Source organism: Vreelandella sp. V005 (assembly GCF_052645115.1).
Genome location: NZ_JBQXYA010000001.1, coordinates 1 through 113609, shown reverse-complemented (window position 1 = coordinate 113609; position 113609 = coordinate 1). Strand labels below are relative to the sequence as shown.

Annotated in this window: 109 protein-coding genes and 1 other RNA gene (1 of these 110 running past the window's edge); 82 read left to right on the top strand and 28 right to left on the bottom strand. The window is 55.0% G+C overall.

The features are described 5' to 3' along the window. Positions 1-534, bottom strand: partial view of a transglycosylase SLT domain-containing protein gene (locus tag ACUN8H_RS00550; RefSeq protein WP_445530258.1) — the start only. Its footprint begins 1416 nt before the window's first position; the window shows 534 of its 1950 coding nt (coding positions 1-534); it begins with the start codon at positions 532-534; the stop codon falls past the left edge of the window. A 137-nt stretch (positions 535-671) separates the two neighbouring features. Between ACUN8H_RS00550 and ACUN8H_RS00545 the strand changes: the two genes are divergently transcribed. The 4 genes from ACUN8H_RS00545 to sixA all read left to right on the top strand — a co-directional run bounded on the left by ACUN8H_RS00545 (position 672) and on the right by sixA (position 4792). Further along, the gene (locus ACUN8H_RS00545) at positions 672-1004 is read left to right on the top strand and encodes a YkvA family protein (protein WP_445530257.1); all 333 of its coding nucleotides are present in this window, start codon (positions 672-674) and stop codon (positions 1002-1004) included. Between the two features lie 136 nt (positions 1005-1140). Beyond that, complete coding sequence (gene htpG / locus ACUN8H_RS00540; protein ID WP_445530256.1) at positions 1141-3045, top strand: molecular chaperone HtpG; 1905 nt, start codon at positions 1141-1143, stop codon at positions 3043-3045. A gap of 171 nt (positions 3046-3216) precedes the next feature. Then, positions 3217-4320 (top strand): NAD(P)H-dependent glycerol-3-phosphate dehydrogenase, encoded by a 1104-nt coding sequence (locus tag ACUN8H_RS00535; protein WP_445530255.1) that lies wholly within the window; start codon positions 3217-3219, stop codon positions 4318-4320. Continuing rightward, positions 4313-4792, top strand: a complete 480-nt coding sequence (gene sixA / locus ACUN8H_RS00530; RefSeq protein ID WP_445530254.1) for a phosphohistidine phosphatase SixA — start codon at positions 4313-4315, stop codon at positions 4790-4792. Before ACUN8H_RS00535 ends, sixA begins: the two co-directional genes overlap by 8 nt. Positions 4793-4862: 70 nt before the next feature. On the opposite strand, the gene gatB is transcribed toward sixA, so the two are convergent. The 3 genes from gatB to gatC form a co-directional block, all read right to left on the bottom strand. Further along, positions 4863-6317, bottom strand: a complete 1455-nt coding sequence (gatB, locus tag ACUN8H_RS00525; protein WP_445530253.1) for an Asp-tRNA(Asn)/Glu-tRNA(Gln) amidotransferase subunit GatB — start codon at positions 6315-6317, stop codon at positions 4863-4865. Continuing rightward, positions 6317-7777: an Asp-tRNA(Asn)/Glu-tRNA(Gln) amidotransferase subunit GatA gene (gene gatA / locus ACUN8H_RS00520; protein WP_445530252.1), complete on the bottom strand. Its 1461-nt coding sequence runs from the start codon at positions 7775-7777 to the stop codon at positions 6317-6319. The genes gatB and gatA overlap by 1 nt, the downstream gene beginning before the upstream one ends. A gap of 71 nt (positions 7778-7848) precedes the next feature. Next, positions 7849-8136: an Asp-tRNA(Asn)/Glu-tRNA(Gln) amidotransferase subunit GatC gene (gene gatC, locus ACUN8H_RS00515; protein ID WP_290695273.1), complete on the bottom strand. Its 288-nt coding sequence runs from the start codon at positions 8134-8136 to the stop codon at positions 7849-7851. A 228-nt stretch (positions 8137-8364) separates the two neighbouring features. Between gatC and ACUN8H_RS00510 the strand changes: the two genes are divergently transcribed. The 7 genes from ACUN8H_RS00510 to tldD all read left to right on the top strand — a co-directional run bounded on the left by ACUN8H_RS00510 (position 8365) and on the right by tldD (position 18264). After that, positions 8365-9402 (top strand): rod shape-determining protein, encoded by a 1038-nt coding sequence (locus ACUN8H_RS00510; RefSeq protein WP_007114671.1) that lies wholly within the window; start codon positions 8365-8367, stop codon positions 9400-9402. Between the two features lie 23 nt (positions 9403-9425). After that, positions 9426-10355 (top strand): rod shape-determining protein MreC, encoded by a 930-nt coding sequence (gene mreC, locus ACUN8H_RS00505; protein ID WP_445530251.1) that lies wholly within the window; start codon positions 9426-9428, stop codon positions 10353-10355. Next, positions 10355-10843 (top strand): rod shape-determining protein MreD, encoded by a 489-nt coding sequence (mreD, locus tag ACUN8H_RS00500; RefSeq protein ID WP_445530250.1) that lies wholly within the window; start codon positions 10355-10357, stop codon positions 10841-10843. Before mreC ends, mreD begins: the two co-directional genes overlap by 1 nt. Positions 10844-10845: 2 nt before the next feature. Next, the gene (locus ACUN8H_RS00495; protein ID WP_445531059.1) at positions 10846-11427 is read left to right on the top strand and encodes a Maf family protein; all 582 of its coding nucleotides are present in this window, start codon (positions 10846-10848) and stop codon (positions 11425-11427) included. Between the two features lie 65 nt (positions 11428-11492). Next, positions 11493-12956 (top strand): ribonuclease G, encoded by a 1464-nt coding sequence (rng, locus tag ACUN8H_RS00490; protein WP_445530249.1) that lies wholly within the window; start codon positions 11493-11495, stop codon positions 12954-12956. A 2-nt stretch (positions 12957-12958) separates the two neighbouring features. Next, positions 12959-16813: a YhdP family phospholipid transporter gene (locus ACUN8H_RS00485; protein ID WP_445530248.1), complete on the top strand. Its 3855-nt coding sequence runs from the start codon at positions 12959-12961 to the stop codon at positions 16811-16813. Then, on the top strand, positions 16810-18264 hold the full coding sequence (gene tldD, locus ACUN8H_RS00480; RefSeq protein ID WP_445530247.1) for a metalloprotease TldD: 1455 nt from the start codon (positions 16810-16812) through the stop codon (positions 18262-18264). The genes ACUN8H_RS00485 and tldD overlap by 4 nt, the downstream gene beginning before the upstream one ends. A 22-nt stretch (positions 18265-18286) precedes the next feature. Here tldD and yjgA read toward each other — a convergent pair whose 3' ends face one another. After that, the gene (yjgA, locus tag ACUN8H_RS00475; protein ID WP_445530246.1) at positions 18287-18820 is read right to left on the bottom strand and encodes a ribosome biogenesis factor YjgA; all 534 of its coding nucleotides are present in this window, start codon (positions 18818-18820) and stop codon (positions 18287-18289) included. Between the two features lie 108 nt (positions 18821-18928). Here yjgA and pmbA point away from each other — a divergent pair, with 108 nt between their 5' ends. Further along, complete coding sequence (gene pmbA / locus ACUN8H_RS00470; RefSeq protein WP_445530245.1) at positions 18929-20269, top strand: metalloprotease PmbA; 1341 nt, start codon at positions 18929-18931, stop codon at positions 20267-20269. A 15-nt stretch (positions 20270-20284) separates the two neighbouring features. Here pmbA and ACUN8H_RS00465 read toward each other — a convergent pair whose 3' ends face one another. From ACUN8H_RS00465 to ACUN8H_RS00420, 10 genes are all read right to left on the bottom strand, one after another. After that, entirely contained in the window at positions 20285-20554 is a 270-nt protein-coding gene (locus ACUN8H_RS00465) for an HPr family phosphocarrier protein (protein ID WP_445530244.1), read from the bottom strand. A gap of 45 nt (positions 20555-20599) precedes the next feature. Beyond that, positions 20600-21529: an RNase adapter RapZ gene (rapZ, locus tag ACUN8H_RS00460; RefSeq protein ID WP_445530243.1), complete on the bottom strand. Its 930-nt coding sequence runs from the start codon at positions 21527-21529 to the stop codon at positions 20600-20602. An 88-nt stretch (positions 21530-21617) separates the two neighbouring features. Next, positions 21618-22088 carry a PTS sugar transporter subunit IIA gene (locus tag ACUN8H_RS00455; protein ID WP_445530242.1) on the bottom strand — a complete coding sequence of 157 codons (471 nt, stop codon included), beginning with the start codon at positions 22086-22088 and terminating at the stop codon, positions 21618-21620. A gap of 4 nt (positions 22089-22092) precedes the next feature. Next, positions 22093-22401 (bottom strand): ribosome hibernation-promoting factor, HPF/YfiA family, encoded by a 309-nt coding sequence (gene hpf, locus ACUN8H_RS00450; RefSeq protein WP_007114683.1) that lies wholly within the window; start codon positions 22399-22401, stop codon positions 22093-22095. A gap of 99 nt (positions 22402-22500) precedes the next feature. Next, positions 22501-23913 (bottom strand): RNA polymerase factor sigma-54, encoded by a 1413-nt coding sequence (locus tag ACUN8H_RS00445; RefSeq protein ID WP_445530241.1) that lies wholly within the window; start codon positions 23911-23913, stop codon positions 22501-22503. A 138-nt stretch (positions 23914-24051) separates the two neighbouring features. Beyond that, positions 24052-24801, bottom strand: a complete 750-nt coding sequence (gene lptB / locus ACUN8H_RS00440; protein ID WP_295707959.1) for an LPS export ABC transporter ATP-binding protein — start codon at positions 24799-24801, stop codon at positions 24052-24054. Positions 24802-24812: 11 nt separating this feature from the next. Further along, complete coding sequence (lptA, locus tag ACUN8H_RS00435; RefSeq protein WP_445530240.1) at positions 24813-25304, bottom strand: lipopolysaccharide transport periplasmic protein LptA; 492 nt, start codon at positions 25302-25304, stop codon at positions 24813-24815. An 11-nt stretch (positions 25305-25315) separates the two neighbouring features. Then, entirely contained in the window at positions 25316-25885 is a 570-nt protein-coding gene (gene lptC, locus ACUN8H_RS00430) for an LPS export ABC transporter periplasmic protein LptC (RefSeq protein ID WP_445530239.1), read from the bottom strand. Further along, complete coding sequence (locus ACUN8H_RS00425) at positions 25885-26427, bottom strand: KdsC family phosphatase (RefSeq protein ID WP_445530238.1); 543 nt, start codon at positions 26425-26427, stop codon at positions 25885-25887. Before ACUN8H_RS00425 ends, lptC begins: the two co-directional genes overlap by 1 nt. Positions 26428-26476: 49 nt before the next feature. Beyond that, positions 26477-27463, bottom strand: a complete 987-nt coding sequence (locus tag ACUN8H_RS00420) for a KpsF/GutQ family sugar-phosphate isomerase (RefSeq protein ID WP_445530237.1) — start codon at positions 27461-27463, stop codon at positions 26477-26479. Positions 27464-27766: 303 nt separating this feature from the next. Here ACUN8H_RS00420 and ACUN8H_RS00415 point away from each other — a divergent pair, with 303 nt between their 5' ends. The 9 genes from ACUN8H_RS00415 (at position 27767) to hisD (ending at position 34648) form a co-directional block, all read left to right on the top strand. Continuing rightward, on the top strand, positions 27767-28588 hold the full coding sequence (locus ACUN8H_RS00415; RefSeq protein ID WP_445530236.1) for an ABC transporter ATP-binding protein: 822 nt from the start codon (positions 27767-27769) through the stop codon (positions 28586-28588). 36 nt (positions 28589-28624) lie between these two features. Next, a complete protein-coding gene (gene mlaE, locus ACUN8H_RS00410; protein ID WP_445530235.1) occupies positions 28625-29425 on the top strand; it encodes a lipid asymmetry maintenance ABC transporter permease subunit MlaE in 801 nt (266 codons plus the stop codon). Positions 29426-29441: 16 nt separating this feature from the next. Then, complete coding sequence (gene mlaD / locus ACUN8H_RS00405; RefSeq protein WP_445530234.1) at positions 29442-29906, top strand: outer membrane lipid asymmetry maintenance protein MlaD; 465 nt, start codon at positions 29442-29444, stop codon at positions 29904-29906. A gap of 72 nt (positions 29907-29978) precedes the next feature. Next, a complete protein-coding gene (locus tag ACUN8H_RS00400) occupies positions 29979-30614 on the top strand; it encodes an MlaC/ttg2D family ABC transporter substrate-binding protein (protein WP_445531058.1) in 636 nt (211 codons plus the stop codon). Next, complete coding sequence (locus tag ACUN8H_RS00395; protein ID WP_445530233.1) at positions 30611-30949, top strand: STAS domain-containing protein; 339 nt, start codon at positions 30611-30613, stop codon at positions 30947-30949. Before ACUN8H_RS00400 ends, ACUN8H_RS00395 begins: the two co-directional genes overlap by 4 nt. 93 nt (positions 30950-31042) lie before the next feature. Beyond that, on the top strand, positions 31043-31294 hold the full coding sequence (locus ACUN8H_RS00390) for a BolA family protein (protein ID WP_445530232.1): 252 nt from the start codon (positions 31043-31045) through the stop codon (positions 31292-31294). Between the two features lie 10 nt (positions 31295-31304). Continuing rightward, complete coding sequence (murA, locus tag ACUN8H_RS00385; protein WP_445530231.1) at positions 31305-32567, top strand: UDP-N-acetylglucosamine 1-carboxyvinyltransferase; 1263 nt, start codon at positions 31305-31307, stop codon at positions 32565-32567. An 85-nt stretch (positions 32568-32652) separates the two neighbouring features. Beyond that, positions 32653-33309, top strand: coding sequence for an ATP phosphoribosyltransferase (gene hisG / locus ACUN8H_RS00380; RefSeq protein WP_445530230.1), 657 nt, complete (start codon positions 32653-32655; stop codon positions 33307-33309). 10 nt (positions 33310-33319) lie between these two features. Further along, positions 33320-34648, top strand: a complete 1329-nt coding sequence (gene hisD / locus ACUN8H_RS00375; protein ID WP_445530229.1) for a histidinol dehydrogenase — start codon at positions 33320-33322, stop codon at positions 34646-34648. 41 nt (positions 34649-34689) lie between these two features. On the opposite strand, the gene ACUN8H_RS00370 is transcribed toward hisD, so the two are convergent. Continuing rightward, positions 34690-35958 (bottom strand): Do family serine endopeptidase, encoded by a 1269-nt coding sequence (locus ACUN8H_RS00370; RefSeq protein ID WP_445530228.1) that lies wholly within the window; start codon positions 35956-35958, stop codon positions 34690-34692. Positions 35959-36114: 156 nt separating this feature from the next. On the opposite strand from ACUN8H_RS00370, the gene ACUN8H_RS00365 reads away from it, so the two are divergent. Then, positions 36115-36876, top strand: coding sequence for a Nif3-like dinuclear metal center hexameric protein (locus ACUN8H_RS00365; RefSeq protein ID WP_445530227.1), 762 nt, complete (start codon positions 36115-36117; stop codon positions 36874-36876). 106 nt (positions 36877-36982) lie between these two features. Here the strand turns inward: ACUN8H_RS00365 and ACUN8H_RS00360 are convergent, their stop codons facing one another. After that, entirely contained in the window at positions 36983-37441 is a 459-nt protein-coding gene (locus tag ACUN8H_RS00360; RefSeq protein WP_445530226.1) for a ZapG family protein, read from the bottom strand. A 207-nt stretch (positions 37442-37648) separates the two neighbouring features. Here ACUN8H_RS00360 and zapE point away from each other — a divergent pair, with 207 nt between their 5' ends. The 8 genes from zapE to ACUN8H_RS00320 all read left to right on the top strand — a co-directional run bounded on the left by zapE (position 37649) and on the right by ACUN8H_RS00320 (position 44028). Continuing rightward, positions 37649-38833 carry a cell division protein ZapE gene (zapE, locus tag ACUN8H_RS00355; protein ID WP_445530225.1) on the top strand — a complete coding sequence of 395 codons (1185 nt, stop codon included), beginning with the start codon at positions 37649-37651 and terminating at the stop codon, positions 38831-38833. Between the two features lie 185 nt (positions 38834-39018). Further along, positions 39019-39447: a 50S ribosomal protein L13 gene (gene rplM, locus ACUN8H_RS00350; RefSeq protein ID WP_008958668.1), complete on the top strand. Its 429-nt coding sequence runs from the start codon at positions 39019-39021 to the stop codon at positions 39445-39447. A 13-nt stretch (positions 39448-39460) separates the two neighbouring features. Beyond that, positions 39461-39850, top strand: coding sequence for a 30S ribosomal protein S9 (gene rpsI / locus ACUN8H_RS00345; protein WP_008958669.1), 390 nt, complete (start codon positions 39461-39463; stop codon positions 39848-39850). 209 nt (positions 39851-40059) lie between these two features. Then, positions 40060-40659, top strand: a complete 600-nt coding sequence (petA, locus tag ACUN8H_RS00340) for a ubiquinol-cytochrome c reductase iron-sulfur subunit (protein ID WP_445530224.1) — start codon at positions 40060-40062, stop codon at positions 40657-40659. Further along, entirely contained in the window at positions 40659-41918 is a 1260-nt protein-coding gene (locus ACUN8H_RS00335) for a cytochrome b (protein ID WP_445530223.1), read from the top strand. Before petA ends, ACUN8H_RS00335 begins: the two co-directional genes overlap by 1 nt. Next, complete coding sequence (locus ACUN8H_RS00330; RefSeq protein WP_445530222.1) at positions 41918-42685, top strand: cytochrome c1; 768 nt, start codon at positions 41918-41920, stop codon at positions 42683-42685. The genes ACUN8H_RS00335 and ACUN8H_RS00330 overlap by 1 nt, the downstream gene beginning before the upstream one ends. Positions 42686-42834: 149 nt before the next feature. After that, complete coding sequence (gene sspA, locus ACUN8H_RS00325; RefSeq protein WP_113268167.1) at positions 42835-43461, top strand: stringent starvation protein SspA; 627 nt, start codon at positions 42835-42837, stop codon at positions 43459-43461. Positions 43462-43527: 66 nt separating this feature from the next. Beyond that, positions 43528-44028 (top strand): ClpXP protease specificity-enhancing factor, encoded by a 501-nt coding sequence (locus ACUN8H_RS00320; RefSeq protein ID WP_445530221.1) that lies wholly within the window; start codon positions 43528-43530, stop codon positions 44026-44028. 109 nt (positions 44029-44137) lie between these two features. Here ACUN8H_RS00320 and ACUN8H_RS00315 read toward each other — a convergent pair whose 3' ends face one another. From ACUN8H_RS00315 to ACUN8H_RS00300, 4 genes are all read right to left on the bottom strand, one after another. Continuing rightward, positions 44138-44710, bottom strand: a complete 573-nt coding sequence (locus ACUN8H_RS00315) for a BON domain-containing protein (protein WP_445530220.1) — start codon at positions 44708-44710, stop codon at positions 44138-44140. 86 nt (positions 44711-44796) lie between these two features. Next, a complete protein-coding gene (locus ACUN8H_RS00310) occupies positions 44797-45387 on the bottom strand; it encodes a phosphoheptose isomerase (protein WP_445530219.1) in 591 nt (196 codons plus the stop codon). 21 nt (positions 45388-45408) lie between these two features. Continuing rightward, positions 45409-45780 carry a YraN family protein gene (locus ACUN8H_RS00305; RefSeq protein ID WP_445530218.1) on the bottom strand — a complete coding sequence of 124 codons (372 nt, stop codon included), beginning with the start codon at positions 45778-45780 and terminating at the stop codon, positions 45409-45411. Beyond that, a complete protein-coding gene (locus ACUN8H_RS00300) occupies positions 45770-47275 on the bottom strand; it encodes a penicillin-binding protein activator (RefSeq protein ID WP_445530217.1) in 1506 nt (501 codons plus the stop codon). Before ACUN8H_RS00300 ends, ACUN8H_RS00305 begins: the two co-directional genes overlap by 11 nt. Positions 47276-47461: 186 nt before the next feature. Between ACUN8H_RS00300 and rsmI the strand changes: the two genes are divergently transcribed. The 17 genes from rsmI (at position 47462) to lpxC (ending at position 66507) form a co-directional block, all read left to right on the top strand. After that, positions 47462-48319, top strand: a complete 858-nt coding sequence (gene rsmI / locus ACUN8H_RS00295) for a 16S rRNA (cytidine(1402)-2'-O)-methyltransferase (RefSeq protein WP_445530216.1) — start codon at positions 47462-47464, stop codon at positions 48317-48319. Between the two features lie 32 nt (positions 48320-48351). After that, an RNA gene (gene rnpB / locus ACUN8H_RS00290) (RNase P RNA component class A) lies at positions 48352-48722 on the top strand. 67 nt (positions 48723-48789) lie between these two features. Next, a complete protein-coding gene (gene rsmH, locus ACUN8H_RS00285; protein ID WP_445530215.1) occupies positions 48790-49746 on the top strand; it encodes a 16S rRNA (cytosine(1402)-N(4))-methyltransferase RsmH in 957 nt (318 codons plus the stop codon). Between the two features lie 8 nt (positions 49747-49754). Next, on the top strand, positions 49755-50090 hold the full coding sequence (ftsL, locus tag ACUN8H_RS00280; protein WP_445530214.1) for a cell division protein FtsL: 336 nt from the start codon (positions 49755-49757) through the stop codon (positions 50088-50090). Next, on the top strand, positions 50087-51793 hold the full coding sequence (locus ACUN8H_RS00275; protein WP_445530213.1) for a peptidoglycan D,D-transpeptidase FtsI family protein: 1707 nt from the start codon (positions 50087-50089) through the stop codon (positions 51791-51793). The genes ftsL and ACUN8H_RS00275 overlap by 4 nt, the downstream gene beginning before the upstream one ends. An 18-nt stretch (positions 51794-51811) precedes the next feature. Further along, the gene (locus ACUN8H_RS00270) at positions 51812-53305 is read left to right on the top strand and encodes a UDP-N-acetylmuramoyl-L-alanyl-D-glutamate--2,6-diaminopimelate ligase (protein ID WP_445530212.1); all 1494 of its coding nucleotides are present in this window, start codon (positions 51812-51814) and stop codon (positions 53303-53305) included. Next, positions 53305-54663 carry a UDP-N-acetylmuramoyl-tripeptide--D-alanyl-D-alanine ligase gene (locus tag ACUN8H_RS00265; protein WP_445530211.1) on the top strand — a complete coding sequence of 453 codons (1359 nt, stop codon included), beginning with the start codon at positions 53305-53307 and terminating at the stop codon, positions 54661-54663. Before ACUN8H_RS00270 ends, ACUN8H_RS00265 begins: the two co-directional genes overlap by 1 nt. Positions 54664-54672: 9 nt before the next feature. After that, positions 54673-55755, top strand: a complete 1083-nt coding sequence (mraY, locus tag ACUN8H_RS00260) for a phospho-N-acetylmuramoyl-pentapeptide-transferase (RefSeq protein ID WP_445530210.1) — start codon at positions 54673-54675, stop codon at positions 55753-55755. Between the two features lie 58 nt (positions 55756-55813). After that, positions 55814-57202 carry a UDP-N-acetylmuramoyl-L-alanine--D-glutamate ligase gene (gene murD, locus ACUN8H_RS00255; protein WP_445530209.1) on the top strand — a complete coding sequence of 463 codons (1389 nt, stop codon included), beginning with the start codon at positions 55814-55816 and terminating at the stop codon, positions 57200-57202. Beyond that, positions 57199-58380, top strand: coding sequence for a putative lipid II flippase FtsW (gene ftsW / locus ACUN8H_RS00250; RefSeq protein WP_445530208.1), 1182 nt, complete (start codon positions 57199-57201; stop codon positions 58378-58380). The genes murD and ftsW overlap by 4 nt, the downstream gene beginning before the upstream one ends. Positions 58381-58413: 33 nt before the next feature. Continuing rightward, positions 58414-59511, top strand: coding sequence for an undecaprenyldiphospho-muramoylpentapeptide beta-N-acetylglucosaminyltransferase (murG, locus tag ACUN8H_RS00245; RefSeq protein ID WP_445530207.1), 1098 nt, complete (start codon positions 58414-58416; stop codon positions 59509-59511). A 17-nt stretch (positions 59512-59528) separates the two neighbouring features. Beyond that, positions 59529-60977, top strand: coding sequence for a UDP-N-acetylmuramate--L-alanine ligase (gene murC, locus ACUN8H_RS00240; RefSeq protein WP_445531057.1), 1449 nt, complete (start codon positions 59529-59531; stop codon positions 60975-60977). Continuing rightward, the gene (locus ACUN8H_RS00235; RefSeq protein WP_445530206.1) at positions 60974-61906 is read left to right on the top strand and encodes a D-alanine--D-alanine ligase; all 933 of its coding nucleotides are present in this window, start codon (positions 60974-60976) and stop codon (positions 61904-61906) included. The genes murC and ACUN8H_RS00235 overlap by 4 nt, the downstream gene beginning before the upstream one ends. A 33-nt stretch (positions 61907-61939) precedes the next feature. Beyond that, positions 61940-62653 (top strand): cell division protein FtsQ/DivIB, encoded by a 714-nt coding sequence (locus tag ACUN8H_RS00230; RefSeq protein WP_445530205.1) that lies wholly within the window; start codon positions 61940-61942, stop codon positions 62651-62653. Between the two features lie 305 nt (positions 62654-62958). Next, entirely contained in the window at positions 62959-64248 is a 1290-nt protein-coding gene (gene ftsA / locus ACUN8H_RS00225) for a cell division protein FtsA (protein WP_290695163.1), read from the top strand. A 34-nt stretch (positions 64249-64282) separates the two neighbouring features. After that, the gene (ftsZ, locus tag ACUN8H_RS00220) at positions 64283-65461 is read left to right on the top strand and encodes a cell division protein FtsZ (protein ID WP_445530204.1); all 1179 of its coding nucleotides are present in this window, start codon (positions 64283-64285) and stop codon (positions 65459-65461) included. Between the two features lie 134 nt (positions 65462-65595). Further along, positions 65596-66507, top strand: coding sequence for a UDP-3-O-acyl-N-acetylglucosamine deacetylase (lpxC, locus tag ACUN8H_RS00215; RefSeq protein WP_445530203.1), 912 nt, complete (start codon positions 65596-65598; stop codon positions 66505-66507). 151 nt (positions 66508-66658) lie between these two features. On the opposite strand, the gene ACUN8H_RS00210 is transcribed toward lpxC, so the two are convergent. Continuing rightward, positions 66659-67123: a DUF721 domain-containing protein gene (locus ACUN8H_RS00210; protein WP_445530202.1), complete on the bottom strand. Its 465-nt coding sequence runs from the start codon at positions 67121-67123 to the stop codon at positions 66659-66661. Between the two features lie 111 nt (positions 67124-67234). Here ACUN8H_RS00210 and ACUN8H_RS00205 point away from each other — a divergent pair, with 111 nt between their 5' ends. The 4 genes from ACUN8H_RS00205 to ACUN8H_RS00190 all read left to right on the top strand — a co-directional run bounded on the left by ACUN8H_RS00205 (position 67235) and on the right by ACUN8H_RS00190 (position 72810). After that, positions 67235-67585, top strand: coding sequence for a hypothetical protein (locus tag ACUN8H_RS00205; RefSeq protein WP_445530201.1), 351 nt, complete (start codon positions 67235-67237; stop codon positions 67583-67585). Between the two features lie 134 nt (positions 67586-67719). Continuing rightward, positions 67720-70452, top strand: a complete 2733-nt coding sequence (secA, locus tag ACUN8H_RS00200; RefSeq protein ID WP_445530200.1) for a preprotein translocase subunit SecA — start codon at positions 67720-67722, stop codon at positions 70450-70452. A 55-nt stretch (positions 70453-70507) separates the two neighbouring features. Further along, entirely contained in the window at positions 70508-71737 is a 1230-nt protein-coding gene (gene argJ, locus ACUN8H_RS00195) for a bifunctional glutamate N-acetyltransferase/amino-acid acetyltransferase ArgJ (protein WP_445530199.1), read from the top strand. Between the two features lie 116 nt (positions 71738-71853). Then, entirely contained in the window at positions 71854-72810 is a 957-nt protein-coding gene (locus ACUN8H_RS00190; RefSeq protein ID WP_445530198.1) for a Nudix family hydrolase, read from the top strand. A gap of 143 nt (positions 72811-72953) precedes the next feature. On the opposite strand, the gene ACUN8H_RS00185 is transcribed toward ACUN8H_RS00190, so the two are convergent. Beyond that, positions 72954-73868, bottom strand: a complete 915-nt coding sequence (locus ACUN8H_RS00185) for a carbon-nitrogen hydrolase (protein ID WP_445530197.1) — start codon at positions 73866-73868, stop codon at positions 72954-72956. A gap of 49 nt (positions 73869-73917) precedes the next feature. Beyond that, positions 73918-74970 (bottom strand): agmatine deiminase family protein, encoded by a 1053-nt coding sequence (locus tag ACUN8H_RS00180; RefSeq protein WP_445530196.1) that lies wholly within the window; start codon positions 74968-74970, stop codon positions 73918-73920. Between the two features lie 235 nt (positions 74971-75205). Here ACUN8H_RS00180 and ACUN8H_RS00175 point away from each other — a divergent pair, with 235 nt between their 5' ends. Both ACUN8H_RS00175 and ACUN8H_RS00170 read left to right on the top strand, forming a co-directional pair. Beyond that, the gene (locus ACUN8H_RS00175; protein ID WP_445530195.1) at positions 75206-76447 is read left to right on the top strand and encodes a lipoprotein-releasing ABC transporter permease subunit; all 1242 of its coding nucleotides are present in this window, start codon (positions 75206-75208) and stop codon (positions 76445-76447) included. A 25-nt stretch (positions 76448-76472) separates the two neighbouring features. Next, a complete protein-coding gene (locus ACUN8H_RS00170) occupies positions 76473-77216 on the top strand; it encodes an ABC transporter ATP-binding protein (RefSeq protein WP_445530194.1) in 744 nt (247 codons plus the stop codon). Between the two features lie 22 nt (positions 77217-77238). On the opposite strand, the gene ACUN8H_RS00165 is transcribed toward ACUN8H_RS00170, so the two are convergent. Then, a complete protein-coding gene (locus ACUN8H_RS00165) occupies positions 77239-77790 on the bottom strand; it encodes a DUF2062 domain-containing protein (protein ID WP_295708050.1) in 552 nt (183 codons plus the stop codon). Positions 77791-77886: 96 nt separating this feature from the next. Here ACUN8H_RS00165 and ACUN8H_RS00160 point away from each other — a divergent pair, with 96 nt between their 5' ends. From ACUN8H_RS00160 to murB, 7 genes are read left to right on the top strand one after another with little or no spacing between them, the layout of a single operon-like run. Next, the gene (locus ACUN8H_RS00160; RefSeq protein ID WP_445530193.1) at positions 77887-80154 is read left to right on the top strand and encodes a DNA internalization-related competence protein ComEC/Rec2; all 2268 of its coding nucleotides are present in this window, start codon (positions 77887-77889) and stop codon (positions 80152-80154) included. A gap of 56 nt (positions 80155-80210) precedes the next feature. Beyond that, the gene (gene msbA, locus ACUN8H_RS00155) at positions 80211-81947 is read left to right on the top strand and encodes a lipid A export permease/ATP-binding protein MsbA (RefSeq protein WP_445530192.1); all 1737 of its coding nucleotides are present in this window, start codon (positions 80211-80213) and stop codon (positions 81945-81947) included. Then, complete coding sequence (lpxK, locus tag ACUN8H_RS00150) at positions 81944-82972, top strand: tetraacyldisaccharide 4'-kinase (RefSeq protein WP_445530191.1); 1029 nt, start codon at positions 81944-81946, stop codon at positions 82970-82972. Before msbA ends, lpxK begins: the two co-directional genes overlap by 4 nt. A gap of 12 nt (positions 82973-82984) precedes the next feature. Next, the gene (locus tag ACUN8H_RS00145) at positions 82985-83218 is read left to right on the top strand and encodes a Trm112 family protein (protein ID WP_295708057.1); all 234 of its coding nucleotides are present in this window, start codon (positions 82985-82987) and stop codon (positions 83216-83218) included. After that, on the top strand, positions 83218-84021 hold the full coding sequence (kdsB, locus tag ACUN8H_RS00140) for a 3-deoxy-manno-octulosonate cytidylyltransferase (RefSeq protein ID WP_445530190.1): 804 nt from the start codon (positions 83218-83220) through the stop codon (positions 84019-84021). Before ACUN8H_RS00145 ends, kdsB begins: the two co-directional genes overlap by 1 nt. Further along, positions 84018-84482 carry a low molecular weight protein-tyrosine-phosphatase gene (locus ACUN8H_RS00135; RefSeq protein ID WP_445530189.1) on the top strand — a complete coding sequence of 155 codons (465 nt, stop codon included), beginning with the start codon at positions 84018-84020 and terminating at the stop codon, positions 84480-84482. Before kdsB ends, ACUN8H_RS00135 begins: the two co-directional genes overlap by 4 nt. A gap of 10 nt (positions 84483-84492) precedes the next feature. Further along, positions 84493-85512: a UDP-N-acetylmuramate dehydrogenase gene (gene murB / locus ACUN8H_RS00130; RefSeq protein ID WP_445530188.1), complete on the top strand. Its 1020-nt coding sequence runs from the start codon at positions 84493-84495 to the stop codon at positions 85510-85512. A 102-nt stretch (positions 85513-85614) separates the two neighbouring features. Here murB and rne read toward each other — a convergent pair whose 3' ends face one another. Beyond that, positions 85615-88941 carry a ribonuclease E gene (gene rne / locus ACUN8H_RS00125; RefSeq protein ID WP_445530187.1) on the bottom strand — a complete coding sequence of 1109 codons (3327 nt, stop codon included), beginning with the start codon at positions 88939-88941 and terminating at the stop codon, positions 85615-85617. Between the two features lie 725 nt (positions 88942-89666). On the opposite strand from rne, the gene ACUN8H_RS00120 reads away from it, so the two are divergent. Genes ACUN8H_RS00120 through sppA form a run of 3 tightly spaced genes read left to right on the top strand, consistent with a single transcriptional unit; the run spans position 89667 to position 92426 of the window. Further along, on the top strand, positions 89667-90608 hold the full coding sequence (locus ACUN8H_RS00120; RefSeq protein ID WP_445530186.1) for an RluA family pseudouridine synthase: 942 nt from the start codon (positions 89667-89669) through the stop codon (positions 90606-90608). 24 nt (positions 90609-90632) lie between these two features. Continuing rightward, positions 90633-91286 carry an HAD family hydrolase gene (locus ACUN8H_RS00115; protein ID WP_445530185.1) on the top strand — a complete coding sequence of 218 codons (654 nt, stop codon included), beginning with the start codon at positions 90633-90635 and terminating at the stop codon, positions 91284-91286. A gap of 24 nt (positions 91287-91310) precedes the next feature. Next, positions 91311-92426 (top strand): signal peptide peptidase SppA, encoded by a 1116-nt coding sequence (sppA, locus tag ACUN8H_RS00110; RefSeq protein ID WP_445530184.1) that lies wholly within the window; start codon positions 91311-91313, stop codon positions 92424-92426. 14 nt (positions 92427-92440) lie between these two features. Here the strand turns inward: sppA and ACUN8H_RS00105 are convergent, their stop codons facing one another. Beyond that, positions 92441-93031 (bottom strand): Maf family protein, encoded by a 591-nt coding sequence (locus ACUN8H_RS00105; protein ID WP_445531056.1) that lies wholly within the window; start codon positions 93029-93031, stop codon positions 92441-92443. Positions 93032-93292: 261 nt separating this feature from the next. Here ACUN8H_RS00105 and ACUN8H_RS00100 point away from each other — a divergent pair, with 261 nt between their 5' ends. The 18 genes from ACUN8H_RS00100 (at position 93293) to ACUN8H_RS00015 (ending at position 110584) form a co-directional block, all read left to right on the top strand. After that, entirely contained in the window at positions 93293-93823 is a 531-nt protein-coding gene (locus ACUN8H_RS00100) for a YceD family protein (protein ID WP_445531055.1), read from the top strand. 36 nt (positions 93824-93859) lie between these two features. Continuing rightward, positions 93860-94030, top strand: a complete 171-nt coding sequence (gene rpmF / locus ACUN8H_RS00095) for a 50S ribosomal protein L32 (protein ID WP_007114757.1) — start codon at positions 93860-93862, stop codon at positions 94028-94030. 43 nt (positions 94031-94073) lie between these two features. Next, positions 94074-95123, top strand: a complete 1050-nt coding sequence (gene plsX / locus ACUN8H_RS00090) for a phosphate acyltransferase PlsX (RefSeq protein WP_445530183.1) — start codon at positions 94074-94076, stop codon at positions 95121-95123. Between the two features lie 112 nt (positions 95124-95235). After that, entirely contained in the window at positions 95236-96195 is a 960-nt protein-coding gene (gene fabD / locus ACUN8H_RS00085) for an ACP S-malonyltransferase (RefSeq protein WP_445530182.1), read from the top strand. Positions 96196-96253: 58 nt separating this feature from the next. Further along, positions 96254-96997, top strand: coding sequence for a 3-oxoacyl-ACP reductase FabG (gene fabG / locus ACUN8H_RS00080; RefSeq protein WP_445530181.1), 744 nt, complete (start codon positions 96254-96256; stop codon positions 96995-96997). Positions 96998-97121: 124 nt separating this feature from the next. Further along, positions 97122-97355, top strand: a complete 234-nt coding sequence (acpP, locus tag ACUN8H_RS00075; protein ID WP_290695107.1) for an acyl carrier protein — start codon at positions 97122-97124, stop codon at positions 97353-97355. A gap of 192 nt (positions 97356-97547) precedes the next feature. After that, positions 97548-98786, top strand: a complete 1239-nt coding sequence (fabF, locus tag ACUN8H_RS00070) for a beta-ketoacyl-ACP synthase II (protein WP_445530180.1) — start codon at positions 97548-97550, stop codon at positions 98784-98786. Positions 98787-98792: 6 nt separating this feature from the next. Beyond that, on the top strand, positions 98793-99605 hold the full coding sequence (pabC, locus tag ACUN8H_RS00065; RefSeq protein ID WP_445530179.1) for an aminodeoxychorismate lyase: 813 nt from the start codon (positions 98793-98795) through the stop codon (positions 99603-99605). 47 nt (positions 99606-99652) lie between these two features. Beyond that, positions 99653-100660 (top strand): endolytic transglycosylase MltG, encoded by a 1008-nt coding sequence (mltG, locus tag ACUN8H_RS00060; RefSeq protein WP_445530178.1) that lies wholly within the window; start codon positions 99653-99655, stop codon positions 100658-100660. 58 nt (positions 100661-100718) lie between these two features. Further along, positions 100719-101372: a dTMP kinase gene (gene tmk, locus ACUN8H_RS00055; protein WP_445530177.1), complete on the top strand. Its 654-nt coding sequence runs from the start codon at positions 100719-100721 to the stop codon at positions 101370-101372. Then, complete coding sequence (locus tag ACUN8H_RS00050) at positions 101363-102349, top strand: DNA polymerase III subunit delta' (RefSeq protein ID WP_445530176.1); 987 nt, start codon at positions 101363-101365, stop codon at positions 102347-102349. The genes tmk and ACUN8H_RS00050 overlap by 10 nt, the downstream gene beginning before the upstream one ends. Before the next feature lie 38 nt (positions 102350-102387). Then, entirely contained in the window at positions 102388-102723 is a 336-nt protein-coding gene (locus ACUN8H_RS00045) for a PilZ domain-containing protein (protein WP_445530175.1), read from the top strand. Positions 102724-102793: 70 nt separating this feature from the next. Beyond that, positions 102794-103624 carry a TatD family hydrolase gene (locus ACUN8H_RS00040; RefSeq protein WP_445530174.1) on the top strand — a complete coding sequence of 277 codons (831 nt, stop codon included), beginning with the start codon at positions 102794-102796 and terminating at the stop codon, positions 103622-103624. A gap of 33 nt (positions 103625-103657) precedes the next feature. Further along, positions 103658-104230 (top strand): DUF1285 domain-containing protein, encoded by a 573-nt coding sequence (locus tag ACUN8H_RS00035; RefSeq protein WP_445530173.1) that lies wholly within the window; start codon positions 103658-103660, stop codon positions 104228-104230. Beyond that, a complete protein-coding gene (locus ACUN8H_RS00030; protein WP_445530172.1) occupies positions 104227-106437 on the top strand; it encodes an ATP-dependent helicase in 2211 nt (736 codons plus the stop codon). The genes ACUN8H_RS00035 and ACUN8H_RS00030 overlap by 4 nt, the downstream gene beginning before the upstream one ends. A 160-nt stretch (positions 106438-106597) precedes the next feature. Beyond that, positions 106598-107827, top strand: a complete 1230-nt coding sequence (locus tag ACUN8H_RS00025; protein WP_445530171.1) for a porin — start codon at positions 106598-106600, stop codon at positions 107825-107827. Between the two features lie 11 nt (positions 107828-107838). Next, complete coding sequence (locus ACUN8H_RS00020; RefSeq protein WP_445530170.1) at positions 107839-108276, top strand: phosphate ABC transporter substrate-binding protein; 438 nt, start codon at positions 107839-107841, stop codon at positions 108274-108276. A 163-nt stretch (positions 108277-108439) separates the two neighbouring features. Then, positions 108440-110584, top strand: coding sequence for a putative bifunctional diguanylate cyclase/phosphodiesterase (locus ACUN8H_RS00015; RefSeq protein ID WP_445530169.1), 2145 nt, complete (start codon positions 108440-108442; stop codon positions 110582-110584). Between the two features lie 64 nt (positions 110585-110648). Here ACUN8H_RS00015 and ACUN8H_RS00010 read toward each other — a convergent pair whose 3' ends face one another. Beyond that, a complete protein-coding gene (locus ACUN8H_RS00010) occupies positions 110649-112313 on the bottom strand; it encodes an electron transfer flavoprotein-ubiquinone oxidoreductase (RefSeq protein ID WP_445530168.1) in 1665 nt (554 codons plus the stop codon). 470 nt (positions 112314-112783) lie between these two features. Between ACUN8H_RS00010 and ACUN8H_RS00005 the strand changes: the two genes are divergently transcribed. Then, positions 112784-113545: an electron transfer flavoprotein subunit beta/FixA family protein gene (locus ACUN8H_RS00005; RefSeq protein WP_445530167.1), complete on the top strand. Its 762-nt coding sequence runs from the start codon at positions 112784-112786 to the stop codon at positions 113543-113545. Positions 113546-113609: the final 64 nt, after the last annotated feature.

Below are 113609 nucleotides of genomic sequence, written 5' to 3'. Positions count from 1 at the left end.
CCAAATAGCGGCGGCATCAATAGTGCCATCCGCCCGCAGGCGGTTAAATAAGGGATCGCAGGCGTCGGGCTGAGAGCTGCCCGTAAGCCATAGTTCAAGGCCCGCTTCACTGGCTAGTTGAGGCTGTGTAGCAAGCAGTGCCATATAGTAGTAGCACTGCCGCGCTGCGCCAGCAGGCTCGCCGTCAGCCACTGCTAGCAAGTCGTTGTAACGCCCAGCATGACCAAATTTTGCAATGGCTTGCCCGCGCATCCAACCCGCCAGGGGGGAGTCAGCGTACTGATTGATAAAGCCATTTATAGCGTCAGCGGAAAGATTAGGCAGTTGCCCTCGTAACCGGTGATACTCCACATAGCCCCGCAGGGGGTGGCTTTCTATCGAACGACTATTCACCCGCTCCCATTGTTGCTCTCTGGCGGCAGCCAGGGCATCGCGTAATTCGCTATCTGAGGCGGCCCATGAAAACGCGGGTAGACCCACCAGCAGCGCGGTACCTAGCAGGCGAGCGGTACGACGAAAGGTTGAAACCAGCATGGTGCTCTCTCTCTGTCAATTTAATGCTATTTAAGCGCAGTGGAAGCGGCCCACAGAAAATATTAAGCAGCCGCTATACTGAACGAATGTAGATAACCATCATCTGACTGCCCAAATACTTGGAGGATTTAATTACGATGGCCCCATTATCCACTTGGTGGTTCCTGCGTCGACTCAAATCCCGCGTTTGGGCGACAAAACGTATCGTGCGTGCGCTGAAACTATTTATACCCATGACGCGTGACGTGGTACGCGGTGATTTTCGTCCCATTCCCTGGTCGGCATTTGGCATGATGGCCTTAGCGCTGGGCTATTTGGTACTGCCGTTTGACTTGATACCTGACTTTCTCATGCTGATTGGCGTAGTAGATGATGTGCTGATTGTAGGCTGGCTGCTAAACCGAATCGATCAGCGTCTGGAAGGCTATCGTGCCTGGAAATATAGTGATCCTGATGTAACGCCTTCTTAAACCACGCCTGTTTCTTACTCCCAGCTGCTTGAAAAAGCGCTGCTTATCCCCATATCTGATCTACGAAACCTATTATGTCTCTGCTGTTTAATCAGCAGAGACAAGTGACTTAACGTGATCCATAAGGGCTAAGCGCATGACTACTGCTACCCACGAAGAAACACTTGGCTTTCAAACGGAAGTTAAGCAGCTCCTAAATTTAATGATCCATTCCCTGTATTCCAATCGGGAGATTTTTTTACGCGAACTTATCTCAAACGCCGCCGATGCCTGCGATAAGCTGCGTTACGCGGCGCTTGATAACGATGCGCTCTACGAAGGTGACAGTGAGCTGCGTATCGAAATCGAGCATGACCGCGACGCCAACACTATCACCTTGCGTGACAACGGTGTAGGTATGAACCGCGAGGATGTGATCGCTAACTTAGGGACAATCGCGCGCTCCGGGACGGCTGAGTTCCTCAAGCAGCTTTCTGGCGAGCAGCAGAAAGACGCCAAACTGATCGGCCAGTTCGGCGTTGGTTTTTACTCGGGCTTTATTGTTGCTGACGAAATTGCCGTGCGTACCCGTAAAGCAGGTACCGATGCCAGTGAAGGCGTGGAATGGCGTTCAAAAGGGGAAGGCGAATTTACCGTTGCTGATATCGAGCGTGCCCAGCACGGCACCGAAATTACCCTGCACCTGAAAGAGGATGCTAAAGAGTTCGCCGATGATTACCGACTCCAAGGTCTAGTACGGAAATACTCGGATCATATCGAAGTGCCTGTGCGTATGCCGAAAACCGAAACGGCGAAGGACGACGAAGGCAACAGTATTGAAGGCAGTGAAGTAACGACCTGGGAAACCGTTAATGAGGCCACGGCCCTTTGGTCACGCCCCAAGAGCGAGGTTTCCGACGACGAGTACAAGGCGTTCTACAAGCACGTTGCCCATGATTTCTCCGACCCGTTAACCTGGAGCCACAACAAAGTCGAAGGCAAGCTTGAGTACACTAGCCTGCTGTATGTGCCAGGCCGTGCACCGTTTGATATGTTCGACCGTGATGGGGCGCGAGGGGTGAAGCTCTACGTTCAGCGTGTCTTTATTATGGATGATGCCGAACAGTTCCTGCCGCTATATCTGCGCTTTATTAAAGGTGTGCTGGACACCCGCGAGCTGTCGCTCAACGTTTCTCGTGAATTACTTCAGCAAGATCCCAATGTCGAAAAAATCAAGTCGGCGCTCACCAAGCGTGGCTTGGACATGCTCAAGAAACTCGCCAAGGACAAAGAGCAGTATCAAACCTTCTGGAATACCTTTGGTAGCGTATTGAAAGAAGGACCGGGCGAAGATCCGTCTAACCGCGAAAAGATCGCTGGTTTGTTGCGCTTTGCTTCGACTCACACCGATACCGCTACTCAGGAACATGCGCTGGCTGACTATGTCGAGCGTATGAAAGAAGGCCAGAAGAAGATCTATTACGTGGTGGCGGATAGCTTCAATGCGGCTAAAAATAGCCCGCACCTGGAGATTTTCCGTAAAAAAGGCATCGAAGTCCTTCTGCTGTCGGACCGTATTGACGACTGGCTAATGAGCCATCTCACCGAGTTTGACGGTAAAACCTTTGCCGATGTAGCCAAGGGCGAGCTGGACTTGGGTGATGTCGAAGACGCCGATGAGAAAAAAGCCCAAGAAGAGACAGCTAAAGCGAAAGAAGCGTTGGTCAAGCGTGTTAAAGAGGCGCTCGGTGACGGGGTGCAGGAAGTGAAAATCACCCATCGACTGACCGATTCGCCGGCTTGTGTGGTATTGCCGGAACACGAAATGGGCTATCAAATGCGTCGCATTATGGAAGCGGCGGGTCAGCCGTTGCCGGAGGTGAAGCCGATTCTTGAGCTCAACCCTAGCCATGCGCTCGTGGCCCGCTTGGAAGGTGCTGAAGGTGACCTCTTCACGCAGCTCTCCTACATTTTGCTGGATCAAGCCATTATTGCTGAAGGCGGTCATCTGGATGATCCCGCCGCCTATGTGAAGCGTCTTAACAGTGTGCTGACCGCTTAGGGTAAGCGCTTTACTCAGGGCGCTATTGGTTAACATTTAGCAACAAAAAAGCGCTTCCTCTATCAGTGCCTAAGACGGCCCGTTTGGTTACCCAAGCGGGCCGTCTGTTTTAGCGGGCGAGTTTTGATAGAGTGGACGTGCACGTTCTGCGAGACTTTTTAGGACACCATCATGGCTGAGCAGCAAATCAAGGTCGCCGTACTCGGGGGCGGTAGTTTCGGTACGGCATTGGCGAGTATTGCCGCCGATAATGGCGCCCGGGTCCGTCAGTGGATGCGTGACGAGGCACTGGTCGCGCAAATTAATCATGAGCACCGTAATGGGCGCTATCTCCCTCACTACGCAATGAACCCAGCGGTGGAGGCCTCTACCGATCTGCAGGCCGTGTTGGCTGAAGCGTCGCTCGTGCTGATTGCGATTCCATCAAAGGCGTTTCGCAGCGTGGTGCAGGCGGCAAAAGCGTGGCTGACCCCAGAGCAGATTCTGGTCAGTACCACGAAAGGGATCGAGCAGGATGGTTTCTTGCTGATGAGCCAAGTGCTCGAGCAAGAAACCGGCTATAGCCACATTGGCGTTATTGCCGGGCCTAACCTCGCCTCTGAAATTGCTGATAAACAGTTAACTGCAACCGTTATCGCCAGCGCGGACCCGCTAACCCGCACCCGTGTTCAGCAAGCACTGGGCTGTCGCTATTTCCGTGTTTACGCCAGCGATGATCGGCACGGTGTCGAGTTAGGGGGCGCACTAAAAAATATTTATGCCATTGCTGCCGGTATGGCGGCAGCGCTGGGAATGGGTGAAAACACCCGCAGCATGCTGATGACCCGCGCGCTGGCCGAAATGAGCCGTTTTGCTGTAGCGCAGGGTGCCAATCCGATGACATTTCTTGGCTTGGCAGGTGTTGGTGACTTGATCGTTACCTGTTCGTCCAATCTTTCGCGTAACTACCGGGTCGGCTATGCGATGGGAGAGGGGCGGACGCTTGAAGAAGCGATCGACTCCCTTGGCCAAGTGGCGGAAGGGGTAAACACTGTTAAGCTGGTATGCGCCAAAGCGAGTGAGATGGGCGTTTATATGCCGCTGGCGGAAGGGCTTAATCATGTGTTGTTCGATGGCGTGCCAGCTCAGGAGATGGCACGCACCCTAATGATGGGAGAGCAGAGCAGTGATGTAGAGTTTATTTTGCCCCGTGAAGCCGTTCAGCAGGCCCACCGCGAACAAGCCTATTATGACCGAGCGCCTTCCGCTGAAAATAAGGGAGGCTCGCATGGCTGATATACTGATCATGCGCCATGGCGAAGCGGAACCGGGATATCCCGATGCTACGCGTCGCTTGATACTGCGCGGCAAGCAAGAGGCCGATACCATGGCCCGCTGGTTGGCCGAGCGCGTGGCGACGGGTGAGCTGCCCCTGCCCGCGCTCTACGCGAGCCCCTATGTACGGGCGCAGCAAACCGCGCAAGCGCTGTGTGAGGCACTGGGTATTCGCCTTGAAACGTTAGACTTTATCACCCCTGACGACTCTCCCGGTGCTGTGAGCGACTGGCTGCTTGAGCAGCCTGAGGGCGCACCGATTATGCTGGTGAGCCATATGCCATTGGTGGGTGACTTGGCAGGACTGCTGGTGGAGGGGGCGCCTGCGCAAGGGCTTGGTTTTCCCACTGCTGCCATTGCTGAGCTTGAAGCGGATGTATGGGCTGCGGGCTGTGCCCAGCTGAAGCGTTTTACTCAGCCCAGCCAGCTTTGATGAGCATCGCCACCAAAAGCGGCTGCCGAGGCAGCCGCTAGGGGGGGAGCGCTTTCAGGCAGCCTTACGCTTACAGCAGTGCGTCGAGCTTCTCTTTTAGCAAGCCATTCACCTGTTGTGGGTTGGCGGTGCCACGTGATGCTTTCATTACCTGACCCACAAAATAGCCGATCATCTTGCCGCGTTTTTCCGGCTCCGAGTCGCGGTACTGGGCAACTTGGGCGGGGCTGTCGGCGATCACTTGATCAATCATCGCTTCAATCGCACCGGTATCGGTGACCTGCTTGAGCCCTTTGGCATCAATAATGGCATCGGCGGACTCGTCCTGGCCATTCCACAGCGCTTGAAACACCTCTTTAGCTGCTTTGCCGTTGATGGTGTCGTCCAGCACGCGACTGATCAGCTCGCCTAGCTGGCGCGCAGAGATAGGGCTATTGGCAATGCTCAGGTTTTCGCGATTAAGCGCGCCGGAAAGCTCACCCTGTACCCAGTTAGCCGCCTGCTTGGCATCGCCGCACTCTTTATGCACCGCCTCAAAAAACTCGGCCATATCACGGCTGGCCGAAATGACGTTGGCATCATAAGCCGACAGCCCCAGCTCGTTTTGGAACCGCTCGCGCTTGTCGGCGGGCAACTCAGGCAACTGGCTGCGCAGGTGGTCCAGGTAAGCTTGATCCAACACCACCGGCAGCAGGTCAGGGCAGGGGAAGTACCGGTAGTCGTTGGCTTCTTCCTTGGTGCGCATGCTGCGGGTTTCATCGCGATCCGGATCGAATAGGCGAGTTTCCTGCACTACGCTGCCGCCATCTTCGATTAGCTCGATCTGGCGCTCGACTTCAAAGGCGATGGCGCGTTCGACAAAGCGGAAGGAGTTGACGTTTTTAATCTCTGCTCGCGTGCCAAAGGCTTCCTGGCCGGTGGGGCGCACTGAAACGTTAACGTCGCAGCGCATTGAGCCTTCCGCCATGTTGCCATCAGAAATGCCCAGGTAGGTTACGATCGAGTGGATCGCCTTGAGATACGCCGCGGCCTCTTTCGCGCTACGCATATCGGGCTCTGAAACGATTTCCAGCAGTGGGGTGCCGGCCCGATTCAGGTCGATACCGGTCATGCCATGAAAATCTTCATGCAGCGATTTACCAGCATCTTCTTCAAGGTGGGCATGGTGAATGCGGATAAGTTTGGTGGCGCCATCTTCCAGGGTAATTTCAACATCGCCCGGCCCGACAATGGGATGATACATCTGGCTGGTCTGATAGCCCTTGGGTAGGTCAGGGTAGAAGTAGTTCTTACGGTCGAATACCGATACTTCTGCGATATCCGCATGCACGGCCAAGCCGAACTGCACGGCCATCGCCACGGCCTGTTCGTTGAGCACTGGCAGCGCACCGGGCAGGCCTAAATCGACCGCACACGCTTGGGTATTGGGCTCTGCACCAAACGCTGTCGAGGCGCCGGAAAAAATTTTGGAACGCGTTGCGAGCTGGACGTGGACTTCAAGCCCAATCACGGTTTCCCATTGCATTAGGCGTACTCCTCGGCAAAGGCAGGACGTTGTAGGTGCCAATCGGTCGCTTGTTGAAACTGGTGGGCGACGTTCAGCAACTGCGCTTCGGCAAAGTGGGTGCCCAGGATCTGCAGTCCCACGGGGCGGCCATTGGAAAAACCGGCCGGCACGCTGATGCCGGGGATGCCTGCCAGGTTAACCGCGATGGTGTATATATCCTGGAGATACATCGAGACCGGATCTTTTTTAGCGCCCAGATCAAAAGCGGGAGTGGGAGAAGCAGGGCCCATCAGCACGTCCACGTCTTCAAAGGCATCCAAGAAGTCTTGGCGAATCAGGCGGCGGACTTTTTGCGCTTTGGTGTAGTAGGCGTCAAAAAAGCCTTCCGACAGCGTGTGGGTGCCAATTAGGATGCGGCGTTTGACCTCTTCACCGAACCCTTCAGCACGTGAGCGGGTATACAGGTCGATCAGGTCGCTGGGGTTTTCACAGCGGTGGCCAAAGCGCACGCCGTCGTAGCGTGACAAGTTGGAAGACGCTTCCGCGGGAGCAATCACGTAGTAGGCCGGGATCGCATAGTGCGTGTGCGGCAGGCTGACTTCACGCACCGTCGCGCCCAGCGATTCGTACACTTTCACTGCTTCGCGAACCGCCTTTTCGACGTCAGGGTCTAGTCCATCGCCAAAATACTCTTTGGGTAGGCCAATCTTCAAACCTGACAGCGGCGCGTTAAGGCTCTCGACATAGTCGGGTACGCCGCGTGTGACGCTGGTCGAGTCACGGCTGTCGTGGCCCGCAATCACGCCCAGTAAATGCGCGCAATCTTCGGCGCTGCGCGCCATGGGGCCTGCCTGATCTAGGCTTGAGGCGTAGGCAATGATGCCAAAGCGTGACACCCGACCATAGGTGGGCTTTAAGCCGGTGATGCCGCAAAACGCTGCGGGCTGGCGGATGGAGCCGCCTGTGTCGGTGCCCATGGCGGCAGGCACCAACCCCGCCGCGACCGCTGCCGCGCTACCACCGGAACTGCCGCCTGGCACGGCGGTTAAATTCCAAGGGTTTTTGACCGGGCCATAAAAGCTGTTTTCATTGGAGGAGCCCATGGCGAACTCATCCATATTGGTTTTGCCCAGGCTGATCGTGCCCGCTGCATTCAGCTTTTCAACCACGGTGGCGTCGTAGGGGGAGATGAAATTATCCAGCATTTTTGAACCGCAGCTGGTTTTGACATCGCGCGTACAAAAAATGTCTTTGAGTGCCAGGGGAATCCCAGCCAGCGAACCAGCGTTACCTGCCGCGCGCGCACTGTCCGCTAATTCGGCATGCTTGAGCGCTTGCTCAGCGGTCACGCTGATAAAACTGTTCAGCTCGCCATCAGCTTTTTCGATGCGCTGTAAATAGTGAGTGGTCAGCTCTCGGCTTGAAAACTCGCCGCTTTTCAAGGAGGCCGCGAGTTGCGTTAATGTTTTCTCATACATGACCCGGAAGCTCCGTTCAGGGGCGAAAAAAAGAGGCGGTGTGGGTGGCTTGGGCAAATTCGGTGGCGTTGCTATTCAACGACGCGAGGCACCAGATACAAGCCGTTTTCCACTGCCGGAGCACAGCGCTGAAACGTGTCGCGCTGGTTAGATTCGGTGACTTCATCGGCACGCAGGCGTTGGGTCGCGTCTAACGGATGAGCAAGCGGTTTAACGCCCTCAGTGTCGAGGCTTTGTAGCTGGTCGACCATGTCCAGAATCCGGCTTAGGTCATCTACAAAGCCGCTGGCTTGGTCATCGCTGACGGCGAGTCGGGCCAAGTGAGCGGCCCGGCGCACATGAGATTCTTCAAGCGCCATGATCGATATTCCTCGTGAACGTAATGGAACAATATCCGCTTTGAGCGGTATACATAACGATATTCAAAAAACGTCTTGTGTAGCAGACGTGGAAAATAGCCGCAAAAGGTACCACATATTGGCCTTAACGGGCAGTATTAGGCACGACTCGTGCTTGCTGCCAGGGGGTTGCGGTGATACCGTTTGCATCCGCACAGGGTTCCCGGTCTGCACTAGGTAACAACATCCATGTTTAAACGTTTAAGGGGGCTGTTTTCCAGCGATCTATCGATCGATCTGGGTACGGCCAACACACTGATTTATGTTCGCGGTCGCGGTATCGTGCTTGATGAGCCGTCCGTGGTTGCTATCCGCCAGTCAGGCAATATGCGCAGCGTTGCGGCAGTCGGTACCGATGCCAAGCGAATGCTGGGCCGTACGCCTGGCAATATCACTGCGATTCGGCCGATGAAAGATGGCGTTATCGCCGACTTTACCGTCACCGAGCAGATGCTTCAGCACTTTATCCGTAAAGTTCATCAAAGCACCTTCTTGACCCCCAGCCCACGCGTGCTGGTATGCGTTCCTTGCATGTCAACGCAGGTAGAGCGCCGAGCCATTCGAGAGTCGGCAGAGGGTGCTGGTGCCCGCGAGGTGTTCTTGATCGAAGAGCCGATGGCCGCAGCGATTGGCGCGGGCCTGCCGGTGGATGAAGCGCAAGGGTCGATGGTCGTGGATATTGGTGGTGGCACCACTGAAATTGCGATCATTTCGCTCAATGGCGTGGTCTATTCAGAATCGATCCGCGTAGGCGGTGACCGTTTTGATGAGGCGATCACCGCGTACGTGCGCCGCCACTACGGCAGCTTGATTGGTGAAGCCACCGCCGAGCGCATTAAAGAAGAAATTGGTTGCGCCTACCCAGGTGGCGAACTGCGCGAGATCGATGTGCGTGGTCGTAATCTGGCTGAGGGCATTCCACGCAGCTTTACGCTGAATTCCCACGAAACCCTCGAAGCGCTGCAAGAAACGCTAGGCTCCATCGTGGCTGCGATTAAGAGCGCCCTTGAGCAGTCTCCGCCGGAATTGGCCTCTGACATTGCCGAGCGTGGCTTGGTGTTAACAGGTGGCGGTGCGCTATTGCGCGACCTGGATAAACTGATTGCCGAAGAGACGGGTTTGCCGGTGATTGTGGCTGAAGATCCGTTGACCTGCGTTGCCCGCGGCGGTGGTAAAGCGCTTGAAATGATTGATCAGCACACCTTTGAGTTGCTGTCGAGCGACTAATCGCAGCGGTTAATTGCGGGGGATTGCCTATTAAACCGCTGTTTTCGCACGGGCCACTGCCGGGTTATCGGCTGTTTTTCTGCGCCTTGGCTGCCAGTGCTTTGATGTTTGTCGACCAGCGCTTTACGCGTATGGAGCAAGTGCGTGCGCAAATGTCGATGGTCGTCGCGCCCATTCAATGGGTGGTTAGTGTGCCTAGCGACCTGCTCAATTGGGGGTCGCTAGCGCTATCTGATCAACAGGCGTTGGTGGATGAAAACCGGCGTTTGCGTGAGCAGATTCTTACCCTTTCCCATCGTGGTCAGCGAATGGCCAATTTGACCGCTGAAAATAGCGAGCTGCGCGATTTGCTGAACGCTGCTAATCGCCGAGATATCCCCTATATCACGGCGGAGCTGCTGTCACTGGACAACGACCCTTTTAGCCATCAGATGGTGGTTAACCGTGGGCATCGCAACGGTGCCTACGTGGGCCAGCCTGTCATCGATGCGTCTGGTCTGGTGGGGCAAATTACGGCTGTTTCGGCCTACTCCAGCCGCGTTCTACTATTGGCAGATGCCAGTCATGCTTTGCCGGTTCAACTCAATCGTAACGGACTGCGCTTTATCGTTCAGGGGGCAGGACGCTATAACAGCGTGAATGTAATGCATGTTCCCGATACGGCTGATATTCGCGAGGGTGACCTGCTGACGACATCGGGGTTGGCCGGGCGCTTTCCGCCGGGTTACCCCGTGGCGCGCGTGACCGAAGTCTTTCACGATCCCGGTAAGCCCTTTGCACGGGTAACGGCCGAACCCATGGCACAGCTACAACGTTCTCGTCACTTCTTACTGCTATTTCCGCCGCCGCGGAAGGAAGTGGATGAGCAAGCGTGGGACGAAACGCTGGATATTTCGGCCGAGGCGTTACGCTCTTCGCTGCAGCTTGCCACTCCCGAACAAGAGGTGCCCTGATGGCGCGTGCACCGGTAGTACCCATTTTAGCGATATGGCTAAGTCTGCTGTTGGCGCTATGCCTGCAGGTCATGCCGCTAGCCGATGGCTGGCAGGTGTACCGCCCGGAGTGGCTGGGCCTGATGCTGATCTACTGGTGTATGCGAACGCCTGACAGGGTCGGTGTTTTTCATGGCTTTGTGCTGGGTATTTTGATGGATTTAATTGAAGGAACGGCGCTTGGGCAGCACGCGCTTATTTATGCGCTGCTCGCGTTTCTATGCGCGCTCGTGTATCCACGATTCCGGGCTTATTCACTGGTGCAACAATCCGCCCTGGTACTGGTACTACTTGGTTTAGTGCAACTCGTTGCGCAGTGGCTACGCACGCTGGTGGGGGATTTTTCGATCCACTTAGCTTTTTTAATTCCCTCGCTGATCAGCGCACTGCTATGGCCTTGGCTGGCGACGATGTTCCAGGCCTTAGAGCGTCGGCTGGCTGCGCAATGACGATGCCAACGCCCGTCTTATGCTTAGCCTCTGCTTCTCCTCGACGCCGGTCTTTATTGGCATCTATTGGGGTACCCGTCACGGTGCATCCGTGCGACATCGATGAGACCCCCCTTGCCGATGAGGCGCCCACGGCGTACGTACGTCGTCTGGCAATTGCTAAAGCTGAGGCCGTTGCCCCCCTAACAGACTTGCCAACGCTAGGTTCAGATACCGCTGTGGTGGTGGATGGGCGTATTCTAGGTAAGCCGGTAGATGCCAAGCACGGTGCCGAAATGTTACAGCTGCTTTCTGGGCGGAGCCATGAGGTGCTTACCGCCGTCGCGGTAAGTGGGCCGGAAGGCATGCTCTCCTGCTGTGTCGCGACCCAGGTGACCATGCGTGAAATCGAAGCACAAGAAATAGCGGCCTACTGGTGTACCGGCGAGCCTGCCGATAAGGCTGGAGGCTATGCGATACAGGGCTTGGCATCCGTCTTTGTAAAACAGATTCAAGGCAGTTATTCGGCGGTGGTAGGGTTGCCGCTGTTTGAGACGACGCACTTGCTACGCCAACAAGGCGTGCCAATCTGGCAGTGCGTTTAACTGCCTCGATGAGAGCGCCGCCTGCGTCGCTGGCAAGGAATACGTCAACCAATAAGGAATTTTGCATGAGCGGTGAAGTTCTCATCAATTTAACGCCAATGGAAACCCGCGTCGCGCTGGTTGAAAATGGCGTTCTGCAAGAGGCACTGATCGAACGCTCCCGTCGGCGTGGCATCGTGGGCAATATCTACAAAGGCAAAGTGGTGCGAGTGTTGCCTGGCATGCAGGCTGCCTTTGTTGATATTGGCCTGGAGCGGGCAGCGTTTATTCATGCCCATGAAGTGATGCCGCCAGGCACGCCGCCAGATGAACAACAAACCATCGGGCAGTTGCTCCACGAAGGACAGGCGCTAGTGGTGCAGGCCACGAAAGACCCCATTGGTAGCAAAGGGGCGCGTTTGACCACGCATCTTTCGATCCCCTCACGCTATTTGGTCTATATGCCGGATTCGCCGCACCATGGCGTATCGCAGCGCATTGAAGATGAGCGTGAGCGCGAGCGCTTGAAGGCATTGCTGGATAGCAGCGTGTCCGAGCAAACGTTGGAAGTGACCGGCGGCTTTATTGTTCGCACCGCCGCTGAAGGGGTGGGCGATGAAGAGCTGAAAGGCGACATGCACTTTTTGCTGCGGCTATGGCGCAAGGTGAGTGAACGTAAAGTCACCGCCACGCCACAAAGTGTCATTTATGATGATTTACCGCTCTTTATGCGTACGCTTCGCGACGTGATGCGCGACGATATCGAAAAAGTACGAATCGATTCACGGGAAAACTTCGTCAAGCTAGTGGAATTCGCCGAAGAATTTATGCCCGATGCCGTCGAGCGTATCGAGTACTACCCCGGCGAGCGCCCTATCTTTGATCTCTACAGCGTCGAAGACGAGATACAAAAAGCGTTAGGCCGCAAGGTACAGCTGAAATCGGGTGGCTATTTGGTCATTGATCCCACTGAAGCGATGACCACCATTGACGTCAATACCGGTGGTTATGTGGGCCACCGCAATCTTGAAGAGACCATTTTCAAAACCAACCTTGAAGCAGCCACGGCAATTGCCCGTCAGCTTCGACTGCGTAATTTAGGCGGCATTATCATTATCGACTTTATCGATATGATTGATGTTGAGCATCAGCGGCAAGTATTGCGGGTGCTGGAAAAAGCCTTGGAGCGCGACCATGCCAAGACCAAATGTACCGGCGTGACCGAGCTCGGGCTTGTTCAGCTTACCCGCAAACGCACGCGGGAAAGCTTAGAACAAACGCTCTGCGAAGCCTGCCCAACCTGTAGCGGTCGCGGAACACTTAAGACTCCAGAAACCGTCTGTTATGAAATCTTCCGCGAGATTCTCCGTGAAGAGCGCGCATACAGTGCCGAGACCTACATGGTGCTTGCCTCGCAGCCGGTCGTTGATCGTTTATTGGATGAGGAGTCAGCGGCGGTGGCAGACCTGGAAACCTTTATCAATAAAACCATTCGATTCCAGGTTGAGCAGCACTACTCCCAAGAACAGTACGATATTGTACTGATGTAATCATGCAGACTCGTTCGCTGGCGCGTTGGGGATTGGTGATAGCCGCTTGGCTGTTGGGCAGTGTGGCGGTATTGCTGCTGCTGTTTCGCCTGGCCATTAGCCAGTCCGATGCGCTTACCCCACGCATTGAAGCGCTGCTTGAAGCACGCATTGGCGTGCCGGTGACCATTGAGCATTTATCGCTCTCGCTCGCCCGTAGTGATCTGCTGTTACGCCTGGATGGCCTGCGTGCAGAAACGCCCGATGGCCAAGCGCTGTTTTCTTTGCAGCATGCGGGGCTGCGTTTGGATATCTGGGCGTCGCTTGCCAATTGGGCGCCCATCTTCAGCGATGCCCGGATAAGCGGTACCGAATTCCATCTTTATCAAGGAGAGGGCGCCGCTTGGCAATGGCCTAAGCCTGCCGAATTGCCGATGTTGATAGCGGCTGATCCGGATGTTGATCTGGCCACTATCGATGATTGGGCAGGTCTCGTTCTGCGTCAACGTCTATGGGTGGATGATACGCGCGTGGTTCTGCACGGCCGACACGACACCGTGATGCTGCATGCGCAAACCCTGCTCTTGACCGGCGATGAGCGACGTACCCGGCTGGAGGGCGCCATCAACATTGCTGAATCTCTCCAGCAAGCCCGCCAAGTGGCCCTTCCTGCCGCTGAAATAAGGGTTGAAATGCAGCCTGGCCAGCAAGGCTTTAGCGATTTTTCCGCCGCCCTGCAACTGGATATTCAGCTTGATCAATTGGTGGTGCTGGCAGCAATGTTTCGCCCTGATCATGCGGCCTACTTAGAGCAGGCCGGAGGGAGCGCGCGGTTATGGGGTCGTTGGAGCGCTGGGCGACTTGAAGAGGCGCGGGTGGCGGTTGATGTGCCGCAGTTAACTCTGCGTCATAACGTTCAATACGCCGTGTTGAGAGACATTGAGGCTAACGGTTTATGGCAGCGTGACGGTGACGGGGGGGAAGCATGGCTAAGTGGCGATGCGGATAGCGTCGAGTGGGCGCAACCTCCTGGTGGCAGCGTTGGCCCCGCTTTGCCACGCCATTGGCACGCCACTCACCAGCCCGGGCAGTGGGAAGTGCGCACCAGTGCTTTTGAACTCGCGTCACTCACGGCTTGGCGCGACTATGTTTTGCTTCCTGAATCCGTGACCCGTGTATTACAAACCTTGGCACCTCGTGGGCAGGTGCAAGGACTCCATGTGGGGCAAGAAGACGGTCGCTGGGGTGTCGACGCGGCGTTGACGGGCGTCGAGGTCTCCCCTTGGCAGCAGGCGCCTGGGGGCGGTCCACTGGACGCTTGGGTGCAGGCACGTGACTTTCGCGGTCGTGTACTGTTTAGCAGTAACGGCGACAGCACCCTCTATTTCCCCGAATTCTTTGCCGACCCCATGCACTTACGCCGCGCCGAAGGGGAAGTGGAGTGGGTGTATGACGGGCCCAATACGATGGTGAGCGGTAAACGCCTTAGCGTTGATTGGGATGGCGCGCAGGTAACAGGTGGCTTTGGTTTGGTCACCGGCAATCAGCGCGGTCATTTTGGTTTGGATGTGGATTTTAGTGAGGTAGATGCGTTAAACCGTCCGCTGGCGCAATGGCTACCGCTTAGCGTAATGGAGGACGGCCTTCGGGACTGGCTGCTCGATGACATTGGTGGCTACGTCACCGAGGGGTCGCTGCAGTTAAGCCAGCCGCTAGGAAAAGACGTCACGGCGGAAGATTTTACCGCCACCTTGGCGCTGGCGATTACCCAAGGGCATTTACCGATTGCGCCGGGGTGGCCACGTCTTGAAGAGGTGGAAGGGCGTCTAAAATGGCAGAACAAGGTGTTAGCAGCGGAAGTGGCGCATGCGCAAAGCCATGGTGTCACCGCTTCAGAAGGTGAAGTGGTCATGGAAAATGAGGTGCTCAAGCTGTCAGGCCAGCTCACGGCGGACGGAGCAGCCTTGACGAGCTTTTTACAGGCAATGCCCGACATGGACCTTTCTCAGTTAAGCGATCTCGGTGTGACCGGTGAGGTAAATGGTGGTATTGCGCTTTCTTTACCCTTGGAAACCCCGGATGCGCTGCAACTGGAAGTTAATGCGCTGCCAAGATTTTCCGAAGTCGTTTACCAACCATTGGGTTTACGTCTTCAAGCGGTTGAGGGAGATCTTGCTTGGCTCCAAGACGGGGAGCGCCGCGGGCTCGTCGGCGAAGCCAGTGGTCAATTGCTAGGTGGGGCAATAGCGGCAGATTTCAATACCCAGCGCGACGCGATTGCTCTGCAGGGTAATTTCGCCACCACCGAGCTTTTTGAACTGGCGGGAGTGAATGGCCGCCAGGGGCGTCTACCGCTCGAAGGACAACTGCAGTGGCAGGGTAATATCAGTCTATTGCCGACGCCTATCTTGCGTTTGGATAGTCGCCTAATGGGCGTCACCAGTCATTTGCCTGATCCTTTTGCCAAGACTGCCCAGCAGCCATGGCCCTGGCACGTGACGGCTGACCTCCAGGCAGGGCGGGTCGAGAGCCGTTTGGCTGATATTGCTTCCGCGCGACTTCAGCAGCGCAATGGCTCCCTTGCCGGGTCGCTATATCTAGGCAATGAGGCAACGCGCGCGCACACTTGGCCTACTCAGGTCGGGTTAAGCATTGATGCCGATGTGCCGCGTATTGACCCGCTGGCTTGGCAGCAGGCAATTGTACCGTTGATGGCAAAAGACGCGTCTCAACCCAGCAGTGGTAACGACCAGGTGCCGTTAACAGTCGCTTTAACGACTCCCTGCGTGGTTTATCAAGATGAGTGTTTAGGCAGTCTTAGTGCTACCGGAGGTATGAACGGTGGCCTCATGGATATGGATTTAAGCGGTAATCTTGTGACCGGGCGTTTGCAGTATAATGCGCAATCGCCGCAGCCTTTGGATATGACGATTGAAGCGTTGTCGCTTGATCGTTTGATGGCGTTGGCTAACCAGCAGCATGACAGCGATGTGCCTACGCCAGACTCCTGGATGCAAGCGGTCGAAACTCAGCGCGAAGAGCCAGTCGACATTCCCGGTTGGCTGGCCGATGTGCCTAATGGGCGATTGCGGTTAGCCGAAATTGCCATGGGACCACGCCGTTTCGGTCCGTTAACGGCTTATTGGAAAACCGATGGAGAGCGCTTTTCACTCACTCCGGTTGGTTTGACCCTTGGCCAGCTCTCCGCCCGGGGAGAGCTGTATTGGGAAGGCGATTCGGTTTCCAGCCATACTCGCGCGAATATTTCTATTCAGGGCGGAGATATCGGCACTGCTCTTGAACGTCTTGATCAGCCTGTGGCCATACGCAGTCGTAGCACTGATGTGGTGGCTTCGCTTGATTGGCCGGGGGCGCCTTGGCAGTTGGCGCTAAGCCGCTCAGATGGTTATATCAGCACCGATATTCGGGACGGTAGCTTCGTCACGCTGGAGTCGGCGCCAGCACGGCTCATTGGCTTGCTTAATTTCGATAATATCTTACGTCGTTTACGCTTGGATTTTTCCGACGTGACCGGACAGGGCACCGCCTTTGACCGTGTCAATGGGACTGCCGATGTCACCGCCGGACTATTGACGCTACGCGGTCCATTGCAAATTGATGCGCCGGCCACCACCCTAACTCTTACTGGCAGTGTTGATCTTGTCTCACGTGAACTTGACCAACGGCTTGGCGTCACACTACCAGTGACGCAAAGTTTGCCCATCGCGGCCATTGCCGTCGGTGCGCCCATCGTGGGCGGCGCGCTATTCCTCGCCGATCAGTTGTTTGGCGACGTCTTAGATCGCGCCACGACGCTCCATTATCGCGTGCGAGGCCCTTGGACCTCGCCGCAGGTTACTTTAGAAGGCCCTCAATGACCGCATATAAAAGTGATGTAGAAACGGCTGCCGCCATTCTGTTGACGCCCGGAGGGCTGGATTTAGCAGCCCTGGAAACGGGGCTGGGCTACGCCATGGGCGCGGGCATCGATTATGCCGATCTTTACTTTCAGCGCACATGGCAAGAAGGCTGGGTGCTGGAAGATAGTGAGGTAAAAGAAGCTAGTTATAATATCGATGGTGGTGTCGGTGTGCGCTCGCTGGCGGGAGAGAAAACCGGCTTCGCCTACTCCAACCAAATCACAGCGGATGCGCTAATGGACACTGGCCGCACCGCGGCGGGCATTGTGCGCAGCGGTAAGCGCTTGCCTGGCCAGTTGGTGCGCCCTGTGTCCGCAGTATCGCGCTATGCCGGTATTGACCCCTTGGCGGGGCTCAGTGCGGAAGAAAAAGTCGCCATGCTCAAGCAGGCTGACCGGGTAGCCCGTGCCGCTGACCCGAGTATCAGCCAGGTGAGCGCCTCGCTGTCTGGCACCTATGAGGTGGTGCTGGTACGGGCCAGTGATGGCACGCTGGCTGCGGATATTCGCCCGTTGGTACGTTTCAACGTTAGCGTTATCGCGGTGAAGAATGGTCGCCGCGAGCGCGGCAGTGCAGGCGGTGGTGGGCGCTACTCAATGGCCAAGCTTCGCGACGATCAAGTCGCCGAGCAGTACGCTAAAGAAGCGGTTCGTCAGGCGTTGGTCAACCTGGAAGCCGTCGATGCGCCGGCTGGGCAAATGCCCGTCGTGCTGGCCTCGGGCTGGCCGGGAATATTGCTACACGAAGCAGTGGGGCATGGCCTTGAAGGCGATTTTAACCGTAAGGGCAGCTCCGCTTTTGCTGGCCAAATGGGTAAACGCGTCGCGGCTAAAGGTGTCACGATCGTGGACGATGCCACCATAGCGGATAGTCGTGGCGCAATGAGTGTGGATGATGAGGGCACACCAGGCCAGTACACGCCGCTAATTGAAGACGGTATTTTAACGGGCTATATGCAGGACAAGCTGAATGCGCGATTGATGGGCATGGCTCCCACGGGCAATGCGCGGCGCGAGTCTTTCGCCCACTTGCCGATGCCGCGTATGACCAATACGGTCATGCTGGCGGGGCAGGATGAGCCAAGCGATATTATCAAAAGCGTCAAGCGAGGCATTTATGCGGTGAGCTTCGGTGGCGGCCAAGTGGATATTACCTCAGGTAAATTTGTGTTCTCTGCCAGTGAAGCTTATCTGATCGAAGACGGTAAGGTGACCGCGCCTGTTAAAGGGGCCACGTTAATCGGCAATGGTCCGGAAGCCATGCAGCGCGTTTCCATGATTGGCCACGACATGGCGTTGGACACCGGGATTGGTGTGTGCGGTAAAGAGGGGCAAGGCGTACCGGTGGGGGTCGGACAGCCCACCCTGAAACTGGATGAGCTGACCGTTGGCGGTACTCAGTCGTCTTAAGGGCAGGCCTGAAAGACTGGCGTCAAAGCGCGAGCGTTTCGCGCAAGTGTTTGAATAGTTTGCGCGAGCTGGTGGGAGGTTTATCTTGTTCGCGTTCTCGCTGGGCATTGCGAATTAGTTGGCGAAGCGTCTGGCGATCCGCATTCGGATACTCGGCCATAAACTGGTCGACCGCGGCATCGCCTTCGTCAATTAAGCGATCACGCCATTTTTCGAGGCGGTGAAACGCGTGGTCGCGCTGCTCCTGCTCTTGGTCAATGGCGTCGAACACGCCTTGAATGGCCGTAAGGTCCTCTTTACGGATCAGTTTGCCGACATACTGCATGTGACGGCGGCGGCCTTCATGGGAACGAATGCGCGAGGTTTCCTCAATGGCGCGCAACATATCATCGGACAGGGGAAAACGGGCGCGTTCGGCCGGTCGCATAGCGATTAACGTTTCCCCCAATGCCTGCAAGGCATGCATTTCACGTTTGAGTTGCGACTTGCTTGGGCGTTCTTCCTGCTCTTCTAGTTCATTAGTACTTGGGACGGTATCGGGACGTTGCTTACGCATAGTGTGACTCATAGACAAGATTCGTTGCGGCATTATACCAGCTGCGAGAACAACATTGATTCGCCGAAGACATTCTGTTGAAAGACAGTCGGTGGAAAAGGAGGCCATATGGCACAGGCATTTGATGCAAACGCGCAGCAGTCGTTACTGACCGCGCGGGCCGAAGAGGCATTAACGTTGGCAAAGCGGTTGGGCGCAGATGCCGCTGAAGTGGGCGCAAGCGTTGATCAGGGCATCGGCGTTAGCGTTCGCCTGGGGGAAGTGGAAACGGTCGAGTTATCGCGTGACCAGGGCATTGCCGTGACACTCTACGTCGGCCAGCGTAAAGGCAGTGCATCTTCGACGGATGCCAGCAGCGCTTCGATCCAGGCAGCAGTTGAAAAAGCACTGGCGATTGCCCGTTATACCGGAGAAGACCCCGCCGCAGGATTGGCCGATGCATCACTAATGGCTTCTGAGCTGCCGGATTTAAAAGTGCATTATCCTTGGTCGCTGACCACGGATGAAGCGATTGAGCTGGCGCTTGCCTGTGAACAGGCGGGGCGTGACGTTGACGGTATCTCCCAGTCAGATGGCGCGTCACTCTCGAGTGGCGAAGGCGTGCGCGTTTATGCCAATAGCCACGGTTTTCTGGGCACTCAAAAAGGCAGTAGCCATTCGCTGTCGTGCATGCTGATCGCCCAGGATGCGAGCGGTATGCAGCGCGACTACGACTACACCTCTGCACGCGACCCGAAGGCGTTGCGTGACCCTAGCGAGGTAGGGCGCGAAGCGGCTGCGCGTACGCTGCGCAGACTGGGGGCCCAGCGTCCGCCAACGGGTACTTTCCCGGTACTGTTTGACCCCTCGCTCTCCAGTGGCTTGATCGGGCACTTGCTAGGCGGCTTGGCAGGCGGCGCTTTATATCGGCAAGCCTCGTTTTTGTATGACCGGCTCGACACGCCGCTGTTTCCTAATTGGTTCAGTTTGGAAGAGCGGCCAATGGAGATCGGTGCAACGGCCAGTTCGCCATTCGATGGCGATGGGGTACAAACCCGTAACAATCGCTTTATCGATCAAGGCCGCATTGCCAGCTATATGCTTTCCTCCTACAGCGCTCGCCGGCTGGGGATGCAAACGACGGGTAACGCTGGCGGGGCGCGCAACGTGCGTTTAGCGGCGCCGCTGCAATCACGCGAAAGCCTGCTGCAAGAGATGGGACGGGGTATTTGGGTAACAGAATTGATGGGGCAGGGCGTTAACGGCGTTACCGGTGACTACTCCCGCGGCGCAGCAGGCTTTTGGGTCGAAAACGGGAAAGTGCAGTATCCGATCGAGGAGTTCACCATTGCCGGGAACCTGGAGCGGATGTTTGCTGGGTTGGTCGGTATCGGTGATGACACCGATACCCGCGGCAGTGTGCACACGGGTAGCTGGTTGATTGATGCCATGACGGTGGCTGGTGACTAACCCGTTAGAAGACGGCTACTGATCTTCTTCAAAGCGAGCATCGAACAGCGCTTGAATAGCATCAAGCGCCTGTTCGGCGTCATCACCTTCGGCGTTAATGGTTAGCTCCGTGCCATAAGGGGCGGCCAGCATGAGCAGCGACATGATATTAGCCGCGTCAGCTACCTGTTGCTGTTTGTGAACGCGAATGGTTGCCGTGAATAGTTGGCCGCATTTAACCAGTTTGGTTGCCGCGCGTGCGTGTAAGCCACGTTGATTGGTCAGTGTAAGTATTCTTTCTGGCACCCTGGTTCCTTTTCGCCGAGTGGTGTCATTAATGGGTAGATGCGCTTAAGACGTTGCTGGCTGCTCGCCGGTTTGAGTAGCAGCAGGCGGAGCAGCTGGCTGTTCGCTTAATGTGTACTGCAGACCTAATTCGCGGTGACGCAGTTGAATTTCGCCCATGCTGTGTACTAATCGCTCTGCTAACTGTTCAACCATATAGACCGAGCGGTGTTGCCCGCCCGTGCAGCCAATCGCAATAGTCATGTAGCTGCGTTGGCTATCTTGATAAGCGGGTAGCCAGCGCTCAAGCCAAGCCTGAATATCGTTACTCATGGCGTCCACGATAGGGTAGCCGCTTAAGAAGGCCACTATATTGGCATCGCGACCTGTGAATTGGCGAAGGGTAGGATCCCAGTAAGGATTAGGTAGGCAACGTACGTCGAAAACCAAGTCAGCATCCAGCGGAACCCCACGCTTATAACCAAACGACTCCAGTGTCAGTGTGAGCTTATCGCGCCGTTGATGTGCCACTTGGTCGGTAATCCGGCGGCGTAAATCGTGAACCGATAGCCGTGAAGTATCGATCAATAAATCAGCCAGATCACGAATATCGTGTAGCGTCTCTTCTTCTTTATTGATGGCTTCTTCAAGTGTCATTTCGCTGTCGCGCGTTAGCGGGTGGCGACGACGAGTGGCGGAGTAACGCTCAAGTAATATGCGCGCATCCGTGGTCAAATAGATCACTTGAAAATTAATCTTACGTTGCCGCAGCTCCTCTAACATAGAGGGCAGTCGTTCCAAGGCGCCAGGCAAGTTGCGCGCGTCAATGCTGACCGCTAAATGGGCACGGTCGCCTTGGTCGCGTAGTTGGTCCACCAACGAGCCCAGCAGCATGGCAGGGAGGTTATCAATCGCATAATAGCCAAGGTCCTCAAGCGCTTGTAAGGCGATAGATTTACCTGAACCAGAGCGGCCGCTAATGATCACAAGTTGCATAGAGTCTCTCTTTGCTTTGATCAGCAAGCTGCGTTGAGGGTGGTGAAGTTAAACTTCCCCGCCATAAGGTACTGCAGGCCTCAGGCTATTACGGGGAGGTTTGATCACGAATTTTGGCGGTAAGTAACTCAAGTAATTCGCGCTGGCTGCCTGCTTTACGTAGCTGCTGACGGGTACCTGAATCGTTCATAATGGTGGCGACTTGCCCAAGCAGTGAGAGATGCGTGTCATCCGCTTCCTCTGGCACCAATAATACGAATACCAAGTCAACGGGGTCGCCGTCGATGGCGTCAAAATCAATGGCTTCTGTGAGCTTTAAAAACCCCGCAATGGGAGTAGTGCAGTGTGGGCTACGCGCATGAGGGATAGCCACGCCATTACCAATGCCGGTGCTGCCCAAGCGCTCGCGGCCGATTAAGCGGCTGAACACTTCTTGGCTGTCCAGGCTGGGAGTATTTTGGGCAATAAAGGTGCTGAAAAACTCCAGCACCCTTTTTTTGCTGCCCCCGGGGACGTCAAAAAGAACCCGTTCCGGGGGGAGTATGGTTTCCAACGTCATTGAATTAACGCACGCCAGCGCCTTGGGCGCGAGCTTGTGCTTTTTCCTTATGTTTAACAAGTTGACGGTCAATTTTGTCCGCTAACGCGTCAATGGCGGCGTACATATCACTGTCTAGGGCTTCGGCATGTAAATCAGCCCCTGCTGCATGCAGTGTACAGGCGGCTTGCTGGCGCTCTTTCTCCACCGATAGGGTGACTTGCACCGTGGTTATATTGTCGTAATGGCGCTCTACACGTTCAAGCTTTTCGTTGACATAGTCACGCAAGGCGTCAGTCAGTTCTACGTGATGACCAGTGATATTAACTTGCATTGACGTACTCCTTATCCATCGGACTGTACTTCGATTGTAACCCTTTTTGCCGTATTGCAAAGCCCTTGTCGAGAGTTTCCCCTTAAACGTTGACCAGCGCTAGCGTAAGCGACGGCGTTCACTGGAAGAGGGAATGCCCATCGCTTCGCGATATTTTGCCACCGTACGGCGGGCTACCTGAATTCCCCCCTCGCCTAATAGTGTTACTAAACGACTATCAGAAAGTGGTTTGCCGGGCGGTTCCTCTTGAATTAGCTTCTTAAGGCGGGCGCGGATCGCGGTGCTTGAGTGGCTGTCACCGTCCTGGCCGCTGACTTGGCTTGAAAAAAAGTATTTGAGCTCAAAAACGCCCCGAGGCGTATGAATAAATTTCTGAGTGGTTACTCGGGAGATTGTCGACTCGTGCATTTCGACGGCTTCGGCGATATCGGCCAGAATAAGCGGTTTCATGGCTTCTTCGCCATGTTCTAAAAAGCCAATTTGTCGTGTGACAATTTCGCGGCCAACCCGCAGCAAGGTATCGTTGCGACTAGAGAGGCTTTTGATCAGCCAGCGTGCTTCTTGCAGGTGCTCTTTCAAAAACTGGTTGTCTTGGCTTTTGTCAGCACGTTTGATCAGGCTGGCGTAATCGGGCTGAATGCGCAGTCTTGGCAGGGCCTCTGGGTTGAGTTCTAAGTGCCAGCCTTCATGGTCATGGCGTACGACGAGATCCGGCGTTACGTAGCTGTCGTCGGTATCGCCATAGGCGCTGCCTGGGCGGGGATCAAGACTGCGTATTAGCAGAATGACATCCGCCAATTGGGCGTCATCGAGCCCCAGGCGGCGCTTGAGCAAACGTATGTCGTCTTTACCCAATGCTTCAAGAAATTGACGCACTAAGCGACGAGCGGGCACCAGTAGTGGTGTGTTATCGGGCAGGGCAGCCAACTGCAGCATTAAGCACTCCCGCAAGTCGCGGGCAAATATCCCCGTGGGCTCGAACTGCTGGAGTTTAAGTAGAATGGTTTCTACTTCGCGCTGGCTGAGCCCTTCGATTCCCTGGTCGCGAAGCCCTTCACGGATGTCATTAAGCGGCTGGGTTAAGTAGCCATTCGCGTCAAGCGCATCGATTAGGCTTTCTGCGACTAGCTGCTCCCTGGCACCAAAATCGGTCATCGCAAGTTGCCACAGCAAGTGCCCATGAAGACTCTGGCCAGCCGCCTGACGCTCGAAGTCAGGGCCTTCGCTGCTGCCGCTGTGAGTGCCAACGTCTTGATAGGTGTCAGACCAGTCGCTGTCGACGGATAATTCGGTAGGAATACTCTCTGACCACTCTTCCTCTTTAGTCTCGCTGACGGCCTGCTCGCTAAATTCATCTTCCTGTTCCAGCAGGGGATTGGCATCCAAGGCCTGCTGAATTTCTTGACGGAGGTCCAGCGTTGACAGCTGTAGCAGGGCAATCGCCTGCTGCAGCTGAGGCGTCATGGTTAGCTGTGTGCCGATACGCAGTTGGAGAGAAGCTTTCATGACCATCTGAGAACCACTCGTTAATCAGAATGCTCCACCCTAGTGTGAGTAGCTCCTGGGCGCAAGTGCAATAAGCATGCCATTGGTAGTAAAGTTGTTGTGGAACACGATTTAGAGGCAAAAAGTTTAGATGCAAAAATCAACTCAGAGGCGAAAATCAGCGCCTAAATAAACGTCTCTCACTTTTTGGTTAGTCAGAATCGATTCGGTTGAGCCGCTGGCGATGATCTGCCCATCGCCCACGATGTAGGCGATATCGCAGATGTCGAGCGTTTCGCGCACGTTGTGGTCAGTGATGAGTACGCCAATATGACGCTGCTTAAGAGCCCGGATGATGGTTTTAATCTCGCCGACCGAAATGGGGTCAACGCCAGCAAACGGCTCATCCAATAATATAAAGGCGGGTTCCGTGGCTAGTGAGCGAGCTATTTCTACTCGCCTGCGTTCGCCGCCTGAAAGGCTCATGCCCAGGTTGTCGCGAATATGCGTGATATGGAAGTCTTCTAGCAGTGCCTCCAGGCGCTGCTCGCGATCGCTGCGGTTAAGCTCTTTGCGCGTTTCAAGTATCGCCATAATATTATCGGCGACCGATAATTTACGGAAAATCGACGCCTCTTGTGGCAGGTAGCCAATCCCCGCCGCTGCACGCTCATGCATGGGAGCGCGGGTGAGGTCTACCTCGTCGATGCCCACTTTGCCTGCATCGGATTTTACCAGCCCCACGATCATATAAAACGAGGTGGTTTTGCCCGCGCCGTTGGGGCCGAGCAAGCCAACCACGCTGCCTTGGGAAATCTCTAAATTAATGTCTTTGACCACCCGGCGACGTTTGTAGCTTTTGGCCAAGTGGTGGGCATACAAGGTTTTGATGGGCGCAGTGTCTGTAGTTGCCAAAGCGTGGCTCCCTATTGTTCGGGCTGAAGCGTCATGCGGATACGCTGGGGTTCGCTGCCGTCTACGTCAGAGCGCGCTTGGATCACTTCACGGTCAATGAAATATTCAAGACGACCGCCGGTAAAGGTATCTGCTTGTTGGATCAATTCGGCTTGGTCTATCAGCTCGACCCGACGCTCGGCGACATGATAAATAATGCGCCTTGCCCAGCCTTCCGTAGGACCTTCTTGCCCTTCGACCTGATGGCGCAAGTAGGCGCGTTCACCGGTCGAGGTGGCGCGGGAGAGCTCACCTGCCTCATTGCGTTCGATCTCTACACGATCGCCTCGTAACTGCATTTCACCTTGACGGATGTTGACATCGCCGCTGTAGACAGCGGTACCCGCGCGCTGATCAAGATCTAAACGATCGGCTTCGACTTCCACCGGGGCCTGACTGTTTTGGGCCAGGGCCGAGAGCGGCAGCGCTAAGGCAAATAGGGCAGTAGATAGCAGTGTTTTCATGGCGAATCCTGTTAGCGTTGCGTGGCCGGAGGGTGCGAGCCACGTACATTATCCGTTAGGCGAACTTGGCTTTCGTTAAGCCAAGCATCCATCCGTGACGCGCTCATTTGCTGGGGCGGCTGTTGCAGCAGCACCGGTGTTTCGCTCCACGCATGTTGGTTTAGTCCGTCATAGTGCAATAATTCAGTATCTAACTGCCAACCCTCATCCGGTGCGATCAGGCGGGCTGATCCTGACAACAGCAAGGCCTGGGTGGCCGTGTTAAGGGTGCCAATATCGGCGCTGGCCAGCCATTGACGGTTTTCGCTGTCGTATAAAATGGCTTCGGGTTCTTCCGTCCAAGTTTCGCTTTGTTGCGGCGTATGGATCAGGCGCGGTGTTTTAAGCGCCTGTAATATTTTGCCATTATCGCCGAACAGGGTTATCTCAGCGTTTTCCAACACGTGGCCTGGTTCTTGGGCCTGCGCTTCGGGATCGATAGTCGTGTCTTGGGGCCCACGCGGGTCGAGCCAAACCAGCAAGGCGCCCAACGCCATTACCAGCCCGGCTAGCCAGGCGCGTGTTTTAAACCGTTTAGTCATTACGTGCGACCGTGCAGGTAAGTATCCAGCACTGCGCCCCAGTGCCCTTGCGACTCTAGCAGCGTGTCACAAATTTCACGCACTGCGCCGTGCCCGCCTAGGCGGTCGGTGATCCAGTCGGCGTGGGTGTGCATGTAATCTGGCGCATTGGGAACGGTGATGCCGATGCCGCAACGCTTGATGGCTGCCAAGTCCGGTAGATCGTCACCGCAGTAGGCAACTTGCTCCAACTCAATATCGAGACGCTGGCAAAGCCCGCGCAACGTAGCGAGCTTGTCTTCGCAACCTTGATGCACCAGATCAATGCCAAGCGAAGCCGCACGCTGGCTAACCATGGGGGAGTCACGGCCGGTCACCAGCGCAACATGGATACCCACGCGCTTGAGTAGTTTCAGGCCATGACCATCTTGCGTATGGAAGGCTTTGATTTCGATGCCGTCGGCCTGGAAATAGAGGCGACCATCGGTGAGGACGCCGTCAACGTCCAGCGCCAATAGGCGAACACGGCGGAGTCGATCAAGTAGCGCGACAGGTAGGGTCATAGAGCCTCCGTTATATTAATGGGTCAAATTGATGATAAACGCCGCTGGTTTAAATGACGCCGCTGGCGAGCAAGTCATGCATATGGAGCGCCCCAATAGGGCGCTGTTGCTCATCGACTACCGCCAGCGCCGTAATGCGGCTCTCCTCCATAATGCGTACCGCCTCCGCTGCCAGCACATCGGGGCCGATGCGCTTGCCAGGGCGCGTCATGACATCGTCAACGCAAATTTCGCGTAGATTATCGAACTGATCCAGCGTGCGCCGCAGGTCGCCGTCGGTGTAGACCCCGGCGAGGCGGCCATCACTGTCTACCACACACGTAAAGCCTAGACCTTGCCGGGTAATTTCCAATAGCGCATCGCGCAGCGGGCTGCCCAGTGGCACTTGTGGCAGGCGCGCGCCGTCATGCATCAGGTCTCTTACGCGTAGCAGCAAGCGTTTGCCCAGGCTGCCGCCAGGATGAGAAAGCGCGAAATCTTCAGCGGTAAAGCCGCGCGCTTCCAGCAATGCGACGGCCAGGGCATCGCCAAGCGCCAGGGCGGCCGTGGTAGAGCTGGTCGGGGCCAGGTCGAGCGGGCATGCTTCACGCTCAACACCGCTGTTCAAGTGCGCATCGGCATGGGTGGCAAGCGTGGAAGTGGGGCGCCCTGTCATGCTGACAAGCGGTGTGCCCAGGCGTTTAAGCAGTGGTAAAAGCGCGGTGACCTCGGCGGTTTCACCTGAGTTTGACAGCGCCAACACCACATCGGCGCGCGTAATCATGCCCAGATCACCATGGCTAGCTTCGCCGGGGTGAACAAAAAAAGCCGGGGTGCCGGTGCTGGCAAGGGTGGCCGCTAGCTTGCCAGCGATATGTCCTGATTTGCCCATGCCGGTGACGACCACTCGGCCTTGGCAAGCCAGGATGAGCTCGCAGGCGCGGTCGAAGCTTTCATCTAACTTGGCTTGCAGGCCGCCAATCGCTGCCTGCTCAATTTGCAGCGTACGCAGCGCGCTTTCGCGTAGTAGGCTGGGTGAGGCAAGTGGCTGGCGCATAGCGTTTTCTCTTAATCAATGAACAAATAAAAAGTGATAACCGCCAAGAATAACATTTTGCTACCGCTAATAGGCAGTAATTGGGCCTTAGGCAGTGTTGCTTATCTGCCTCTGCCAACGACTGGCTATTTATTCGCTTTCGCCTGCTGACCCGTTGCGATGCTTTAGCGTTCCATAATGCTTTGTAGCGTTATAGTACAATGTTTGATAATGTTTTAGAAACACTGTTTTATAACCGCGGTAGCAGCAAGATAGGGTATGATGGTTAGCCCAAGCTGCACCCCGTTAAGAGTCAATTGATCCATGACCGATGCGCCTTTTATTGAAATTGAAGACCTCTATTTTTCGCGGGGTGAGCACGAGATTTTCCGCGGCGTTAATATGACGATTCCACGCGGCAAGGTAACCGCCATCATGGGGCCGAGCGGTACCGGTAAAACCACCTTGCTTAAGCTCATTGGGGGGCAGTTGACTCCCGAGCGTGGGCGAATAGTCATCGATGGGCAGGATGTTCATCAGCTCTCCCGAAAGGCGTTGTTTGCCCTGCGCAAGCGGATGGGAATGCTGTTCCAGAGCGGGGCGCTGTTTTCTGATTTAAATGTATTTGAAAACGTGGCTTTTCCGTTGCGCGTACATACCGATTTGCCCAATGCAATGGTGCGCGACCTGGTGCTGTTGAAGCTGCAGGCGGTTGGGCTGCGTGGGGCGCGCCATTTGACGCCTGCGGAACTTTCGGGGGGCATGGCACGTCGGGTCGCGTTGGCCCGTGCGGTGGCGCTAGACCCCGAATTGATCCTGTACGACGAACCTTTCGTAGGCCAGGATCCGATTTCAATGGGCGTGTTGGTGCAACTTATCAAGCGCCTCAATCAAGCGTTGCAGTTGACGTCCGTGGTGGTCTCTCATGACATCAAGGAGACCCTAAGTATTGCCGACTACCTCTATTTGATCGCTGATGGTCAGGTGGTTGCCCATGGTACGCCGCAAACGCTAGATACCAACCAGGACCCACGGGTCAGCCAGTTTATCCATGGTGAGCCCGATGGCCCGGTGCCCTTTCACTATCCCGCCGAGGCGTTTTATCGCGATATTTTGGGCAAGCCACCGATGACAAAGACAGGCTAATTGCTTCAATGCAGGGTAAATACAGGGCAGGGACAAATGCAGTCAAAATTTTCTAACGGCACCGCGCGCATTACCCGACTGGGGCGTCGTGGGTGCGATTTACTGGAAGCATTAGGCCGAGCAGGCATATTTCTTTTTCAATCTGCCATTGGTGTGCCTTCCCGGGAAGGTTGGCGATTGTGGCTGCATCAGATGCACTTTGTGGGTGTGCTTTCCCTCGCCATCGTGCTGGTGTCTGGGCTGTTTATCGGTATGGTGCTGGCACTTCAGGGTTATACCATACTGGTCGATTTCGGGGCTGAGCAGGCGCTTGGACAGATGGTGGCGCTGTCGCTGTTGCGCGAACTGGCACCGGTCGTGGCCGCGCTGCTGTTTGCGGGTCGTGCGGGCTCGGCATTAACCGCTGAAATTGGCCTGATGAAAGCCACTGAGCAGCTGACTAGCATGGAAATGATCGGTGTTGATCCGTTGCGCCGAGTGGTGGCTCCTAGGCTATGGGCAGGTTTCGTGTCCCTTCCCTTGCTAACGGTGGGGTTCAGCGTGGTGGGTATCTGGGGTGGCTATTTGGTGGGCGTCGAGTGGCTGGGTGTGTTTGAGGGCTCCTACTGGAGCAACATGCAGGCCAACGTGGCGTTTATCAACGATGTGGGTAACGGCATGATCAAAAGCGCTGTGTTTGCGCTAGTGGTTACCTGGATTGCCGTTTTTCAAGGCTATGACTTGGTGCCAACGTCGGAAGGAATATCGCGTGCCACGACGCGGACGGTGGTGTATTCGTCGCTTGCAGTTTTGGGGCTTGATTTTATGTTGACTGCCGTCATGTTTGGCGGTCTTTAATGGGTGGAGCAGTTTCATGAAACGCAGTAAAACCATGGAGTTCGGTGTTGGTCTGTTTATGATCGCTGGCATCTTGGGGCTAGTATTCCTCGGCTTGCGTGTTAGCGGACTCACGCTCTCTGCGCCCGCACAGTCGTTTCAGCTGGAGGCCAATTTTGCCAATATCGGTGGTTTAAAGCCCCGCGCTCGAGTCACCATGGCTGGCGTGACGGTGGGGCGGGTGGAAACGATTGAATTAGACACTGAATGGTACGATGCGCGAGTGGTGTTGAGTCTCGATAGTGAACTTGAAGGTCAGCTTTCAAGAGACTCAATTGCCTCTATTCTCACGGCGGGACTGTTAGGCGAGCAGTACATCGGTTTAAGTGTGGGCGGGGACCCGGATATGCTGGAGGATGGCGATACGATTCGCGATACTCAGTCGGCCTTGGTGTTGGAAGAACTTATTCAGCAATTTGTGTCCAATATGGCAAGCAACTAACGCTGCAAACGAAGTGTTCACCCTGTAAAAATAATGGGTAGGGAGATAAAGATTATGAAGGGAGTAAACCTGATGCTAGGTCGTTGGCTAGGTATGGTAATCGTGGCGCTGTTAATGCCGCTGCATGCCATGGCGCAATCGCAGTCACCTGAAGAGATGGTTCGAGAAAATGTTGAATCGCTCATGGCAGATCTTGAGGGGCGCAAAGATTATTACGCCAACAACCTAGGTGAGCTTGAGGCGTTAGTAGATAGCAATCTCGACCAAGTCGCAGATTTTCGTTATATCGGCGCCAGCGTGATGGGTAACTATTTCCGCAACGCGACACCAGAACAGCGCAGCCGTTTTGCCGATGTGTTTCGCCAAACCCTGATTGATACTTATACCCGCGGTTTGGTGACGTTTGATTATGCTGAGCTGCGCGTACTTGATGCCCAGCAGGCACAGCGCTATGAAGATCAAGCCAGCGTTGCCATGGAAGTGGTGGCGAGCAACGGGCAAGTCTACCCGGTTAGCTATAGTCTGCGGTTATCAGACGGTGAGTGGCGCGTGGTCAATGTGATTGTCAACGGTATCAATCTGGGCCTGACGTTCCGTAACCAATTCGACCAGGCCATGCGCGATAACAACCGCGATTATGATGCGGTTATTGATGGCTGGTCCCCTGAGGTGGGCGTTGAAGAACTCGAACAAGGGGGCGATGCGTGACGGTGCTGTTTTCGCGCCCCGGTGTCACCGTTGAGGCTGAAAGCACTAAGTTACAAATAGTGGGTGATGTGGATATCACCCTGGCGGCCGATTTAGCTGCCAGCGGTGTTGCGTGGCTAAAGCACGCCGAGCTAACCCTGCTGACCTTGGATTTTAGCCAGGTTGAAAAAGCCAGTAGCGCTGCGATTAGCGTACTCTTTGAGTGGCTCCGCACATGTAGGCAATGCGGAATCCAAGTTCAGGCTATTCATTTTTCAGCCCCTTTACGTCGACTCGCCTCATTAGCCGAGCTTGATGCACTGATCGACCAGCCGTCAGCGACGTTGGCTGATTAAAGCGGCGCCATCGCCAAGCGCGCTGCTTTTCTTTATTATGTCGACCCTATTACGCTTATTCGTCACGACGACCCCAAAGGAGTTTTTTACGCCATGCAACCCAACGAGGTAAAAGCACTGCTTGAATCCCGTATTAATGGATGCCAGTTCCATATCCAGGGTGAAGGCTGTAATTTTCAGGTAATTGCGGTTGGTGATGCCTTTGAAGGTCTCTCTCCGGTCAAGCGTCAACAGCTTGTTTACGCTGCTCTTAGCGATGAGATCGCCTCTGGCGCGCTGCACGCCATTAGTATCAAAACGTTTACTCCGGCGCAGTGGCAAACTGCACCGGAAAACGTCCAATAACGGTCTCTCCATGGATAAATTAATCATTACCGGCAATGGCTCGGTGGACGGTGAAGTGTGGGTGAGCGGTGCCAAAAACGCAGCGCTGCCTATTCTGTGTGCCAGCCTTTTGGCCGATGGCCCCGTGGTGATCAGTAATTTGCCGCACTTGCAGGACATTACCACCACCCTGGAGCTACTTGGCCGCATGGGCGTTGAGCCGGTAATGGGCGAAAAGCTGAGTATCCAGTTAGATGGTTCTCAAGTGACCCAGTGCCATGCGCCTTATGAGCTGGTCAAGAAGATGCGTGCTTCCATCTTGGTGCTGGGGCCGCTGCTTGCTCACTTTGGTAAAGCCGACGTGTCGTTGCCTGGCGGCTGTGCGATTGGTTCGCGGCCGGTGGATCTGCATATTCGTGGTTTAGAGGCCATGGGCGCAGAGATTCGCGTTGAAGCTGGTTATATACGCGCACGGGTAGATGGTCGTTTGAAGGGCGCTACCATCTACTTCGATACCGTGACGGTGACCGGTACTGAAAACCTGCTAATGGCCGCGACCTTGGCGGAAGGCACGACTATTTTGGAAAACGCTGCCCGCGAGCCTGAAATCGTCGACTTGGCCGAGTGTTTGATCAAAATGGGCGCGCAAATCAGCGGCCACGGCACCGACACGATTACTATCGAGGGCGTTGAGAAGTTGCATGGCTGCGAACACGATGTCATGCCTGACCGCATCGAGACAGGTACTTTCCTGGTAGCGGCCGCCATGACCGGAGGCCGAGTGAAGGTCAAGCGCACTCGTGCAGATATTCTGGATGCCGTCATCGCCAAGTTAGAAGAGGCGGGCGCTGAGATTAACAGCGGCGACGATTGGATTGCACTGGACATGCATGGCAAGCGGCCAAAGGCGGTCAATATACGCACGGCGCCTTACCCTGCTTTCCCTACCGATATGCAGGCGCAGTTCGTGGCGATGAATGCCGTCGCCGTGGGCCACTCACGGGTGGTTGAAACCATCTTTGAGAACCGCTTTATGCACGTTCAAGAGCTTAATCGCATGGGCGCCAATATCGTGCTGGAAGGCAATACCGCTTTGATAGAAGGGGTCGAGAAGCTTTCTGGGGCGCCCGTCATGGCGACCGATCTTCGTGCTTCCGCGTCGCTGGTAATTGCAGCGATGATGGCCGAAGGCGAGACGCTGGTCGATCGTATTTATCACATTGACCGTGGCTACGAATGCATCGAAGAGAAATTGCAGCTGCTGGGTGCGCGTATTCGCCGTATTCCCGGCTAGACCATGCGACCTCACTCGCTTGCGACTAGCTGTGTTTGCGACTAGCTGTATTAATCCTGCCTGCTATTAACGACTGGCCTATACGATGAGTAAGCAACTGATTTTAGCCCTCTCGAAGGGCCGTATCCTGGAAGAGACGCTGCCTTTGCTGGCCGATGCGGGCATTACGCCCGCAGAAGATTTAAGCAAAAGTCGAAAGCTGCTTTTTGACACCAACTTGCCCGACGTGAAGCTGGTGATTATCCGTGCCACCGATGTGCCCACTTACGTGCAGTTGGGTGCAGCGGATGTCGGCATTGCTGGTAAAGATGTGCTGCTCGAGCACGGTGCTGAAGGGCTTTATGAACCGCTGGATTTGGAAATTGCCCGCTGCAAATTAATGACGGCGGGCGTGACTGGCCAGCTGCCTGCGCGTGCCCGGCGCCGGGTAGCCACCAAATTCGTTAATGTGGCCCGTCGTTATTACGCCGAGCAGGGTATTCAGGCCGAAGTGATCAAGCTTTATGGCGCAATGGAGCTGGCACCTCTCATGAACCTAGCGGACGAAATTGTTGATATCGTTGATACCGGCAATACGCTGCGGGCAAATGGTATGGAGCCACGAGAGCTAATTGCGCATATCAGCACCCGGTTAGTGGTCAATAAAGCAGCCATGACCATGAAGCATGAACGCATAAAGCCGTTACTGGCCCGCCTAGATAGCGCGGTTAAAAAGCGTCAGGCCCAGCTTGTCGAAGGATAGAAGGTGACCCATGAGCGATCCCATTAGCGAACCCCGTAATGCCACTGTTTCACGCTTGTCCACAAGCGATGCAGATTTTCATGATCAGCTTGATGCGCTGTTAGATTGGGAAGGGGTATCTGACAAGGCGGTCCAGGCGCGCGTCGAAGAAATTCTTGCCAGTGTCAAATTGCGCGGCGACGCCGCCGTGATTGAGGCCACCAACCGCTTTGATCGTCTTGCCGTTGCCTCGATGAGCGAGCTTCGGCTGACGCCTGAGCAGCTTAAGCAGGCGTTTGATCACTTGCCTGCTGAGCAGCGTGAAGCGCTCTCTAGTGCCGCTGAGCGTATTAAGCGCTACCACGAGCGTCAAAAGCCCAGTTCCTGGCAGTATGAAGAGGCGGACGGTACGGTGCTGGGTCAGAAAGTCACGCCACTGGACCGCGCAGGTATTTACGTGCCCGGCGGTAAGGCGGCCTATCCTTCGTCGGTGCTGATGAACGCGATTCCTGCCCATGTGGCCGGTGTGCGTGAAATCGTCATGGTCGTACCTACGCCCGATGGCGTTCTCAATGAGCTGGTATTGGCCGCGGCTCACTTGGCTGGTGTCGATTATGTTTTCACCATTGGTGGTGCTCAGGCGGTTGCAGCCCTTGCTTATGGCACTGAGAGCGTACCCCGTGTCGACAAAATCGTGGGGCCCGGTAACATTTATGTGGCCACGGCTAAGCGTGCCGTGTTTGGGCAGGTGGGGATCGATATGATCGCTGGTCCTTCGGAAATAATGGTGGTTTCCGACGGGCAGACCGATCCCGACTGGTTGGCCATGGATCTTTTCTCCCAAGCCGAGCACGATGAGGATGCCCAGGCCATCCTGATCAGTTGGGACGCCGCCCATTTGGAAGCCGTTGCGGCCGCGATTGAGCGATTACTGCCTACCCTGGAGCGCGAAGCCATTGTACGGGAGTCGTTGCGTAGCCGTGGGGCGTTGATCCACTGCAGCGATGCACAAGAAGCAGTGACGTTGATTAATCGTATTGCCCCAGAGCATTTGGAGCTTTCGGTCGCTGCGCCAGAGACGTGGCTGGATGATATCCGCCATGCTGGGGCAATCTTTATGGGGCGTTATACCGCTGAAGCATTGGGCGATTACTGCGCAGGACCTAATCACGTGCTGCCTACCTCTGGCACGGCGCGCTTCTCGTCACCCCTGGGCGTTTATGATTTCCAGAAACGCTCGTCCATTATCCACTGTTCTGCCGACGGTGCTTCTGAGCTGGGTAAAATCGCTTCGGTACTGGCGCGGGGTGAATCTTTAACTGCCCATGCTCGCTCGGCTGAGTACCGTATTCGCGATTGATTGGTGCCACCTGCCGCTGCCCGCGCCGGCGCGCTCGCGCCTTATTGTGTGTCGCGTTGGCCGGGCATCTCTTCATTGATGGGAGTGGTGGGAAGCGGGCGCTCTCCCACTTCAAGCGTCATTTCCATGCGCTCGCCGCTACGTACGATGGTGAGCGGAAGAGAAGTGCCAGGCTGTATTGACGCAATTTCACTCATCGTCGAGCGAGCATCTAAAATGGGTTGTCCGTCGACGGAGAGGAGTACGTCACCCGGCTCTAGCCCGGCTTGCGCCGCCGGCCCTCCGCTGACAACACCGGCCACGATGACGCCTTGAGGTGTTTGTAGTCCAAAGGAGGCCGCAAGTTCGCGCGACAGCGCTTGTGCTTCAATGCCCAGCCAGCCACGAATCACTCGTCCCTGAGTGACCAGCTCATCTAAAATGCTATGAGCAAGATTGGCAGGAATCGCAAAACCTATCCCTTGCGATCCCCCTGAGCGTGAGAATATGGCGGTATTAATGCCTACCATGGCGCCGTCAGGGTTGACCAGCGCGCCGCCAGAATTACCTGGATTGATGGCGGCATCGGTCTGAATGAAGTCCTCATAGGCGTTAAGCCCCAGGTGGTTGCGCCCCGTAGCGCTAATAATACCCATGGTGACTGTCTGGCCCACGCCGAAGGGGTTGCCAATCGCAAGCGCGACATCGCCGACGGCAACGTCCGCCGAATCGGTCAATTCAATCACCGGTAAATCGTCAAGATTGATCCTCAACACCGCTAAATCACTTTCAGGGTCGGTGCCAATCACTTCTGCCAGTGTTTCGCGCCCATCGCGCAACGCCACCTGAATTTCGTCTGCCCCGTTGATCACATGATGATTGGTCAGTACGTAGCCATCTTCACTGACAATGACGCCGGAGCCTAAGCTGGAAAGCATCCGCTGATGCGTAGTGGCATCGTCGCCCCGGCTATCAAAAAATTGCTGAAAAAAGGGATCCGACATCAGCGGGTGCTGATCACGCTCCACAATGCGTGAAGAGTAAATGTTCACAACGGCCGGTGCGGCTTGTTCTACAGCTCTTGAATAGCTTACAGGGCCTTCGTCGCGGGAGAGTGGGGCCGCCTGATGTATTTCTGGAGCCGGGCGATTAGGATTAGGCTCCACCACTGCCGGGGCCGTAGAGATAACCGGGGCAGGGGGTTGAGAAGCCGTGGGCGGTAAGTCGCTAAAGGGATTGGGAAGCTGCTCGGGAAGTGCAAGCAATATCACTACAGCGAGCAGTACGCCAGTAATAACGGGCCAAAGGTAAGGCAGCACATAGCGGCGCATGTAATAAATTCCTTAACGGGTCAGCCTCGCTGTTCGCGATAAAAAGCAGCGAGTTTTACAATGGGCTAATGGTAACACTTTCTAAAGGCTTTTGAGGTCCATCGTGGTGGCGACGGATGTCCATTGAGTTCAGTTAAACCAACAAAGGGACGCTTTATGATTCATCGGGATCAATTAGTAGCCGCCTGCGATCATCAACTGCGTGCGGGTCAGTTTAAAGATTTTACTATCAACGGTTTGCAGGTGGCAGGAAGTGAGCAGGTTAAACGCGTGATGACCGGGGTGACTGCTTGTCAGGCCCTCTTGGATGAAGCCGTTGCGTGGCAGGCAGATATGGTGCTGGTGCACCATGGCTATTTCTGGAAAAACGAGCCCGTTGCGATTACCGGCATGAAGCAAAAACGGATTAAAACACTGCTGGATAATGATATTAGCTTGCTGGCGTACCACCTGCCGCTGGATGCGCATGCCGAGATGGGCAATAACGCTGAGCTGGCCAGAAGACTGGGATGGAAAGTAGAGGGTTGCCTGGATGGTGAGCTGGGGGAAGGGGTGTTGTGGTCGGGGCGTTTAGCCCAGCCGCTCTCGGTCAGCGCTTTAGGTGCGCAAATTGCGAATACGTTACAGCGCCAGCCATTGATCATTGAGGCACCCCAGGTAGGCGATATCGAGCGCGTTGCGTGGTGTACGGGTGGCGCGCAAGACATGATTACGGCAGCCTTCGAGTCGGGAGCGCAGGTGTTTGTGTCGGGTGAAATATCAGAACGAACCACGCATTTGGCGCGGGAAATGGGGATTCACTATATCGCTGCAGGACATCACGCCACTGAGCGTTATGGTGTTCAGGCGCTGGGAGAGTGGTTAAGCGATGAGTATGACGTTGAGCATCGCTTTGTCGATATTGATAACCCAGCCTAAAGAAATGGCCCCGTTATGCCATTGAGTAATGCGATGGCGGTGATCGGGGCCGGATGAGTCAGTGCTTGTCGAAGTCAATACTTATAGAAATCACTGCTGATCAATGTCAGTAGCGCGGTGGCTGAGGCGGCGTCGCTTGATGACTTTTCAAGCCAAAATCTTCTGACAGCGTACCGCCCTTACCATCAGCGTAGTCAAGCGGTGTCGCGAGGGGGGCCTTGTCATCCTGCGTTTGCTGGCCAGGCTTGGCAGCGATACCAGAAAGATCCAGATTGTGCTGAAGGGACGCATCGCGAATATCCCACTCTGCAGCATCCTCTTTCAGTTGAAGCTCTAGTTGGTTAGCCTCGTCGCGGATATTGCTTAGACGTTGGTAAATTCCGGTCAAATGGCTGCCCACGCTGTTTTTCATCTCAGCAATTTGATGTTCACGTTCAAGTAGCTTTTGACGCATGGAAGCAGCCTCACGCTGGCTTTTGCTGAACAGGCGATAACTGCCCAATCCAACGATTAAACCGACGATAAAACCGATAATGGCAAAGGTTAATGGTGAGCTTGCGTCCACAGTGTTCTCCCTGGCGCATTGAATATAACCGCAGACTGCATTAGCCAGCAGTTTTTGAATTAAACAGGCTGCCATTATAGGCGTCACTCAGCCGGTTGGGTCAATCCACTCATGCGCTTAGACGCCTCTACGGGTATAATCGCAGCCATCTTAGTGTTGCCAGTCGTTGCACTGGCGGCTGCTTTACATGCTGAGGGAGGCGATTGCATGTCATCAACATCGGCGGAGAGGGCAATGTCCAAAACACGCCCCGCATCGCCTATTGAGCGCTATCGCGCAGATTTAGAGCGTGAGGATTTTCAATATGATGCGGCACAAGAGCAAGCCGTTACGCATCTCCAGCGACTTTATGAGGAGCTAGTCGCTGCACCAACGACTGTGCCGAAAACGTTGGTCGCCCACAAAGGGTTGAAAGCCAAAATGGCAGGCTTGATGGGCAAAAAGTCATCCTCTGCTGACAAGCCCGTATTGCCTCAGGTGAAGGGGCTCTATTTTTGGGGTGGGGTTGGACGCGGGAAAACTTACTTAGTCGATACGTTCTACGAGTCGCTTCCTTTTCCAGACAAAATGCGTACGCACTTTCATCGCTTTATGCAGCGCGTCCATAACGAGTTGACGCATTACAAGGGGGAAAAGAACCCGCTCACACTTATTGCGAGTAAATTTGCGAATGAGGCGCGCGTGATTTGTTTTGACGAGTTTTTTGTCAAAGATATTACCGATGCGATGATACTGGCTAACCTACTTGAAGCCCTCTTCGAGCGGGGGGTGGTACTGGTGGCGACCTCCAATATTGTGCCTGATGATCTTTATAAAGACGGCTTACAGCGCGCACGCTTTCTGCCTGCCATCGAGCTTGTTAAGCGTCATTGCAGCGTGGTCAACGTCGACTCTGGTGTTGATTACCGGCTACGCGCACTTGAGCGGACGGCCATTTTTCACTCGCCACTTGATGAATTGGCAGAGCGTGAGCTTTCACGCAGCTTTCGGGAAATAGCGGGCCAAGAGGGTGAGACAGAGGCCTCGTTGGAAATTAACCACCGGATACTGAAAGCACGCCGTTTGCATGACGATGTTGCTTGGTTTGAGTTTGCCGAGCTATGCGATGGGCCACGCAGTCAAAATGACTATATTGAGTTGGCCCGAGAGTTCCATACCGTGCTGGTTTCCAATGTTATAAAAATGAATGCCAAGGAGGATGATCAGGCGCGACGGTTTATCAATATGGTGGACGAATTTTATGATCGTGGCGTAAAACTGCTGATGTCTTCGGAAGTGCGCATTGAGCAACTTTACAGTGATGGCAAGCTGACGTTTGAGTTCCAGCGTACCCTTTCTCGCTTGCAAGAAATGCAGTCAAGGGAGTATCTGGCACTGGCGCACAAACCTTAAAAATTGAGGTCGGCGCAGGACAAGTAAAAAAGTGACGAGACGGCTTAACTTGTCGCTATCCTTGCTGTAGAATGCCGCCTCGCTACATGTTGCTGGCGTTTGCTTGCAACCAAAAAGAATAGGGATGGTGCTTCGCCGTATAACGGTGTGAGTCACCCAATACATTTAATCTGGTGATTTTATCCATGAAGACGTTCAGTGCTAAGCCGCAGTCCGTCCAGCGCGACTGGTATGTTGTCGACGCTAAGGACAAAACGCTCGGTCGCCTGGCAACCGAGATTGCTCGTCGCCTGCGCGGCAAGCATAAGCCCGAATTTACCCCTCACGTTGATACTGGCGACTACATCGTCGTGATCAACGCAGAGAAAGTCCACGTAACCGGCAACAAGGCGAAGGCTAAAACCTACTACCGCCACACTGGTTACCCGGGCGGTCTGCGCTCTATGACATTCGACAAGATGCTTGATCATGCGCCCGAGCGCATCATTGAGTCTGCCGTTAAAGGCATGTTGCCGAAAGGTCCTTTGGGCCGCGCCATGTACACGAAGTTGAAAGTGTACGCCGGTGCCGAGCATCCGCATGCTGCCCAACAGCCGCTTGAACTAGACATCTGAGGAAATCTTCGCCATGACACAGCAGTATTACGGTACCGGGCGCCGCAAGACTTCCACCGCTCGCGTGTTTATGAAGCCAGGCTCTGGCAAAATTACTGTCAACAACCAAGACCTAGACCTTTACTTTGGTCGTGTTACCGGTCGTATGGTGGTTCGTCAGCCGCTTGAATTGACTGAAACGCTAAGCCAGTTTGATATTTTTGTCACTGTCGCTGGTGGTGGTGGTTCTTCTCAAGCAGGTGCTATTCGTCACGGTATTACCCGCGCCCTGATGAACTACAATGAAGATCTGCGTCCTTCGCTGCGTGCCGCTGGTTACGTAACGCGTGACGCACGTCAAGTAGAGCGTAAGAAAGTCGGCTTGCGCAAAGCACGTCGTCGTCCGCAGTTCTCTAAGCGTTAATTCTTTACGCTATGCTGCAAAACGCCCAGGTCATCGACCTGGGCGTTTTTTATTGGAATATCAAAAAATTATATTGCTCGTACCACTATGGTCACGGGCGGTTGTTCTTGTGCACAGCGCTTTGTTTTTTTACCATAGAGCGTATTTAATATTCGTCGCCGCAAGACGCCTTTGCGGCGGAACGGGTAAGCTGATGGGAGAAACCTGAAATGGCAGATAACGGCGTAAACAAAGGCCGACGCCGTTTCCTCGTAGGCGCCACCTCCGTTGTAGGGGCGGTAGGTGCTGTCGGGGTTGCGGTCCCCTTTGTGGCTTCTTGGCAGCCTAGTGCCAGGGCAAGAGCGGCGGGTGCTCCCGTTCAAGCAGATATATCGAGGCTTGAGCCTGGGCAGCGTATGACTGTTGAATGGCGCGGTCGTCCTATATGGATTATCAACCGTACCCCGGAGATGATCGAGCGTACAGAGTCATTAGGTGATGACCAGTTGGCTGACCCCAATTCGGAAGTGCCGCAGCAACCTGCCTATATCGAAGGTGAGCTACGCTCTATCAAGCCCGAAATAGGCGTCCTGATCGGTATTTGTACCCATTTGGGGTGTTCTCCGCTTTTCAGGCCTGAGCCCGACGCTGAAGGCGTGGGCGTTGAAAACTGGCCTGGTGGTTTCTTCTGTCCTTGCCATGGTTCTCGGTTTGATCTGGCCGGCCGTGTATTTAGCAACGTGCCTGCCCCGATTAATCTCGAGGTTCCACCCTATCGCTTTGAGAATGATGATGTCATTGTCATTGGCGAAGATGAGGAGAGTGCCTAATGGGTAATCCGAATAGAGCCAAGGCGGAAAAGGGCATTATGCGGTGGGTGGATGATCGCTTTCCTGCGACCCAGATGTGGCAGGAGCACCTCTCCAAATATTATGCGCCGAAGAACTTCAACTTTTGGTATTTCTTTGGCTCACTAGCGCTACTGGCGCTGGTTAACCAAATCCTGACCGGGGTTTGGCTGACCATGAGCTTTAATCCCTCAGCGGAAGGTGCGTTCGATTCTGTCGAATACATCATGCGAGACGTAGAGTGGGGCTGGCTGATTCGCTATATGCACACCACCGGCGCCTCAGCTTTCTTTCTCGTCGTTTATCTGCATATGTTTCGTGGCCTTTTATACGGCTCGTACAAAGCCCCGCGCGAGTTGGTGTGGGTTTTCGGTATGACCATTTATCTGGTGCTAATGGCAGAAGCCTTCATGGGCTATCTGTTGCCTTGGGGACAGATGTCCTATTGGGGCGCCCAGGTCATCATTTCGCTGTTCTCTGCTATTCCCGCTATCGGCCCTGACTTAGCGCAGTGGGTGCGGGGTGACTTCCTGATTTCAGGTATTACCCTCAACCGCTTCTTTGCGCTGCACGTCGTGGCCCTGCCTATCGTTATTTTGGCACTCGTGGTGCTGCATATCATTGCCCTGCATGAAGTGGGTTCTAACAACCCAGACGGTATTGATATCAAACAGAAAAAAGATGAAGCCGGGGTTCCGTTGGATGGCATTCCTTTCCATCCTTATTACACGGTTAAAGATCTTGTTGGCGTCGCAGTATTCCTGTTTGTGTTCTGTGTGGTGGTGTTCTATTTCCCTGAGGGTGGCGGCTACTTTATTGAGAAGCCTAACTTTGATCCGGCGAATCCGCTGCAAACGCCTGATCACATCGCACCCGTTTGGTACATGACGCCGTTCTACGCCATTCTCCGTGCGATTACTTTCTCGGTGTTTGGCTTAGATGCTAAATTCCTGGGGGTTATCTTCATGGGGGCGGCAATCGCAATACTGTTTGTGTTGCCGTGGCTAGATCGCAGTCCTGTACGCTCAATGCGCTACAAAGGCTGGATCTCGAAAGTCATGCTGCTGCTGTTTGCCATCAGCTTCGTTATTCTCGGTGTTTTAGGTGTATTGCCATCAACAGCAGGGCGAACCATTCTGGCGCAAACATGCACCGTGATTTATTTTGCCTTCTTTGTCTTGATGCCGTTCTACACCAAGCTGGAGAAGACTAAACCCGTTCCGGAAAGGGTGACTGGCTAATGAAAAAGTATCTATTTGGACTCCTTTTCGCTTTAGTGCCAGTAACCGCGATGGCTGCAGGTGGCGCAAGCGTGCCGCATTCAATGGATCCTGATCTGCATGATAAGGCCTCGCTGCAAAATGGCATGAAGCTCTATGTCAATTACTGCATGGGCTGTCATTCGCTTCAGTACCAGCGCTTTTCTCGTGCGGCTGAGGACTTGAACATTCCGGAGGATCTGGTTGAGGAAAATCTGATTTTCTCACCAGATTTGGCCTACAACGACCAAATGCATAACGCGATGGACAGTGGTGATGCGGAGGGTTGGTTTGGTGCGCCGCCGCCCGACCTGTCGCTGAAGACACGGGTGCGCGGCACCGACTGGATTTACTCTTATCTGCTCGGTTTTTATAAAGATCCGAGCCGCCCGACCGGCGTTAACAACACGGTATTCGACTTGGTAGCAATGCCTAACGTGTTGGAACCGCTGCAGGGGGTGCAAGAGTTGGTATGTGCTGAAACGGATCATCCGGTAGAGGGGCAAGAGCCGGATGCGCTGTCAGGCAAATATCAGTCATGTGACGTGCTGCAAGTGACGGAGCCTGGTGAGCTTGAGCCAGCTGAATTTGAGGAAGCGATGTATGATCTTACTAACTTCCTGGCTTATGTAGGCGAGCCCTCTAAGCTTCAGGCCCAGGCGCTGGCGCCTAAAGTGCTGATCTTTATTTTCATCTTTGGTGTGATTGCTTACCTGCTCAAGCGTGAGTACTGGCGAGATATCCACTAATTAGTTGTAGCTGATCGTCAGTAAGGCGCACGGCGTAAGCCGTGCGCTTTTTGCTTGTTAGCCTAGCAATAAAGCAAAGCAAGCTAGCTTCCCCTAAGGGTGTGCTGGCGTGTTATTATCCAAGATTGTTTTGAAGTGAGGATGCTTTCATGGGTGTTGTGGCCAAGCGGTCGTCGATGATCTTTTACTCGGGTAGTGATGATCATTTCAGTCATCGTGTGCGCATTGTGCTGGCCGAGAAAGGGGTCGCCGTTGATATCGTCGATGTTCTCGATGAAAAACCACCAGAAGAACTGGCAGACCTCAATCCGTACAACAGTGTGCCGACGCTGTTAGATCGTGACTTGGTGCTTTATGAGTCCAAAGTCATGATGGAGTATCTGGATGAGCGTTTCCCTCATCCTCCACTGCTGCCTGTTTACCCGGTAGCGCGTGCGCAAAGTCGTCTATGGATGCATCGCATCGAGCGTGAATGGTGCCCGATGGTGGATCAGATTCGTAGCGGCGGGAAAAAAGAAGCAGATAAAGCGCGTAAAGAATTGCGTGAAAGCTTAATTGGTATCTCACCAATTTTTGAAGACATGCCTTATTTTATGAGCGAAGAGTTTACGCTGGTCGATTGCTGCTTAGCACCTGTATTGTGGCGTTTACCGGAGCTTAATATTGAACTGCCTGAAAAGCAGGTTAAGCCGTTGCTGGCATATATGTCGCGTGTATTTGAGCGTGAAGCGTTTAAGGCATCTTTAAGTGAGCGTGAAAAAGAGATGCGCGCTTGAACTCATTCGGTTCCCTTTAGCGTGTTAGCGGCAGGGAGCCTTACTTGTAAGGAGGAGGGAGTCTAGATGAAATCGAGTCGCCCCTATCTCGCCCGAGCGCTCTATGAGTGGTTGCTGGATAATGAGCTAACGCCTTATTTAGTGGTGGATGCTACCTTGCCAGGCGTGGAAGTGCCCCGCCAGTTCGTTCAGAACGGACAGATCGTGTTGAACGTGGCGCCGACTGCCGTGCGTGATCTATTTATGGAGAACCAGGCGATAGGCTTCAATGCTCGTTTTGGCGGGCAACCTATGCAGGTGATGATACCTACACCTGCTTTGATTGCGATCTATGCACGCGAAAACGGTGCAGGCATGGTCTTTGGCCATGAGCCTGAACTGGGTGAAGGCGCTGAATCGTTTGGGGATATTGAGGAAGACGAAAAAGCCTCAAGCAAGCCTGAGCTTTCGATCACCGAGCCGGTGAGCGAAGAGGCGGGTACGCACTCTTCCAGCGAAGCGTCAGAAGATGAAAGCCAAGCTAAAGGCAAAGAAAAGAAGAAGCCTACGCTGCGGGTAGTGAAGTAATACCCATCGTAAGCTGTTGCGGTATTGATAAAAAAGCCTCGCTTAAATCAAGCGAGGCTTTTTTTATGCATCGAGTAGTTATGCATCGAGCCGTGGCAAGACGACGGAGTTAGTCGATGTAATCAAACACCTTAACGATGCGCTGAACGCCGCCAACGGCTGAGGCGGCATTGACGATCCTGTCAGCCTCTTCACGGGTAACGCGTCCCATCAAATACACGCTGGCATTTTCGGTGGTGACTTTGATTTTAGAGGAGTCGATGCGGTCATTGGTTGCCAAGTGGCTAACGACGTTGGTAGTCAGCCATGTGTCGGTTAGGCGTTGGCTTGCGGGTAAGCGAGCAGCGATGATGAGTTCGTTATGCACTTCGTTGACGCCACGTAAGCTGCTGGTCACATCGCCTGCCATCGTGCGGAGTTCTTCGCTAGGCACTTGTCCCACCAATAGTACAACGCCATCAAACGCATGGGTACGAATACGCGCATCGCCCAGTCGTGCGTCGGCACGCTCGAGTGCGTCGTCGACTTCACGCTCTATGGTGGCATCAATGGCTTCAACGTCATCACTACGCTGAGCGTAATTCGATTGATTGGAAGCCGAGTTGTTGGCGCAGCCGCTGATAAAAAGAACCGCGCACAGCGCAGCAGTAATAAAACCACGAGAGGGTAGGCGTTGGGTCATCGGTATGACTCCTTAGTGCTCAGTAGCAGTGGAAAGTTAGAGAAAGCCATCGTTCTTGTTAGCGCTTGGGCCAGGACAGCTGGGCTTTAAGTGCTGCCAAACAGCTGTTCGTCGATAAGATCACATAAGCAGTGAATTACCAAAAGATGCACCTCTTGAATGCGTGCCGTTGACGTGGCTGGCACGCGAATTTCGCAATCGTCTTGACCAAGCAGGGAGGCCATGTCGCCGCCATCGCGGCCCGTTAGGGCCACAACCGTCATGTCGCGATCATGTGCTGCTTGAATAGCCTGCACAATATTGCCTGAGTTGCCGCTTGTCGAGATGGCCAAAAGCACATCGCCCGGCTGACCAAGGGCGCGGATCTGCTTTGAAAACACTTCGTTATAGCTATAGTCATTAGCAATTGAGGTGAGTGTAGAGGTATCCGTCGTCAGGGCTAATGCAGGTAGGCTTGGGCGTTCACGTTCAAAGCGGTTGAGCAATTCAGAGGAGAAGTGCTGGCTGTCTCCCGCGCTGCCGCCATTGCCGCAGGTAAGTATTTTTCCTTCGCTAACAAGGCACTGCACCATCATTTGGCTTGCCACTTCGATAAAGGGTGGAAGCACCTCGCTAGCATACGTTTTGGTATCGATGCTGTCGTTGAAGTGGCCAAGTATACGAGATTGAAAGTCCATCAGGGCTTCCTGGTTATAGAGTCAAAAGGCATCAAAAGCAGCTTTCGCCCAGTGATAGTCAAGGTCGGGCGGCTTGCCGATGATTCCAAGGATATCAAACCGGCATGGCGATGAAAGCCCGCCGCGGGCGATATATAGCTTGGCCGCACGCACTAATCGCTGCTGCTTCTGATAGGTAATCGTTTCCAGTGGATGTCCATAGCGGGCGGTCGTGCGATGTTTGACTTCGACAAAGACCAGAATATCGCCATCTCGCATGATCAAGTCAAGCTCACCGCCTTTCACGTAATGGTTCTGCGTGACTAGCGTGAGCCCTTGCTGGCACAGCCATTGAGCGGCAATCTGCTCAATGGCTGTGCCGCGGGCACGAGCGGTATGCGCGTTATTCGCCACTTTCATCTAAGCTAGGGATTAAAATAGGCGAGGGGACACCATTTTGGAATTTGGCCCAAGGCAGCTCACGATGAATACGGCCATCGTCGCTTAAGTAAAGCCGTCCGGTACTGCCGTTTAAGCCATTCATTGCGTCAAGATTAGAGAAGCGAACGGCCAGCTCGTAAGCATCAACACCCATTGCCATTAGGCGAAACATCGACGCATCTGACTCGTCCCGCAGGCTCTGGTAAGTCGAAGCAAAGGGAAGGGCTTCTTCGCCACCGACCGCAGCATCAGGGATTTGCCAGGGGATATCGATAAACATCACGTCGTTCAGATCCTGATCAAGGCGCGTTTGCAAACGACCTTCATGCAGATGAGACGTGGCATAGATCGGTAGGTTGGGTGCGTAATAGTAATCCATGGTGGGGGGAACTTGGCGGGCATACTCCGGTAATGCCAGCAGGAAGAGGGCGTCAATATTGTTTAGGCGGGCGCGCTCTCCGCTGACATTAAGCGCAGTTTGAACCGCGTTGGAAACTGAATTGTTAGGGTTATAACGCACGGCATTAGTGACTTCGCCGCCTTGGCTATGCCACTCATTCCAAAAGGCTTCGCCAACACGACGGCCCCAATCGTTATCAGGCACCATCATCGACATCTGCCGATGACCATCCTGCCAAGCGCGTCGCGCGGCTTGGCGCGCTTCATCTTCAGCAGAGAGGCCGTACTGAAATAACCGCTGCGCTTGATTGTTGTCGCCACTGCCGTAGTTGAGCGCTAGAGTTGGCAAGGGAACGCTGTCGCGCTGTTCTAGTTGGGTGACTTGGTCTTTGTCTAACGGGCCAATAACGAGCTGTGCATTCATCTGTTGAGCGCGATCATAAAGCTCATCAAGCGAGTAACGTGATGCGTCGAGAAAACTAAGTTCCACATTCCCGCCTTGGACATCATGATGCTGGCGCATGGCGGTGGCGATGGTATTTGCGACACTGCTAAGCGGGCCAGACTCAGGCAGTGCCACCACGATGCGGCGTATATCCTGCCCTTCAAGCTCTGGCAGCGCGACTGTCACTGCACCCGGCTGATCAAGCGCTTCACGCGCCCAACGCTGACGCTCTTCAAGAGTTTGCTGTTGGTTCGCCTGCATGGGTAATTCATCGTCAAGGACTTGTGCTGCGCGGAGAACGGCTCGCGGTTCACCAAGGGCGCGAGCAAGTTCTGAAAAAAGTAGCGCCCAGCGCACGCGGTCGGCGTCTGATAAAAGCCCTTCGTCAATGCTATCTGCCGTTTCAAACGCTCTGTCGCGATCACCCTGCTTAGCTAAAATATTGGCCGCTTCTAGACGCGTTTTGGCAGCCTGTTCTGGCGCTTGCTGTTCCGCTTGGTTGAGTAACTGGCCTGGGTCTTCAGCAGGCACGCGGTCTACCACGCTAGGCGACTGCATCGCACAGCCCGCAACGAGAAATGCCACAAGGGCTGCGGCGAGTAAGCCACGTAATGACTGTTTCATGTATCCTTCCTTAAGTTTCCATTTGCGCTGTCGCTGCTCGCCAGCGTTTGCCGAGGCTACGGCATAAGCATAGCGCACCGGTAGAGCAAGCCATCAACGAATCGAGAGTCCTCAACGAATTGAGAGGCATTAACGAATTGAAAGTCATCAACGAATTGAAAGTCATCAACGAATTGAGAGTCAACAATGCCAGACCATAACCCGGGTACATTGTACGTGGTTGCTACGCCAATTGGGAATTTGGACGACTTAACGGCGCGCGCCATCCGCGTGTTGGGCCAAGTGACCCGGATTGCAGCAGAAGATACACGCCATAGTGGGCGTCTGCTAACGCATTTAGGGCTCAATAAACCCATGCTCTCCTTGCACGAACACAATGAAGCGCGCCGGGTCGAGACGTTGGATGGTTATCTTGCCGCAGGCGAAGATATTGCCTTGATCAGTGATGCAGGAACCCCGCTAATCAGTGATCCCGGTTTTGTGCTGGTGCGCGAACTACGCGCACGTAATCGCCATATTGTACCTATTCCCGGCCCCTGCGCGCTGATCACCGCGCTTTCAGGCGCGGGGCTGCCGACAGATCGCTTTGTGTTTGCCGGTTTTCTGCCGGCCAAACCAGGGGCGCGGCGCCAAGCATTGGAGGGCTGGAAAAGCCGCGAAGAGACGCTGGTATTTTATGAATCTCCCCACCGTATCGTGCATACCCTTGAAGCATTGCAGGCGCAAATGGCGGATCGCGATGTGGTTTTAGCGCGTGAGCTAACGAAAACCTTCGAGACGTTTTTACACGGCACTCCAGCATCGTTACTGGAACAACTGACTGCCGACCCTAACCAAGCCCGCGGCGAATTCGTGGTCATTGTTGCTGGTGCCCCTCCGGTTGAGCAGAGTGAGTATCAGGACATTTCGGCCGATGCGCTACTGGCCGCCTTATTGGAAGAGGGAGTCGGCGTGAAGCAGGGAGCTTCGATTGCGGCGCGAATACTCGGTGGGCGTAAGCAAGTTTGGTACGCTCGTTTGCAAGCAATCAAAGGCGAGCATTGAGGCTAGTCGAGGGCGCTGGTATGCTTGCCGCCGGAGTTGGCCAGACAGTCGCCGCTAATGCCCCTCAAAAGGCATTGGGGGAGGAAAGTCCGGGCTCCATAGGGCAGAGTGCCAGGTAACGCCTGGGCGGTGCGAGCCGACGGAAAGTGCAGCAGAGAGTAGACCGCCTAAGCCCCTGAAATAAATCACTGGGGCCGGTAAGGGTGAAAGGGTGCGGTAAGAGCGCACCGCGCGCCTGGTAACAGTGCGTGGCATGGTAAACCCCACTCGGAGCAAGACCAAATAGGGACCCAATGGCGTGGCCCGCGCTGGGTCCGGGTAGGTTGCTTGAGCGCTGTGGTAACGCAGCGCCTAGAGGAATGGCTGTCCACGACAGAACCCGGCTTATCGGCCGACTCCCCCATATCCATATTAGGGCGTGCCTGCACGCCCTTCATTACTTTGTCTCTAACATCTTGTGTGAGAAAAAAATGCCTTCTCCTGACGCTGAACAGGTTGCTTCCCGCTTTCAACATACCAGCGTACTACTGGAGGGTGCTGTTGATGCCTTGGTTCACGATGGCCAGGGTATTTATTTAGACGGTACTTTTGGTAGAGGGGGCCACTCACGGGTAATTCTTGACCGCCTTAGTGAGCAGGGCCAGCTTCTCGCCATGGATCGCGATCCGCAAGCGATTGCCGCTGCCGCTGAAATTAACGATCCACGTTTTCAAATTACCCAGCGTGAATTTGCCCAGCTTGGCGAGTTTGCCCGTGAGCAAGGCGTATTCGGAAAGCTCTCAGGCATATTGCTGGATGTCGGCGTTTCCTCTCCTCAGCTTGATGATCCCGAACGTGGTTTCAGCTTCATGCGGGATGGCCCGCTGGATATGCGCATGGATCCTACGCAGGGACAAAGTGTGGCTGATTTCCTGGCCCGGGCCAGTGAAGCGGATATCGCCTATGTGTTCAAAACCTACGGTGAAGAGCGCTATGCCAAGCGGTTAGCACGGGCGGTAGTGACTCGCCGAAGCGAGAAGCCGTTTACGCATACGGTGGATTTAGCCGAGGTGCTGAAAGTTGCCCACCCGGCGTGGGAAAAGGGCCGCCACCCGGCGACCAAGGCGTTTCAGGGGCTGCGCATCTTCGTTAATAGCGAGCTTGAACAGTTAGATAGCGCACTCGAAGCCGCGCTTGAGGCGTTGGCTCCTGGTGGTCACTTGGTGGTGATCAGTTTTCATTCATTGGAAGATCGTCGGGTGAAGCGCTTTATTCGTCATCATGTTCGTGGTGATACTGATCTTCCTCGCGGCGTGCCCATTCGTGACGATCAATTGAATCGGCGGCTTGAGGCAATAGGCAAAGGGGTGCGGCCAAGCGAAGAAGAAGTGGATGCGAATCCTCGTGCACGAAGCGCCGTCATGCGGGCTGCACGCAAACGGATGTAAATGAAATCATGAGCATGGATCGGATTGAGCAGTGGGCAACCACGCTACGCACCGAATGGCCTTTCAAGCTACGTCTGCGCCCCTGGCCGGTAGCTATGATGCTGCTGTTTTTACTTTGTATCGGCTCTGGTTTAGCCGTTGTTATTACGACGCACATGACGCGGGTTCAATTTGCGCAACTGCAACAGCTAGAGCAAGAAGAGAACCAGCTACAAACGGAGTGGGGGCAGCTTCTGCTTGAAGAGGGGGCGTGGTCAACGCCTGCCCGTGTCGAGCAAATTGCCACTGAACGCTTGGGTATGCGGATTCCCGATGTTCATGACGTCGAGGTGATACGTCCATGAGAAGTCAGCGTCGCGGCGGTACCTCTCGTCAGGCCCCGATTGCCCCTCCTCTTGGAGGTGGCCGTTTCGTGTTTATTTTATTAGCGATTGGTTTGGCCTCCGCTATATTGATTGGCCGTATCACACTGCTTCAGGTCATCGACCGTCCTTTTCTGCAAAGTCAGGGAGATGCACGTACCCTTCGCCATGAAGCAATCCCGGCGCACCGTGGCATGATCACTGACCGTAACGGTGAGCCGCTCGCTATTTCTACTCCGGTAGTTACCCTCTGGGCCAATCCTCAGGAGCTGCCCGAGGATGCCATCCAGCGCGTGATGCTAGCCCAGGCGTTAGGCATGACACTGGATGACTTCGAGTCTCGCGTGGCACGCTTCAGCGAGCATGAGTTTATGTATCTCCGCCGTCAAATGACGCCTGCCGCCGCCCAGCAGATACTCAATCTCCGCACTCCTGGTGTTTATCCCCAGCGTGAATACAAACGTTACTATCCTGCTGGTGAAGTGGCCGCGCAATTGCTAGGGGTCACCAACGTTGATGATATTGGTCAAGAGGGCCTAGAGCTCTCCTATCAGTCCTATTTGGCCGGTCACCCTGGGCAGCGGCGAGTGATCAAAGACCGGCGCGGACGTTTGGTGCGCGAGCTTGGCGTGATCAACGAAGCCCAGCCGGGTGGCGAGCTTACCTTGGCTATCGACCAGCGTATTCAGTATATGGCGTACCGTGAGTTGCGGGCGGCAGTGGCCGAGAATGAGGCTGACGGGGGCGTGCTGGTGATGATGGATGCACGCACAGGAGAAGTGTTGGCAATGGCTAACCTACCTTCTTATAACCCCAATAACCGAGCCGGGCTGGATCCTCGCGGGCTGCGCAACCAGGCGTTAGTAGATGTCTTCGAACCCGGTTCAGTGATGAAGCCGCTAGCCATGGCCGCCGTATTGGAGAGTGGCGTAGTGGATCGTGACGCGGTGGTGGATACATCGCCCGGTTGGATGCGGCTGGATCAATTCACTATCCGCGACTTCCGTAATTATGGCGAACTCGATCTACCCGGTATTTTGGAAAAATCATCGAATGTGGGCATGTCGCGTTTAGCATTACAGTTAAGCGATACGGCCATTTGGGAAAAGTACAATCAATTAGGGTTGGGGCAGGCGCTTGGCACCGGTTTTCCCGGCGAATCGACGGGTAGCCTGCCAGCTCCTGTTCGCTGGTCACGCAGTGAACGGGCGACACTCTCTTATGGTTATGGCCTGTCCGTGTCAGCAGTGCAGTTGGCGAGTGCTTACACGGCGCTAGCCAATGATGGCGTGCGTTTACCGCCCTCGCTGCTACGCCTCTCTGAGCCGCCACAAGGCATTCCAGCGATAGAACCCACGGTAGCTAATGACCTGCTTAATATCTTGGAGACCTCGGTAGCCGCTTACACCGGTGGCCGGCGTGCCCGCGTTGAAGGGTATCGCGTGGGGGGGAAAACGGGCACGGTGCGTAAAATAGGTCAACAAGGTTATACCACCGATGCTTACCGTAGTGTTTTTGCCGGAATTGCGCCCATTTCTAACCCGCGTATCGTCACGGTCGTTATGATTGATCATCCCAAAGCCGGTGAGTTTTATGGGGGGGCTGTTGCCGCCCCGGTTTTTTCCAGCGTAACCGGTAACGCTTTGCGCTTGTTGGACGTTCCGCCGGACCACGATGAAGAGTAGTTTTTCTAAGGAGATGGCATGACGCTGAGTTCAGTCGATGTGTTGGCGGCGCTCGCGCGCGTATGGCCCAATTCACCGCTGCCTGATGACCTTCCGGCGCTGCCGGAGCAGGTGCACATTGAAATGGATTCTCGCAAGCTCCAGGCGGGCGATGTGTTTGTGGCAGTGCCGGGTACGCAACATGATGGTCGCGACTTTATCGAGCAAGCGCTTAAGGCAGGCGCTGCGCTTGTATTAGCGCAAGGCGAGCCTGGCAAGGTGTCTCTGGAAGGGCGCGTGCTAACGCTGCCGCACCTATCAGTGCGGCTAGGTGAATTCGGGCGCACTCTGTTTAAAGTACCTAATGACCTCGAAGTGATTGGCGTCACCGGAACCAACGGTAAAAGCTCCGTCACGCATTACATCGCTGCCCTTAGCGAGGCGTTAGGCACGCCCACCGGCCTCATTGGCACTTTGGGCGTTGGTCGTCCCGGTGCATTGCGCGATAGCGGCTTAACGACGCCTGGTTCTTTGGCACTACAGGCGACGCTGGGTGAGTTTGCAAGCCTGGGCGTTCGGCGCGTTGCGCTCGAGGTCTCCTCCCATGCGCTGGATCAACACCGTTTGGAAACAGTTAATGTCAGCGTGGGCGTGTTTACCAATCTGACTCGTGACCATTTGGATTACCATGGCAGTATGGCCGCTTACGCCGCGTCAAAGGCCAAACTTTTCCGCCGCTCTGAGCTTAGCCTGGCGGTGGTGAATGGCGATGATCCCTTGGCGCGGTTGATGCTGGCAGGCTGCCATAGCAATGTACGGGTGTTGGCCACGGGTAAAGACGAAGCCGTCACCTTGCGTGTGCTCGACTGGCAGGCTTTTGAGCAAGGTCAGCAGGCAATGATTGCGACCCCCGATGGCGAGAAAATGCTCAGCTTGGGATTAATGGGGCGCTTTAATTTAGATAACGTGCTGCTGGCGATGGCGGTGCTCTATGGATTAGGCGAATCGCTTGATGCGCTCTTTACTGCAGCCGCGTCGCTAACGCCGGTGCAAGGGCGTATGGAGCTCTATCGAGCGCCTAGCTTCCCCAGCGTCATCGTCGATTACGCCCACACCCCGGATGCGCTTCACAGCGCGCTGCAAGCACTGCGTGCCCACTTAGGCGATGCGGGCAAGCTGTGGTGCGTATTTGGCTGTGGCGGTGATCGTGACACCGGCAAGCGAGCCGAAATGGCTAGAGCCGCCGAGCCGTTAGCGGATCATATTGTGGTGACCGACGACAATCCCCGCTATGAGCCTGCAGCGCAAATTCGAGCGCATATTCTGGACGGGTTTTCTAACGCCGTGCAGCCCGTTGAAATTGGGGATCGTCGGGAAGCAGTGGCCACCGCTATTCAGCAGGCCAATGCTCAGGATGTGTTGCTGATCGCTGGAAAAGGTCATGAGGCGTATCAAGACATCCAGGGGGTGCGCCACGCCTATGCTGATAGCGAAGAAATTCAGCGCGCCTTCGCTACGCGGAGGCTTCAATAATGCAGTGGTCACTTGGCAAAATCGCTTCAGCACTGGGCATTGAAGCGCCCAGCGAGCAGGCGCAGCTTTGTATAAGTTCCGTCGTTACCGACAGCCGTAAGATCGAATCTGGCTGTCTGTTTATTGCTTTGAAAGGCCCTCACTTTGATGGCCATGACTATGTGGCAACGGCTCAATCGCTTGGCGCGGTGGCTGCCTTGGTCGATACCCCCGTGGCGGTCGACTTACCACAACTGGTCTGCCCCGATACACGCCTCTCGTTAGGACTTTTGGCGGGTGTGCATCGGTGCGCATGGCAAGGCCCCTTGATAGCGGTGACCGGCAATAGCGGTAAGACGACGGTTAAAGAGATGTGCGCGGCACTTCTAGCACCATTGGGGAATGTATTAGCCACCCAGGGTAACCTGAATAATGACTTTGGCGCGCCGCAGACCTTGTTACGCTTGCGGCCGGAGCATAACGCCGCTGTCATTGAGCTTGGTGCTAATCATTTGGGTGAAATTGCCTGGACAGCGCCACTGACTAAGCCCGATGTGGCAATCATTACCAATGTTACCGGTGCCCACGTGGGGGAGTTCGGTGGTATGGGGCAGATTGCTCAAGCCAAAAGCGAGCTGCTGGCCTGCCTGGGTGAACAGGCGACGGCGGTACTCAACCGGGATGACCGCTATTTTACATTTTGGGCGGCTCGCGCGGCCCCACGGCGGGTTGTGAGCTTCGGTTTTCATCCCAAGGCCGATGTGAGCGCCGCAGCGCTTTCCTGTGATCCGCAAGGGCGGTATGCTTTCACGCTATTGCAAAATGGCCAGGCGTTGGGACAAGTGCGTTTGCCGCTACTCGGTAAGCACAATGTCAGTAATGCGCTGGCCGCGGCCGCCGCGGCGCTAACACTGGGTGTGCCTAAAGAGCAGGTCATCGTGTGCCTGGAATCACTACACGCGTTAGCCGGCAGGTTAACCGTGGTGCCCGGTTTGCGAGGTGCCACCGTGCTGGATGATAGTTACAATGCCAACCCTGGCGCAGTTAAAGCGGCGTTGGATACCCTGGCGAGTTTCCCCGCTCCACGTTGGTGTGCGTTAGGGGCAATGGGCGAGTTGGGAGATACCTCTGAGGCGCTGCACGCTGATATCGGCCGCTACGCCGCTGAGCTTGGCATTGATGAGCTGTTGACGTTGGGCGATGCCGCTCGTTCTGCCAGCGAAGCCTTTGGTCGTGGGCTGCACTTTAACGATCACGAGGCGCTAATGCGTCATGTCACTAATTCTTTGCCGCCGGACACCACCTTGCTGGTGAAAGGATCGCGCAGTGCGGGCATGGAACATGTCGTGAATGCACTGCGTTCGGATGAAATAAGGTAAACGCCGTTCATGTTACTTCACTTGGCGAATTTTCTGTCGCAGTATCAAGCTGATTTTCAAGTCGTTAATTATTTAACGCTGCGTGTGATTTTAGGCGCGCTCACGTCGCTAATGCTCTGTTTATGGCTGGGGCCATGGATGATTCGACGTCTAGTCGAAGGCCAGATAGGCCAGTCCGTGCGTGATGATGGGCCGCAATCCCACCTTTCAAAGGCGGGCACCCCCACCATGGGCGGTGCAATGATATTGCTAGCCATCGCTATGAGTACCCTATTATGGGGCGACTTGACCAATCTCTATATATGGGTAGTGCTCGGTGTGACGCTAGGCTTTGGTGCCATTGGCTGGGTGGATGATTACCGCAAGGTCGTTGAGAAGAACCCGCGGGGTTTACCCGCTCGCTGGAAATATTTCTGGCAATCAGTGGTGGGCCTGGGAGCGGCGGTGCTGCTCTATTTGACTGCCGCCACGCCGGTCGAAACCAGCTTGCTGGTGCCGCTGTTTAAAGAAGTGGCTTTACCGCTGGGCGTTTTCTATATCGTGCTTACTTACTTTGTCATCGTAGGTAGCTCCAATGCGGTTAATTTAACCGATGGATTAGATGGTTTGGCCATTATGCCCACGGTGCTCGTGGCCATGGGTCTGTCGGTCTTTGCCTACGCTAGCGGTAATACCGTTTTCGCCGAGTATCTGCATATTCCGTTTATTGCTGGGACCGGTGAATTAGCCGTTTTTTGCGCCACGATTGCCGGTGCTGGCCTGGGCTTTTTATGGTTTAACACTTATCCCGCCCAGGTGTTTATGGGCGATGTCGGTGCGTTGGCGCTTGGGGCTGCACTGGGGGTGGTAGCGGTGATCGTTCGCCAGGAGATCGTGCTGTTTATCATGGGCGGCATTTTCGTAATGGAGACGGTCTCGGTTATCCTGCAAGTGGGGTCGTACAAGCTCACTGGGCGCCGTATTTTCCGCATGGCGCCTTTGCATCATCACTATGAATTGAAAGGCTGGCCTGAACCACGCGTGATCGTCCGTTTTTGGATTATAACCGTGGTGTTGGTGTTGCTTGGTCTCGCCACGCTTAAAGTGCGTTAATGCAGCTGGTCATGCATAAATCGACGGGTCATTGGCATGATGCTAGAGGGAGCCTGTGATGGTTCAAGTAGCGAAGGGCGTCACGCTAGTGGTAGGCCTGGGGCTCTCAGGTCGTGCTATTTGCCGCCATTTAAGCCGCTTAAATACGCCTTACATGGTGGCAGATACGCGGGCAGAACCACCCGGGCTGGATGATTTTCGTAGCGCGCATCCGGGCATTGATGTTCATTGCGGTGCGCTTACCGGATTGGATCTTCGTGAAGTGGAAGAGGTCGTCGTAAGCCCCGGGCTTGATCCGCGAATGCCGGGTTTGAAAGAGATCGCTGACCAAGTTAACCCGCGCACCGGGGAGCCTCGGGTGGTGGGTGAAATGGCCCTTTTTGTTCGTGCGACAAAGGCCCCCATTGCCGCGATTACCGGTTCCAATGCGAAGTCGACGGTCACCACCCTGCTGGGCGAAATGGCCGCCGCCGCAGGTGTTAATGCAGCCGTCGGTGGCAACTTGGGCACACCCGCGCTGGATCTGTTAGCCAGTCATGCCGATGCCGAGTTATATATTCTTGAGCTCTCAAGCTTTCAACTCGAAACCACGCCCCGTCTTGGGGCGAGCTGTGCCGCGTTTTTGAATTTATCCGAAGACCACCTTGACCGGCATGGTGATATGCAGGGCTATCACGCCGCCAAGCAACGTATTTTTATCGGTGCGCGCCATGCGGTGGTGAATGCAGATGATGCCCTCACTTGGCCTGACTATCCGGTTGATCAGTTGGCGTATTTTTCCCATCGAGCGCCGGAAGCGGAGGAGTGGGGGCTAGCGCTTTATCAGAACAAACTGACATTGATGAAAGGGTCTCAGCCTTGGCTGTCGATTGATGAACTCAATATCACCGGGCAGCACAACTACGCCAATGCCCTGGCGGCGTTGGCGATGGGGCAGGCACTGGGGTTGGCGGCGGCGCCCATGTGTAGCGCGTTAAGCGCTTTCAAAGGGCTGCCACACCGTAGCGAAGTCATCGCCCGTATCAATGGTGTTACCTGGGTTAACGACACTAAAGGTACAAACGTCGGGGCTACCCTGGCGGCCATCAATGGCATTGGCGCAACGTTAGAAGGCCGATTGATTTTACTCGCAGGTGGTGTAGGCAAGGGGGCAGATTTCACCCCATTGGCCGGGCCTTTAGCGCAATGCGCGCGCCAGGCGCTACTGTTTGGCCTGGATGCGCCGCGGATGGCTAAGGCGCTGGCTGGCCACGTGGCGATTCAACAAGTAGACGATTTAACCCAAGCCATGCAAATAGCCTATGAGATCGCTCAACCGGGGGACTGCGTGCTGCTGTCACCCGCCTGCGCGAGCCTGGATCAGTTTGCCAATTATCAAGCACGCGGTGAGCTGTTTCGTCGTTGGGTGCAGCGGCAGGCAGCGTCTACAGCCGGAGAAGTGCAATGAGCCGACTACAGCGTCTGCGTACAGTGCTTACCACGCGTGACCTGCCCTGTGATGTTTGGCTGGTGATGGCGGCGGTAGCCTTAGCCGGTTTGGGCTGGGTGATGGTGAGTTCGGCATCGATTGGCCTGCTGGAAGATACTTATCACTACTCCCGTCAGCACGGTATTTTTTTACTGCTCGCCATTATGGCCTGTATCTTTATGCTCTGCGTGCCGCTGGAAGTCTGGCGCCAAAATGCGGCGCTGATTCTGCTCACCTCTATTTTTCTATTGGTGCTGGTGCTCCTTATTGGTCAAGAAATTAACGGTAGTAAGCGTTGGATAGCGTTGCCGGGGCCGCTACCCAGTTTGCAAGTATCTGAGTTTGCCAAAATCGGGCTGATATTTTATATGGCGGCATTTATGTCGCGTTTTGCCTACGATTTGCGTCGGCGTGCGTTCAGCATGTGGCGGCCCTTAGCCGTGCTGGCAGTGCCCGCTGGACTGCTGTTTTTCGCCCCCGATTTTGGTGGCATGGTGGTCTTTACTGTTTGTGTCATTGGTATGTTGATGATGAGCGGCGCATCGCTGGTGCTACTGGTGGGCAGCGGTGCGCTGCTTGGCTCGGGCGCCGTGATGATGGTCGTGATCGAGCCCTATCGACTGGCTCGCTGGACGAGCTTTCTGGATCCCTGGGCGGACCAATTTGCGACAGGCTACCAGCTAACCCAGGCACTGATTGCCTTTGGGCGCGGTCACGTCACCGGCACCGGGCTTGGTAACAGCGTACAGAAGCTGCACTACCTGCCTGAGGCGCATACCGACTTTATATTTGCAGTGATCGCCGAAGAGTTGGGCATGGTTGGTGCGATCATCGTCGTGCTGCTGTTTACCCTGTTTATCGCCCGCGCCATGTTGGTGGGTCGCAAAGCCGAGTTGGCGGGGCATCTTTTTGGCGCTTACGTTAGTTACGGCATCGGTTTTGTTGTGGCTGCGCAAGCGTTTATTAACATGGCAGTGAGCTCCGGTCTACTGCCGACGAAAGGGTTAACACTGCCGCTAATGAGCTACGGCGGTTCTAGTCTGTTGGTAACTGGCGTCATGGTGGGGCTGCTGCTGCGTACGGATGCTGAAACACGCCACCGCCCACGGCGCGCATCCACCCCCTATCGAGCACGCCATGAACCGCGTTTATCGTAACGCTATGTCGCTTGGTGTTATTAGGAGTTTGATGTGAAGACTAACGTTAGGCGGCGAGTTTTGATAATGGCAGGCGGCACCGGCGGTCATGTCTTCCCAGCGCTTTCGCTGGCGAAGGCGCTGCAGGCACAGCAGGTAGATGTTGAATGGCTGGGTAGCCCTAGAGGCATCGAAAACCGCCTCGTCCCTGAGGCCGGCATTAAACTGCACACGATCGCCATTAGCGGACTACGCGGTAACGGTTTATTGGGCTGGCTAAAAGCACCGCTCAATTTGAGCCGTGCCGTCTTACAAGCGCGCACGGTGATCCGAGCGTTCAAGCCACATGTGGTAGTAGGTTTGGGCGGTTTTGCTAGCGGCCCGGGTGGTTTGGCCGCATGGCTTGCACGCGTGCCGTTAGTGATTCATGAGCAGAACGCAGTGGCAGGGCTGACTAATCGCGTTTTATCGCGACTGGCCAAGCGCACTTATGCTGCTTTCCCTGAGGCGTTTGGGGCACGGGCGGAAGTGATTGGTAACCCCGTGCGCGACGAAATTGCGATGCTGGGCAGTACGCCGCGGAATGTTGAAGCGCTCTCTGCCCGGCCACTACGGCTTTTAGTGGTGGGGGGCTCGCTTGGTGCGGTGGCGCTGAATGAACGACTGGCGCCCGCGCTGGCCGCACTGCCGGCTGAGCAGCGCCCAGAGGTGCGTCACCAGGCGGGTAAGAACCGTGAAGAGAGCACTGCCGAAAATTATCATCAGCACGGCGTAAGTGCTGACGTCAGCCCTTTTATCGATGATATGGCGGCCGCCTATGAGTGGGCCGACTTGGTGGTTTGCCGCTCAGGAGCGCTCACCATTGCGGAGCTAGCCGCGGCAGCCAAGCCTTCGCTATTGGTACCTTTTCCCTTTGCTGTCGATGATCATCAACGTATTAACGCGCAGGTGTTGGTCAAGGCAGGCGCCGCGAAATGTGTCGTTCAGTCGGAGCTGACCGTTGAGCGATTAAGCGAATTTTTAACTCAATTACTCGTCCCTTACACCCTGGCTGAAATGGCCGCAAAAGCCCGTCAAGCGGCGCATTTGGATGCGACGAAGCGTCTTACCGAAGGGTGTTTGGCGATGGTGCCGCTAGGAGACTCTGCGTGACCGATTCAGATAAAACCATGACGCCTACTCAGCGCACTCCCGCTGGCCCGGGCATGCGACGGATTCGGCGGATTCACTTCGTTGGCATCGGTGGCGCCGGTATGTGCGGTATCGCAGAGGTATTGGCGAACCAGGGATATAACGTCAGCGGTAGCGACATGAAAAACTCTTCTGTCGTGGAGCGGCTGCGGCAATGCGGTGTGTGCGTGGCGATCGGTCATGCCGAGGCGAATGTTGAAAACGCCGATGTGGTCGTCGTGTCTAGTGCCATTGATGAGACGAATCCAGAGATTCGCTGGGCCCATGAGCATCGTGTGCCGGTAGTCCGCCGCGCTGAAATGCTCGCTGAATTGATGCGTTTTCGCCATGGTATTGCCGTTGCGGGCACCCACGGTAAAACCACGACGACCAGTTTAACGGCGACGCTGCTGGCAGAAGGGGGCTTGGACCCAACCTTTGTGATTGGCGGTAAGCTGACCAGCGCCGGTGCCAATGCGCGTTTAGGCGAAGGCGACTATCTTGTCGCTGAAGCTGATGAGTCTGACGCCTCGTTTTTGCATTTACAGCCCATGGTGTCGATCGTTACCAACATCGATGCTGACCATATGGCGACGTATGGCGGTGACTTCGAACGGTTGAAAAACACCTTCATCGAGTTCCTGCATAATTTGCCCTTCTATGGCTTGGCGGTGCTGTGTATTGATGACCCGCATGTGCGCGTGCTGTGTGATCAGGTGAAGCGTCAGTTCGTCACCTATGGCTTTGATAACGATGCCGATTATCGCATCGTCGATTTTGCCCAGCGTGAAGGCGAAGTCTCGTTCACCGCCTTACGTCCGGGTGGCGCTCAGCCGTTAGCGGTGCGCCTGGCCATGCCTGGCCGCCATAATGCGCTCAACGCAATGGCGGCCATTGTCGTCGCCACTGACGCAGGCGTTAGCGATAGCGCGATCTTGAGCGGGTTGGCGGGCTTTGCAGGTGTCGGCCGCCGATTCCAGGTGCATGGCAATTTCCCTGCGCCCAAAGGCGGTGGGGATATCATGCTGGTCGATGACTACGGCCACCACCCCCGTGAAGTCGACATGGTGATTCAAGCGGTGCGCGCAGGTTGGCCCAATCGTCGTCTGGTGATGCTTTATCAGCCGCACCGCTACAGCCGTACTCGCGATTTATATGAAGATTTTGTACGGGTGCTTTCCCAAGTCGACACGCTTGTATTGCTAGACGTATACAGCGCGGGTGAAGCGGTGATCCCAGGGGCCGAAGGAAGAACGCTGGCTGGGTCAATCCGTCAGCGCGGCGAAGTCGACCCGCTCTTTGTCGAGCATAAGAATGAACTACCTGTGTTATTAGCCAACGTATTACGCCCTGACGATATTCTCATTACCCAAGGCGCCGGTGATGTAGGCGGTATTTCTCTGCGCTTGGCGCAGGCACGGTTAGTGATGAGCGAGGTAGCGCTGTGAGTGATGACGTAGCAAAAAAACCATCGTTGGACAACGTCGTCGTGGTATATGGCGGCACCTCAGCAGAGCGTGAAGTATCGCTTAAAAGCGGTGCGGCAGTGCTGGAGGCACTTCAACGTAAAGGTGTTAACGCGACTGGCTATGATCCCAAGGACAATGGCTTGGTAGGTTTGGAGCAGTTAGCGCCCTCTGTGGTCTTTGTTGCCCTACATGGTCGCGGCGGGGAAGATGGCACCCTGCAGGGGGCGCTGGAACTTTTGAATATTCCTTATACCGGCAGTGGCGTGCTTGCCTCGGCGCTAGGTATGGACAAGCAGCGCACCAAGCAGGTGTGGAGCGCGGTGGGCTTGCCGACGCCTGAAAGTATTATGTTGGATGCCGCGGCGGACTGGTCAGCGGTAGTGGCACAGCTTGGCTTGCCCCTGATTGTAAAGCCCGTGCATGAAGGTTCTACGCTGGGTATCAGCATTGTCAAAAGCCAGGCCGCGCTTGAAGCCGCCTACCACGAGGCGGCGCAGTACGATGCACGTGTGATGGCAGAGCGCTTTATAGTGGGCGACGAATACACGGTTGCCCTACTGGGTAATCAAGTGTTACCGGCGATTCGCGTTGAGGTGCCCGGTGGCTTTTATGACTACGAAGCAAAATATATCGCTAACACCACACAGTATCACCTGCCATGCGGCTTATCTGTCGTTGACGAAGAAGCGTTAGCGCAGCTGTGTCAGCAGGCGTTTTCAGCCATTGGCGGCGTAGGCTGGGGCCGCGTTGACGTCATGCGCGATAGTGAAGGGCAGTTCTGGCTGTTAGAAGTCAACACCGTGCCTGGGATGACTGATCACAGTTTGGTGCCTCAGTCTGCGGCCCATGCGGGACTTTCATTCGACGATTTGGTGTTGGCGATACTGAAAGCCGCAGGCGGGCAATAAGCACTATGATGAGTTTGTTATACAGGGTGCCTTATGAAAAGGCGTAATGCTTGGCTGGGCGTTATCCTGTTGGCCTTGCTGATGGGTGCGGGTGGGCGAGCGCTTTGGCTGTGGCTAGACCGCCCCATTGAGCGAGTGTCTATCCGTGGGGAATGGGAGTATGTCAGCGCTGATTACCTACGCACACAGCTGGCGCCGTTGGTAATTGATGCTACGTGGCTGTCCGCTGATTTAGGTGAATTGCGTGATCGCGCACTGCAGGTAGGCTGGTTGAACGAAGTGCGCATTACCCGTGAGTGGCCCAATGCGTTAGTGTTTGAGCTCATTGAGCAACAGCCCGTGGCACGCTGGAATGACGATTTTTTACTTAATCCAGAAGGTGAGCCTTTCGCCTTTGCGCCTTTAAACGCGCCGTCGGGCCTGCCGGACATGGCCGGTCCCGCGGGAAGCAGCGAAGAAGTGTTGGACTACTATCAGCGGCTTTTGCCGCATTTTGCCCAATTATCACTTAAACTGACCCAGCTTCGCTTAGAGCCTCGCGGTGCATGGCGGTTGCAATTAAACGATGGTGCTTGGGTAATGTTAGGGCGTCGTCAACATGAAGTGCGTCTGGCACGTTTATCGGCTTCATGGCAAAGAGAGTTATACACTTTAGGCGACCAGATTCGCTATATCGATCTGCGTTATCCTAACGGGGTCGCTGTTGCGTGGCACGGACAAAGTGAATTTGCTGTGCAAGATGAGTAATGCTTCTATTACTTGCTGCAAATAAGGTGTAAAAGTGAGTGGTTGCCATCATTGAAAAAGCCCGTTATCGGCTTTAAATTGCTTCCTATGGCTATTATTGTGGGTTTGTAGTAGTCGTATTACGTCTATTGTTTCTATACTATGGGCTAGATGTTGATTAAGTGGCTTTTATTTTTAGCTATTTGCACTTAGTGAGTGTCAAAACGACACACTGTTTATTTTGGGTAGCACGCTTTAAATGTTGGATTAAGCGGTATCCGACTAATTATTTATTTTAATAATCATGCAAGGAGATTTACCGACTCATGGCAGGCTCACCCAACGCATCCAATATGGTGGTCGGGCTGGACATTGGAACGTCCAAGGTCGTCGCGATAGTCGGTCAACCTACCGATGATGGCGGAATAGAAATTGCCGGTATTGGTTCACACCCCTCCCGCGGTATGAAGCGTGGAGTTGTAATCAATATTGAATCAACGGTGCAGTCTATCCAGCGTGCCGTTGAAGAAGCCGAGTTAATGGCTGGCTGTGATATCCACTCTGTCTATGTTGGCGTGGCCGGTAGTCATATCAGTTCAATGAATTCTGATGGCGTCGTGGCTATTAAAGAGCGCGAAGTAACACCTTCCGATATAGAGCGTGTTATTGATTCCGCACGAGCACGCGCTATTTCAGAAGGGCAACGCGTACTGCACGTATTGCCTCAAGAGTTTTCAATCGATGCGCAGGGAGGCATTCGTGAGCCCCTGGGTATGTCCGGCGTGCGCCTGGAAGCGCAGGTGCATTTGGTGACAGCCGCATTGAATGCGGTGCAAAATATTGAAAAGTGTGTCCGTCGCTGCGGGCTCGAGGTAGATGCTATTATTTTAGAGCAGCTCGCCTCAAGCATGGCCGTACTAACGGAAGACGAGCGTGAGCTGGGTGTCTGCATGGTCGATATCGGTGGCGGAACGACCGATATGGCGATCTTTAGCGAAGGTGCCATACGTCATACAGCGGTTATTCCTATCGCCGGTGATCAAGTCACTAACGATATTGCCATGGCGCTACGCACGCCCACCCAGCATGCTGAAGAGATCAAAGTGAAATATGCTTGTGCGCTTACTCACTTAGCGTCAAGCGATGAAATGATTAAAGTACCTAGCGTAGGTGATCGTCCTGCACGTGACCTATCACGCCAAGCACTCGCTGAAGTGGTAGAGCCGCGCTACGAAGAACTGTTTACGCTAGTAAGAGATGAGTTGCGCCGAAGTGGCTATGAAGACATGGTGGCCGCCGGGATAGTGCTTACCGGTGGTACCTCGCGCATGGAAGGAGTTAGCGAATTGGCAGAAGAAATTTTCCATATGCCTGTTCGCATCGCATGTCCGCAAAACGTTAGAGGTTTAGCGGATGTCGTGCGTAACCCCATATATGCGACGGGCGTTGGTCTGCTGCATTATGCCTTGCAAGAAACGCGTCATGGGCAAGGCCTAAGAAGCCACGGGGGAGTGGTTGCTGCCCATAAGGGCCGTAATGAGCTTGCCCGGCGTGATATCAAGGAAGACCATTCGGCGCTGGCAAGAATTAAAGGCTGGTTCAAAGGAAATTTCTGACAGGGCCGCAAGCGCGGTTCAGGAGACGGGGCTTATGTTCGAATTGGTAGATAACGCACCCTCGAGCAGTGCGGTCATCAAAGTGGTTGGTGTTGGCGGCGGTGGCGGCAATGCTGTTAACCACATGGTCGAAAGCAATATCGAAGGCGTTGAGTTTATCTGCGCTAACACCGATGCGCAGGCGCTCAAGCGCGTTTCGGCGAAAACGGTATTGCAACTGGGCAGTGAAATCACCAAAGGGTTAGGCGCAGGTGCCAATCCTGAAGTGGGTCGCCAAGCCGCAATGGAAGACCGCGAACGTATTGCGGAGTTGCTGGTAGGCGCCGATATGGTCTTTATCACTGCCGGAATGGGCGGTGGTACAGGCACCGGTGGTGCGCCGGTCGTTGCTCAGGTTGCTAAAGAACTAGGCATTCTCACCGTCGCAGTCGTGACGCGCCCCTTCCCCTTTGAAGGGCCAAAGCGCATGCGCGCGGCAGAAGAGGGCATGAAAGAGCTCTCTGAGCACGTCGATTCGCTGATCACCATTCCTAATGAAAAACTGCTGTCGGTGCTGGGCAAAAATGCCACGCTGCTAACGGCGTTTAGCGCTGCTAACGATGTGCTATTGGGAGCGGTTCAAGGGATTGCCGAGCTGATTACCAGCCCCGGTATCATCAACGTCGACTTCGCTGATGTGCGCACTGTAATGTCCGAAATGGGCATGGCGATGATGGGTACCGGCGGAGCGACGGGTGAAAACCGCGCTCGTGAAGCTGCCGAAAAAGCCATTCGCAGCCCGCTGCTGGAAGATATCGATCTTCATGGCGCGCGCGGTATCCTGGTCAACATCACTGCTGGCCCTGATTTGTCGATTGGCGAGTTCAATGATGTCGGTGCTACCGTGCAAGAGTTTGCGTCGCCGGACGCTACTATCGTGGTGGGTACCTCCATTGATATGGAAATGTCCGATGAGCTGCGTGTAACGGTAGTGGCAGCAGGCCTGGACGGTAACAAGGCCAAAACGGCCGCCCGTGAGCCCGCTCGTCGCTCAGCAGCGGAGTCTTCTTCTGATTACCGCAAGCTGCAACAACCAACGGTAATGCGTCAGCAGGCCACCGCGCGCGCTGAAGCACCTGAAGCCGCCGCTAAATCTCGTCCTGAAAAGCGTCGTGCTACCGAAGCCGACGACTATCTGGACATCCCCGCGTTTCTACGCCGCCAGGCGGATTGATTCTCGATAACAGCAGCACTGTAACAGCGGGCGAGCGTTTTATTGGCTAAAACGCTCGCTTGCTGTTAAAGTGAACACTGTTTGATAACTTTTTCTCTACGGTCATTACCGTCATCAGAGCTCGACTACTGCCCATGATCAGACAACGCACCCTACAAAATGTCATTCGCGCCACCGGCGTGGGCCTGCATTCTGGCAAAAAAGTTCATTTGGCTTTGCGTCCGGCGCCTGCCAATACTGGGATTGTGTTTGTCAGAACCGATCTGGACCCTGTCGTGCATGTACCTGCGCGCGCTGAGTTGGTTGAAGATACTAAGCTGTGCACGGCACTCTCCAATAATGGCGTTAAGGTGGCTACCGTCGAGCACCTCATGTCCGCTTTTGCCGGGCTGGGTATCGATAACGCCTACGTGGACGTTAGCGAACCTGAAGTGCCGATTATGGATGGCAGCGCGAGTCCTTTCGTCTTTTTGATTCAATCGGCGGGTATTCTGGAGCAGGATGCTGCGAAAAAATTTATTCGCATCAAGCAGCGTGTTGCCGTCACAGATGGCGATAAAGAGGCCGTTTTCTTACCGCACCAAGGCTTTAAAGTCTCTTTTGCTATCGACTTTGACCACCCGGTTTTTGAACAGCAGAAACAAACAGCATTGATCGATTTTTCGACCACTTCCTTTGTCAAGGAAGTGTCGCGTGCACGTACTTTTGGCTTTATGCGTGATTTAGAGTTTTTGCGTTCTAATAATTTGGCATTAGGCGGTAGCTTAGATAACGCAATCGTGGTCGATGATTATCGCATTGTTAACGAAGGCGGTCTTCGTTATGAAGATGAGTTCGTTAAGCATAAAGTGCTGGATGCTATCGGTGACTTGTATCAGCTTGGCTATAGCTTGATTGGTGAGTTCCGCGGTGTTAAATCCGGTCACGCACTGAACAATCAGCTTTGTCGCGAACTGATGGCACAGCCAGACGCTTATGAAATCGTAACGTTTGAAGAAGATAAGGCCGTGGCGCCAATCTCCTACGCAGCCCCTGCGATGGCATAACGTAATTGCCCTGAGTAACTGAGCGAATTCGTCGTGAATTGCTGGTCAAGCATGGCCACTTGATTAAAGCACCGCTTAGGCGGTGCTTTATGCGTTTAAGGGGTGGAGATTGTTATATTGATAGGCTACTTCAATGGCGATATGGCCGCGGTTATTCACTAGGTGCTCGGGCATGAGAGGCCAATCGTTCTAGGGCGCGTTTTAAGGCTGGGTTGGATGTATCCTCTGCGCACTCGGCCAGTGTCTTGCCAGCATCCGCTGAAAGACGGCGGGTATTGCGTGGTGGTGCCACGATAGGGCGCACAGGGCGTACCTTGAAGGTAAAGCCGCTAACGCCTTCAAAGCCGGGCAATTGATGAAGTAGTTCTAACAAGCGCTGCTGCTCAAAACGTAGCCATGTGAGCCAACTGGCTTGACCGCTGATGAGCGTTAAACGGCCTTCGCGAAAACCACCGACAAAAATATGTTCACGCATCTCTTCCGGTAGATGCGCGCGAAGATGCCGTTGAGCCTGATCAATCAAGCGCGATAGGCGCATTAACTGATTAATATCGCCGGACTTGCTGAGCAGGCGGGCAATGGGCTGTGCGCGAGAACGCTTAACCTTTATACTCATACGCTTAATTCCTAGGGTGCAGCTATTTTAGGCACCGCTACTAATGATGTCGGCCACCTTCGCCGATGGCTGATTAGTAAACTTTACCACGCTCAGGAGCCGGTCTACAGCATGACAGCTACGCTTGATGTTCAATCAGCTTTGCCGCGACGACATCGTCGTTACGGCTTAGCGCGTTGGTGGCTGGCCGGGCTGTTAGTGAGCTGTCTCTTACCCGCAAGCTTAAGCCCTACGGATGCCTTCCGCGGTGGCGATCGCAGTATCACTATTTGTTTATGGGTACCTGCGATCTTGCGTGCGCAGTCGCACTGGGTGGCTAAACGTCAGCGTGCGCTACGCCGTTGGGCGCAACGGCCCCAGCGTTTTGCCCCGGTACGGCAGCTCAGCAGTTGGTTTGCGCCGATCAAACTGCGGGTAGCCGCGCGCGATGTCTTGACCCAGCGCGGCCCTCCTTCCCATTGATTAGGCTGTCACGATGCTTACTTTGTCCCTACGCCGATAGGTAAATGCCTACGCTGATCGGTGAATACGTTGCAGAAGGGTTCTGCAATGCAAGACAAAGTCCGATGGGTTGTTTGTGAATATTTGGATTTTTCATGCTTAATAATTTGTTACGTAAAGTTGTCGGTTCCAAAAATGACCGCGACGTTAAACGCATGCACAAAAATGTGCCGCAAATCAATGCACTTGAAGCAGAGTTCGAGGCACTGAGTGCTGCTGATTTACAGCAAAAGACCGCCCAGCTACGCGAGCGACTGGAAGCAGGCGAGTCTCTTGATACGCTGCTAGCGCCCGCTTTTGCGATTGTCCGTGAAGCCAGTAAACGCGTCATGGGCATGCGCCATTTTGATGTCCAAATGGTGGGGGGCATGACGCTTCATCGTGGTCGAATTGCAGAAATGAAGACCGGTGAAGGTAAAACCCTGGTGGCCACGCTCGCGGTATATTTGAATGCGCTGCCCGGGAAAGGTGTTCATGTGGTGACAGTGAACGACTACTTGGCTCGTCGTGACGCGGAGTGGATGCGACCGCTGTATGAATTTCTCGGCCTTTCGGTTGGCGTTATCTTCTCTGGTCAGACGGGCGAAGAGAAGCGCCATGCCTACCAGTGTGATATCACTTACGGCACCAATAACGAATTCGGCTTTGATTATCTACGCGATAACATGGCGTTTTCACTAGAGGATAAAGTGCAGCGTGGCCTGCATTACGCCATTGTCGATGAAGTCGACTCGATTCTCATCGATGAAGCGCGTACGCCACTCATCATTTCAGGCGCGGTAGACGAAAACACCGATCTCTATAAAGTCGTCAACCAATTGGCTCAACAGCTAGAGAAAGGTGAAGAAATTGAAGATGAGGAAGCCCCCGTCGTGGGTGACTTCTTAGTCGACGAGAAGCAGAAACAGGTCGAGCTGACCGAGCAAGGGCACAATAAAGTAGAAGAGCTGATGCGTGCTGAAGGCCGACTTGGTGATGAAGAATCGCTCTATGCCGCACAAAACCTCAATCTGCTGCAGCACATGCACTCGGCCTTGCGTGCACGTTACCTTTATCATCGTGATGTTGATTACATCGTTTCTGAAGGGCAGGTGGTCATCGTCGATGAGCACACCGGCCGTTCGATGCCAGGTCGCCGCTGGTCGGAAGGTTTGCATCAGGCGGTTGAGGCCAAAGAGGGTGTAACGGTTCAGCGGGAAAGCCAAACGCTTGCTTCGACCACTTTCCAGAACTATTTCCGTCTGTATGAAAAATTGGCCGGTATGACCGGTACTGCAGATACCGAAGCTTTTGAATTTCGCCAGATTTATGGGTTAGACGTGGTGGTCATTCCCACTAACCGCCCCTTGGCGCGCAAAGACTTAAATGATTTGGTGTACTTAAGCGCCGAAGAGAAGTACGAAGCGATTATCAAAGATGTCAAAACCGAGACTGAAGCTGGTCGCCCCGTGCTGGTCGGTACCGCCTCGATTGAAACATCCGAGTACCTTGCCAATCTGATGCGTGAAGCAGGCCTTAACTTCAACGTACTTAATGCCAAGCAGCACCAGAGCGAAGCCGAGATTATTGCTCAGGCGGGCCGTCCGGGAGCGATTACCATCGCTACCAATATGGCCGGGCGGGGTACCGATATCGTACTGGGCGGCAACTGGGAAGCAGAAGCGGCTAAACTTCAAAACCCTAGTCAGGAACAGGTCGATGCGCTGAAGGCTGAGTGGCAAGCGCGCCATGATGGCGTGCTTGCCGCTGGCGGCTTGCATGTGGTGGGCTCCGAGCGCCATGAGTCTCGGCGTATCGATAACCAGTTGCGGGGTCGTGCTGGCCGCCAGGGCGATCCAGGCTCCACTCGCTTCTTCTTGTCGCTAGAAGACAGTCTGATGCGGTTGTTTGGTTCTGATCGCGTCAAGCGTCTGATGCAGGCGTTGGGGCTTGAGCATGGCGAAGCCATTGAACATAAGATGGTTTCCAACGCCGTTGAGCGTGCCCAGAAAAAAGTCGAAGGACGTAACTTCGATATCCGCAAACAGCTACTCGAATACGATGATGTTGCCAATGATCAGCGCCGGGTCATTTACGACCAGCGTAATGAAGTGCTCGCCGCGGATAATATTGCCGATGCCGTTATCGGCATTCGCGAAGAGGTTATGGAAGCAGCGATAAGCGACTATGTTCCCCCGCAAAGCCTGCCCGAGCAGTGGGATTTGCCAGGTCTGGAAGCGCATTTAAAAACAGAGTTCAACCTGGACGCGCCGGTGGTTAAGTGGGCAACTGAAGATGATCGCTTTAGTGAAGAACAGTTGCGCGAGCGGTTGCAAACCATGCATCGCGAGTCCTACGCGGCGAAAGTGGCGGCAGCGGGCGAGAAATTGATTCGTCGCTTTGAGAAGCAAGTCATGCTTCAGGTGCTCGATACTCGCTGGAAAGAGCACCTTCAGTCAATGGATCACCTGCGTCGCGGTATTCACCTGCGCGGGTACGCTCAGAAAAACCCCAAGCAGGAGTACAAGCGTGAGTCTTTCGAGCTCTTCCAGCACCTGCTTGAACACATTAAAGAAGATGTAACGCGCATTCTGAGCCACGTGCAGGTTCGCCAGCCCGAAGAAGTGGATGCTTTAGAGCGCCAACGCCGCGAAGCGCTGGAGCGTGAAACGGCCACGGCTGCTAGCCGACACGACGCCCCGGCCCCTGAACCGTCCGAAAACGAACAGGGGGCACCGGGCAGTGAAGGGCGCCCGGTGCGTCGCGAAGGACCCAAAGTAGGCCGTAATGACCCCTGTTTTTGTGGTTCGGGTAAAAAGTATAAGCAGTGCTGTGGGAAATTAAGCTAACAGCGATTGTGCCTGACATAACGGCTGACCAAGGGTTACCGAAAAGGAGAGAATCATGGCGGTGGGAAACACTCCCTTCCCAGAGTTGACACCCTTGCAAGGGGTGCGCCTTGGGGGGGCAATGGCGGGTATCAAAAAGCCGGGTCGTCGTGATGTGGTGGTCATTGAGCTGCCCGAGACAGCGACGGTCTCGGGGGTGTTTACACGCAATGCCTTTTGCGCAGCGCCGGTAATCGTGGCCAAACAGCACCTTGAGCAGTGTCGTGCAGAAAACCGTTCGCCACGCTACTGGCTGATCAATACCGGTAACGCCAATGCAGGCACTGGCGAGAAAGGCTTGCGCGATGCGCGGGCTAGCTGTGCGGAGCTTGCCAAGCAGGCTGGGGTTACCGCTGAAGAGGTATTGCCGTTCTCAACCGGCGTGATTGGTGAGCCGCTGCCGATGGAGCGCTTATTGTCTGGTTTCGCACCTGCCCTTAAGGATCTCGCCAACGACAGTGCTGCTTGGCAACACGCCGGGCAGGGCATTTTGACGACCGACACGCGGGCTAAAGGTGCCACTGTGACGGTGGATATTGGCGGTCAACAGGTCACTATTAACGGCATCGCGAAAGGGTCGGGCATGATCAAACCCAATATGGCGACCATGCTGGGCTTTGTAGTGACTGATGCAACTATCGAAGCACCGCTGCTGGATCGGCTACTGCGTGAAACCGTCGATCGCTCGTTTAACTGCATCACGGTGGATAGCGATACCTCTACCAATGACGCTTGTATGTTGGCAGCGACCGGTACAGGTCCTCACATTACCGATGATGAACAGACTGCCGTTTTCAGCAACGCCTTGCAACGGGTAATGACTGAGCTGGCGCAGGCGATTATTCGCGACGGCGAGGGCGCAACCAAATTCGTTACCCTTCAGGTCGACGAAGCTAAAAGTCGTCAAGAGGCGCTTGATGTGGCCTTTACTGTTGCGCACTCCCCGCTAGTGAAAACAGCACTTTATGCTTCAGATGCTAATTGGGGGCGTATTTTGGCCGCGGTAGGACGTGCGCCTGTGGATGACTTTGACGTCAATCGTGTGGTGATTGATCTCGGGGGGGTGCGGCTAGTCGAGCAGGGTGGACGTGCAGCAGGCTACACCGAGGCAGCGGGAAGCGCTGTGATGGCGCAGCCGGAAATCACTATTCGCATTAACTTGGGGCGCGGCGAAGAGAGTGCCACCGTGTGGACTTCTGACCTCTCCCATGACTATGTGACTATCAACGCGGATTACCGAAGCTAGTAAACTGCCTCGGGTTTAGGGCAGTGAACATGATAGAAGGCAAACGCAGCGAGATAGCACCGATGTCACTGAATGGGTGCGCGCAGTGGATCAAGACGTAACGAGTAAATGAGTATATGAGCATAAAGGTAAAACGTAGGGTTCACGTCGCGGCAGCTGCGATTATCAGCGCCGACCAACAGCAAGTTCTGATCGCCCGCCGACCCTCGAACGTCGATCATGGCGGGCTATGGGAATTCCCAGGGGGCAAGCTGGCGCCTTATGAAACCGGGCTTGAGGGGCTGAAACGCGAGCTGCACGAGGAGCTGGGCGTTGAAATCCTCTCTGCTCAGCCGTTGATTCGAGTGCACCATGAGTATCCAGACAAGCATATTCTGCTGGATGTATGGCAAGTGCATGAGTTCGCTGGCGAGCCTTTTGGCCGTGAAGGCCAAGCGGTACGCTGGGTGCCTATGAACGAGCTCTCCAACTACCCCTTCCCAGCAGCCAATTTGCCGATTCTACGCGCGGTAAGGCTTCCTACCGAGTATTTGATTACCGGAGAAGAGGCCGACGAAGCGCGTTTCGATGCCTATTTGGAGCGGGCATTGAACGAAGACAAGATTCGGCTTGTGCAACTGCGCGCCAAGCAGTTGGACGAAGCGGCTTATCTTGCCCGAGCTCAGCGTGCCTTGAGCCTCTGCCATGCGCATGGTGCGCGGCTGCTGCTGAATGGTGAGCCCAGCTTGCTAGACCACATCGACGCGGATGGCATTCATTTGACCAGCGAGCGTTTAATGCAGCTTGAGCGTCGGCCGATTGCTGAAAGCAAGTGGCTTTCCGCATCGACCCATAACCAAAAGCAGCTGACTCAGGCGGCGGTATTAGGTTGCGACTTCGTGAGTTTGTCACCACTGCGCACCACACCCTCTCATCCTGAGGTCGCGCCGCTCGGCTGGCATGATTTCCAGCAGATGGTTGAGCGCGCCGGTATGCCGGTGTTTGCATTGGGGGGTATGACGCGATTTGATGCCAATCACGCGCGGGCAGTGGGGGCACAGGGCATCGCGTCTATTCGTGATTTCTGGAAGTAACCCGCCCATCCAAACGCATAAAATGAGCGCTTTGCTGTAAAAACGCCTGCCTGGGTATTGACCCCTGGCAGGCTTTTTTTTGTTAAAGCCTCTGGTTAGCGTGATGAGTGCAATCGTTAATCACGCTTCTTAATAACGGTTTCTTAATCGCGGTAGCGGCGAGTGAGATCCCCATAGGCGTCAATACGACGATCCCGCAGGTAAGGCCAGATCCGGCGGGTGTTTTCACTGCGTGCCATATCCAACTGAACGACTAACTGCTCACTCGCTTCGCCAGCATGAGCGAGTAACTCTCCCTGCGGCCCGCAAATAAAGCTCCCGCCCCAAAATTGAATCCCGTCACCCACACCGGAGTGATCCGCTTCAAAGCCTACTCGGTTAGCGACTAGAACGGGCAAACCGTTGGCGACGCCGTGGGCGCGCTGAATGACAGTCCAGGCATCTTTCTGGCGCGTTTTTTCCGCCGTCTCATCGTTAGGATCCCAGCCAATGGCAGTGGGGTAAAGCAGCAGGTCCGCGCCTGCCAGGGCCATTAAGCGGGCAGCTTCCGGATACCATTGATCCCAGCAGACCAAGACGCCAAGACGGCCGACCGAGGTTTCAATCGGGGTAAAGCCTTCTCCTCGGGCGCTGTCATGGTCGCCAGGGGTAAAATAAAACTTCTCGTAAAACCCAGGGTCATCGGGAATATGCATCTTACGGTACTGGCCAACGCGTCCTTTGTGGCGGTCGTATACCACAGCCGTGTTGTGGTAAAGCCCCGGTGCACGGCGCTCGAACAGTGATCCGACTAAGACGATGTCCAGCTCTTCCGCAAGCGCTGCAAGCCGCTGACCGGTAGGGCCGTCTAGCGGTTCTGCTAGATCAAACAACGCAGGATCTTCAAACTGGCAGAAGTAGTGCGTGGCGTGCAGCTCTTGAAGCAGCACCAACTGGGCGCCTTGCTCAACGGCGTTGCGGATACCTTCTTCGCTGGCTGACAGGCTTTTGGCTTTATCCGGCCAAGCGGATTGCTGCACTACAGCGACGGCTAGTGACGAGCTTACTTTCATCGGCATTATGGCTCCTTTATTCAGTCAGTATCGGCTAAGCGTTGGGCAATGCGTCTCAGGCAAGCGTGTCACGGGCAAGCGTGCCTTGGGGAAGCTGCATGGTTAAACAGTGCAGGCTGCCATGCTGGCGAATGACGCTAACGCACTCAATCGGAATTAGCGCGTGCTCAGGAAACGCATCGGCGAGCGCGTGCAGCGCAGTGACATCCGCGGGATCGCCGTAAGTGGGCACCAGAACCGCCTGGTTGATGATCAAAAAATTGGCATAGGTGGCGGGCAGACGATGGCCGTCTTCAGGGTCGAAGCAAGACTGTGGCCACGGAAGCGCGATCAGTCGGTAAGGTTCACCATTGCGTTGTCGGAAGGACTGCAATTCTTGTTCCATCGCCGCCAGCGCTAAATAGTGTGGGTCACTAGGGTCATCGCAGCGTACATAGGCGATGGTCGATGGGTCGCAAAAGCGGGCAAGAGTATCGACATGGCTGTCGGTATCGTCGCCCTCTAAGTGGCCGTTGGCTAACCACAAAACGCGATCAACACCAAAATCTTGAGCGAGCTGGGCTTCAACATCGGCACGCGACAGAGTTGGGTTGCGGTTGGGGTTGAGCAGACAGGCTTCGGTGGTCAGTAGGGTACCTTCCCCATCGGTTTCAATACCGCCGCCTTCCAGCACCATACTCCGTGCCGTTACCGGGCAGTCCCACATGCCTGCGTCGGCAAGCCATTGGGTGAGCCTGTTATCCCGCTCGGCGGGGAATTTGCCGCCCCAGCCGGTGAAGGTGTAATCAAGCATCATCAGGTGGCCCTGTTCATCGATAACACTGATCGGCCCATGGTCTCGCGCCCAGGTATCATCGGTGGGTGCGACAATAAGCTGCAGCCGAGAGGCAGGTACGCCGTAAGCGTCGAAGGTGGCCGCCAAACGCTGTTGCGTGGATGGATCGGGCACGCAGATCAACACACTCTGAAAACGGGTGGTCGCGATCACAATACGTTCTAGGGTGGCTTCGATGCGTTCAAGTAAAGGCGCCCAATCGCCCTCAGGGCGTGGCCAGGTCAACTGTATCCCGTCTTGTGGATACCATTCGGGGAGCAAACGATAGGTCATAGTCGCCAATGTCATGTCGGACGTTGATAGTCATTAAACCGATGTAATGCGCGGGTGAGTGAGCCGCGTCGCGGTCAAGAGTAAATCGGCGCAATGTAGGCGGTGGTGAGGCAAGATGCAAGCGCAACCTATTTAATCTGAACGCTCGTCATGGTGTTCGCTCTAATGGCCGTTCGAACATGCAGCGGGACTAAAAAAACCGTACCATGAGCGCTTATTAATAAGGAATGACGCCATGCTTGATCGTTTGCCTTTTCTGGTGGGGCTGCGCTACGTGCGCGCTAAACGCCGGAACCACTTTATTTCGTTTATTTCACTTACCTCTATGTTGGGGTTAATGCTGGGGGTTGCCGTACTTATTCTGGTGTTATCGGTGATGAACGGCTTTGACCACGAACTGCGTACGCGCATTCTAGGTATGGTGCCACACGCCAAAATTGAGTCCCGTGAGGGGATGGTCGAATGGGAATCGCTGGCCGAAGAATTAATGCAGCGAGAGCGCGTGATTGGTGCAGCGCCTTTTGTCGAACAGCAGGGCATGTTTTCGGTGGGTGGCCGTAATCAGGGAGCGATGGTCAATGGCATCAATCCTGATTGGGAAGATCGCGTCTCCATCATCGGCGAACATATGATCGAAGGCGCATTGTCTGATTTGGTTCCCGGTGAGTGGAACGTAGTGCTGGGATCAATGCTCGCGCGCAGTCTTGGCGTTGGCGTGGGTGATCGAGTTACGCTTTTGGTACCCGAGGCGTCAATTACCCCAGCCGGGGTATTCCCCCGGTTAAAGCGCTTCACCGTGAGCGGTATTTTTAGTGTCGGTGCTGATTTAGATGCTAACTTGGCCTACGCCAACATTGAAGATATGCAGACGCTTGCTCGTTTGGGCGACGCCATTGGCGGGCTTCGGCTTCAGCTTGATGATCTGTTTGCTGCGAGCAGTGAAACGCAGGCCATCATCAATGAGCTCGGCCCCGCATACCGGGGCAGTGACTGGACGTTCTCCCACGGCAATTTGTTCCAAGCAATACAGATGGAAAAGCGCATGATTGCGCTGCTTTTAACCGTCATTATCGCCGTGGCCGCGTTTAATATCGTCTCTACGCTGGTCATGGTGGTAACGGACAAACGCGCCGATATCGCCATTCTACGTACCATCGGCGCCACGCCGAGTTCCATCATGGGCATTTTTATTGTTCAGGGGCTGGCGATTGGTCTGATTGGTATTGCCATTGGTGTCGCGGTGGGCGTACTGCTGGCTCTCACCATTGCTGACTTGATTGGCTGGGTCGAAGGCACGTTAGGCATTCAGTTTTTGGATGCTGGCGTTTACTTTATTAGCGATCTGCCTTCTCGCCTCCAGTGGAGCGATGTGAGTCGTATTGTATTGGCCGCCTTTGGACTGACCTTCCTGTCCACGCTCTACCCGGCTTGGCGTGCGGCGCGGGTTCAGCCAGCGGATGTATTGCGCTATGAATAATGGCTTCAGGAATAAGGATGACATGATGTCTATCAATACGATGTCGGCCCCTACGCAGCAAGACGCCGCCATCATGCTCGATTGCCAAACGTTGAGCCGAGTTTACAGCGAAGGGCCCCAGGATCTAACGGTACTCGATCAGCTCAATTTGCAGGTGCGCGCTGGTGAACGGGTTGCCATCGTGGGTAGCTCCGGCTCTGGTAAAACCACACTATTGAATTTGCTCGGTGGCCTTGATCGCCCCAGCGAAGGCAGCGTAGTGATTGCCGAACAGCCGCTATCGGGCTTGAACGAAGCGGCGCTGGGCCGCTTTCGTAACCGTTACATTGGATTTGTATACCAATTCCATCACCTGCTGGCAGAGTTTACGGCGCTCGAAAATGCGGCGTTGCCGTTAATCATTCGCGGGCAGTCGAAAAAGGCGGCCGAGCAGCGGGCGATGCAGATACTGGCGCGAGTAGGTATGCAGCCGCGGGCGGATCACAAACCGGGTGAGCTCTCAGGCGGAGAGCGTCAACGCGTGGCGATTGCCCGAGCGCTGGTTACCGATCCAAGCTTGATGTTAATGGATGAGCCCACCGGCAATCTCGATCAGACCACAGCAGCCACCATTTTGGCGCTGATGGACGAACTGGCCAAAGAGAGCGCCTGTGCCTTTGTCATTGTGACGCACGATGTAGGCCTTGCCGCTCATCAAGACCGTGTGTTGAAGCTAGAAGCAGGGAAATTGGTTGAGCAGCCCTCGGTTGAGCAACTCAGCGCGCGTTAATGATCGCACTTGAGCAATACGCTCAATCATCGAACTCTGCTTCAATTTGTGCGCGCCGCTGCCGACGTTTTTGGCGGCGGCGTTTCCAGTTATGGGAGACGTGCCAGCGCCAGATCAAGCGAATACCGATATTGACGACGATCGCCAATATAATCGCTGTCACCAGCGAGCCAACGATAAGAGGCGGCATGATGTCGTGCATCTGTTCGGCAATCCAGCGCGTGGAGATACGGGAAGGGGCTTCTCGAACGGGCGCCCCCAGTATGAACGTGCCGATCCAGTAATTGCCGTAAAATACCAGCGGCATGGTTAATGGGTTGGTGATCCATACCAAGCCGACTGAAAGCGCTAGATTACAGCGCGTTAAACGAGCACCCAGGGCGGCGACCACCATCTGAAAAGGGATGGGTAGCATGGCGCAAAACACGCCCACGCTAAACGCATTGGCAACGCTTCGGCGAGTGAGAAGCCACAAACCCGGGTCTGCGATCAGCGGCGCCATAAAGCGAAGTGAGCGCTGTTTTCTGATGGTGTCGGGTTTGGGCATGTAGCGCTGCAGGAACCTGCGCGGCATGACGGATACTCTTACCTATCGATGCTGCCCATTATCCATATAGCATTGCCCTTCGGCTATGCTAGCCCATCAATGAACATTCGCCAGGGAGGGTCTATGCGGTTAGGTAGCGCAATACCCGCCGCACTGGCAGCGCTTTTGGGGGCGGTGTTGGCGTGGTTTGGCCATGCTGTCGGCATCCCTTCAAGTACGTTTTGGTGGATACTGGTCGCAGCGTTACTGGTAACGGTGTGGCGGCCACGCTTGTTCGCCGGGTTGCTGATTGGTCTTTGGGTGTTCACTGGCGTTCAGGATGAATGGGCGAGTCGTTTGCCGGCAGGGTTGAGTGGCGAGGATGTTAGCGTTGATGCCACCGTGCTAACCGCTCAGCCGATGGGAGATGCCACGCGATTGATGCTGAGCATTGATAGCTGCCAGCGCCCAGCCCAACGGCCACGTTGTTCGGCGGTCAGCAAGGTGCGGGTAACGGCTTATAGCGATGAAACCTTTTATCCTGGCGAGCAGTGGCGGATGACGTTGCGGCTGCGTCCACCCAGTGGTTTTGCCAATCCCGGCACGTTTGACTATGAGCAGTGGCTGTGGCGCGAAGGCATTCACGCCACGGGCTATCTGCGTCAAGACCCTGCGCCGCGTCGGCTAGCAGAAGCCGGGCCATCGCTGCGCCAGTTAGGGTTGAAATTTATCGCCCGACAATCGCTTGATGACCGTACGAAGCGCTGGCTAGCGGCGCTGACGTTGGGTGATAGCGGGCAGCTTACGCAAGACGACTGGTCACTATTGAATGCAACGGGCACGACGCACCTGGTCGTTATTTCAGGCCTGCACGTTGGTTTGGTGGCGTCGTTTGTATTGATGCTGGCCAAGTTAGCGGCTCGTTTGACCATGCCCACCAACTGGCGTATGCGTGCTTGGCCATGGTGGGTAGCCGCGGCGGCCTGCATGAGTTACGCCGCGCTTGCCGGTATGGCACCGCCCGCCATGCGCGCCATGGTAATGACGTTGATTGGCCTGTGGGTGCTCAGTGGTCGGCATGCCCCCAGCCCTTGGCAAGGATGGTGGTTGGCCATGGCGATGGTGCTGATCGTTGATCCGTTGGCGTTATGGCGACCCGGCATGTGGTTGTCTTTTATCGCCGTGGCATGGTTGATCATAATTTGGCAGGGGCGGCGGCGCCCACGTGGAATTAAAGGCTGGTGTTGGGCGCTGGCAAGGTCACAGCTGTTGCTGGCACCGTTAATGGCTGACGCCGTGCTGGTCGCTTTTGGTCGCATAGCGCCCGCCGCGCCGTTAATTAACCTAGTAGCCGTCCCGTGGGTAAGTTCTGTCATGGTACCCACGGCATTGCTGGGTTGGTTGCTATCGCTGGTGCCTTTTCTCGGTCAAGCGATGTGGAGCTTGTTTGAGGTTGCACTCACCGTTTTTCATACTTTTTTGGCACTCTCCGTTCAGCATTGGCCGCTGTGGGAACCTGATCGCCCCTTAACCTATCCACTGGCCTTGGCGCTGTTGTTACTGTCACTCTGCTGGGGATTGCCTGCAGTGCTGCCGGGTATCCGGCTAGCCTCCACGGCACTGGTCGTGGCGCTGCCCTGGTGGTCGCTATCATCAATGGCTCCCCAACAGGGGCTTCGAGTGACCGTGCATGATGTGGGGCAGGGGCAATTAATCGAGCTGCGAAGCAAGCACTATCGGCTACTTTACGACACCGGTCCGCGTTTTCGCGGCGGTTTTATGCCGCTGGAGTCGCTGTGGTCGCCAGGGCAACGCTTTGACCAAGTGATCGTCAGTCATTCGGATAATGACCATGCGGGCGGTATTAATGCGTTATTAACGGCGCATCATGTTAATAAATGGACCGCTCCTGCTGGTGAGACGCTGCCAATAGCGAGTCGGACATGCCAACAGGGGCAGTCATGGCAGCGCGATGGCGTTGATTACCGCTTTTTATGGCCGCCAGCGGGTGCCAATGAACTATCGCCTAATGACCGTTCCTGTGTATTGGAAGTGAGCGTGGGCGAGCATCGGCTTCTCATCACCGGCGATGTCAGTACCGAAATAGAGCGACGGTTTTTGCTTGAAGTGGCGACGCCTGTCGCGTTCCTTGTGGCGGGGCATCACGGCAGTAGCACTAGTTCGGGGGTGCAGTTCGTGCGGCATACTGCCCCCAAACACGTGGTGTTTAGCGCCGGTCGTCATAACGCTTTCCAACATCCGGTGGATAACGTCGTGCGCCGTTTTCATCAACAGGGGAGCTGTTTGTGGAGTACCGCACAGGACGGTGCGCTGCGTTTCTGGCTTGAAGCAGCGCATCCCATTGAGGTAAGAACGACCCGACCACTGCCAGGTCGACGCAATCGGTGTTGAAGCGCGGCACCATCAGGTAGAATTCATGGCATTGCACACTATTGCTAGGAGCGCGTGTGACTGATTCAGGTTGGGGTGTTTACAAGCGGTTATTGGGCTATGTGAAGCCGCACTGGCGTGCGTTTGCACTGGCAGTGGTGGGGTTTGTCGTGTATGCCGCGTCTAGCACTGCGCTGGCGGAGATGATGAAACGCTTGATTGATGGCATTCAAAACCCGGACGCGGCCTTCCGGTTCTTTTTGCCACTGTTTGTCATTATTATGTTTTCAGCCAGAGGACTGGGTACTTTTTTAAGCACCTATTTTATGGCGTATGTGGGGCGCTACGTGATTCATACGCTGCGCTGCGATGTTTTTGCCCATCTGCTTCATCTGCCCGGCCGTTTTTTTGACCACCACTCCAGCGGTCAACTGGTATCACGGGTGACCTATCACGTTGAGCAGGTTGCCGGCGCTGCCACTAAGGCTGTGACGATTATTTTGCGTGAGGGCCTATTTGTCATTGGCCTGGTTCTCTATCTCCTCTGGACCAACTGGATGCTAACCCTGCTGTTTTTGGGTGTTACCCCAATTATCGCCGTGGTGGTGAGTTACGTGAGTAAGCGGTTTAGGCGCATATCCAAGCGCATTCAGCACTCCATGGGCGATGTTACCCATATTGCCTCGGAGGCACTTTCCGGTTACCGCGTCGTGCGTACGCATGGCGCTGAAGCCTATGAAAAGCAGCGCTTTGAGCGAGTGAGTGAAGAGAACCGTCGGCAAAGCATGAAAGAGGCCATGACAAGAGCGGTTAGCTCGCCGGTGATTTTGATGCTGGTCGCGATCTCAATGGCGCTACTGGTATGGCTGGCCATGGCACCCTCCCTAATGGCAAACATGACGCCGGGCGAGTTCGTGGCCTTTATTACCGCGGCGGCGCTGATGATCAAGCCCGTACGCCAATTGACCGAGATTAACGGTGAAATTCAGAAGGGGTTGGCGGCAGCAACAGAGCTTTTTGGCCTATTGGATATGACGCCTGAGCAGGATAATGGCAAGCGCATTGCCAGTCGTTTAAGCGGTGAAGTGGTGATCGATAAGGTTAGTTTCCGCTATGCCGACGAACAGCCCGACGTGCTGCATGATATTAACTTGCGCTTGGCGCCGGGTGAGCTGGTGGCAATAGTGGGCCGTTCGGGGAGTGGGAAGTCGACGCTGGTGAGCTTGCTGCCGCGTTTCTACCGGCCTAGCCAAGGCAGCATTACCATCGATGGCATTAATATTGATGAGTACGCACTTGGGCCACTGCGCCAACAGATTGCCTTGGTCTCTCAGCAAGTGACGCTATTTAATGCCTCTATTGCCGACAACATCGCCTATGGAGTCGCTAATCCAGACCCTCAGGCCATTCAAGCGGCAGCTGAAGCAGCTTACGCTCACGAGTTTATCGATAAACTACCCAATGGCTATGCGACCACGGTCGGCGAAAACGGCGTTATGCTCTCGGGTGGCCAGCGCCAGCGTCTGGCGATTGCTCGGGCCATCTTTAAAGACGCGCCGCTGTTGGTGCTGGATGAAGCCACCTCGGCGCTGGACACCGAATCAGAGCGGTATATTCAAAAAGCCCTGGAGCGCGTCTGCGAAGGGCGTACCACGCTGGTGATTGCCCACCGCCTGTCGACTATCGAACGCGCTGACCGCATCATTGTGATGGATCAAGGGCGCATTATTGAAGAGGGCACACACCAGGCGTTGTTGGATGCGGACGGTGCTTATGCGGCGCTGCATCAACTGCAATTTCAAGAAGCCTCATGACCCTGGCTAAAAAAGCATATAAAGCTAGGCCGCTGGCCGAGCGTTGGTTGCAAGGCGCTTATCAGGGCAGCTATTGGCTGTGGCCGCTCAAGCCCTTAGGCTCGCTTTATCAGTGGGCCATGGCTCGCCGTGAGCGGGCCTACCAGCGCGGTGAAAAGAGCGCCTGGAAGGCACCGGTGCCGGTGATCGTGGTGGGCAACATCACGTTGGGCGGCACCGGGAAGTCACCGCTGGTGGCGTGGCTGGGTCATTGGCTGGTTACGCAGGGCTGGTCGCCAGGAATTGTTACCCGCGGTTACGGCGGCGCGGCGCCGCACTATCCTTTCTTTGTCACGGCGGCCACCCGCGTTTCTGAAAGCGGCGATGAGCCTTTGATGCTGGCGCAGCAAACGGGGTTACCGGTAGTGGCGGACCCTAAGCGTGCACGCGGCGTGCAGGCACTCGTAGCGATGGGGTGCGATATCATCTTGAGCGACGATGGCTTGCAGCACCTGGCATTGAAACGCGATATCGAATTGGTGGTGGTGGATGGTGCCCGTGCTTTAGGCAATGGGCGCTGCTTGCCCGCCGGCCCGCTGCGCGAATCGTCCAGTCGATTAAAGCGCGTCGATGCGGTGATTGTTAACGGTGAGCCACTGCAATCCCTTCCCATCAATACATTTACTTGCATGCAGTTAGCACCGCGTTGCTGGCGCCGCTTAGAAGATGGCGTTCGATTTCCGCTAGCGCCGCTGCCCTTTACGCTGCCGGTGCACGCCGTGGCGGGCATTGGCAATCCCGAACGTTTTTTTCGCACGCTGGCTGGCTTGGGCGTTGAGGGTGAATATCACCCCTTAGCCGATCATCAGCATTATCAGGATGATGCGTTAAACTTTAAAGAGGTCCGCCCGGTCGTCATGACTGCCAAGGATGCCGTTAAATGTAACGCCCTGGCGCCACCGGATAGTTGGGTACTAGAGGTGGAAGCGACCCTTCCATCTGACTTTGAACACTGGCTGGCAGCGCGGCTGTCGGCACTTTCCTAAAGGAGTCATCGCATGGATAAGGAACTGCTGGCAATGCTGGTCTGCCCATTGTGTAACGGCAAGCTAAAATACGATCGCGAGGCCCAGGAGCTGCGCTGTCATTACGATGGTCTGGCCTATCCCATTCAAGAAGGGATCCCGGTGATGCTGCCTGAGGCAGCCCGTGCCATGGATGCCGATGAGAAGCTGCCTACGTCTCCGGGGCGCTCTGCAGGCAGCGCTTCAGGATCTTCAGGAGGCGTTTAATGGCTTCAGCTGACTTTGCCATGCCTGAATTTACGGTGGTAGTCCCTGCACGCTATGGCTCCACCCGCTTACCCGGCAAGCCGCTTTTAGAGATTGCCGGTGAACCAATGGTCGCCCACGTTTGGCGCCGCGCTTGCCTAAGCCATGCCAGCCGAGTAGTGGTTGCCACTGATGATAGCCGCATTCGCGAGGCTATGTTGCCCTATGGTGCTGAGGTAATCATGACGCGTGCTGATCATCCTTCGGGTACTGACCGCCTCGCCGAAGTGGCTGATATTTTAGCGTTAACGGATGATGCACTGCTGGTAAATGTGCAGGGTGACGAGCCGCTGATTCCGCCCGCGTTGATTGATCAGGTCGCCCTTCGATTAGCTGATGACCCCGAGGCGTCGATAGCCACGCTGGCAGAGCCCATCAACGATGTCGACACGCTGTTTAATCCCAATGTGGTAAAAGTGGTGCGGACCTTGCAGGGGAGAGCACTCTACTTTTCACGTGCGCCCATTCCCTGGGATCGGGAGCATTTCAAGCAGGCGCCCACGCTGCTAGCTACCGATGCGTGGCTGCGCCATATCGGGCTATACGCTTATCGGGCGGGCTTTCTGGCGGCTTATCAGGATTGGCCAGCCTCTAGCCTTGAGCAGTTGGAACAGCTCGAGCAACTGCGTGCGTTACAAAATGGCCATGTGATACAGGTCGCCTTAGCCTGTGAGATTAATCCCGCTGGGGTTGATACCGCCGAGGATTTAGAACGCGTGCGTGCGTTGCTTACTCAGCCCGATACTTATGGAGAGCACCCGTGAAAGTGTTATTTGTGTGTCTGGGCAATATTTGTCGCTCGCCCACGGCTGAAGGTGTTTTCCGTCATGCTATTGAGCAAGCAGGCTTAGCCGACGAGGTTGAAATAGACTCGTGTGGCGTGGGCAGTTGGCATGTGGGCAAAGCGCCCGATGCCCGCGCTCAGCAAGCGGCTTTGGGCCGCGGTATCGATTTAAGCGGCCTGCGTGCTCGTCAGTTAACCGAGCGGGATTTTATTGAGTTTGACTATGTACTGGGGATGGATCAGGACAATTTATGCGCCATGCATGAGCTGAAACCCGCCAATAGCCGGGCGCATGTTGGCCTGTTTTTGGATTTTGCCGGCACCCCTGGCGCCGAAGTAGCTGACCCGTATTATGGGGGTGATGAAGGCTTTGAAAACGTTCTTACGATGATAGAAGCCGCCTCAGCAGGGCTGATCCAGCACCTTAAGCGTGAGCGCTAAAGTGGCGGCTTTGCATCTCCAGTCCAACGTCGATTTAACCCTTGCCAATACTCTGCGGCTACCATGTAACGCCGAACACTACGCCGCGCCAAGTACGCTATCAGCCCTGCGCGCCGTGCTCGCCCACGCCCACGCCCAGGGTTGGCCTGTGACGTTGCTAGGCGGGGGGAGCAATGTGCTCCTGCCTGAGCAATTGCCGGGCCTGGTGCTACGGCCAGCGTTAAATCAATGGTGGTTGAACCATGGCCAAGTCGCTCAACAAGGGGATGTGTTTGCGCATGTTGGGGCTGGCGTTAATTGGCATCGCTTTGTCATGGCGACGGCTGCACGACGGTTATGGGGGGTGGAGAACTTGGCGCTGATTCCCGGCAGCTGCGGGGCGGCGCCGGTGCAGAATATTGGCGCCTACGGCGTTGAGCTTGCTGACACGCTGCAAGCTGTGCAGGTGATGGAGCTTGGCACCGGGCACTGTTACTGGTTAAGCGCCCAAGCGTGCGCATTTAGCTACCGTGACAGTATATTTAAAGGCGAGCTGGCTGACAGCGTCGTCATCACTCAACTGGTAATGCGTTTATCTCGTGTGCCAGCGCCCCAACTTCATTATGGTGACCTGGCCGCACGATTATCCGCTACGCCTACGCCGCTTGAGGTGGCTGACGCGGTTTGTGCTATTCGCCGTGAGAAGTTGCCTGACCCTGAGGTGCTGGCCAACGCAGGGAGTTTCTTCAAAAATCCGCTGGTTAGCAATGAGCAGGCCGCCCAGCTATTGCGTTATTATCCTGCGATGCCGCATTTTCCCCAGGGGGAAGGGCAAACCAAACTGGCCGCAGGTTGGTTGATCGATCAGTGCGGTTTAAAAGGCATGCAACAGGGCGCCTTTGGCGTTCACCAGCACCAAGCGTTGGTACTGGTGCATTTTGGCGGCGGTGATCGCCGAGGGTTGATGAAAACGGCCGATTTTATCGTTGCCCAAGTAGAAGAACGCTTTGGCGTCAAATTAGAGCCCGAGCCTCGCGTCGTTAATCCTTAGCATCGTTTCTAGTAGCTCTTTCTAACACTAATAAAATGTGTCCTTTAAAAAGCAAAATCCCCGCTTGAGCGGGGATTTTGCGGTTACCACATACGCCCGATTTTACTCGGAGCGATGCTCTTGCTGTGCCTGTTTACGCTTTTCACGCGGGTCATTGTGCGCCCGGCTACGGCGACGACGGGGTTTGGCGACTTCATTTGAAGGCGCATCGTCCGGCGAGTCGTTGACGTCTGGCTGAGTGGCCGTATCAGCGGTCGCTAGATCATCGGCCTTCTGCCCAATGCGAGGCTCTTCCTCGCTTGGCTTATTTTCGCTGCTGGCGGTTTCATGACTGGATAGCTCATCAACCAAAGAGGCAGCGGTGGCAGGCTCAGAAGCGCTTGGTGTAGCGGCCTCGTCGATAGTAGCTGCCGGATCGACAACGTTGGCTGCAGGCGGTTCAATCGCTTCTGGGGCGACTGGTTCACTAGCAAGCGGCTGACTATCGGTCGTTTGCTCCGTCTCAGCAGAGGCCTGGTCGATCGTTGCCGCTTCTGCGCGCTCTTCATCCAGTGTCGGCTTGTGTTCAGGTGCAGCAGGTTGCAGCGCCGGAGTCTCCGCCGAGGTCGCTTCACCAGAAGGGGCTGCCTGTTCATCGTTGCCTGAAGCCGCCGGTTCGCTTGGTTGGCTAACGGCCGTTTCCTGCTCAGCCAGCTCATTTCCAGTCACCAAGTCAGTTCCAGTAACCGAGTCCGTGGCAGGAGCCGAGTCAGAGATAGGCGTTTGCGCTACTTCCGGCGTTGGCTGACGGCGTTGATGCGTCGACTTACGCGCCTTGGCGTTCTCTGCCGCAGGACGTTCAGCGGTCGTGGCGTTGTCCGCTTGGTCGGCCGTTTCAGAAGCGTCGCTGGCTAACAGAGACTCAGGCTGCGTGGCGTCATCAGTGGTCGGTGGCTCGGCAGCCGGTTCGTCTACCACGGGTGCTTTCGCAGCCGTTGGTGCTTCGGCCTTCGGCGCGGCAGGCGCTTCATTCGAAGTTTCAGCGGCTTCTGGCGCTTCATTGACTGCTTGTGCCTGCAGCGTCAGTTGCTCAGCTTCTGCCTGGGGGTTGATCGCCTGAGAGCGCGTGCGGTTACGCGGGTTGTTCCGTGTACGCTTCGGCTTACCGTCATCTTGCTTGGCAGTCTCATCGCGCTGGTTGTCTTGACGCTGCTCTTTCTGTGCACCATTTTTGCTGCTGTTGCTCTCTCTGGTGCGCTCTTTAGAACTATCTTTAGAACTATCCTTAGAGGTTTCTTTTGACGAGCTGTCCTGATTAGCGCCGCTTTTGGATGAGCTGTCTTTAGCCGAGCGGTCAGCCTGAGGCTCGTTGCGTGCCGATTTGTTGGCAGACTCTTGGCCATTGCTATCGTCTTGCTGAGGATGACGACGACGGTTACGGGTGCGGCTAGGGCCACTGCGTTTGTCGTTACTGTCCTCATTGGCAGAACGCGGAGCGGTGTTGCGCTGATCGCTCTTTTGCTCGGTTTTTTGCTCCGATCGAGCACTGTTGTCACTGCGTTCGTTACGGCTGGTGGTTTCGCCGCGTTCGCTGCGTGATGATTTCTGCCGCGATTCACTGCTGCGCTGATTGGTTTTGCGCTCGCTTGGCTTACGGGGTGCGGGCGTTTCTGCCTTCGCTACAGGCGCAGGCTCGGCACTGCTTTCGTCGCTACCTAGTAGCTTGGCGAAACCTCGAATAAAGCGGCCAATAACGCTGGGCTGCTCGCTTGCAGGTGCTTTCGCTGAAGGCGGAAGAGAAGCCGCCGGCGCTTTCTCTTCCGTTTGCAGCGATGCAGGTGCTGGGGCGTTATGAGTGACGCTTTTAACGGCCGCTTCAGCGCGTTGAGCGGGCGGCACGAAACTGGGCGTCGGCTCTTTACCTATTTCAGTATCGGTAGAGAGTTCAAAGCTGGAAAGGCTCTGGGTGTCATCCTCATCCAAATGGTCATCGCGCAGGCGCTGGACATCGTAGTGCGGCGTGTCCATATCAGGGTTGGGCAGCAGCACGACGCGGACATTCTGACGAGACTCTAAATCGGCCAGCACACTGCGTTTTTCATTAAGCAAGTAGGTGGCGACCGGTACCGGCAGAATGGCACGAATTTGCGCGCTGTTCTCTTTCATCGCCTCTTCTTCAATCAGGCGCATGATGGACAGCGAGAGCGAACGCACATCGCGAATGGTGCCTTGACCGTTACAGCGCGGGCAAACCACGCCGCTGGTTTCACCCAGTGACGGGCGCAGGCGTTGACGGGACATTTCCATCAGGCCAAAGCGTGAGATACGGCCAATCTGTACCCGCGCGCGGTCCAACTTGAGGGCATCGCGCATGCGGTTTTCAACTTCGCGCTGGTTGCGCGCGGGCCCCATGTCGATGAAGTCGATCACCACCAAACCGCCAATATCGCGCAGGCGTAGCTGGCGTGCGATCTCATCGGCGGCTTCGGAGTTGGTTTGAAGAGCGGTTTCTTCGATATCGCTGCCGCGGGTAGCACGCGCGGAGTTGATATCGATAGAAACCAGCGCTTCCGTATGATCGATCACGATCGATCCGCCAGAAGGGAGTTTTACTTCACGCTGATAGGCCGTTTCGATTTGCGATTCGATCTGAAAGCGCGAAAAAAGTGGCACTTCGTCAGCGTAAAGTTTGATCTTTTGCTGATACGAGGGCATTACCTGGCGAATAAAGCCGAGCGCTTCGGCGTGAATCTCGGGGCTGTCGATGAGTACTTCGCCAATGTCTTGGCGTAAGTAGTCACGCATAGCGCGAATGATGACATTGGATTCACGGTAAATCAGGAAGGGAGCAGGGCGTTTGGCCGCTTCGGTAGTGATCGATTCCCACACCTGAACCAGATAGTCCAAATCCCACTGTAGCTCTTCCGGGTTGCGGCCAATGCCGGCGGTGCGCACGATCAAGCCCATTTTGTCCGGCACGGTCAGCTGACCCATGGCGTCTTTGAGCTGGCTACGCTCGTCGCCTTCGATACGGCGCGAAATGCCACCCGCGCGCGGGTTGTTGGGCATCAATACCAAAAAGCGGCCCGCCAGGCTAACGAAGGTGGTGAGCGCGGCGCCTTTATTGCCACGCTCCTCCTTGTCGACCTGAACGATGACCTCTTGGCCCTCTTTAAGCACTTCTTTAATACTGGGACGGCCGGAAACGTCTTTTACAAAGTATTCTTTAGAGATTTCTTTGAGCGGCAAAAAGCCGTGGCGATCAGCGCCATAATCGACAAAGGCGGCTTCAAGAGAGGGTTCTACGCGGGTGATTTTGCCGCGATAGATATTGGCTTTCTTCTGTTCTCGAGCGCCGGACTCGATGTCTAAATCGTACAGGCGTTGTCCATCAACTAAGGCGACGCGCAGCTCTTCAGGCTGTGTCGCATTAATAAGCATCCGTTTCATGTTGTCTCGCATAGCGTTGCGTGCCGGCGAACTGCCTATAGGGTGACGTAGGCGAACCGCTGGGTGCTGCGTGCTTGTGCTCGGCGCATTGCAATGCTGACGCGTCAAGCCGGGAAGGCGCATTGCCAACCCGGCCAGTAGGGCGTTGAGTACGTGGCGGAGGCAGGACATATTCCGGTGGTTGTCACTTCCAACCGGCCCTGCTGACACCGCCGACACCTGGCATACATCGATTCACCAACGCCGGCCACCGGCACAGCGTTGAACTTGTCGCCCGGAGCCAGCCAGCGCCTTGTGACGAAAAAGGAGGGGCTGCTCGGGGCGTGGCGTTGTTTCGTTGCTGCCTGCCGTTGAGGGCGAGGCTTACTTTCCTCTGCCAGCATAAAAACGGGCGGCAGAGTTACTGCATTTTTTAAGATCAGATATTAGTGCTGAAAAACGGGCAATGCGTACACTGGTGCCGTTTTGTGTTCAGGCCTGCGTGTTAGTCGGGCAGGCGCATTAACCGAGCTCAGCGTAGACGTCTTCTGCTAACAAATTTAACCAATTAGCTATTTAACTGCTAGTTGCTAGCGTTAGACAAGAAAGCTTTATGCGCTGGGCTGGTGAACGTTTTGGAATATAACAGTAAAGACAACGACCAGCAATTGACGCAATGCCCTTGGGTCTACGCTAGAATGCCGTTTTTAGCTGATGTTAGCGAACTACAGCAGGAGCAAGCGGCAATGTCCGAAGGGCGCGAAGTACAGTGGGTGGATATTGCCCCGGAGCAAGCTGGGCAGCGAATTGATAATTTCCTCATGACGCGGCTCAAAGGAGCGCCAAGGGCGCTGATCTATCGCATCGTGCGGAAAGGCGAAGTGCGCGTTAATAAAAAGCGCGTCAAAGTAGATTACCGTTTGCAGGCGGGCGATTTAGTGCGCGTGCCACCGTTGCGCTTGGCGCCCCGTGAGGCGGTGAAGGATGTGAGCGATAATTTACGCGACCTGCTGGTGGGCAGCGTTATTATGGAAGGCCCTGATTGGATGGTCCTTAACAAGCCTTCGGGCTTGGCGGTGCACGGTGGTAGCGGGGTTAAAATAGGATTGATTGAAGCGCTGCGACAGGTGCGCGATGATTTGAGCTTCCTGGAATTAGTACACCGTCTTGATCGTGATACGTCGGGCTGTTTGTTGCTGGCCAAGTCCCGTGATGCGTTGGTGACACTCAATGAGTCACTGAAAAAGCACGGTATGGATAAGCGCTATCTGGCCTTGGTGAGCGGCCGCTGGCCGGCACGTAAAACGTATGAGAGTGCCCGCTTGGATCGTTTTGATGCGGGCAATGGCGAGCGACGGGTGAGAGTCGACCCCAATGGCAAAGTGTCGCGCACACATTTTTCTGTGGTCGAGACGTTTGAAAAGGTCACCCTGATCGAAGCCGAACCGGTAACGGGGCGGACACATCAAATTCGCGTGCATGCGGCTCATGCTGGCCATGCGTTGCTGGGCGATGATAAATACGCCACCCGTGAGAGCGGTCTACTCACTAAGCAGCTAGGGCTGGGGCGGCTGTTTCTGCATGCTCGTGCATTAACGTTTCCAGAGCCCGGTAATGGGCGACCGGTGACCGTCAAGGCACCGCTGCCCGAGGCGCTGGAAGCAGCCCTTAAGCGTGCTCGTCAATAATCCGCCCTTCAATACGGAGCTGCCATGCAGTATGAGCTAATTATATTTGATTGGGATGGTACCTTGATGGATTCGGTGCCGCGTATTGTCTCCTGTATGCAGGCCGCTGCCCTGGAAGCTGAGTGGGGCGAGCTTTCGAAGGCTGAGGTGGAAGATATTATTGGCTTGGGATTGCCTGAGGCCATCGCCCAGCTATGCCCGGGTATTTTGCCTGCGCAGGCCGAGCGCCTTCGTGAGCGTTACTCGCACCATTTTGTTACCGCGGATGCTACGCCGATGCTGTTTTTTGCCGGGGTGGAGGCACAAATCGGCCGCTTGCGTGGGCGTGAGCAGCAGCGATTGGCGGTAGCGACCGGTAAAAGTCGCCGTGGCCTTGACCGCATTTTTGCTGAGACCAGCAGCGGCGGCTGGTTTCACGCCAGCCGCACCGCCGATGAAACCCGCTCGAAGCCCCATCCGCAAATGCTTTCAGAGCTGTTGGCCGAGTTAGAGGTGCCTGTCGAGCGAGCCGTTATGGTCGGCGATACGGCGTACGACCTTGAAATGGCCCGGGCCATTGGCATGGATCGTGTCGGCGTCACCTACGGCGTACATACGCCGGAGCGTTTGGCGCGCAGTCAGCCCAAGTGGATTGCCCATAGTATCGATGAGCTTTTTGATCGGCTGTCAGGTGAATAGCCAGCGCTTACATAAGGACATTTTATGAGCGACGACCCAAACCGCCCCGGTGGTACTGACGACGGGCATTTTGATGCGACCCATGCGGGTCGTAACCAGGAAGAGGATCGCTGGACACAAGGGCCTGAAGTGCCACCAGCGAAAAGCGCTAGCCAGATGTCGGGTGCGCCAGGCGATGATGCAGAAACACTACGTGAACGCCAGCGGTTAGCGCAGATGGAAATGATGGATCACTGGATCGGTGGGGTTTTAAAGGAACAGCGCCGCAGCCGCCGCTGGAAACTGTTTTTCCGCCTGATGATGCTGGCGATTGTTTTGGTGACGCTGTTTAGCACCTTCTATAGCCTGTTTTGGGATTCACCGGGTGCTGCTGCCCTGGAACAGCGGCATTTGGGTATCGTTGAGGTTAATGGGGTGATCGCCAGTGATTCCCCTGCCAACGCCGAGCGTGTCATTGAAGGTTTGAATCGTGCTTGGGAAGCGGAGAGTGCGGCCGCCGTGGTGCTGCATATTAATAGTCCTGGCGGCAGTCCAGTGCAATCTCAGCGTATCTATGCAGAAATTATGCGTTTACGTGAACAGGGCGATAAGCCGATTATTGCCGTCATCGAAGATATCGGTGCCAGTGGTGCTTATTATATCGCCGCGGCCGCCGATGAGATCGTGGCTTCGCCGGTGAGCCTAGTGGGATCCATTGGTGTCATTTACGCAGGCTTTGGCTTTGAAGAGGCAATAGTCAAGATAGGCGTTGAGCGACGCGTGATGACCGCTGGTGAGAATAAAGCTTTCCTGGATCCGTTCCAGCCGCTGGATGAAGATGCGGAACAGTTTTGGCAGGGCGTGCTAAGCCAAACCCATCGCCAGTTTATTGACGATGTGCGGGCGGGTAGAGGGGAAAGGCTCAGTAACAGTCCCGACATTTTTTCAGGGCTGGTTTGGAGTGGCGAGCAGAGCCTTGAGCTAGGCCTGATTGACCAACTGGGCAGTCTTGAACAATTGTCTCGCGACCAGGTGGGCGACACCCATTGGGTAGATTATACGCCGAGCTTGGATCCGCTTGATCGCTTGACGCGCCGTTTTACCCAGGTCGTCGCTGAAGTGCTGGGCGTCAATGCGCCCAGCAGCCCGCTACGCTATTAATCATAGGCGCTGAGCTAGGTGTGCGCGCCAAGTGGGTCAAGGCCCGCTTGGCGCAACATATCGCAAAGCGCAATCAGCGGTAGCCCAATCAGCGCATTGGGGTCGCGTCCCTCGAGTTTTTCAAACAGCGCAATACCTAAACCTTCCATTCGAAAGCTACCTGCGCTGTCGAGCGGCTGCTCTTTGGCGACATAGTTTTCGATCTCCTGGGCGCTCAAGTGGCGGAAAACCACCTCAAAGGGCTCTACATGCACCTGATGGCGCTGGTGGCGTGTATCCAGTAGCGCCAAACCGGTCAAGAAGGTGACGCGTTGGCCAGAAAATCGCGTTAGATTGGCGCGTGCTTTTTCCGCGGTATGCGGCTTGCCCAAAATGTCGCCTTCAAACACGGCTACCTGATCAGAACCAATAATGCAGTGGTGGGGGAAATGAGTCGCCACGGCATTCGCTTTGCTGAGCGCTAGGCGATGTACTAGTGCGTGAGGCGTTTCATCGCGATGGGGGGTTTCGTCAATATCAGGAGAGTGACACTGGTAAGGAAGTTGTAGGCGGTTCAACAGTTCACGCCGCCCGCGCGAGCTGGATGCCAGTACCAGCTCGGGCATCGACGCATGACTGATCGATGGCTCGGTCGTTGAGGATGAAGTCACAAATGGCTCCTGGCTGGGTGGTCGCACATGTCTTTCGTTGCCTGTGTGCAAAGCTCACGGATGCAACACGAAAGCAATAGAGTGTAGCGAAAGCATCTAAATGTGCCTATGGTGGCGTTGAATGGCCGCCTATATTGATTATTTAAGGCAGAAGGCATGAAGAAATGTACCGACGGCTTTGACACCAGCGGGGGGAGTGCCTATCATTGCGCGCCTATGTTGACCTCACAACTCCCCAGCCGGGTTGAGCCTTATAAGCTTGCAGCCCGCCACGAACGAATCGAAGGCTTGGTAGCGCTTGATAAGCTACCGCGTCTTGCCGAAGAAGCGGGTGTCCAAACCGGCGACTGTCATGTCGTGCTTGAGTTTGGCGTCGATGCTCAAGGCCGTCGTGAAATTCGTGGCCACTTGCAAGCGACGTTGGCGCTTGCCTGCCGACGCTGCCTGGTGCCGCTGCCTCAAGAGGTAAGCAGTGACTTTTTGCTTGGAATGGTCACTGACGAAGCCTTAGCGGCCGAGCTGCCTGCTAGTCATGAACCGGTGCTGGTGGAAAAGGAACAGCTGGATCTTTTGACGGTGGTTGAGGATGAGTTGATCCTTAGCTTGCCTCAGGTGGTCTATCACGACGAAGCCGAATGTCATGTCTCGGCGGAGCAGCTGGTCAGCAAAACTGAAGGCGCGGCGTCAGAAACAACGCCAGCGATGAATCCATTCGCGGTGCTTAGTGTCTTAAAAGGCAAAAAATAAGCACCCTCTACCGTTAATACCTTGGAGTAAACACCCATGGCAGTTCAACAGAACCGTAAAACTCGTTCCAAGCGCGGCATGCGTCGTAGCCACGATGCCCTAACCGCTCCGACGCTGTCTCAGGACAAAGAAACCGGTACGACTCACCTGCGTCACCACGTTTCTCCAGACGGTTTCTACCGTGGTCGTAAAGTGGTTGAGGTATAAGCCTTAATCGCATTACTAAGCGGCTATACGGATTCAGTGCGGTATGCGCCTAGCGATTGATGTGATGGGGGGTGACCAAGGCCCTCAAGCTATTATCGCAGGCGCTGCAAAAGCGGCGGTGGAACACCCCGCGCTTGAGCTGATTTTGTTTGGGCCGCGTCAGCAGATTCTTGCTGAGCTTTCACGCTTGCCGCAGCCACTGGCTGCGGCAACGTCACGTTTGGTGGCGCGTGAAGCGCCCGATAGTATTGCCCCGTCGACCACGGCCGCCTGGGCCTTACGCAAAGGGCACTCCAGCAGTATGGTGCAAATGTTGCGATGCGTCGCTTTGGGCGAGGCGGCAGCTGGCGTAAGCGCGGGCAATACGGCAGCGCTTGTGGCGTTGGCAAGACGCGAGCTGGGTATGGTCGAGGGGATTTCCCGGCCGGCGATCAGTACGGCGATTCCAGTACGCCAAGGGCGTCGCTGTTATCTATTGGATCTTGGCGCCAACGTGGATTCCCCCGCCCATCGATTAGTTGATTTTGCGCTAATGGGGGCGGCCATGGCGCAGTGTATAGACGGCAACGCCATGCCACGGGTCGCGTTGCTTAATGTGGGCGCTGAGGCTACCAAAGGTTGTGTCAGCGTGCGCGAAGCTGATCGTTTGCTGCGCGAGTATGGCAGCCGTTATGGCTTCGATTACCACGGGTACGCCGAAGGTGGCGATCTGTTTACCGGTCAGCTTGACGTCGTGGTATGCGATGGGTTCGTGGGTAACGCGGTCCTTAAGGCAAGCGAAGGCTTGACAAGTATGCTGGTTGAGCGTGTTCAGCTGGCGTTCGAGTCACGCTTCACTGGCCGCCTAGCAAGCCTACTGGCCAAGCCTGTGTTAAAGCGCTTAAAGCAGGAGTTAGACCCTGTACGCTATAACGGGGCTAGTTTGCTAGGGTTGCGCGGTATCGTGGTGAAAAGTCACGGCAGTACCCATGCCGATGGTTTCTACTACGCTATTCAGCGCTCTCTGAAAGAAGTAGAGCATAATTTACCTGCGCGGATCGCAGGTCGTTGGCAGGCGCCATTAAATGAAAAAAGTGGCGCCTGCGAGCCGTGATTAGATAATAAATAGTTTGTTTTTTGCGGGTTTATAGGTGGCATCAGGATGTGCCAATAATCTCGCCTATCGCTCATATGAGCAAATGCCTACAAGTGCAAAGGTGAACGACATGTCTCAACCCCTTGCCCTCATTTTCCCCGGGCAAGGCTCTCAGCAGCTTGGAATGCTGCGAGAGCTGGCCGAGCGCTATAGTGTGGTGGGAACGACATTTGAGGAAGCGTCAGATGCCTTGGGCTACGACTTGTGGAAGGTCGTCCAAGAGGGGCCCGAAGCTGCGCTTAATGCCACTGCGTGCACCCAGCCCGCGCTACTCTCTGCTAGCGTTGCCATTTGGCGCGTCTGGCAGGAGTTAGAAGGGCCGCGCCCCACCCTGATGGCAGGCCATAGTTTGGGGGAGTACAGCGCAATGGTGTGCGCGGGTGTGATGAGTTTTGCCGAAGGCGTAAACTTAGTGCGACTGCGCGGTGACGCCATGCAGGACGCCGTTCCCGCCGGTGAAGGCGGTATGGCGGCGATCCTTGGCTTGGCTGATGACGCGGTAGAAGCTGCCTGCGAAAAAGCCGCCCAGGGCGACGTGGTGTCTGCGGTCAATTATAATTCACCCGGTCAGGTCGTAGTGGCAGGCTCCAAGGAGGCCGTTGAGCGGGCTATCGTTGCCTGCCAAGAAGCGGGCGCCAAGCGTGCCATGGCCCTGCCTGTTTCGGTTCCTTCTCACTGTGCATTGATGCGTCCGGCCGCTGAGCGTCTGGCAGAGGCAATGCAGGCGATCGAACTGCGAACGCCTCGTTATACCGTGATCCAGAACGTGGATGCCCAGGCGCATGCGGATACCGTTACACTGCGCACACGTTTAATCGAACAGCTCTATCAGCCAGTACGCTGGAGCGCCTGCGTTGAAGCAATGGCAAGTCAAGGCGTTGAGGTGTTTATTGAGTGTGGGCCAGGAAAGGTGTTGACCGGCCTCAATAAGCGTATCGTGAAGGGCAGCAAGGGATTAGCGGTCAACGACCCTGATAGCCTGAATGCTGCGCTTGAGCTAGCGCGTGAAACGTTGGCTGATAAAGCGTGACCAAGGGTGGTGTTATTCCGCTATCCTTGCTTGATTATACGGTTAGAGGCAGAACGTTATGACCCAAGAAAGTAGAGTTGCCCTGGTAACAGGAGCCAGTCGTGGTATTGGCCAGGCCATTGCGCATGAGCTAGGTCGTCAAGGCCGACTCGTGATTGGTACGGCAACGAGCGAGTCTGGCGCAGAAAAAATTGATGCTGATTTGAGGGCGAATGGCATTGAAGGCGCTGGTCTGTGCCTCAATGTGACTGACCAATCCAGCATCGATAGCGTATTGAAAACCATTACCGAACGCTTTGGTGCGCCGACCATTTTGGTTAACAATGCCGGTATCACGCGAGACAATTTGCTGATGCGTATGAAAGAAGATGAGTGGGATTCTGTTATGGATACCAACTTAAAATCTGTCTATCGTGTGAGTAAGGCATGTTTGCGAGGTATGACCAAGGCGCGTTTTGGGCGTATTGTGTCGATTAGCTCCGTAGTGGCAACCATGGGCAACCTGGGCCAAACTAACTACGCTGCAGCAAAGGCGGGCATGGAGGGTTTTAGTCGTGCGTTAGCGCGTGAGGTATCCTCGCGGGCCATTACGGTGAATGCGGTGGCACCTGGCTTCATTGCCACCGATATGACCGAAGCACTGCCTGAAGCACAGCATGAGATGTTACTGAAGCAAATTCCGTTGGCCCGTTTAGGAGCGCCGGAAGAGATCGCCGCCGCGGTAGGCTTTCTGACCAGCGATGCAGCCGGTTATATCACTGGTGAGACGCTTCACGTGAATGGCGGCATGAATATGCGTTGATGGCCTTGGGTATGGCGGTTGCGTCGACCCAAGGGCGTCTATAAACTACCCCGCAGCTTTTGGCTTGCGGTTTCCAAATAGCTGGTTATCAAAAACGGCTAATGTGAACGACTGGAGTACGTTGATGAGTACTATTGAAGAGCGCGTGAAGAAAGTGGTAGCAGAGCGCCTGAACGTTAAAGAAGAAGACATCCAAAACAACTCTTCTTTCACAGAAGACTTGGGTGCCGATTCGCTCGACACCGTTGAGTTGGTAATGGCTTTGGAAGAGGAATTCGATACTGAAATTCCTGATGAAGAAGCTGAGAAAATCACCACGGTTCAAGAAGCCATCGATTACGTGAACGCCCACCAGTAAGGGCTGCGTCGATGCATCGAACCAGGGTGGGGTGCTAGCCACCCGCCTTAAGAGCCGTCCTTTCGCAGGGCGGCTTTTTTGCTTTGCTGCCACAATGCTTATAACGTTCAATCTCCGTTATACTGTTGACCAAAATTAAGCAGCAAATGACCCAAGTGGGTCGCGTCACCATGGATGCCTGGAGGAAAGCTGATGGCACGGAAAAGGGTAGTGGTAACTGGGTTAGGCCTGGTGACCCCAGTGGGCAATAACGTCGATGAGTCGTGGGCAAATATTGTCGCCGGTAAAAGCGGTATTACCCCTATTGAGCACTTTGACACCAGTGGCTTCAATACGCGTTTTGGTGGGTCGATTAAGAATTTTGATATTAGCCCATACCTGAATCCTAAAGATGCCCGCAAGATGGATCTGTTTATTCAGTACGGCATGGCGGCGGGCGCTCAGGCGGTTGAAGATGCCGACATTGAGTGCACGGAAGAGAATGCGGACCGTATTGGTGTGGCTATCGGCTCAGGCATTGGCGGCTTGCCAATGATTGAGCATAACCACAACGCGCTCAATAAGGGCGGCGCTCGCAAGGTATCGCCGTTCTTTGTGCCGGGTTCCATCATCAATATGATTTCGGGCAATATGGCGATTCAGCACGGCTTTAGAGGGCCGAATATTGCCATCACGACTGCCTGCACCACCGGCACCCACAACATTGGCTACAGCGCACGTACGATTGCCTATGGCGATGCGGACGTGATGATCTGCGGTGGCGCTGAAATGGCCACCACGCCATTAGGTTTGGGTGGTTTTTCGGCGGCGCGCGCGCTATCTACACGTAATGATGATCCAGAAGCGGCAAGCCGCCCCTGGGACACAGACCGCGATGGTTTTGTGCTATCTGATGGCGCTGGCGTGCTGGTGCTTGAAGAGTATGAGCACGCCAAGGCGCGCGGTGCTCACATCTATGCTGAGCTGGTCGGCTTTGGCATGAGCGATGATGCTTATCACATGACGTCGCCACCGGAAGATGGGCGCGGTGCGGCGCTCTCCATGCGCAACGCGATTAAAGATGCCCAGGTAGATGTGTCTGAGGTGCATTATATCAATGCCCATGGTACTTCAACCGCGGCAGGCGATCTGGCAGAAAGCCGTGCTATCGAGAACGTACTCGGTGATGCTGCCAATAATGTGGCAGTGAGCTCGACGAAATCGATGATCGGCCACCTGCTGGGTGCCGCAGGCGCGGTAGAGGCTGTGTTCAGCATTCTGGCTATTCGTGACCAGATTGCCCCGCCGACCATCAATCTTGATAACCCGCAGCCGGGTTGTAATCTGGATTATGTGCCGCACACTGCGCGAAACATGCGTATCGACATGGCGCTTTCCAACTCCTTTGGCTTTGGTGGTACTAACGGCTCGCTATTGTTCAAGAAGGTGTAATTGACGATGCTGCCGCCCGCGTTATCTGACGAACAAACTGTACCGTTTGATGATCGCGGGCTAGCGTATGGCGACGGCCTGTTTGAAACAGTCCTGTTGCGCGCGGGCGCACCGGTGCTATGGCGTTATCACAAAGAGCGTCTGGCGAAGGGATGTCAGCGCCTAAATATACCGTTACCTTGCCAAGCGACTTTAGATGCCACATGGCAGGGTGATTGCACCGCTGAGCTAGAAGTGCTCAAGCTTATCCTGACGCGTGGTAGTGGCGGGCGAGGTTATGCGCAGCCGGATCAAGTAACACCGCGTTTACTTAGTCGTCGCACGCCTTTTCAGCCCTCGATTCAGCGCTGGCAGTACGGGGTGACGGTGCGGCTTTGTGATTTGCGTCTGAGCCAACAGCCGCGGTTGGCGGGCATCAAACACCTTAACCGGCTGGAGAACGTGCTCGCTCGGCAAGAGTGGAGTGATGCCGCCATTGCCGAGGGTTTGCTGGCGGATAGCGAAGGCTGGTTGATAGAAGCCACCAGTATGAATATTTTTTGGCAACAGGCGGGGCAGGTATTCACGCCTTTTGTAGATCAGTGCGGCGTTGCAGGCACGCTACGCGCTGGATTGATAGAGCAGGGGACCGTGGCTCAGGCAGCGCTGCCGCTGAGTGACCTGGCTCAGGTCGAGCGCTTATGGGTGGCAAACTCCGTTCAGGGTGTGTGGCCTGTCGCTACGTTGTTGGCAGCGGATGGTGCTCTGCTGCAGCGCTGGGCGGTAAGTAAGCCAGACCCATTTCAGCCTTTAGCCCATCGGCTACTCGGTTTTGTCTAAACGCTTATGTTTTTCTCGATATCGCCCTGCAATTTCCTAGAGGTGTCATGGTGAAACGGTTATTAACCGCTTTGTTGGTAGTAGTTTTCGTCGGGGCTGCGGGTGCGGCGGGCGGTTATTTCTATTGGCAGAATAGATTAGAAGCTCCCCTCGCCCTAGAAGAACCAACGCTTTACCAAGTGCCTTCTGGGGCGGGGTTCAATCAAGTGGTTGAAGAATTGGAAGATCAGGGCGTGCTGAAAGATGCCTGGGCGTTTCGCTTATTGGCACGGATGGAACCTGAGCGCGTGCCGCGGTTGCGTACCGGCGAATATCGGCTTTTGCCTGATATGAGCGGATTGGAAATGATGGCGCTGCTGGGTAGTAATAACGTCGTTACCTACTCACTGACGATCCCCGAAGGATGGACGTTTCGTCAAATGCGTGACTTGCTCAATGCCGCGCCTAAACTCGACCACCGCACGGCTGAGTTGAGTAACGAAGAAGTAATGACGCTGCTCGATCGTGAAGGCACCTTTCCTGAGGGGTGGTTCTTTCCCGATACCTACCGTTATCATCTGGGAATGAGTGATGTCGATATTTTGCGTCAATCGCTCGAGCACATGGAGCGAATTCTGGACAGCGTCTGGGAAGAGCGTGCTGACGATCTCACCATCGATTCCCCCTATGAAGCACTCATCATGGCCTCCTTGATTGAGCGCGAAACCGGTGCGCCAGAAGAGCGGCGTGAGATTGCCGGGGTGTTTAAGCGCCGCATGGAACAGGGGATGCGCTTACAAACGGATCCAACGATTATTTATGGTATGGGCGAGCGCTACGAAGGGCGCATTACCCGCGCCGACATACGCGAAGCGACGCCCTATAACACTTACGTCATTGATGGAATACCGCCCACGCCGATTGCTCTACCGGGGCGTGCTTCGTTAGAAGCGGCGGTCGACCCATTGCCCGGCGAAACGCTCTATTTCGTTTCTCGGGGCGATGGTACGCACCATTTCTCGCGCACGCTGCGCGAGCATAATAATGCCGTCAATCGCTATATTCGTAACCGGTAATCGTCATGACCCATCACCAATGTCATCACTTCAGCCATTTTTACAGTAAGGAAGCATGATGAGTCAGCGTGGACGCTTCATTACACTTGAAGGCGGCGAGGGCGTGGGGAAGTCCACCAATGTCAGTTTTGTCGCTGAGTGGCTGGAAGCCCAAGGGCTCGAAGTCGTGCGCACTCGGGAGCCAGGCGGTACGGAGCGTGGCGAAGCTATTCGCAAGCTGTTGCTGGATCCCGCCCCTCAAGAACCGCTCCATGTGGATGCAGAGTTGCTACTGATGTTTGCCGCGCGCGCCCAGCATTTGGCCGAAAAAATCCTTCCCGCCCTGGCAAGAGGTGCCTGGGTGGTGTGTGACCGTTTTACCGATGCCACCTTTGCCTATCAGGGCGGTGGACGGGGTATCGCTAAAGAACGTATCGCCGTTTTGGAGGACTTCGTTCAGCAAGGGCTCTCGCCCGACTTGACTCTACTGCTTGATATGCCTAAAGAAGCGGCGAAAAAGCGCTTGGAATCACGCCTGCGCACTCGTCATGAGCAGCGTGATCGTTTTGAGCAAGAACAGGCCGATTTTTTCCAAGCAGTGCGTGACGCCTACTTGGCAAGAGCAGAGGCTGCTCCAGAACGTTTTGCAGTCATTGACGCTCAATACCCGCTCGAAGAGGTACAAGCGCAGCTTCGTCAGATCCTTTCGACGCGAGTGGCCGCATGGCGTTAACCGGCGTTATGCCTTGGCACCTGGCCATCTGGCATCAGTTAACGCGCTTAGCCGATAGTGGGCGCATGCCACATGCGCTGCTCATTCACGGTGCTCATGGGTTGGGTAAACAGCCGTTGGCGGAGGCGCTCATTGCACGCACGCTATGCGCCAAGCCTGAGGAGCAGGCCTGTGGTCATTGCCACAGCTGTCGGATGCTGGCGTCGGGATACCATCCCGATTTGCTTCGTGTTGGGCCGGAAGAGGGCAAACGTCAGATTCGTATAGACCCTATTCGTGAGGTTAATCGCTTTGTCTCGCAAACGGCCCAGCAGGGTGGCTACCGCGTTATTGTGATCTCACCGGCTGAGGCAATGAACATCGCTGCCGCCAATGCGCTACTCAAAAGTCTCGAAGAGCCGGGCGATAAGACGCTGTTCATTCTGCTTTCGGACGTACCGTCTCGCATGTTGCCAACCATCCGTTCTCGCTGTCAGCAGTGGTCATTGCCAAGCGTTGCTTTTGAGGCGTGTCGCGGATGGCTAATCGAAAAACTCAATAGCGCTGACGAGGCCTACTTCTGGTGGCAGGTCGCAGGGGGATTGCCACTTTTGGCGGTGGCGTTGGCCGCGCCCGAAGAGCGAGCCTTGCGCCACCAGATCCACGACAGCTTCGAGCAGTTGGTGCGTGGTGCAGAGCCTGTTTCTGAGGCCGCGCGGCTGGATCGTCAGGCGATAGATGCCATCTTGTGGTACGGTATTGCCTGGCTGGAAGACCTGATTCGTCTCGGTTTGTCGGGCGAAGCGACGGTATTGCACAACCCTGATTTAGAACCGCTCTATCGCCAAGCGGTCAAAAATGGCCGCGTGCAGGATTGGTTCCGGCTACTGGATTATGCCCGTGAACAGCGACGATTACTGGCGGTGGGCGCTAATCCAAACCCCCAGCTTGTGCTTGAAGCCTGGTTAGTGCGCTGGTCGGCGCTTTTGCGCTCCTAGCGGGTTGTTCTCTTTCACGTTCATCTAGCGAGGTCGTTATGGCAGCTCAGAAAGCGCTCTCTCTTACTATTCCCGACGTGCCGACCTTGCTTTCCGCTTATATGCCTTTTTTAGATCGCGGAGGCATTTTTGTGCCCACACGGACACCGTATGCCCTGGGACAGCAGGTCTTTTTACTCCTGACGCTGCCGGGTGAAAGCGAACGCCTTTCCATCACCGGGCAAGTGGTATGGGTGTCGCCGGAAGGGGTCAGCGGCCTCCGTATGCCAGGTATTGGCCTGCATTTCAGCCAGCAAGATTACCCGGTGCGCGACCGCATCGAGACGCTGCTTGCCGGGCAGTTGGATAAGGCCGCTCCGTCGTTTACGCTTTGAATAAAACCGTCGCTTACGCTTTGCAGTCAATGCTTATTGCGTTAGTGACCTATCTGTTGTCGAGACCTGCATGTTTGTCGATTCACACTGTCATTTAGATCGTTTATCCGAGCAGACTCACGGGGGTGACCTCGCTGCTACGCTTGAAGCGGCGCGAGCTGCCCACGTCAGTCAGTTTCTGGCGGTTGCTGTCACCTTGGAAGAGCTGCCGCAACTGGCCGCTATCGCGCGTGCACACCACGATGTGGCTATTTCTGCTGGCTTGCACCCCTTGCACCAGAGCGAGAACGAGCCCAGCGTCGAGGATATAAAAGAGGCAGCCGAGCAGTATGGCGCGGTAGCCATCGGTGAAACCGGGTTGGATTACTACTATCGCGACAGCGTGCCGGTCGCCGTGCAGCATGAGCGTTTTAAGCGCCATCTGATGGCCGCGCGCGAATTGGAGCTGCCGGTCATTGTCCATACCCGTGAAGCCAAAGAAGAAACGCTTGCCTTGCTACGCGAATATAGCGACCCCCGCGTGGGGGGTGTATTACACTGTTTTACGGAAGACTTGGCGATGGCGCGAGAAGCGGTAAGGCTAGGCTTTTATATTTCGTTATCGGGCATTATCACCTTTCGTAATGCCGAGCCACTGCGGGAATTGGCTCGGAAACTGCCGCTGGATCGCCTGCTAATCGAAACCGATAGCCCCTATCTTGCCCCTGTTCCTTACCGCGGCAAGCCCAATGAGCCAGCATGGGTGGTTGAAGTGGCGGAATGCATCGCCAAGGCGCGTGGGATTAGTGTTGACGAGGTCGCCATGCAGACCACTGCCAACTTTTATCAGCTCTTTCGTGCCGCCGCACCTGATGCGCCAGCACATGTCAAAGAAGCATTGGCGCAGTCTGGTCTTCTATAGTCTGGGGTGAGTACGCTGAAGCAGGAGGGCGAGATGAATATCGATAGATTGCTGTTACAACGTGGTGCAGACGGAGAGGGTGCTGGCACGATTCCTCCTCTTGACCAATGGCAGCCGCCGCTCTCTGGAGACATGAACCTGCGTATCCATTCAGATGGCCGCTGGTGGCACGAAGGCGAGCCCTTTGCTCGCCCCAAGATAGCGCGTTTATTAGCCACGCTGCTGCGCCTCGATGAAGAGGGTTACTGCTTGGTGACGCCAGTAGAGCGTTGGCGCATAGAGGTCGACGACCTACCGTTGGTCGCGGTAGAGGCAGATTTTCATGATGATGCTTGGTGGTTTACAACGCAGTTTGACGACGTCGTTCGCCTGGATGCGGAACATCCGCTCTCAGTGACGTTGACCCCTCAGGGCGAAGCCGTGCCGCAACTTCCGGTGCGTTTCGGTCTGGCTGCTAGGCTGCACCGCAATGTTTATTACCAGCTAGTCGAGGCTGCAGAAACGCGTGATGCTATTGATGGCAAGACGGAGATAGGGGTAATGAGTGCCGGTCACTGGTTCGCGCTCGGTCAGGTAGACAGTGAATCATCAGGCGAGGCGATGTGAAGTTAACCGCTGAACAGCAGGCCGTCGTTAACCATCAAGTAGGGCATGCGCGGGTAGCGGCCGTCGCGGGGGCGGGCAAAACCACGACGATGGCCGCTCGAGTGCTCCACCTGCTGGCGAATGATGTGCCGCCCAAGCGTATCTTGGTGCTGATGTTTAACCGCTCGGCCAAAGATGATTTTCAGCGTCGTTTAGCCTCAATGGCACCTGCTGGGCAGGCGTTGCCTGATGTGCGCACTTTTCACTCACTAGGGCACCGCTTGACCCAAAGCTTATGCCGCTGGGGAGCGCTTGCGCCACGTCAGTTATTATCCGCCGATTGGCAATTAGAAAGGCTGCTTCGCCAAGCGAGCCTTAATGTCCTGAGTGACGCGGTTGAGCGCCGCGATGCGGCGCTGGAAGGCGATCGGCTGGAAACGTTAGCCCACTTCTGCGGCTTGGTTAAAGCAGAAATGATCACCCCGGAATTGCTCTATGAGCGGCTCAATTTTGACCCGGATACCGACTATTTTCCGGCCGCTTTTGCCGAGGCGGAGCGGCTACTAGAGTCGGAAAGGGTAATGACCTACGCTGATCTGCTCTATCGCCCTCTGCAGGCACTGGAGGCGAACAGCGCCTTACGTGGTCGAGTCGAAGGCTATCTCGATCATGTCATTATCGATGAATACCAGGATATCAATGCCGCGCAACAGCGTCTTTTATCGGTGCTGGTGGGCAGCCGTGCGGATGTGATGGCCGTCGGTGATGCCAACCAGTGCATTTATGAGTGGCGCGGCGCCAAGCCTGACACGATGCTGGAGAATTTTACGGCGACCTTCGGCGCAGCCACTGACTATCCGTTATCGACGACGTTTCGCCATGGTCATGCGCTGGCGCTGGCTGCTAATCATGCGATTGCCGCGAACCAGCGTCGCCCTAATCAACTCTGTCTGGCGGCGCCTAATAACCCTGAAACGCGAGTCTCGGTAGGCCAGGGCAGTCGGTTGCTGCTAGACGCACTGATGGATTGGCAGGCCCAGGGGAGAGCGTTTAACGAGGCCAGTTTGCTGGTACGTAGTTGGGCGCTATCGGTGCCTTTTCAACTGGCGCTTTTGCAGGCGGGTATTCCCTTTCGGCTGCAGCGCGAGGACCGTTTTGTTTTTCGCCTACCGCTGGTTCAGGCTTTGGCTGGGTATTTAAAACTGTCACGCCGCCCGGGGCTGTTGCGTGACCCCCAGCAACTGTTACTACTGCTTTCTCAGCCTACTCCTTTTGTGGCCCGTGAACGGCTGCAGCGGTTAGCCTATCAACTGGCATCGACCCAGCAGTGGCCCGAACGGCATGATCCTATGTTAACGGCTTTAAAACCGATCCAGCGACGTACGCTTAAAAAGCGCTGGACGTTGTTATGTGACCTGCCAAAGCTGAGTGCATGGCCACCTGCTGAGCTGTTAAGGCACGTAGTGGAAACTATCGAGGCGGAAAAAACGCTCAAACGGGCGGCCGCGCGACGGGATAAGGGTGAAGAGGACGTTCGCTTACTCGACGTCTTGATCGAGCAGGCTGAGAGTGTGCAAGACCCCGATGCGTTTATCGAGCTATTGGAGCGCCCGGTTGAAAACCAGGCGGGCGGCGTACTCATTAGCACTGTGCACGGCGCGAAAGGGCTGGAGTGGCCCCTGGTCGCGGTGGTCGGTGTCAACGAAGAGGATTTTCCCCACTATAGCCGCGATAACCCGCTGAGCGATGAGCGCTTGGAGGAGGAGCGACGGCTTTTTTACGTGGCCATCACGCGTGCCCAAGAACAGCTGTTGGTGCTTCATGATGGCGGCGCGCACCGCCCTAGTCGCTTTATTGGCGAGAGTGCTTGGCAAGACAGTATGCGAGTGGCTTCTTGCTTGGCTAATCCCACCCCCCCGTCGGCTTCACTGCAAGTGGCATCGGTCGCGCTGGTTGAAAACTATCTAGCGCGCCTAGGGCGCGATGACATTGCACTGGCAGCAGCGCAGGTTGAAGAGCGTCAAGTAGGTTATTCAGCTGATACTCATTTCTACCCCGGTCAACGTCTCCATCATGCGGTGTTTGGGAAAGGTGAGGTAGCGGCGGTCGAGGGAAGTGCGAGTGACCCCGTGATCGATGTACGTTTCGACCAAGCTGGCCGACGCAGGCTTATTGCTCGCCGGGCACCCATTAAGCTACTTGAAAATGGATTGACACTTGCAGTGTAAGTGGTTGATTCGCTACTAATACACACTAATTCACATTTGAGTTCAAATTTAGCTTTAGAGCTGTTTGACTTAGCATCGCCCTGCCGATTTAATACCTCTACTCCTATCGAGTTAAAACTTATCAGCTCATAATATATAACGTATAACATAGGGAACGAGCATGGTTAGGCAAGTGGCTTGGCTCTGCGCCATTTTGATCGTCACCCATAGCGGCGCCTTGCTTGCCGATAGCACCTTACCTAATCTTGAATTTAATGGGTTTGGCACCTTGGGGCTCGTTCACTCTGACGAGCAGAATGCTGACTTTGTGACTGACCCCTTTGCTTCGCAAGGTGCTGGCTACAGTAATGAGTGGAGCGCAGAAGTTGATAGCCGATTAGGGATTCAATCTACGCTGCATATCACCCCTAAAATCTCTACGGTTGTTCAGATAGTCAGCGAGAAACGTTATGACGGCTCTTACGCACCTAAGGTTGAATGGGCGAATGTACAATACGAAATTACCCCTAACCTGAGTTTTAGGGTTGGGCGTATGGTACAGAGCTCATTTATGGCCTCTGAGCATCGAAAAGTGAATTACGCCACGCCCTGGGTGCGGCCTCCCCAAGAAATTTATCGCTTACTTCCAGTGGCTAATTTTGACGGCGTTGATATGCGCTATCGCTACCCCATCGGGGAGGCCACCAATGAATTGCAGATGAATTTTGGTGGTGGTGGCGTTGATTACGCAACGGGCAGTATCGACGCCAGCGATTCCTGGGGTATTTCTCATCGCACGCATTGGGGAGATGCAACTCTGTTTGCCAGCTATGGCGAACTAAAAGTAAGCGCAGATGAACTCTCACAACTCTTTGACACTTACCGTTTCTTTGGTCTACCCGGTGAAGAGCTGGCTAGCCGCTACGAAGTTGACGGGAAGCGTACGAACCTGCTGAACTTTGGGTTAGGTTATGACCCTGGTTCATGGTTTGTGATGGGCGAGTGGGCACGCTCTTCATCGCCTTCTCTGTTAGGGGAGAGTGAAGGAGCCTACATGACGCTAGGTTACCGTATCGCCGAGTGGACACCCTATGTAAGTGTGGCGCGAGCAAAAGTCACCAGTAACACCTCAGAGCCGGGGTTAAATGCTGCCCTGTATCCGTCACCGTTTGCAGAAGGGGCCCAGCTACTCAATAAAATATTGAATGAGTTACTAGCCAGTGGAATGCAGCAAGAGAGCATAACGGTTGGGGCTCGCTGGGATTTCAGGCCAGGTATGGCCCTTACGGCTCAGTATGATTACATCGATATGCGCTCAGGGTCATCTGGAGGGCTAATTAATCAACAGCCCGAGTTTACCCCAGGTGGGCGGCTTAACTTGTTCAGCCTTGCGCTCGACTTTGTGTTTTAAGGAGAGTGGCAATGCTTAAACGTCTCACAGGAACCGGAATCAGCCTCTTATTGGGGGTGATGTTGAGTTTAGCTTATCACCCTGCTTCAGCTGAAATACTGGTGGTGGTGTCAGCCGAGGCGCCTTTTACTCGCCTCACCAGCAACGATTTAAAGGATATTTATTTAGGCCGCCGCACATTGGTAGTTAACGGAGTGCAGATGGTCCCATTGGATCTGAGTGAAGGCACAGCAGAGAGAGGTGAGTTTTACACTTATTACACGGGGCAAACCCCTGCGCAGATCAAGGCACACTGGGCTAGGCAGATATTTACCGGGCGAGGTCAGCCGCCCCAGGCGCTGGCTAATAGTCGCTCAATGGTAGAGCGATTAGTCAGTGATACAAAATCACTGGGCTATATAGACCCTTCCTTTCTTGATGAGCGTTTGAGAGTGGTAACAATTGAGTAGTCTCAATGATCAAATAAGCCCTCGTCGGTTAACGCCATTAAAAAGCTGCATTCATCGATGGCCATCTCATCTTGTAGAGCCACTTATTTTTTTCAGCATAGTGGCAATTACGATGCTGCTAATTATATGGGGAAGTACTTATTTTTTAGTCAATAAAGAGCGTATGTCCATTGAGCGTCAGGCACAGCTATCCGTGGGTGAAATCACCGACACCTACGAAGCACAGGTGGTAAGAGCTCTCAGAGAAATTGACACAACACTGAAATTGATACGTTTTACAGCGAGCAACAGTGTTCAAGCTAGCGTGCTTAATATTTTAAGCGAACAGCGGCTGCTGCCCCCCGCACTCTTATTTACCATCAGTATTGTTGATTCGGAAGGCATGGTCATCGAGACCACTGATCCAGGGCGACTTGGTCAGCGCCTTACCTTCCTTTTAGACACAGGGCAGAATGGCGATTATTTAGTCGTGGGAGAGTCTGCTGCTTATCAGGAAAAGCAGCTCACCTTCACCAGGCCATTAATGCCTGAGCAAGAAGAAGGAGCCTCAGGTTGGGTAACTATTGCTGTTGATGCCAATTATTTTGTGAGTAGTTATGAATCTCGGTCCCTAGGCCAGCAGGGTATGCTCGCTCTCGTTGGCATGGGTGGCATCGTACATGTCAGGCGTTCTGGAGATACTATTTACTCAGGTGAGTTAATGGATATAGCCGCCTGGAAAAATAATAGCCTGGATGACGTTAGTGAACCTTTTAAAACTTATTGGCAAGGCGTTGAACGTTATTCACTGGCGCGCAAGCTGTACGATTTTCCACTATCGATCGTGGTAGGGCTCTCAGCCCAGGAGCAGTTGGCCGCGTCCCGACAGCTTGCGCGAAAATATTGGCAGCGGGCTGGTTGGGCAAGCGGCCTATTGCTGATCATTCTGGCGATACTCGGCCGCTTGAGCTGGCAACTTCAGCGCGCGCGGCAGCGAGTAATGGAAGAGCGCGTATTACATGCCCAGGCGGTTGAGCATCTAGCGTTTCATGATGCATTAACTGATTTGCCTAATCGCGCCTTTTTAAGCCATCTGATTACCCAAGCTGTGAAACTGGGTGGTCGCCATAGTGAATCTTTTGCGCTGCTTTTCTTGGACCTTGATCGCTTTAAATTAATCAATGACACCTTAGGTCACGATGCAGGCGACCATCTTCTGCAAGAAACCGCTCGACGACTGACTTCTTCGGTGCGTGAAAGTGATGTCGTCGCCCGGCTAGGAGGGGATGAATTTGTCATTCTTTTGACAAAGATCAGCCGACGAGAACAGATTGAGCCTATTGCCAAAAAAATTCTCTCCGCCGTTAGAGAACCCTTTATGCTCGCTGGCCAGGAGTGCCATGTCTCGGTAAGTATTGGCGTCTCGCAGTATCCATTTGACGGGCTTGACGAGCAAACATTAATGAAAAGCGCCGATATGGCGATGTATCAGGCGAAGCAACTGGGCAAAAACAATGTCCAATTCTATACCGACGAATTAAGTACGGAAATGGATGCGCGTTTAACCTTAGAGTCTGGCCTGCATCGTGCGCTTACGGATCATGAATTTAGGTTATTCTTCCAATCAAAGCATGACGTCGACGCAGGCAACACGCTTGGCATGGAGGCATTGCTTCGTTGGCAGCATCCAACGCTTGGATTGCTGGAACCTGCTCAATTCATGGCCCTGGCTGAAGAGAATGGTTTGGCCATGCCTATCGGTCAATGGGTGCTCGAAAATGCCTGCCGGCAAAACATGCTTTGGCAACAAGAAGGGTTCCCTGAATTAACAATAGCGGTCAATATTTCAGCACGTCAATTTTACGACAATAGCTTTGCGGAGCGTATAAAGGAGGTATTAGCCGCTACCGAAATGAATCCCAGGCTACTTGAGTTGGCAATTACAGAGAGCATGCTGTTGCAGAATGTTCAGCATACGGCGAGTATCTTTACAGAGATTAAAAAACTGGGCGTTATGATAGTCGTTGATGATTTTGGTACTGGATATTCTTCTTTATCTGATTTAAACGCTTTGCCTGTCGATTCTTTAAAAGTAAGTTCTTCAATAGTTAAGCGTTTATCAGGCACTCGCCAGGAACAACAGTTATCGTCATCGGTCATAGCGCTGGGTAAGTGCCTGGGTATGAAGGTCTTCGCGAAAGATATCGCTTCTCACGAACAGGAGCATTTCATAGGCAGTCACGCTAGCCTTCATTTCAACGGCTTTTATAGTAATCGGCCGTTGTCAGCAGAAGAGAGTTCTTGCTATCAAGACAAGCGAGGTCGCTAAGCACTCACTACTTACTCTTGTGATCATAAGAGTAAGCAGTGAACGTAGATTTTAGCCTACTGTCTTACATATTCGGATAGTTAGGACCGCCACCGCCTTCCGGTGCTACCCAAGTGATATTTTGGGCGGGGTCTTTAATATCACAGGTTTTACAGTGCACGCAGTTTTGGAAATTGATTTGAAAGCGTGGCTGCCCATCACTATCTTCCACCACTTCATAAACGCCGGCCGGGCAGTAACGCTGGGCGGGTTCTGCGTACTTGGGTAGGTTTTCACTAATCGGAAGTTCCGGATCATCCAGGCGCAAATGGCATGGCTGATTTTCTTCATGGTTAGTGTTCGACAAAAATACTGATGACGGTTTGTCGAAGGAAAGCTTGCCGTCGGGCTTGGGGTAGTCAATCTTTTCAAACTCGTCCGCAGGCTTCAGGGCGCCGTGGTCAGTGGTGGTGTCGTGCACGTTAGGCAGCTTGTTGCCCAGCAGCTGGTGGGCAAAGTTATAGGCGCCACCACCAATAGTGCCGTATTTATGGATGGCGGGCCCGAAGCTGGCGCTCTCTTTTAGTTCCTGATACGCCCAACTGGCTTCCCACTTCTGGGTAAAACTAGTCAATTCCTGGGCGCCCTCATCGCCACTTTTAATGGCTTCAAATACACTCTCAGCAGCCACTAAGCCAGACTTCATGGCAGTGTGTAAGCCTTTAATCTTGGAAAAATTGAGCGTGCCCGCATCACAGCCAAGCAGTAAACCGCCGGGAAAGGTCATTTTGGGCAAACAGTTGAAGCCACCTTTAGTGATGGCCCGGGCGCCGTAAGCGACGCGTTTGCCGCCCTCTAGGTATTGGCTAATAGCCGGGTGATGCTTCATGCGTTGAAATTCATCGAACGGCGAAAGCCAAGGGTTTTGGTAGCCAAGGTCCATAATAAGGCCGACCACGACTTGTTGATTTTCAGCGTGATACAAAAACCAGCCGCCATGGCTATTTTTATCCAATGGCCAGCCGGAGCCGTGCACCACAAGCCCTGGCTCATGCTTGTCTGCAGGTACGTCCCAAAGCTCTTTCAGGCCGATACCGTAATGCTGGGGATCACGGCCCGCATCCAATGAAAAGTCTTTAATCAAGCGTTTGCCCAGGTGACCGCGCGAGCCCTCAGCAAAGAGCGTGTATTTGGCGCGTAGTTCCATACCTGGCATATAGCCATCTTTGGGCGTACCGTCAGCGGCGACGCCCATATCGCCAATTAGAATGCCGCGCACAGCATTGTCTTCAATGATGACGTCCTGAGCGGCAAAGCCTGGAAAAATTTCAACGCCGAGTGCTTCCGCCTGCTCGGCCAGCCAGCGACACAAATTACCGGCACTGATCACATAGCGCTGCTGATCGCCGCCGGTGTTATGCATACTTTTTGGCACCAGTGCATTGGGCACTTTTTGCGCCTTTTCAGCGTCCTTAAGTAAAATAACGTCGTCACGAATAGCGGGCGTGTTGAGAGGGGCACCGCGCTCTTTCCAATCAGGAAATAGCTCTGTTAGCGCGCGGGGCTCAAAGACCGCACCTGACAAAATATGGGCGCCGACCTCTGAGCCTTTCTCCACTACACAGACCGTCAATTCTTGTTCTGCTTCGTTAGCTTGCTGCATGAGTCGGCAGGCGGCGGAAAGCCCGGATGGGCCAGCGCCGACAATGACGACATCAAAGTCCATTACATCGCGTTCAACAGTTTCCACCCGGCTTCTCCTTATTCTCTTTAAGCACCATTAACTGCAAAAGCAAGCGAATGTCTACATTCGGGCACTAGCTTATAAACAGATGGCCTTAATTTAAAACGGTCGTTTGCTTCTGGTTATGTCCCATGATAGGCATAATACCTGTGTCAGGTCACGCCTACGATGGTGCAAGCAGTATTTCTTGGCTGCCTATGCTGCCCATCACTTGACGGTTTCGACCAAGGCAGTAGCTTGCAAGTCTTGTCGCCTACTAGCAGGCTATGGCAAATTGATAGGGTTTTTCAATTACGCACCTATCAAACGCTTGAATGAATTTTAAAGTGCCGCCATGTTGGCAGTACTCAAGCAAGACGTTTTCGCTTACAACGTACTTAGTAACTCTATTACTAATCGCTATTCAATCAAGGGTGCTCGCTGAGCGGGTGCCGTCCCAGGTTAACGGCTTTGATTACAAGCCAAGCGAGGAAGCTATGAAAGTACTCGTCGCGGTGAAACGCGTCATCGACTACAACGTCAAAATCCGCGTCAAAGCGGATCATTCTGATGTGGACCTTACCAACGTCAAGATGGCCATGAACCCCTTCTGCGAAATTGCCGTGGAAGAGGCCGTGCGCCTGAAAGAGAAGGGTGTGGCGACCGAAGTGGTGGCTGTGACCGTGGGTCCCAAGGCCGCCCAAGAGCAGTTGCGCACCGCACTAGCGCTGGGCGCGGATCGCGCTATCCACATCGAAACCGACGAGCGCGTCGAATCGCTGGCGGTCGCCAAGCTGCTGGCCAAAGTCGTGGACGAAGAGCAGCCCGGCCTGGTCATTCTGGGCAAGCAGGCCATCGACACCGACAATAACCAGACCGGCCAGATGCTCGCCGCGCTGACCAATTTGCCTCAGGGCACGTTCGCCTCGGAAGTGGAAATTAGCGGTGACGGAAGTGATAGAAAGCTTAATGTCACCCGTGAAATCGACGGCGGCCTGCAAACCGTGGCACTCACGCTGCCCGCAATCGTCACCACCGACCTGCGCCTCAACGAGCCGCGCTACGCCAAGCTGCCGGACATCATGAAGGCCAAGAAAAAGCCGCTGGATGTCAAAACCCCCGCCGACTACGGCGTCGACGTGGCCTCCAAGGTCACGCTGCTCAAGGTCGAGTCGCCCGCTGAGCGTAAAGGCGGTATCAAAGTGGCCTCGGTAGACGAGCTAATCGACAAACTGAAAAACGAAGCCAAGGTGCTTTAATAGGAGCGGATCTCATGAGCATTCTGGTACTTGCCGACCTGCATGAAGGCCAACTGGCGGGCGC

Coding starts and splice junctions, on each gene's coding strand:
- ACUN8H_RS00330 (WP_445530222.1), top strand. CDS start 41,918: ATGAAAAAGTATCTATTTGGACTCCTTTTCGCTTTAGTGCCAGTAACC.
- ACUN8H_RS00495 (WP_445531059.1), top strand. CDS start 10,846: ATGCCAACGCCCGTCTTATGCTTAGCCTCTGCTTCTCCTCGACGCCGG.
- rsmI (WP_445530216.1), top strand. CDS start 47,462: ATGCCAGACCATAACCCGGGTACATTGTACGTGGTTGCTACGCCAATT.
- tldD (WP_445530247.1), top strand. CDS start 16,810: ATGACCGCATATAAAAGTGATGTAGAAACGGCTGCCGCCATTCTGTTG.
- murA (WP_445530231.1), top strand. CDS start 31,305: ATGGATAAATTAATCATTACCGGCAATGGCTCGGTGGACGGTGAAGTG.
- ACUN8H_RS00275 (WP_445530213.1), top strand. CDS start 50,087: ATGAGAAGTCAGCGTCGCGGCGGTACCTCTCGTCAGGCCCCGATTGCC.
- ACUN8H_RS00420 (WP_445530237.1), bottom strand. CDS start 27,463: ATGCGCCAGCCACTTGCCTCACCCAGCCTACTACGCGAAAGCGCGCTG.
- htpG (WP_445530256.1), top strand. CDS start 1,141: ATGACTACTGCTACCCACGAAGAAACACTTGGCTTTCAAACGGAAGTT.
- ACUN8H_RS00425 (WP_445530238.1), bottom strand. CDS start 26,427: ATGACCCTACCTGTCGCGCTACTTGATCGACTCCGCCGTGTTCGCCTA.
- plsX (WP_445530183.1), top strand. CDS start 94,074: ATGCGCCTAGCGATTGATGTGATGGGGGGTGACCAAGGCCCTCAAGCT.
- rapZ (WP_445530243.1), bottom strand. CDS start 21,529: ATGCAACTTGTGATCATTAGCGGCCGCTCTGGTTCAGGTAAATCTATC.
- ACUN8H_RS00145 (WP_295708057.1), top strand. CDS start 82,985: ATGGATAAGGAACTGCTGGCAATGCTGGTCTGCCCATTGTGTAACGGC.
- argJ (WP_445530199.1), top strand. CDS start 70,508: ATGGCGGTGGGAAACACTCCCTTCCCAGAGTTGACACCCTTGCAAGGG.
- lptA (WP_445530240.1), bottom strand. CDS start 25,304: ATGAAAACACTGCTATCTACTGCCCTATTTGCCTTAGCGCTGCCGCTC.
- rsmH (WP_445530215.1), top strand. CDS start 48,790: ATGCCTTCTCCTGACGCTGAACAGGTTGCTTCCCGCTTTCAACATACC.
- ftsW (WP_445530208.1), top strand. CDS start 57,199: ATGAGCCGACTACAGCGTCTGCGTACAGTGCTTACCACGCGTGACCTG.
- ACUN8H_RS00365 (WP_445530227.1), top strand. CDS start 36,115: ATGATTCATCGGGATCAATTAGTAGCCGCCTGCGATCATCAACTGCGT.
- yjgA (WP_445530246.1), bottom strand. CDS start 18,820: ATGCGTAAGCAACGTCCCGATACCGTCCCAAGTACTAATGAACTAGAA.
- ACUN8H_RS00180 (WP_445530196.1), bottom strand. CDS start 74,970: ATGACCTATCGTTTGCTCCCCGAATGGTATCCACAAGACGGGATACAG.
- ACUN8H_RS00535 (WP_445530255.1), top strand. CDS start 3,217: ATGGCTGAGCAGCAAATCAAGGTCGCCGTACTCGGGGGCGGTAGTTTC.
- sixA (WP_445530254.1), top strand. CDS start 4,313: ATGGCTGATATACTGATCATGCGCCATGGCGAAGCGGAACCGGGATAT.
- gatA (WP_445530252.1), bottom strand. CDS start 7,777: ATGTATGAGAAAACATTAACGCAACTCGCGGCCTCCTTGAAAAGCGGC.
- mlaD (WP_445530234.1), top strand. CDS start 29,442: ATGAAACGCAGTAAAACCATGGAGTTCGGTGTTGGTCTGTTTATGATC.
- sspA (WP_113268167.1), top strand. CDS start 42,835: ATGGGTGTTGTGGCCAAGCGGTCGTCGATGATCTTTTACTCGGGTAGT.
- secA (WP_445530200.1), top strand. CDS start 67,720: ATGCTTAATAATTTGTTACGTAAAGTTGTCGGTTCCAAAAATGACCGC.
- ACUN8H_RS00115 (WP_445530185.1), top strand. CDS start 90,633: ATGCAGTATGAGCTAATTATATTTGATTGGGATGGTACCTTGATGGAT.
- ACUN8H_RS00035 (WP_445530173.1), top strand. CDS start 103,658: ATGAATATCGATAGATTGCTGTTACAACGTGGTGCAGACGGAGAGGGT.
- ACUN8H_RS00265 (WP_445530211.1), top strand. CDS start 53,305: ATGCAGTGGTCACTTGGCAAAATCGCTTCAGCACTGGGCATTGAAGCG.
- fabG (WP_445530181.1), top strand. CDS start 96,254: ATGACCCAAGAAAGTAGAGTTGCCCTGGTAACAGGAGCCAGTCGTGGT.
- lpxC (WP_445530203.1), top strand. CDS start 65,596: ATGATCAGACAACGCACCCTACAAAATGTCATTCGCGCCACCGGCGTG.
- fabD (WP_445530182.1), top strand. CDS start 95,236: ATGTCTCAACCCCTTGCCCTCATTTTCCCCGGGCAAGGCTCTCAGCAG.
- ACUN8H_RS00190 (WP_445530198.1), top strand. CDS start 71,854: ATGAGCATAAAGGTAAAACGTAGGGTTCACGTCGCGGCAGCTGCGATT.
- ACUN8H_RS00045 (WP_445530175.1), top strand. CDS start 102,388: ATGGCAGCTCAGAAAGCGCTCTCTCTTACTATTCCCGACGTGCCGACC.
- hpf (WP_007114683.1), bottom strand. CDS start 22,401: ATGCAAGTTAATATCACTGGTCATCACGTAGAACTGACTGACGCCTTG.
- mltG (WP_445530178.1), top strand. CDS start 99,653: ATGGTGAAACGGTTATTAACCGCTTTGTTGGTAGTAGTTTTCGTCGGG.
- ACUN8H_RS00185 (WP_445530197.1), bottom strand. CDS start 73,868: ATGCCGATGAAAGTAAGCTCGTCACTAGCCGTCGCTGTAGTGCAGCAA.
- ftsZ (WP_445530204.1), top strand. CDS start 64,283: ATGTTCGAATTGGTAGATAACGCACCCTCGAGCAGTGCGGTCATCAAA.
- murD (WP_445530209.1), top strand. CDS start 55,814: ATGGTTCAAGTAGCGAAGGGCGTCACGCTAGTGGTAGGCCTGGGGCTC.
- ACUN8H_RS00005 (WP_445530167.1), top strand. CDS start 112,784: ATGAAAGTACTCGTCGCGGTGAAACGCGTCATCGACTACAACGTCAAA.
- sppA (WP_445530184.1), top strand. CDS start 91,311: ATGAGCGACGACCCAAACCGCCCCGGTGGTACTGACGACGGGCATTTT.
- hisG (WP_445530230.1), top strand. CDS start 32,653: ATGAGTAAGCAACTGATTTTAGCCCTCTCGAAGGGCCGTATCCTGGAA.
- tmk (WP_445530177.1), top strand. CDS start 100,719: ATGAGTCAGCGTGGACGCTTCATTACACTTGAAGGCGGCGAGGGCGTG.
- gatB (WP_445530253.1), bottom strand. CDS start 6,317: ATGCAATGGGAAACCGTGATTGGGCTTGAAGTCCACGTCCAGCTCGCA.
- ACUN8H_RS00050 (WP_445530176.1), top strand. CDS start 101,363: ATGGCGTTAACCGGCGTTATGCCTTGGCACCTGGCCATCTGGCATCAG.
- ACUN8H_RS00370 (WP_445530228.1), bottom strand. CDS start 35,958: ATGCGCCGCTATGTGCTGCCTTACCTTTGGCCCGTTATTACTGGCGTA.
- ACUN8H_RS00160 (WP_445530193.1), top strand. CDS start 77,887: ATGCGGTTAGGTAGCGCAATACCCGCCGCACTGGCAGCGCTTTTGGGG.
- ACUN8H_RS00310 (WP_445530219.1), bottom strand. CDS start 45,387: ATGGACTTTCAATCTCGTATACTTGGCCACTTCAACGACAGCATCGAT.
- ACUN8H_RS00165 (WP_295708050.1), bottom strand. CDS start 77,790: ATGCCGCGCAGGTTCCTGCAGCGCTACATGCCCAAACCCGACACCATC.
- mraY (WP_445530210.1), top strand. CDS start 54,673: ATGTTACTTCACTTGGCGAATTTTCTGTCGCAGTATCAAGCTGATTTT.
- gatC (WP_290695273.1), bottom strand. CDS start 8,136: ATGGCGCTTGAAGAATCTCATGTGCGCCGGGCCGCTCACTTGGCCCGA.
- ACUN8H_RS00020 (WP_445530170.1), top strand. CDS start 107,839: ATGCTTAAACGTCTCACAGGAACCGGAATCAGCCTCTTATTGGGGGTG.
- ACUN8H_RS00445 (WP_445530241.1), bottom strand. CDS start 23,913: ATGGTCATGAAAGCTTCTCTCCAACTGCGTATCGGCACACAGCTAACC.
- ACUN8H_RS00390 (WP_445530232.1), top strand. CDS start 31,043: ATGCAACCCAACGAGGTAAAAGCACTGCTTGAATCCCGTATTAATGGA.
- lptC (WP_445530239.1), bottom strand. CDS start 25,885: ATGACTAAACGGTTTAAAACACGCGCCTGGCTAGCCGGGCTGGTAATG.
- ACUN8H_RS00170 (WP_445530194.1), top strand. CDS start 76,473: ATGTCTATCAATACGATGTCGGCCCCTACGCAGCAAGACGCCGCCATC.
- mreD (WP_445530250.1), top strand. CDS start 10,355: ATGGCGCGTGCACCGGTAGTACCCATTTTAGCGATATGGCTAAGTCTG.
- rne (WP_445530187.1), bottom strand. CDS start 88,941: ATGAAACGGATGCTTATTAATGCGACACAGCCTGAAGAGCTGCGCGTC.
- ACUN8H_RS00315 (WP_445530220.1), bottom strand. CDS start 44,710: ATGACCCAACGCCTACCCTCTCGTGGTTTTATTACTGCTGCGCTGTGC.
- kdsB (WP_445530190.1), top strand. CDS start 83,218: ATGGCTTCAGCTGACTTTGCCATGCCTGAATTTACGGTGGTAGTCCCT.
- pmbA (WP_445530245.1), top strand. CDS start 18,929: ATGGCACAGGCATTTGATGCAAACGCGCAGCAGTCGTTACTGACCGCG.
- ACUN8H_RS00415 (WP_445530236.1), top strand. CDS start 27,767: ATGACCGATGCGCCTTTTATTGAAATTGAAGACCTCTATTTTTCGCGG.
- zapE (WP_445530225.1), top strand. CDS start 37,649: ATGTCATCAACATCGGCGGAGAGGGCAATGTCCAAAACACGCCCCGCA.
- ACUN8H_RS00270 (WP_445530212.1), top strand. CDS start 51,812: ATGACGCTGAGTTCAGTCGATGTGTTGGCGGCGCTCGCGCGCGTATGG.
- rpsI (WP_008958669.1), top strand. CDS start 39,461: ATGACACAGCAGTATTACGGTACCGGGCGCCGCAAGACTTCCACCGCT.
- ACUN8H_RS00400 (WP_445531058.1), top strand. CDS start 29,979: ATGCTAGGTCGTTGGCTAGGTATGGTAATCGTGGCGCTGTTAATGCCG.
- ACUN8H_RS00455 (WP_445530242.1), bottom strand. CDS start 22,088: ATGACGTTGGAAACCATACTCCCCCCGGAACGGGTTCTTTTTGACGTC.
- ACUN8H_RS00545 (WP_445530257.1), top strand. CDS start 672: ATGGCCCCATTATCCACTTGGTGGTTCCTGCGTCGACTCAAATCCCGC.
- rplM (WP_008958668.1), top strand. CDS start 39,019: ATGAAGACGTTCAGTGCTAAGCCGCAGTCCGTCCAGCGCGACTGGTAT.
- ftsA (WP_290695163.1), top strand. CDS start 62,959: ATGGCAGGCTCACCCAACGCATCCAATATGGTGGTCGGGCTGGACATT.
- fabF (WP_445530180.1), top strand. CDS start 97,548: ATGGCACGGAAAAGGGTAGTGGTAACTGGGTTAGGCCTGGTGACCCCA.
- ACUN8H_RS00175 (WP_445530195.1), top strand. CDS start 75,206: ATGCTTGATCGTTTGCCTTTTCTGGTGGGGCTGCGCTACGTGCGCGCT.
- ACUN8H_RS00120 (WP_445530186.1), top strand. CDS start 89,667: ATGTCCGAAGGGCGCGAAGTACAGTGGGTGGATATTGCCCCGGAGCAA.
- acpP (WP_290695107.1), top strand. CDS start 97,122: ATGAGTACTATTGAAGAGCGCGTGAAGAAAGTGGTAGCAGAGCGCCTG.
- lpxK (WP_445530191.1), top strand. CDS start 81,944: ATGACCCTGGCTAAAAAAGCATATAAAGCTAGGCCGCTGGCCGAGCGT.
- ACUN8H_RS00205 (WP_445530201.1), top strand. CDS start 67,235: ATGACAGCTACGCTTGATGTTCAATCAGCTTTGCCGCGACGACATCGT.
- ACUN8H_RS00485 (WP_445530248.1), top strand. CDS start 12,959: ATGCAGACTCGTTCGCTGGCGCGTTGGGGATTGGTGATAGCCGCTTGG.
- ACUN8H_RS00230 (WP_445530205.1), top strand. CDS start 61,940: ATGAAAAGGCGTAATGCTTGGCTGGGCGTTATCCTGTTGGCCTTGCTG.
- rng (WP_445530249.1), top strand. CDS start 11,493: ATGAGCGGTGAAGTTCTCATCAATTTAACGCCAATGGAAACCCGCGTC.
- petA (WP_445530224.1), top strand. CDS start 40,060: ATGGCAGATAACGGCGTAAACAAAGGCCGACGCCGTTTCCTCGTAGGC.
- ACUN8H_RS00335 (WP_445530223.1), top strand. CDS start 40,659: ATGGGTAATCCGAATAGAGCCAAGGCGGAAAAGGGCATTATGCGGTGG.
- ACUN8H_RS00320 (WP_445530221.1), top strand. CDS start 43,528: ATGAAATCGAGTCGCCCCTATCTCGCCCGAGCGCTCTATGAGTGGTTG.
- ACUN8H_RS00015 (WP_445530169.1), top strand. CDS start 108,440: ATGTCCATTGAGCGTCAGGCACAGCTATCCGTGGGTGAAATCACCGAC.
- pabC (WP_445530179.1), top strand. CDS start 98,793: ATGCTGCCGCCCGCGTTATCTGACGAACAAACTGTACCGTTTGATGAT.
- ACUN8H_RS00300 (WP_445530217.1), bottom strand. CDS start 47,275: ATGAAACAGTCATTACGTGGCTTACTCGCCGCAGCCCTTGTGGCATTT.
- mlaE (WP_445530235.1), top strand. CDS start 28,625: ATGCAGTCAAAATTTTCTAACGGCACCGCGCGCATTACCCGACTGGGG.
- ACUN8H_RS00100 (WP_445531055.1), top strand. CDS start 93,293: ATGTTGACCTCACAACTCCCCAGCCGGGTTGAGCCTTATAAGCTTGCA.
- ACUN8H_RS00105 (WP_445531056.1), bottom strand. CDS start 93,031: ATGCCCGAGCTGGTACTGGCATCCAGCTCGCGCGGGCGGCGTGAACTG.
- rpmF (WP_007114757.1), top strand. CDS start 93,860: ATGGCAGTTCAACAGAACCGTAAAACTCGTTCCAAGCGCGGCATGCGT.
- hisD (WP_445530229.1), top strand. CDS start 33,320: ATGAGCGATCCCATTAGCGAACCCCGTAATGCCACTGTTTCACGCTTG.
- ACUN8H_RS00040 (WP_445530174.1), top strand. CDS start 102,794: ATGTTTGTCGATTCACACTGTCATTTAGATCGTTTATCCGAGCAGACT.
- ftsL (WP_445530214.1), top strand. CDS start 49,755: ATGAGCATGGATCGGATTGAGCAGTGGGCAACCACGCTACGCACCGAA.
- ACUN8H_RS00025 (WP_445530171.1), top strand. CDS start 106,598: ATGGTTAGGCAAGTGGCTTGGCTCTGCGCCATTTTGATCGTCACCCAT.
- ACUN8H_RS00210 (WP_445530202.1), bottom strand. CDS start 67,123: ATGAGTATAAAGGTTAAGCGTTCTCGCGCACAGCCCATTGCCCGCCTG.
- murC (WP_445531057.1), top strand. CDS start 59,529: ATGACGCCTACTCAGCGCACTCCCGCTGGCCCGGGCATGCGACGGATT.
- ACUN8H_RS00510 (WP_007114671.1), top strand. CDS start 8,365: ATGTTTAAACGTTTAAGGGGGCTGTTTTCCAGCGATCTATCGATCGAT.